This is a genomic window from Pseudomonas sp. CH235 (assembly GCF_004368175.1).
In the GTDB taxonomy this organism is placed as follows: Bacteria; Pseudomonadota; Gammaproteobacteria; order Pseudomonadales; family Pseudomonadaceae; genus Aquipseudomonas; species Aquipseudomonas paraglycinae.
In genome coordinates, this window is the sequence record NZ_RRZJ01000004.1 from 1 (window position 1) to 111,358 (window position 111,358).

General features: G+C 60.3%; 115 protein-coding genes (1 of these 115 cut by a window edge). 66 read left to right on the plus strand and 49 right to left on the minus strand.

Annotated elements, in window-relative coordinates; translation table 11 throughout:
* From tuf to bfr, 31 genes are all read left to right on the plus strand, one after another.
* The coding region (gene tuf, locus EIY71_RS05515) for an elongation factor Tu (protein WP_134020863.1) at positions 1-1,113 on the plus strand (1,113 nt) is incomplete at its 5' end.
* 157 nt (positions 1,114-1,270) lie between these two features.
* Positions 1,271-1,582: a 30S ribosomal protein S10 gene (rpsJ, locus tag EIY71_RS05520; protein WP_003186070.1), complete on the plus strand. Its 312-nt coding sequence runs from the start codon at positions 1,271-1,273 to the stop codon at positions 1,580-1,582.
* An 80-nt stretch (positions 1,583-1,662) separates the two neighbouring features.
* Complete coding sequence (gene rplC / locus EIY71_RS05525; RefSeq protein ID WP_007955641.1) at positions 1,663-2,298, plus strand: 50S ribosomal protein L3; 636 nt, start codon at positions 1,663-1,665, stop codon at positions 2,296-2,298.
* A 12-nt stretch (positions 2,299-2,310) separates the two neighbouring features.
* Positions 2,311-2,913: a 50S ribosomal protein L4 gene (gene rplD, locus EIY71_RS05530; RefSeq protein ID WP_003228735.1), complete on the plus strand. Its 603-nt coding sequence runs from the start codon at positions 2,311-2,313 to the stop codon at positions 2,911-2,913.
* Positions 2,910-3,209 (plus strand): 50S ribosomal protein L23, encoded by a 300-nt coding sequence (gene rplW, locus EIY71_RS05535; RefSeq protein WP_002555488.1) that lies wholly within the window; start codon positions 2,910-2,912, stop codon positions 3,207-3,209. Before rplD ends, rplW begins: the two co-directional genes overlap by 4 nt.
* 14 nt (positions 3,210-3,223) lie before the next feature.
* The gene (gene rplB, locus EIY71_RS05540; protein ID WP_008018194.1) at positions 3,224-4,048 is read left to right on the plus strand and encodes a 50S ribosomal protein L2; all 825 of its coding nucleotides are present in this window, start codon (positions 3,224-3,226) and stop codon (positions 4,046-4,048) included.
* Positions 4,049-4,064: 16 nt separating this feature from the next.
* Positions 4,065-4,340, plus strand: coding sequence for a 30S ribosomal protein S19 (rpsS, locus tag EIY71_RS05545; RefSeq protein WP_003228731.1), 276 nt, complete (start codon positions 4,065-4,067; stop codon positions 4,338-4,340).
* Between the two features lie 11 nt (positions 4,341-4,351).
* Entirely contained in the window at positions 4,352-4,684 is a 333-nt protein-coding gene (gene rplV, locus EIY71_RS05550) for a 50S ribosomal protein L22 (protein WP_003103908.1), read from the plus strand.
* Positions 4,685-4,697: 13 nt separating this feature from the next.
* Entirely contained in the window at positions 4,698-5,384 is a 687-nt protein-coding gene (rpsC, locus tag EIY71_RS05555) for a 30S ribosomal protein S3 (protein WP_003176422.1), read from the plus strand.
* A gap of 12 nt (positions 5,385-5,396) precedes the next feature.
* Positions 5,397-5,810, plus strand: a complete 414-nt coding sequence (gene rplP, locus EIY71_RS05560) for a 50S ribosomal protein L16 (protein ID WP_003228729.1) — start codon at positions 5,397-5,399, stop codon at positions 5,808-5,810.
* Positions 5,810-6,001 carry a 50S ribosomal protein L29 gene (gene rpmC / locus EIY71_RS05565; protein ID WP_002555481.1) on the plus strand — a complete coding sequence of 64 codons (192 nt, stop codon included), beginning with the start codon at positions 5,810-5,812 and terminating at the stop codon, positions 5,999-6,001. The genes rplP and rpmC overlap by 1 nt, the downstream gene beginning before the upstream one ends.
* A gap of 2 nt (positions 6,002-6,003) precedes the next feature.
* Complete coding sequence (rpsQ, locus tag EIY71_RS05570) at positions 6,004-6,270, plus strand: 30S ribosomal protein S17 (RefSeq protein WP_003194644.1); 267 nt, start codon at positions 6,004-6,006, stop codon at positions 6,268-6,270.
* Positions 6,271-6,293: 23 nt separating this feature from the next.
* Positions 6,294-6,662, plus strand: coding sequence for a 50S ribosomal protein L14 (gene rplN / locus EIY71_RS05575; protein ID WP_002555479.1), 369 nt, complete (start codon positions 6,294-6,296; stop codon positions 6,660-6,662).
* An 11-nt stretch (positions 6,663-6,673) separates the two neighbouring features.
* Complete coding sequence (gene rplX, locus EIY71_RS05580) at positions 6,674-6,988, plus strand: 50S ribosomal protein L24 (RefSeq protein ID WP_003186046.1); 315 nt, start codon at positions 6,674-6,676, stop codon at positions 6,986-6,988.
* A gap of 20 nt (positions 6,989-7,008) precedes the next feature.
* The gene (gene rplE, locus EIY71_RS05585) at positions 7,009-7,548 is read left to right on the plus strand and encodes a 50S ribosomal protein L5 (protein WP_003210069.1); all 540 of its coding nucleotides are present in this window, start codon (positions 7,009-7,011) and stop codon (positions 7,546-7,548) included.
* A gap of 13 nt (positions 7,549-7,561) precedes the next feature.
* A complete protein-coding gene (gene rpsN / locus EIY71_RS05590; RefSeq protein WP_007955639.1) occupies positions 7,562-7,867 on the plus strand; it encodes a 30S ribosomal protein S14 in 306 nt (101 codons plus the stop codon).
* Between the two features lie 209 nt (positions 7,868-8,076).
* The gene (rpsH, locus tag EIY71_RS05595) at positions 8,077-8,469 is read left to right on the plus strand and encodes a 30S ribosomal protein S8 (RefSeq protein WP_011336171.1); all 393 of its coding nucleotides are present in this window, start codon (positions 8,077-8,079) and stop codon (positions 8,467-8,469) included.
* Positions 8,470-8,481: 12 nt separating this feature from the next.
* Complete coding sequence (gene rplF, locus EIY71_RS05600) at positions 8,482-9,015, plus strand: 50S ribosomal protein L6 (protein WP_011336170.1); 534 nt, start codon at positions 8,482-8,484, stop codon at positions 9,013-9,015.
* Between the two features lie 10 nt (positions 9,016-9,025).
* Positions 9,026-9,376: a 50S ribosomal protein L18 gene (rplR, locus tag EIY71_RS05605; RefSeq protein ID WP_003186037.1), complete on the plus strand. Its 351-nt coding sequence runs from the start codon at positions 9,026-9,028 to the stop codon at positions 9,374-9,376.
* A gap of 3 nt (positions 9,377-9,379) precedes the next feature.
* Positions 9,380-9,880 carry a 30S ribosomal protein S5 gene (gene rpsE / locus EIY71_RS05610; RefSeq protein WP_007955637.1) on the plus strand — a complete coding sequence of 167 codons (501 nt, stop codon included), beginning with the start codon at positions 9,380-9,382 and terminating at the stop codon, positions 9,878-9,880.
* A 2-nt stretch (positions 9,881-9,882) separates the two neighbouring features.
* Positions 9,883-10,059 carry a 50S ribosomal protein L30 gene (gene rpmD / locus EIY71_RS05615; RefSeq protein WP_003176408.1) on the plus strand — a complete coding sequence of 59 codons (177 nt, stop codon included), beginning with the start codon at positions 9,883-9,885 and terminating at the stop codon, positions 10,057-10,059.
* Positions 10,060-10,062: 3 nt separating this feature from the next.
* A complete protein-coding gene (gene rplO / locus EIY71_RS05620) occupies positions 10,063-10,500 on the plus strand; it encodes a 50S ribosomal protein L15 (protein WP_134020865.1) in 438 nt (145 codons plus the stop codon).
* Entirely contained in the window at positions 10,501-11,829 is a 1,329-nt protein-coding gene (gene secY / locus EIY71_RS05625) for a preprotein translocase subunit SecY (RefSeq protein WP_003228718.1), read from the plus strand.
* A 27-nt stretch (positions 11,830-11,856) separates the two neighbouring features.
* Positions 11,857-11,973 (plus strand): 50S ribosomal protein L36, encoded by a 117-nt coding sequence (rpmJ, locus tag EIY71_RS05630; RefSeq protein WP_002555468.1) that lies wholly within the window; start codon positions 11,857-11,859, stop codon positions 11,971-11,973.
* A gap of 130 nt (positions 11,974-12,103) precedes the next feature.
* A complete protein-coding gene (gene rpsM, locus EIY71_RS05635; protein ID WP_009045849.1) occupies positions 12,104-12,460 on the plus strand; it encodes a 30S ribosomal protein S13 in 357 nt (118 codons plus the stop codon).
* 30 nt (positions 12,461-12,490) lie between these two features.
* Positions 12,491-12,880, plus strand: coding sequence for a 30S ribosomal protein S11 (rpsK, locus tag EIY71_RS05640; protein WP_002555466.1), 390 nt, complete (start codon positions 12,491-12,493; stop codon positions 12,878-12,880).
* An 18-nt stretch (positions 12,881-12,898) separates the two neighbouring features.
* The gene (rpsD, locus tag EIY71_RS05645; protein WP_003176404.1) at positions 12,899-13,519 is read left to right on the plus strand and encodes a 30S ribosomal protein S4; all 621 of its coding nucleotides are present in this window, start codon (positions 12,899-12,901) and stop codon (positions 13,517-13,519) included.
* A gap of 22 nt (positions 13,520-13,541) precedes the next feature.
* Entirely contained in the window at positions 13,542-14,543 is a 1,002-nt protein-coding gene (rpoA, locus tag EIY71_RS05650; protein ID WP_003186012.1) for a DNA-directed RNA polymerase subunit alpha, read from the plus strand.
* Between the two features lie 42 nt (positions 14,544-14,585).
* Positions 14,586-14,972, plus strand: a complete 387-nt coding sequence (gene rplQ, locus EIY71_RS05655) for a 50S ribosomal protein L17 (RefSeq protein WP_007955635.1) — start codon at positions 14,586-14,588, stop codon at positions 14,970-14,972.
* A 238-nt stretch (positions 14,973-15,210) separates the two neighbouring features.
* Complete coding sequence (locus tag EIY71_RS05660; RefSeq protein WP_134020868.1) at positions 15,211-16,665, plus strand: catalase; 1,455 nt, start codon at positions 15,211-15,213, stop codon at positions 16,663-16,665.
* Between the two features lie 149 nt (positions 16,666-16,814).
* The gene (bfr, locus tag EIY71_RS05665; RefSeq protein WP_102686410.1) at positions 16,815-17,282 is read left to right on the plus strand and encodes a bacterioferritin; all 468 of its coding nucleotides are present in this window, start codon (positions 16,815-16,817) and stop codon (positions 17,280-17,282) included.
* Between the two features lie 64 nt (positions 17,283-17,346).
* Here the strand turns inward: bfr and uvrA are convergent, their stop codons facing one another.
* The gene (gene uvrA, locus EIY71_RS05670; protein WP_134020871.1) at positions 17,347-20,181 is read right to left on the minus strand and encodes an excinuclease ABC subunit UvrA; all 2,835 of its coding nucleotides are present in this window, start codon (positions 20,179-20,181) and stop codon (positions 17,347-17,349) included.
* Positions 20,182-20,372: 191 nt separating this feature from the next.
* Here uvrA and EIY71_RS05675 point away from each other — a divergent pair, with 191 nt between their 5' ends.
* Both EIY71_RS05675 and EIY71_RS05680 read left to right on the plus strand, forming a co-directional pair.
* Positions 20,373-21,770 (plus strand): MFS transporter, encoded by a 1,398-nt coding sequence (locus EIY71_RS05675; RefSeq protein WP_134020874.1) that lies wholly within the window; start codon positions 20,373-20,375, stop codon positions 21,768-21,770.
* A gap of 9 nt (positions 21,771-21,779) precedes the next feature.
* On the plus strand, positions 21,780-22,298 hold the full coding sequence (locus tag EIY71_RS05680) for a single-stranded DNA-binding protein (RefSeq protein WP_134020877.1): 519 nt from the start codon (positions 21,780-21,782) through the stop codon (positions 22,296-22,298).
* Between the two features lie 76 nt (positions 22,299-22,374).
* Here the strand turns inward: EIY71_RS05680 and EIY71_RS05685 are convergent, their stop codons facing one another.
* The 7 genes from EIY71_RS05685 to EIY71_RS05715 form a co-directional block, all read right to left on the minus strand.
* Positions 22,375-23,532 (minus strand): glutathionylspermidine synthase family protein, encoded by a 1,158-nt coding sequence (locus EIY71_RS05685; RefSeq protein WP_134020879.1) that lies wholly within the window; start codon positions 23,530-23,532, stop codon positions 22,375-22,377.
* A 2-nt stretch (positions 23,533-23,534) separates the two neighbouring features.
* Positions 23,535-24,227, minus strand: coding sequence for a DUF1190 domain-containing protein (locus tag EIY71_RS05690; RefSeq protein WP_085609134.1), 693 nt, complete (start codon positions 24,225-24,227; stop codon positions 23,535-23,537).
* A 17-nt stretch (positions 24,228-24,244) separates the two neighbouring features.
* Positions 24,245-24,670: a DUF350 domain-containing protein gene (locus tag EIY71_RS05695; protein WP_007955627.1), complete on the minus strand. Its 426-nt coding sequence runs from the start codon at positions 24,668-24,670 to the stop codon at positions 24,245-24,247.
* Between the two features lie 13 nt (positions 24,671-24,683).
* Positions 24,684-25,334, minus strand: a complete 651-nt coding sequence (locus tag EIY71_RS05700) for a DUF2491 family protein (RefSeq protein ID WP_134020882.1) — start codon at positions 25,332-25,334, stop codon at positions 24,684-24,686.
* 125 nt (positions 25,335-25,459) lie between these two features.
* The gene (locus tag EIY71_RS05705) at positions 25,460-26,158 is read right to left on the minus strand and encodes a PspA/IM30 family protein (RefSeq protein WP_085747597.1); all 699 of its coding nucleotides are present in this window, start codon (positions 26,156-26,158) and stop codon (positions 25,460-25,462) included.
* A 17-nt stretch (positions 26,159-26,175) separates the two neighbouring features.
* Positions 26,176-26,844: a YjfI family protein gene (locus EIY71_RS05710; RefSeq protein WP_085747598.1), complete on the minus strand. Its 669-nt coding sequence runs from the start codon at positions 26,842-26,844 to the stop codon at positions 26,176-26,178.
* Between the two features lie 153 nt (positions 26,845-26,997).
* Positions 26,998-27,552: a cysteine hydrolase family protein gene (locus EIY71_RS05715; RefSeq protein ID WP_134020884.1), complete on the minus strand. Its 555-nt coding sequence runs from the start codon at positions 27,550-27,552 to the stop codon at positions 26,998-27,000.
* Between the two features lie 101 nt (positions 27,553-27,653).
* Here EIY71_RS05715 and EIY71_RS05720 point away from each other — a divergent pair, with 101 nt between their 5' ends.
* The 4 genes from EIY71_RS05720 to EIY71_RS05735 all read left to right on the plus strand — a co-directional run bounded on the left by EIY71_RS05720 (position 27,654) and on the right by EIY71_RS05735 (position 34,232).
* Positions 27,654-28,628 carry a GlxA family transcriptional regulator gene (locus EIY71_RS05720; RefSeq protein WP_134020886.1) on the plus strand — a complete coding sequence of 325 codons (975 nt, stop codon included), beginning with the start codon at positions 27,654-27,656 and terminating at the stop codon, positions 28,626-28,628.
* Between the two features lie 71 nt (positions 28,629-28,699).
* A complete protein-coding gene (locus EIY71_RS05725) occupies positions 28,700-32,107 on the plus strand; it encodes a hypothetical protein (RefSeq protein WP_134020888.1) in 3,408 nt (1,135 codons plus the stop codon).
* Between the two features lie 270 nt (positions 32,108-32,377).
* Positions 32,378-33,484 carry a DUF3182 family protein gene (locus EIY71_RS05730; protein WP_134020890.1) on the plus strand — a complete coding sequence of 369 codons (1,107 nt, stop codon included), beginning with the start codon at positions 32,378-32,380 and terminating at the stop codon, positions 33,482-33,484.
* Positions 33,474-34,232: a S9 family peptidase gene (locus EIY71_RS05735; RefSeq protein WP_007955615.1), complete on the plus strand. Its 759-nt coding sequence runs from the start codon at positions 33,474-33,476 to the stop codon at positions 34,230-34,232. The genes EIY71_RS05730 and EIY71_RS05735 overlap by 11 nt, the downstream gene beginning before the upstream one ends.
* Here the strand turns inward: EIY71_RS05735 and EIY71_RS05740 are convergent, their stop codons facing one another.
* The 5 genes from EIY71_RS05740 to EIY71_RS05760 all read right to left on the minus strand — a co-directional run bounded on the left by EIY71_RS05740 (position 34,233) and on the right by EIY71_RS05760 (position 39,534).
* Positions 34,233-35,222, minus strand: coding sequence for a lysylphosphatidylglycerol synthase domain-containing protein (locus EIY71_RS05740; RefSeq protein WP_134020892.1), 990 nt, complete (start codon positions 35,220-35,222; stop codon positions 34,233-34,235).
* A complete protein-coding gene (gene clsB / locus EIY71_RS05745; protein ID WP_129972519.1) occupies positions 35,219-36,505 on the minus strand; it encodes a cardiolipin synthase ClsB in 1,287 nt (428 codons plus the stop codon). The genes EIY71_RS05740 and clsB overlap by 4 nt, the downstream gene beginning before the upstream one ends.
* On the minus strand, positions 36,502-37,299 hold the full coding sequence (locus EIY71_RS05750; protein WP_102686402.1) for an endonuclease/exonuclease/phosphatase family protein: 798 nt from the start codon (positions 37,297-37,299) through the stop codon (positions 36,502-36,504). Before EIY71_RS05750 ends, clsB begins: the two co-directional genes overlap by 4 nt.
* Positions 37,296-38,222, minus strand: coding sequence for a DUF72 domain-containing protein (locus tag EIY71_RS05755; protein WP_102686401.1), 927 nt, complete (start codon positions 38,220-38,222; stop codon positions 37,296-37,298). Before EIY71_RS05755 ends, EIY71_RS05750 begins: the two co-directional genes overlap by 4 nt.
* Before the next feature lie 100 nt (positions 38,223-38,322).
* A complete protein-coding gene (locus tag EIY71_RS05760; protein ID WP_134020894.1) occupies positions 38,323-39,534 on the minus strand; it encodes an MFS transporter in 1,212 nt (403 codons plus the stop codon).
* 394 nt (positions 39,535-39,928) lie between these two features.
* On the opposite strand from EIY71_RS05760, the gene EIY71_RS05765 reads away from it, so the two are divergent.
* Positions 39,929-42,034 (plus strand): mechanosensitive ion channel family protein, encoded by a 2,106-nt coding sequence (locus EIY71_RS05765; RefSeq protein WP_129972517.1) that lies wholly within the window; start codon positions 39,929-39,931, stop codon positions 42,032-42,034.
* Here the strand turns inward: EIY71_RS05765 and EIY71_RS05770 are convergent.
* Positions 42,028-46,323 carry a DEAD/DEAH box helicase gene (locus tag EIY71_RS05770; protein ID WP_134020896.1) on the minus strand — a complete coding sequence of 1,432 codons (4,296 nt, stop codon included), beginning with the start codon at positions 46,321-46,323 and terminating at the stop codon, positions 42,028-42,030. The two genes, EIY71_RS05765 and EIY71_RS05770, sit on opposite strands and share 7 nt — an antisense overlap.
* A gap of 178 nt (positions 46,324-46,501) precedes the next feature.
* Here EIY71_RS05770 and EIY71_RS05775 point away from each other — a divergent pair, with 178 nt between their 5' ends.
* Both EIY71_RS05775 and EIY71_RS05780 read left to right on the plus strand, forming a co-directional pair.
* Positions 46,502-47,386 carry a sugar nucleotide-binding protein gene (locus tag EIY71_RS05775; RefSeq protein ID WP_011336149.1) on the plus strand — a complete coding sequence of 295 codons (885 nt, stop codon included), beginning with the start codon at positions 46,502-46,504 and terminating at the stop codon, positions 47,384-47,386.
* Complete coding sequence (locus tag EIY71_RS05780) at positions 47,379-48,308, plus strand: NAD-dependent epimerase/dehydratase family protein (RefSeq protein WP_129972515.1); 930 nt, start codon at positions 47,379-47,381, stop codon at positions 48,306-48,308. The genes EIY71_RS05775 and EIY71_RS05780 overlap by 8 nt, the downstream gene beginning before the upstream one ends.
* Positions 48,309-48,486: 178 nt before the next feature.
* Here EIY71_RS05780 and EIY71_RS05785 read toward each other — a convergent pair whose 3' ends face one another.
* The 5 genes from EIY71_RS05785 to EIY71_RS05805 form a co-directional block, all read right to left on the minus strand.
* A complete protein-coding gene (locus tag EIY71_RS05785; protein WP_074691639.1) occupies positions 48,487-49,185 on the minus strand; it encodes an OmpW family protein in 699 nt (232 codons plus the stop codon).
* Positions 49,186-49,343: 158 nt separating this feature from the next.
* The gene (locus EIY71_RS05790; protein ID WP_064384123.1) at positions 49,344-49,862 is read right to left on the minus strand and encodes a DUF3299 domain-containing protein; all 519 of its coding nucleotides are present in this window, start codon (positions 49,860-49,862) and stop codon (positions 49,344-49,346) included.
* Between the two features lie 11 nt (positions 49,863-49,873).
* On the minus strand, positions 49,874-51,139 hold the full coding sequence (locus tag EIY71_RS05795) for an ABC transporter permease (protein ID WP_074691637.1): 1,266 nt from the start codon (positions 51,137-51,139) through the stop codon (positions 49,874-49,876).
* 1 nt (position 51,140) lies between these two features.
* Entirely contained in the window at positions 51,141-51,851 is a 711-nt protein-coding gene (locus EIY71_RS05800; RefSeq protein ID WP_007955587.1) for an ABC transporter ATP-binding protein, read from the minus strand.
* Positions 51,852-51,865: 14 nt separating this feature from the next.
* Positions 51,866-52,459, minus strand: a complete 594-nt coding sequence (locus tag EIY71_RS05805) for a DUF2796 domain-containing protein (protein WP_007955585.1) — start codon at positions 52,457-52,459, stop codon at positions 51,866-51,868.
* Positions 52,460-52,594: 135 nt separating this feature from the next.
* Here EIY71_RS05805 and EIY71_RS05810 point away from each other — a divergent pair, with 135 nt between their 5' ends.
* Complete coding sequence (locus tag EIY71_RS05810) at positions 52,595-52,954, plus strand: hypothetical protein (protein WP_134020899.1); 360 nt, start codon at positions 52,595-52,597, stop codon at positions 52,952-52,954.
* A gap of 3 nt (positions 52,955-52,957) precedes the next feature.
* Here the strand turns inward: EIY71_RS05810 and trxA are convergent, their stop codons facing one another.
* The 3 genes from trxA to EIY71_RS05825 are packed head-to-tail and all read right to left on the minus strand — an operon-like array spanning position 52,958 to position 54,987.
* Entirely contained in the window at positions 52,958-53,830 is an 873-nt protein-coding gene (gene trxA / locus EIY71_RS05815) for a thioredoxin (RefSeq protein WP_085747611.1), read from the minus strand.
* Between the two features lie 39 nt (positions 53,831-53,869).
* Positions 53,870-54,526, minus strand: a complete 657-nt coding sequence (locus EIY71_RS05820; RefSeq protein WP_085688014.1) for a methyltransferase — start codon at positions 54,524-54,526, stop codon at positions 53,870-53,872.
* Positions 54,523-54,987 carry a YbaY family lipoprotein gene (locus EIY71_RS05825; protein WP_007955577.1) on the minus strand — a complete coding sequence of 155 codons (465 nt, stop codon included), beginning with the start codon at positions 54,985-54,987 and terminating at the stop codon, positions 54,523-54,525. The genes EIY71_RS05820 and EIY71_RS05825 overlap by 4 nt, the downstream gene beginning before the upstream one ends.
* Positions 54,988-55,115: 128 nt before the next feature.
* Here EIY71_RS05825 and nrdR point away from each other — a divergent pair, with 128 nt between their 5' ends.
* From nrdR to EIY71_RS05885, 12 genes are all read left to right on the plus strand, one after another.
* Positions 55,116-55,580 (plus strand): transcriptional regulator NrdR, encoded by a 465-nt coding sequence (gene nrdR, locus EIY71_RS05830; RefSeq protein ID WP_003228656.1) that lies wholly within the window; start codon positions 55,116-55,118, stop codon positions 55,578-55,580.
* A complete protein-coding gene (ribD, locus tag EIY71_RS05835; RefSeq protein WP_134020902.1) occupies positions 55,577-56,710 on the plus strand; it encodes a bifunctional diaminohydroxyphosphoribosylaminopyrimidine deaminase/5-amino-6-(5-phosphoribosylamino)uracil reductase RibD in 1,134 nt (377 codons plus the stop codon). The genes nrdR and ribD overlap by 4 nt, the downstream gene beginning before the upstream one ends.
* Before the next feature lie 47 nt (positions 56,711-56,757).
* Entirely contained in the window at positions 56,758-57,435 is a 678-nt protein-coding gene (locus EIY71_RS05840; RefSeq protein ID WP_085609113.1) for a riboflavin synthase, read from the plus strand.
* A gap of 16 nt (positions 57,436-57,451) precedes the next feature.
* Positions 57,452-58,543: a bifunctional 3,4-dihydroxy-2-butanone-4-phosphate synthase/GTP cyclohydrolase II gene (gene ribBA, locus EIY71_RS05845; RefSeq protein ID WP_011336136.1), complete on the plus strand. Its 1,092-nt coding sequence runs from the start codon at positions 57,452-57,454 to the stop codon at positions 58,541-58,543.
* A 91-nt stretch (positions 58,544-58,634) separates the two neighbouring features.
* Positions 58,635-59,111, plus strand: a complete 477-nt coding sequence (ribE, locus tag EIY71_RS05850; RefSeq protein ID WP_003228649.1) for a 6,7-dimethyl-8-ribityllumazine synthase — start codon at positions 58,635-58,637, stop codon at positions 59,109-59,111.
* A complete protein-coding gene (nusB, locus tag EIY71_RS05855; protein WP_007955566.1) occupies positions 59,108-59,608 on the plus strand; it encodes a transcription antitermination factor NusB in 501 nt (166 codons plus the stop codon). Before ribE ends, nusB begins: the two co-directional genes overlap by 4 nt.
* A gap of 27 nt (positions 59,609-59,635) precedes the next feature.
* On the plus strand, positions 59,636-60,601 hold the full coding sequence (gene thiL, locus EIY71_RS05860; protein ID WP_134020905.1) for a thiamine-phosphate kinase: 966 nt from the start codon (positions 59,636-59,638) through the stop codon (positions 60,599-60,601).
* On the plus strand, positions 60,598-61,101 hold the full coding sequence (locus EIY71_RS05865) for a phosphatidylglycerophosphatase A (protein ID WP_085697647.1): 504 nt from the start codon (positions 60,598-60,600) through the stop codon (positions 61,099-61,101). Before thiL ends, EIY71_RS05865 begins: the two co-directional genes overlap by 4 nt.
* Before the next feature lie 28 nt (positions 61,102-61,129).
* A complete protein-coding gene (locus EIY71_RS05870) occupies positions 61,130-61,855 on the plus strand; it encodes an ABC transporter substrate-binding protein (RefSeq protein ID WP_085747617.1) in 726 nt (241 codons plus the stop codon).
* A 133-nt stretch (positions 61,856-61,988) separates the two neighbouring features.
* Positions 61,989-62,606 carry a GTP cyclohydrolase II gene (gene ribA, locus EIY71_RS05875; RefSeq protein WP_007955551.1) on the plus strand — a complete coding sequence of 206 codons (618 nt, stop codon included), beginning with the start codon at positions 61,989-61,991 and terminating at the stop codon, positions 62,604-62,606.
* Positions 62,603-63,022 (plus strand): MFS transporter, encoded by a 420-nt coding sequence (locus tag EIY71_RS05880; protein WP_134020908.1) that lies wholly within the window; start codon positions 62,603-62,605, stop codon positions 63,020-63,022. Before ribA ends, EIY71_RS05880 begins: the two co-directional genes overlap by 4 nt.
* Positions 63,022-63,822, plus strand: a complete 801-nt coding sequence (locus EIY71_RS05885; protein ID WP_129972507.1) for a cobalamin-binding protein — start codon at positions 63,022-63,024, stop codon at positions 63,820-63,822. Before EIY71_RS05880 ends, EIY71_RS05885 begins: the two co-directional genes overlap by 1 nt.
* Here the strand turns inward: EIY71_RS05885 and EIY71_RS05890 are convergent.
* The 5 genes from EIY71_RS05890 to EIY71_RS05910 all read right to left on the minus strand — a co-directional run bounded on the left by EIY71_RS05890 (position 63,819) and on the right by EIY71_RS05910 (position 70,145).
* The gene (locus tag EIY71_RS05890) at positions 63,819-65,702 is read right to left on the minus strand and encodes a TonB-dependent receptor domain-containing protein (protein ID WP_134020911.1); all 1,884 of its coding nucleotides are present in this window, start codon (positions 65,700-65,702) and stop codon (positions 63,819-63,821) included. The genes EIY71_RS05885 and EIY71_RS05890 overlap by 4 nt on opposite strands.
* Before the next feature lie 92 nt (positions 65,703-65,794).
* Positions 65,795-67,693: a 1-deoxy-D-xylulose-5-phosphate synthase gene (dxs, locus tag EIY71_RS05895; protein ID WP_102716664.1), complete on the minus strand. Its 1,899-nt coding sequence runs from the start codon at positions 67,691-67,693 to the stop codon at positions 65,795-65,797.
* Positions 67,694-67,784: 91 nt separating this feature from the next.
* Complete coding sequence (gene ispA, locus EIY71_RS05900; RefSeq protein ID WP_085747622.1) at positions 67,785-68,672, minus strand: (2E,6E)-farnesyl diphosphate synthase; 888 nt, start codon at positions 68,670-68,672, stop codon at positions 67,785-67,787.
* Complete coding sequence (locus EIY71_RS05905; protein ID WP_007894317.1) at positions 68,669-68,911, minus strand: exodeoxyribonuclease VII small subunit; 243 nt, start codon at positions 68,909-68,911, stop codon at positions 68,669-68,671. The genes ispA and EIY71_RS05905 overlap by 4 nt, the downstream gene beginning before the upstream one ends.
* 88 nt (positions 68,912-68,999) lie before the next feature.
* Complete coding sequence (locus EIY71_RS05910) at positions 69,000-70,145, minus strand: Fic family protein (RefSeq protein WP_134020914.1); 1,146 nt, start codon at positions 70,143-70,145, stop codon at positions 69,000-69,002.
* Between the two features lie 277 nt (positions 70,146-70,422).
* Between EIY71_RS05910 and EIY71_RS05915 the strand changes: the two genes are divergently transcribed.
* Genes EIY71_RS05915 through EIY71_RS05940 form a run of 6 tightly spaced genes read left to right on the plus strand, consistent with a single transcriptional unit; the run spans position 70,423 to position 80,612 of the window.
* Entirely contained in the window at positions 70,423-71,214 is a 792-nt protein-coding gene (locus tag EIY71_RS05915; RefSeq protein WP_102716662.1) for a YfaP family protein, read from the plus strand.
* 51 nt (positions 71,215-71,265) lie between these two features.
* Positions 71,266-72,978 carry a DUF2138 domain-containing protein gene (locus EIY71_RS05920; RefSeq protein ID WP_102716661.1) on the plus strand — a complete coding sequence of 571 codons (1,713 nt, stop codon included), beginning with the start codon at positions 71,266-71,268 and terminating at the stop codon, positions 72,976-72,978.
* Complete coding sequence (locus EIY71_RS05925) at positions 72,948-73,613, plus strand: DUF1175 domain-containing protein (RefSeq protein ID WP_166673417.1); 666 nt, start codon at positions 72,948-72,950, stop codon at positions 73,611-73,613. Before EIY71_RS05920 ends, EIY71_RS05925 begins: the two co-directional genes overlap by 31 nt.
* On the plus strand, positions 73,610-78,175 hold the full coding sequence (locus tag EIY71_RS05930; RefSeq protein WP_134020920.1) for an alpha-2-macroglobulin: 4,566 nt from the start codon (positions 73,610-73,612) through the stop codon (positions 78,173-78,175). Before EIY71_RS05925 ends, EIY71_RS05930 begins: the two co-directional genes overlap by 4 nt.
* A 1-nt stretch (position 78,176) precedes the next feature.
* Positions 78,177-79,796 (plus strand): DUF2300 domain-containing protein, encoded by a 1,620-nt coding sequence (locus EIY71_RS05935; protein ID WP_134020923.1) that lies wholly within the window; start codon positions 78,177-78,179, stop codon positions 79,794-79,796.
* A gap of 3 nt (positions 79,797-79,799) precedes the next feature.
* Positions 79,800-80,612: a YfaP family protein gene (locus EIY71_RS05940; protein WP_134020926.1), complete on the plus strand. Its 813-nt coding sequence runs from the start codon at positions 79,800-79,802 to the stop codon at positions 80,610-80,612.
* 23 nt (positions 80,613-80,635) lie between these two features.
* Here EIY71_RS05940 and EIY71_RS05945 read toward each other — a convergent pair whose 3' ends face one another.
* From EIY71_RS05945 to EIY71_RS06020, 16 genes are all read right to left on the minus strand, one after another.
* Entirely contained in the window at positions 80,636-81,070 is a 435-nt protein-coding gene (locus EIY71_RS05945; protein WP_039772002.1) for a hypothetical protein, read from the minus strand.
* A 15-nt stretch (positions 81,071-81,085) separates the two neighbouring features.
* A complete protein-coding gene (locus EIY71_RS05950) occupies positions 81,086-81,646 on the minus strand; it encodes a hypothetical protein (RefSeq protein ID WP_102686379.1) in 561 nt (186 codons plus the stop codon).
* A gap of 187 nt (positions 81,647-81,833) precedes the next feature.
* The gene (locus EIY71_RS05955) at positions 81,834-82,919 is read right to left on the minus strand and encodes a macro domain-containing protein (protein WP_085747631.1); all 1,086 of its coding nucleotides are present in this window, start codon (positions 82,917-82,919) and stop codon (positions 81,834-81,836) included.
* Positions 82,916-83,560, minus strand: coding sequence for a DUF4433 domain-containing protein (locus tag EIY71_RS05960; RefSeq protein ID WP_134020929.1), 645 nt, complete (start codon positions 83,558-83,560; stop codon positions 82,916-82,918). The genes EIY71_RS05955 and EIY71_RS05960 overlap by 4 nt, the downstream gene beginning before the upstream one ends.
* Positions 83,557-84,138: a DarT ssDNA thymidine ADP-ribosyltransferase family protein gene (locus EIY71_RS05965; RefSeq protein WP_085747632.1), complete on the minus strand. Its 582-nt coding sequence runs from the start codon at positions 84,136-84,138 to the stop codon at positions 83,557-83,559. The genes EIY71_RS05960 and EIY71_RS05965 overlap by 4 nt, the downstream gene beginning before the upstream one ends.
* 185 nt (positions 84,139-84,323) lie before the next feature.
* Positions 84,324-85,244, minus strand: coding sequence for a restriction endonuclease (locus EIY71_RS05970; RefSeq protein ID WP_085747633.1), 921 nt, complete (start codon positions 85,242-85,244; stop codon positions 84,324-84,326).
* A 130-nt stretch (positions 85,245-85,374) separates the two neighbouring features.
* Positions 85,375-85,806, minus strand: a complete 432-nt coding sequence (locus EIY71_RS05975) for a hypothetical protein (RefSeq protein ID WP_080770657.1) — start codon at positions 85,804-85,806, stop codon at positions 85,375-85,377.
* 453 nt (positions 85,807-86,259) lie between these two features.
* Entirely contained in the window at positions 86,260-87,000 is a 741-nt protein-coding gene (locus EIY71_RS05980; protein WP_085747634.1) for a S24 family peptidase, read from the minus strand.
* A gap of 221 nt (positions 87,001-87,221) precedes the next feature.
* Positions 87,222-87,749, minus strand: coding sequence for an inorganic diphosphatase (gene ppa / locus EIY71_RS05985; protein WP_007933577.1), 528 nt, complete (start codon positions 87,747-87,749; stop codon positions 87,222-87,224).
* A gap of 114 nt (positions 87,750-87,863) precedes the next feature.
* Positions 87,864-88,676, minus strand: coding sequence for a zinc-dependent peptidase (locus tag EIY71_RS05990; RefSeq protein WP_085747635.1), 813 nt, complete (start codon positions 88,674-88,676; stop codon positions 87,864-87,866).
* A 4-nt stretch (positions 88,677-88,680) separates the two neighbouring features.
* On the minus strand, positions 88,681-89,331 hold the full coding sequence (locus tag EIY71_RS05995) for a DedA family protein (protein WP_011336118.1): 651 nt from the start codon (positions 89,329-89,331) through the stop codon (positions 88,681-88,683).
* Positions 89,332-89,558: 227 nt separating this feature from the next.
* Positions 89,559-90,020 (minus strand): N-acetyltransferase, encoded by a 462-nt coding sequence (locus EIY71_RS06000; RefSeq protein WP_074691599.1) that lies wholly within the window; start codon positions 90,018-90,020, stop codon positions 89,559-89,561.
* Positions 90,021-90,138: 118 nt separating this feature from the next.
* Positions 90,139-90,972 (minus strand): ethanolamine ammonia-lyase subunit EutC, encoded by an 834-nt coding sequence (gene eutC / locus EIY71_RS06005; protein WP_371857353.1) that lies wholly within the window; start codon positions 90,970-90,972, stop codon positions 90,139-90,141.
* The gene (locus EIY71_RS06010; RefSeq protein WP_134020932.1) at positions 90,969-92,363 is read right to left on the minus strand and encodes an ethanolamine ammonia-lyase subunit EutB; all 1,395 of its coding nucleotides are present in this window, start codon (positions 92,361-92,363) and stop codon (positions 90,969-90,971) included. The genes eutC and EIY71_RS06010 overlap by 4 nt, the downstream gene beginning before the upstream one ends.
* Positions 92,364-92,443: 80 nt before the next feature.
* Positions 92,444-93,814 carry an ethanolamine permease gene (gene eat, locus EIY71_RS06015; protein ID WP_134020935.1) on the minus strand — a complete coding sequence of 457 codons (1,371 nt, stop codon included), beginning with the start codon at positions 93,812-93,814 and terminating at the stop codon, positions 92,444-92,446.
* Positions 93,815-94,016: 202 nt separating this feature from the next.
* Positions 94,017-95,537 (minus strand): aldehyde dehydrogenase family protein, encoded by a 1,521-nt coding sequence (locus EIY71_RS06020; RefSeq protein ID WP_134020938.1) that lies wholly within the window; start codon positions 95,535-95,537, stop codon positions 94,017-94,019.
* Between the two features lie 301 nt (positions 95,538-95,838).
* Between EIY71_RS06020 and EIY71_RS06025 the strand changes: the two genes are divergently transcribed.
* The 4 genes from EIY71_RS06025 to EIY71_RS06040 all read left to right on the plus strand — a co-directional run bounded on the left by EIY71_RS06025 (position 95,839) and on the right by EIY71_RS06040 (position 100,327).
* Complete coding sequence (locus tag EIY71_RS06025) at positions 95,839-97,758, plus strand: sigma-54-dependent Fis family transcriptional regulator (RefSeq protein WP_102686375.1); 1,920 nt, start codon at positions 95,839-95,841, stop codon at positions 97,756-97,758.
* Positions 97,759-98,056: 298 nt separating this feature from the next.
* Positions 98,057-99,406 carry a UDP-N-acetylmuramate:L-alanyl-gamma-D-glutamyl-meso-diaminopimelate ligase gene (gene mpl, locus EIY71_RS06030; RefSeq protein WP_007958628.1) on the plus strand — a complete coding sequence of 450 codons (1,350 nt, stop codon included), beginning with the start codon at positions 98,057-98,059 and terminating at the stop codon, positions 99,404-99,406.
* A complete protein-coding gene (gene ubiX / locus EIY71_RS06035; protein WP_007958630.1) occupies positions 99,403-100,050 on the plus strand; it encodes a flavin prenyltransferase UbiX in 648 nt (215 codons plus the stop codon). Before mpl ends, ubiX begins: the two co-directional genes overlap by 4 nt.
* A complete protein-coding gene (locus EIY71_RS06040; RefSeq protein WP_085747641.1) occupies positions 100,043-100,327 on the plus strand; it encodes a YceK/YidQ family lipoprotein in 285 nt (94 codons plus the stop codon). Before ubiX ends, EIY71_RS06040 begins: the two co-directional genes overlap by 8 nt.
* Before the next feature lie 43 nt (positions 100,328-100,370).
* Here the strand turns inward: EIY71_RS06040 and EIY71_RS06045 are convergent, their stop codons facing one another.
* From EIY71_RS06045 to EIY71_RS06060, 4 genes are all read right to left on the minus strand, one after another.
* The gene (locus EIY71_RS06045; protein ID WP_134020939.1) at positions 100,371-102,956 is read right to left on the minus strand and encodes a hypothetical protein; all 2,586 of its coding nucleotides are present in this window, start codon (positions 102,954-102,956) and stop codon (positions 100,371-100,373) included.
* Positions 102,957-103,200: 244 nt separating this feature from the next.
* Complete coding sequence (locus EIY71_RS06050; protein ID WP_134020942.1) at positions 103,201-103,842, minus strand: oxidoreductase; 642 nt, start codon at positions 103,840-103,842, stop codon at positions 103,201-103,203.
* Positions 103,843-103,869: 27 nt separating this feature from the next.
* Complete coding sequence (locus tag EIY71_RS06055; RefSeq protein WP_102686371.1) at positions 103,870-105,597, minus strand: C13 family peptidase; 1,728 nt, start codon at positions 105,595-105,597, stop codon at positions 103,870-103,872.
* Positions 105,598-105,707: 110 nt separating this feature from the next.
* Entirely contained in the window at positions 105,708-106,163 is a 456-nt protein-coding gene (locus EIY71_RS06060; RefSeq protein WP_007909575.1) for a MaoC family dehydratase, read from the minus strand.
* A gap of 193 nt (positions 106,164-106,356) precedes the next feature.
* Here EIY71_RS06060 and EIY71_RS06065 point away from each other — a divergent pair, with 193 nt between their 5' ends.
* Genes EIY71_RS06065 through EIY71_RS06075 form a run of 3 tightly spaced genes read left to right on the plus strand, consistent with a single transcriptional unit; the run spans position 106,357 to position 108,036 of the window.
* Positions 106,357-106,719 carry a CidA/LrgA family protein gene (locus tag EIY71_RS06065; protein ID WP_007958636.1) on the plus strand — a complete coding sequence of 121 codons (363 nt, stop codon included), beginning with the start codon at positions 106,357-106,359 and terminating at the stop codon, positions 106,717-106,719.
* The gene (locus EIY71_RS06070) at positions 106,719-107,435 is read left to right on the plus strand and encodes an LrgB family protein (RefSeq protein WP_007958637.1); all 717 of its coding nucleotides are present in this window, start codon (positions 106,719-106,721) and stop codon (positions 107,433-107,435) included. The genes EIY71_RS06065 and EIY71_RS06070 overlap by 1 nt, the downstream gene beginning before the upstream one ends.
* A gap of 10 nt (positions 107,436-107,445) precedes the next feature.
* Positions 107,446-108,036: an LON peptidase substrate-binding domain-containing protein gene (locus EIY71_RS06075; RefSeq protein ID WP_085747646.1), complete on the plus strand. Its 591-nt coding sequence runs from the start codon at positions 107,446-107,448 to the stop codon at positions 108,034-108,036.
* A 12-nt stretch (positions 108,037-108,048) separates the two neighbouring features.
* Here EIY71_RS06075 and EIY71_RS06080 read toward each other — a convergent pair whose 3' ends face one another.
* Positions 108,049-109,458 (minus strand): hypothetical protein, encoded by a 1,410-nt coding sequence (locus EIY71_RS06080; protein WP_240867204.1) that lies wholly within the window; start codon positions 109,456-109,458, stop codon positions 108,049-108,051.
* A gap of 265 nt (positions 109,459-109,723) precedes the next feature.
* Positions 109,724-111,358 carry the 3' portion of a calcium-binding protein gene (locus EIY71_RS06085; RefSeq protein WP_256661083.1) on the minus strand. 1,821 nt of this gene lie beyond the right edge of the window, so the window shows 1,635 of its 3,456 coding nt (coding positions 1,822-3,456); its start codon lies beyond the right edge, outside the window — the gene reads right to left on this strand; its stop codon occupies positions 109,724-109,726.

Sequence of the window (111,358 nt, forward strand, 5' to 3'; positions counted from 1 at the left end):
CTGACCGCTGCTCTGACTCGCGTCTGCTCCGAAGTTTTCGGTTCGGCCGTAGTTGAATTCGACAAGATCGACAGCGCTCCAGAAGAAAAAGCTCGCGGTATCACCATCAACACCGCGCACGTTGAGTACAACTCGAACATTCGTCACTACGCTCACGTTGACTGCCCAGGTCACGCTGACTACGTGAAGAACATGATCACTGGTGCTGCGCAGATGGACGGCGCGATCCTGGTTTGCTCGGCCGCTGATGGTCCGATGCCACAAACCCGTGAGCACATCCTGCTGTCCCGTCAGGTAGGCGTTCCGTACATCGTGGTTTTCCTGAACAAGGCTGACCTGGTAGACGACGCTGAGCTGCTGGAACTGGTTGAGATGGAAGTTCGCGACCTGCTGTCCACCTACGACTTCCCAGGCGACGACACTCCGATCATCATCGGTTCGGCTCGTATGGCGCTGGAAGGCAAAGACGACAACGAAATGGGCACCACCGCTGTTAAGAAGCTGGTGGAAACTCTGGACAGCTACATCCCAGAGCCAGAGCGTGCTATCGACAAGCCTTTCCTGATGCCAATCGAAGACGTGTTCTCGATCTCGGGTCGCGGTACTGTTGTGACCGGTCGTATCGAGCGCGGTATCGTTCGCGTTCAAGACGCCCTGGAAATCGTTGGTCTGCGTGACACCACCACCACCACCTGCACCGGTGTTGAGATGTTCCGCAAGCTGCTGGACGAAGGTCGTGCTGGCGAGAACTGCGGCGTTCTGCTGCGTGGCACCAAGCGTGACGACGTTGAGCGTGGTCAGGTTCTGGTTAAGCCGGGTTCGGTTAAGCCGCACACCAAGTTCACCGCAGAAGTTTACGTTCTGAGCAAGGAAGAAGGCGGCCGTCACACTCCGTTCTTCAAAGGCTACCGTCCACAGTTCTACTTCCGTACTACTGACGTGACTGGTAACTGCGAGCTGCCAGAAGGCGTTGAAATGGTAATGCCAGGTGACAACATTCAGATGACTGTTACCCTGATCAAAACCATCGCGATGGAAGACGGCCTGCGTTTCGCAATCCGTGAAGGCGGCCGTACCGTTGGTGCTGGTGTCGTAGCTAAAATCATCGAGTGATCTCTTTATTGAGTCAGCTTTGATGAGTTGAAAAAGCCCCCGCTTAGCGGGGGCTTTTTTATTGGGTTGACACCTATCTGGGGCGTCTATAGAATTGCGCCTCCTTTTAACGGGCGTATTGCGCCCGGTGGGAATAGCAGCCGGAGTCTGAAATCCAATGCAAAATCAGCAAATCCGTATCAGGTTGAAGGCTTTTGACCATCGCCTGATCGACCAATCAACCCAGGAAATCGTGGAAACCGCGAAACGTACTGGTGCTCAAGTGCGTGGTCCAATTCCACTGCCTACCCGTAAAGAGCGGTTCACCGTTCTGGTTTCCCCGCACGTCAACAAAGACGCGCGTGACCAGTACGAGATCCGCACTCATAAGCGCGTTCTGGACATCGTCCAGCCAACGGATAAAACCGTTGATGCACTTATGAAGCTTGATCTTGCGGCCGGTGTGGAAGTGCAGATCAGCCTCGGCTAAGACTCGGTCTTGGTCGTGTAACGCTCTGAAATGGGCGGCCATAGCGGGTGAAAGCCCCGTACACTCATGAGGTTTACAACATGACTATTGGTGTAGTCGGTCGTAAAGCGGGTATGACCCGTATTTTCACCGAAGAAGGTGTCTCCATTCCGGTCACGGTCATTGAGATCGAGCCGAATCGCGTCACCCAGTTCAAAACTGAAGAAACCGATGGCTATCGTGCAGTGCAAGTCACTGTCGGCGAGCGTCGTGCTTCCCGTGTAACAGCTGCTCAGGCTGGCCACTTCGCCAAAGCGAACGTTGCCGCTGGTCGTACCGTAATGGAATTCCGCCTTGAAGAAGGCGAGTACCAGGCCGGCGATCTGATCAACGCTGAAATCTTCGCTGCTGGTCAACTGGTTGATGTAACCGGTCAGTCCAAAGGTAAAGGCTTCCAGGGTACGATCAAGCGTTGGAATTTCCGCGGGCAAGATAACACCCACGGTAACTCCGTATCCCACCGCGTCCCAGGCTCTATCGGCCAGTGCCAGACTCCTGGTCGTGTATTCAAGGGCAAAAAAATGTCCGGTCATATGGGCGCTGAGCGCGTGACCGTGCAGTCCCTGGAAGTAGTGCGCGTGGACGCTGAACGCAATCTGTTGCTGGTCAAGGGTGCTGTTCCTGGCGCTACTGGCGGCAACCTGGTTGTACGTCCAGCAGCCAAGGCTCGCGGTTAAGGGGAAGCTGACATGCAATTAAATGTAAATGACGCTCAAGCGATCGAAGTTTCCGAACTGACATTTGGCGGCGAATTCAACGAGACGCTGGTTCACCAAGCAGTCGTGGCCTACATGGCCGGCGGCCGTCAAGGTAGCAAGCAGCAAAAGACCCGTTCCGACGTTCGTGGTGGCGGTAAGCGCCCATGGCGTCAGAAAGGTACTGGCCGTGCTCGTGCCGGTACTATCCGTAGCCCAATCTGGCGCGGCGGCGGCACCACTTTCGCAGCTCGTCCACAGGATCACTCGCAGAAGCTGAACAAGAAGATGTATCGCGCAGCAATGCGTTCCATCCTTGCTGAGCTGGTGCGTACTGATCGTCTGGTCGTGGTTCAGGATTTCGCAGTTGAAACTCCGAAAACCAAAGACCTGCTGGGCAAACTGAACAACATGAGCCTGACCGACGTTCTGATCGTGTCGGACGCTGTTGATCAGAACCTGTACCTGGCTGCTCGCAACCTGCCACACGTAGATGTACGTGACGTGCAAGGTTCCGATCCAGTTAGTCTGATCGCATACGACAAGGTGTTGATCACCGTGTCGGCCGTGAAGAAATTCGAGGAGCTGCTGGGATGAACCAGGAACGCGTATTTAAAGTTCTGCTTGGCCCGCACGTTTCCGAGAAGGCTACGGTTCTGGCAGACAAGAAAGGCCAGTTCGTTTTCAAGGTTGCTACTGACGCAACCAAGCTGGAAATCAAGAAGGCCGTCGAAAGCCTGTTCAGCGTGAAAGTTGAGCGTGTTACTACCCTGAACGTTCTGGGTAAGAGCAAGCGCACCGCTCGCGGTCTGGGCAAGCGTAATGACTGGAAGAAGGCAGTTATCTCCCTTCAGCCAGGCCAAGATCTCGATTTCAGCAGCAGTGCTGAGTAAGGAAGGGGTGCATCATGGCAATCGTTAAATGCAAACCGACTTCCCCTGGCCGCCGTTTTGTGGTCAAGGTGGTCAACCAGGAGCTGCATAAAGGCGCTCCTCACGCACCGCTGCTCGAGAAAAAATCGAAGACTGGTGGTCGTAACAACAATGGCCGTATTACCACTCGTCACATCGGTGGTGGTCATAAGCAGCATTACCGTATGGTCGATTTCCGTCGCAACGACAAAGATGGCATCGTCGCCACTGTTGAGCGTATCGAATACGATCCAAACCGTACTGCTCACATCGCACTGCTCTGCTACGCAGACGGCGAGCGCCGCTACATCATCGCCCCTAAAGGCGTGAGTGCTGGCGACACGCTGATCGCAGGTGCCCTGGCTCCAATCAAGCCAGGTAACGCTCTGCAACTGCGCAACATTCCAGTCGGTTCTACCGTACACGGCATCGAACTGAAGCCAGGTAAAGGCGCACAGATCGCTCGTTCCGCTGGTGCTTCGGCTCAGCTGATCGCTCGTGAAGGCGTTTACGTGACCCTGCGTCTGCGTTCCGGTGAAATGCGTAAAGTATTGGCTGAGTGCCGTGCGACCCTGGGCGAAGTCTCGAACTCCGAGCACAGCCTGCGTTCGCTGGGTAAAGCTGGTGCCAAGCGCTGGCGTGGCGTTCGCCCAACCGTTCGTGGTGTTGCCATGAACCCGGTTGACCACCCACATGGTGGTGGTGAAGGTCGTACCTCTGGTGGTCGTCATCCGGTATCGCCATGGGGCTTCCCGACTAAGGGCGCGAAGACTCGTGGTAATAAGCGTACCGACAAAATGATCGTCCGTCGTCGCAAGTAAATAGAGGGATACGACAGTGCCACGTTCTCTGAAAAAAGGTCCTTTTATTGATCTTCACCTACTGAAGAAGATCGAAGTGGCGGCGGAAAAGAACGATCGCAAACCAATTAAGACTTGGTCGCGTCGTTCGATGATCCTGCCACAAATGGTCGGTTTGACCATCGCTGTACACAACGGTCGTCAGCACGTCCCAGTTCTCGTAAACGAAGACATGGTCGGCCACAAACTGGGCGAGTTCGCCGGTACCCGCACTTATCGCGGGCACGTGGCAGACAAGAAAGCCAAGCGTTAAGGGGTAAGGAAATGGAAGTAGCCGCTAAGTTGTCGGGCGCTCGAATCTCCGCCCAGAAAGCCCGCTTGGTCGCCGACCAGATCCGCGGGAAGAAGGTGGGCGAAGCGCTCAACCTGTTGGCTTTCAGCAGTAAGAAAGCCGCCGAGATCATGAAAAAAGTGCTGGAGTCGGCCGTAGCCAACGCCGAGCATAACGAAGGCGCAGACGTTGATGACCTGAAGGTCAGCACCGTTTTCGTCAACGAAGGGCGTTCGCTGAAGCGCATCATGCCACGTGCCAAAGGCCGTGCTGATCGCATCGTCAAGCGGTCTTGCCATATCACTGTCAAGGTTGCTGACAAGTAACGGAGTCGAAGAGATGGGTCAGAAAGTACATCCCATTGGCATTCGCCTGGGAATCGTCAAGGAGCACACCTCCGTCTGGTACGCAGACGGTCGGACTTATGCGGACTACTTGTTCGCTGATCTGAAGGTGCGTGAATACCTCCAAGACAAACTAAAAAGCGCGTCCGTAAGCCGTATCGATATCCATCGTCCGGCCCAAACTGCACGCATCACCATCCACACCGCTCGTCCAGGTATCGTTATCGGGAAGAAAGGTGAAGATGTTGAGAAGCTGCGTCAGGACCTGACCAAGCAAATGGGTGTGCCTGTGCACATCAATATCGAAGAGATCCGCAAGCCGGAACTCGACGGTATGCTGGTTGCGCAGAGCGTAGCTCAGCAGCTGGAGCGTCGTGTAATGTTCCGTCGCGCCATGAAGCGCGCTGTACAGAACGCCATGCGCATTGGTGCCAAAGGCATCAAAATCCAAGTGAGCGGTCGTCTCGGCGGTGCTGAAATCGCACGTACTGAATGGTATCGCGAAGGTCGTGTGCCACTGCACACCCTGCGTGCCGACATCGACTATGCCAACTACGAAGCTCACACCACTTACGGTGTGATCGGTGTAAAGGTTTGGATCTTCAAAGGCGAAGTAATTGGTGGTCGCCAAGAAGAGCTGAAGCCACAAGCACCAGCGCCTCGTAAAAAAGCTGCTAAGTAAGGGGTACGCCAAATGTTGCAACCTAAGCGTACGAAGTTCCGCAAGCAGATGACCGGCCACAACCGTGGTCTGGCACTGCGCGGTAGCAAAGTCAGCTTCGGCGAGTTCGCGCTGAAGTCTGTAGCTCGTGGTCGTCTCACCGCTCGTCAGATCGAGTCAGCGCGTCGTGCTCTGACCCGTCACGTAAAACGTGGCGGCAAGATCTGGATCCGTGTATTCCCGGACAAGCCGATCTCCAAGAAGCCTCTCGAGGTTCGTATGGGTAAAGGTAAGGGTAACGTGGAGTACTGGGTTGCCCAGATTCAGCCAGGCAAAGTCCTGTATGAAATCGAGGGTGTTTCTGAAGAGCTGGCGCGTGAGGCTTTCGCCCTGGCTGCTGCAAAGCTGCCGCTCGCCACCTCCTTTGTTAAACGGACGGTGATGTGATGAAAGCGAATGAACTTCGTGAAAAATCCGCACAGCAGCTGAACGAGCAACTGCTCGGCTTGCTGCGCGACCAGTTCAATCTGCGCATGCAGAAAGCAACTGGCCAGTTGGGGCAGTCTCATCTGCTCTCGCAAGTTAAGCGTGACATCGCTCGCGTGAAGACTGTGCTCAACCAGCAGGCAGGTAAGTGATCATGGCTGAAGCCGAAAAAACTGTCCGTACGCTGACTGGCCGTGTTGTCAGCGACAAGATGGACAAAACCATCACCGTTCTGATCGAGCGTCGCGTTAAGCACCCGATCTACGGTAAATACGTTAAGCGTTCGACTAAGCTGCACGCGCACGACGAAACCAATCAGTGCCACATCGGCGACAAAGTCACTATTCGTGAAACTCGTCCGATGGCCAAGACCAAGTCTTGGGCGCTGGTTGATGTTCTCGAACGCGCTGTGGAAGTCTAAGGGCTAGGGGTCGGAGAAATTATATGATTCAGACTCAATCCATGCTCGATGTGGCCGATAACAGCGGCGCTCGCCGCGTTATGTGCATCAAGGTGCTGGGTGGCTCCCATCGTCGTTACGCTGGTATCGGTGACATCATCAAAGTTACCGTGAAGGAAGCAATTCCTCGCGGTAAGGTGAAAAAAGGCCAAGTGATGACTGCTGTTGTAGTCCGCACTCGTCACGGCGTACGTCGTGCTGATGGCTCCATTATCCGCTTTGATGGCAACGCTGCTGTTCTTCTGAACAACAAGCAAGAGCCGATCGGCACCCGTATCTTTGGGCCAGTGACCCGTGAACTTCGTACTGAGAAGTTCATGAAGATCGTCTCGCTCGCCCCAGAAGTGCTGTAAGGAGATCCGACATGCAAAAGATTCGTCGTGACGACGAGATCATCGTGATCGCCGGCAAAGACAAAGGTAAGCGCGGTAAGGTGCTGAAGGTTCTTGCTGACAACCGTCTGGTTGTTGGTGGTCTGAACCTGGTCAAGCGTCATACCAAGCCTAACCCGATGTCGGGCGTACAGGGCGGTATCGTCGAGAAAGAAGCGCCACTGCACGCTTCCAACGTCGCCATCTTCAACGGCGAAACCAACAAGGCTGACCGCGTTGGTTTCAAAGTAGAAGACGGTAAGAAAATTCGTGTCTTCAAGTCGACCCAAAAAGCGGTTGATGCTTGAACACTGCTAGGTAGAAGACCATGGCACGACTAAAAGAGATTTACCGGAAGGAAATCGCTCCGAAACTTAAGGAAGAACTTAAGCTTTCGAACGTGATGGAAGTTCCGCGCGTTACCAAAATCACCCTGAACATGGGTCTGGGCGAAGCGATCGGCGACAAAAAAGTCATCGAGCACGCTGTTGCTGACCTGGAAAAGATCACCGGCCAGAAAGTCGTTGTGACCTACGCTCGCAAATCCATCGCTGGCTTTAAAGTCCGTGAAGGTTGGCCGATCGGCGTCAAAGTGACCCTGCGCCGTGAGCGTATGTACGAGTTCCTGGATCGTCTGCTGTCGATCTCCCTGCCTCGGGTTCGCGACTTCCGCGGCCTGAATGCCAAGTCCTTCGATGGTCGTGGCAACTACAGCATGGGCGTGAAAGAGCAGATCATTTTCCCGGAAATCGACTACGACAAGATCGATGCTCTCCGCGGTCTGGACATTACCCTGACCACCACTGCCAAGAACGATGATGAAGGCCGCGCTCTGCTGCGTGCTTTCAAATTCCCGTTCCGCAACTGATTGGAGTAGGAAAATGGCCAAGAAGAGCATGAAAAACCGTGAGCTGAAGCGTCAGCTCACCGTTGCCAAGTACGCCGTCAAGCGTGCAGCGCTGAAAGCTATCATCGTTGATCTGAACGCAAGTCCAGAAGCGCGTTGGGAAGCTACCGTAGCTCTGCAGAAGCAGCCACGTGACGCAAGCGCCTCGCGCATGCGTAACCGTTGCCGTCTGACCGGTCGTCCGCACGGCGTTTACCGCAAGTTCGGCCTCGGCCGTAACAAATTGCGTGAAGCGGCAATGCGTGGTGACGTACCAGGTCTGGTTAAAGCCAGCTGGTAATTGCTGTCAAAGCCTTGATGGTCGGGGTCGCAAGAACCTGACCATCGGTGGCCTTGAACTTGAATCAAGCCCCTTTTGGGGCTTGATTCATTTCTGGGGTATGTCTAGAATGACCGGCTCGCCTGAGCCCGTGTTTTTTATGCCCGGAATTTCTCGGCGACAAGTAGTAGCCGCAAGGCTAATTTTTCTGTATTAGGAGCGTCTAGCCCATGAGTATGCAGGACCCGTTAGCGGACATGCTAACTCGAATCCGTAATGCCCAGATGGCTGAAAAGTCCGTCGTAAGCATGCCGTCTTCCACGTTGAAGGTGGCTGTAGCAAAAGTCCTGAAGGACGAAGGTTACATCGCGGGTTATCAGATCAGCAGCGAAACCAAACCACTGCTGTCCATCGAGCTGAAATACTTCGAAGGCCGTCCGGTCATCGAGGAAGTGAAGCGCGTTAGCCGTCCAGGCCTGCGTCAGTACAAGTCCGTCGAAGAACTGCCAAAAGTACGTGGCGGTCTCGGTGTGTCTATCGTCTCCACCAACAAAGGTGTGATGACTGATCGTGCTGCGCGCGCTGCCGGTGTCGGCGGCGAAGTTCTTTGCACTGTGTTCTAAGGGGGGATAAGCATGTCTCGCGTCGCTAAGAACCCCGTTAAGCTGCCAGCCGGTGTCGAAGTAAAATTCGCAGGCCAACAGCTTTCGGTGAAGGGTGCCAAGGGTACTCTTGAACTGAACGTCCATTCGTCCGTTGAAGTCGTTGAAGAAGCCGGTGAGCTGCGTTTTGCTGCTCGCAATGGCGATCAACAGACTCGCGCAATGGCCGGTACCACTCGTGCGTTGGTAAACAACATGGTCCAGGGCGTAAGCCAAGGCTTCGAGCGTAAGCTCCAGCTGGTCGGTGTTGGTTACAAAGCGCAAGCAAAAGGTCAGGTGCTGAACCTGGCTCTTGGCTTCTCGCACCCAGTGGATTACGAACTGCCGGAAGGCATCACCGCTGAGACTCCTAGCCAGACCGATATCCTGATCAAGGGCATCGACAAGCAGCTGGTAGGTCAAGTGGCCGCCGAGATCCGCGACTTCCGTCCACCAGAGCCGTACAAAGGCAAAGGTGTGCGCTACGCGGACGAAGTCGTCCGTCGTAAAGAAGCCAAGAAGAAGTAGGGCATAGCAAATGACCGACAAAAAAGTTACTCGACTGCGTCGCGCTCGCAAAGCACGCCTGAAAATGCACGAACTCGAAGTCGTGCGTCTCTGCGTGTTCCGCTCTTCGCAGCACATCTACGCCCAGGTCATTTCGGCCGACGGCAACAAAGTCCTGGCAAGCGCCTCGACTTTGGATAAAGAACTGCGTGATGGCGCCACTGGCAACATCGACGCGGCCACTAAGGTTGGCCAGCTGGTCGCTACGCGTGCTAAGGCCGCTGGCGTCTCGCAGGTGGCTTTCGACCGCTCTGGCTTCAAGTACCACGGCCGCGTTAAAGCGCTGGCTGATGCTGCTCGTGAAGCTGGGCTGGAGTTCTAAGTTATGTCAAATAACGACCAAAAGCGCGACGAAGGCTACATCGAGAAGCTGGTTCAAGTTAACCGCGTAGCCAAAACCGTTAAAGGCGGCCGTATCTTCACTTTCACCGCGTTGACCGTGGTTGGTGATGGTAAAGGGCGTGTTGGCTTCGGCCGTGGCAAGTCGCGTGAAGTGCCTGCTGCGATCCAGAAGGCAATGGAAGCTGCTCGCCGCAACATGATCCAGGTTGATCTGAACGGCACCACTCTGCAGTACGCAATGAAGTCCGCCCATGGCGCTTCGAAGGTGTACATGCAGCCTGCTTCTGAAGGTACCGGTATCATCGCTGGCGGCGCTATGCGTGCTGTCCTCGAAGTTGCTGGCGTTCAGAACGTTCTGGCCAAGTGCTACGGCTCGACTAACCCTGTAAACGTGGTTCACGCCACTTTCAAGGGTCTGAAGGCTATGCAGTCTCCTGAATCCATTGCAGCCAAACGTGGCCTGCGTGTTGAGGAGATCAAGTAATCATGGCTACCGTTAAAGTTACGCTGATCAAAAGCATGACCGGCCGCATCCCTAACCACAAACTGTGCGTTAAGGGTCTGGGTCTGCGTCGCATCGGTCACACTGTAGAAGTCCAGGATACTCCCGAGAATCGCGGGATGATCAACAAGGCTTACTACATGCTGCGTGTCGAGGGTTAATCGATGAAACTCAATGATCTGAGTCCAGCGCCGGGTTCCCGTCGCGAAAAGCATCGTCCGGGCCGTGGTATCGGTAGTGGTTTGGGTAAGACTGGTGGCCGTGGTCACAAAGGTCAGACTTCCCGCTCCGGTGGCACCATTGCTCCAGGCTTTGAAGGCGGTCAACAGCCGCTGCATCGTCGCCTGCCGAAGTTCGGTTTCGTTTCCCTGAAAGCCATGGGCCGCGCAGAAGTGCGTCTGTCCGAGCTGGCTAAAGTGGAAGGCGACATCGTCACCGTGCAGTCCCTGAAAGATGCCAACGTGATCAACGTCAACGTACAGCGTGTGAAAATCATGCTGTCCGGTGAAGTGACTCGCGCTGTCACTATCGGCAAGGGAATCGGCGCCACCAAAGGTGCGCGTGCGGCTATCGAAGCAGCTGGCGGCAAGTTCGAGGAATAAATGGCTAAGCAAGGTGCTCTCTCTGCGCTCGGCAAAGGCGGTATGTCTGAACTCTGGGCTCGTCTGCGTTTTCTGTTCCTGGCGATTATCGTCTACCGAATAGGCGCACACATCCCGGTTCCAGGTATCAACCCGGACCGACTCGCAGACCTGTTTCGACAGAATGAGGGGACCATTCTTAGCTTGTTCAACATGTTTTCCGGCGGCGCGCTGGAGCGGATGAGCATCTTTGCACTGGGGATCATGCCGTACATTTCGGCATCGATCATCATGCAGTTGATGACCGCCGTCAGCCCGCAGCTGGAGCAGTTGAAGAAGGAAGGTGAAGCTGGCCGTCGCAAGATCAGCCAGTACACCCGCTACGGCACCGTCGTCCTCGCTCTCGTTCAGGCCATTGGCATGTCCATTGGTCTGGCGGGGCAGGGCGTTGCGTTCACTGGTGACTTTGGCTTCCATTTCGTCGCGGTCTCCACGTTTGTGGCTGGCGCGATGTTCATGATGTGGCTGGGTGAGCAGATTACTGAGCGTGGTGTAGGCAACGGTATCTCGATGTTGATTTTTTCGGGTATCGTCGCCGGTCTTCCGAGAGCAATCGGGCAGTCTTTCGAGTCTGCGCGTCAGGGCGATATCAACATCTTCGCTTTGGTTGCCATCGGTTTGCTGGCAGTAGCGATTATCGGTTTCGTGGTGTTCATTGAGCGTGGTCAGCGTCGTATCGCTGTTCACTACGCCAAGCGTCAGCAGGGCCGCAAGGTTTTTGCTGCGCAGACAAGCCACTTGCCGCTGAAGGTGAACATGGCCGGTGTTATTCCGGCTATTTTCGCGAGCAGCATTTTGCTGTTCCCGGCTTCGTTGGGTGCCTGGTTTGGTCAGTCTGAAGGTATGGGCTGGTTGCAGGACATCTCGCAGTCGATCGCTCCTGGTCAGCCGTTGAATATTCTGCTGTTTAGTGCAGGGATTATTTTCTTCTGCTTCTTCTATACGGCGTTGATGTTCAATCCGAAAGACGTAGCGGAAAACCTGAAGAAGTCCGGTGCCTTTATTCCGGGCATCCGTCCAGGTGAGCAGTCCGCACGCTATATTGATGGCGTTTTGACTCGCTTGACCATGTTCGGTGCTCTTTACATGACGGCCGTGTGCTTGTTGCCCCAGTTCCTGGTGGTTGCAGCAAACGTTCCGTTCTACCTTGGCGGGACCTCGTTGCTGATCGTGGTCGTGGTTGTGATGGACTTCATGTCCCAAGTACAATCGCACCTCGTTTCGCACCAGTACGAATCCCTGATGAAGAAAGCCAACCTGAAGGGTTACGGCAGCGGCATGTTGCGCTGAGTACCCATAAGGTTCGAGGAGTTGGTGATGAAAGTTCGTGCATCGGTGAAAAAGCTGTGCCGTAACTGCAAGATTATTCGCCGCGAAGGTGTTGTTCGAGTAATTTGCAGCGCGGAACCGCGTCACAAACAGCGCCAAGGCTGAGTGTGATTGTGCTTCAAGCCCGGTAGCTAGTGCGCTACCGGGTTGATTATTTGTTATTACAGCGATATTATCTCGCGCCCTATTTCTTGGCTTCCGGGGCGTAGGTAGCTGTCAATTGGAGTCCCACTGAATGGCCCGTATTGCAGGCGTTAACATTCCAGATAACAAGCATACTGTTATCTCGCTGACCTACATCTATGGTGTTGGTCGCACTACTGCACAGAAGATCTGTGCAGAGACTGGGGTAAACCCAGCCGCAAAGATCAAGGATCTGAGCGACGAGCAGATTGAACAGCTGCGTGGCGAAGTGGCGAAGTTCACCACTGAAGGTGACCTGCGTCGCGAAATCAACATGAAAATCAAGCGCTTGATGGACCTCGGTTGCTATCGCGGTCTGCGTCATCGTCGTGGTCTGCCAGTACGCGGTCAGCGTACCAAGACCAACGCGCGTACCCGTAAAGGTCCGCGTAAGCCGATCCGCAAGTAATCGCCCCAGCGAATCGACAGGAATTTAATCATGGCAAAACCTGCTGCTCGTCCTCGTAAAAAAGTTAAAAAGACAGTGGTTGATGGCATCGCCCACATCCATGCTTCTTTTAACAACACCATCGTGACCATCACCGACCGTCAAGGTAACGCTCTTTCCTGGGCTACCTCCGGTGGTTCGGGTTTCCGCGGTTCCCGCAAGTCCACCCCGTTCGCTGCTCAAGTAGCTGCTGAGCGTGCTGGTCAAGCTGCGCTGGAATACGGCCTGAAAAACCTCGACGTGAACGTCAAGGGTCCAGGTCCAGGTCGTGAATCCGCAGTCCGCGCTTTGAACGGCTGTGGCTACAAGATCGCCAGCATCACCGACGTGACGCCAATCCCGCACAACGGGTGCCGTCCGCCGAAGAAGCGCCGCGTGTAATCCAGGAGATTGTAAAGAATGGCTCGTTACATTGGTCCAAAATGCAAACTCGCTCGTCGCGAAGGCACCGATCTCTTCCTGAAGAGCGGCGTGCGCGCGATCGAATCGAAGTGCAACATTGAAGCAGCACCTGGTATCCACGGCCAACGCCGCGGTCGCCAGTCCGACTACGGCACCCAACTGCGTGAAAAGCAGAAGGTCCGTCGTATCTACGGCGTTCTCGAGCGTCAGTTCAGCGGCTACTACAAAGAAGCTGCTGGCAAGAAAGGTGCAACTGGTGAAAACCTGCTGCAACTGCTCGAATGCCGTCTGGACAACGTTGTATACCGTATGGGCTTTGGTTCGACTCGTGCCGAATCCCGTCAGCTGGTATCGCACAAGTCGATCAGCGTTAACGGTCAGACCGTAAACGTTCCGTCCTACCAGGTTCGTGCTGGTGACGTGGTTGCTGTTCGCGAGAAAGCAAAAAACCAACTTCGCATTGTCCAAGCTCTCGATCTGTGTGCCCAACGTGGCCGCGTAGAATGGGTAGAAGTAGACACTGAGAAGAAGTCGGGCGTTTTCAAGAACGTTCCTGCTCGCAGTGATCTGTCCGCCGACATCAACGAAAGCCTGATTGTCGAGCTCTACTCCAAGTAAGGGCTAGAAAATAGGTGCATCCATGCAGATTTCGGTAAATGAGTTCCTGACACCCCGCCACATTGATGTGCAGGTTGTCAGTCCAACCCGCGCCAAGATCACTCTCGAGCCTCTCGAGCGTGGTTTTGGCCACACCCTGGGCAACGCGCTGCGCCGCATCCTGTTGTCCTCAATGCCCGGCTGCGCAGTAGTCGAGGCCGAGATTGACGGTGTGCTCCACGAGTACAGCGCCATCGAAGGTGTACAGGAAGACGTAATTGAAATCCTGTTGAACCTTAAAGGTCTGGCCATCAAGCTGCACGGTCGTGACGAAGTTACGCTGACCTTGTCGAAGAAGGGTTCGGGGGTGGTTACCGCTGCCGATATTCAGCTGGATCATGATGTCGAGATCGTTAATCCCGATCACGTAATCGCTAACCTGGCGTCTAACGGCGCCCTGAACATGAAGCTCACCGTAGCTCGTGGTCGTGGTTATGAACCAGCAGACTCGCGTCAGAGCGATGAAGACGAAAGCCGCAGCATCGGTCGCTTGCAGCTTGACTCTTCGTTCAGCCCGGTTCGCCGTATCGCATACGTGGTGGAAAACGCCCGTGTCGAGCAGCGCACCAACCTGGACAAGCTGGTTATTGATCTGGAAACCAACGGTACTCTGGATCCTGAAGAGGCTATCCGCCGCGCTGCAACCATTCTGCAACAGCAGTTGGCTGCGTTCGTCGACCTCAAAGGTGACAGTGAGCCAGTGGTTGTCGAGCAGGAAGACGAGATCGATCCGATCCTGCTTCGCCCGGTTGACGATCTGGAACTGACTGTACGTTCGGCTAACTGCCTTAAGGCGGAAAACATCTACTACATCGGCGACCTGATTCAGCGTACCGAAGTAGAGCTGTTGAAGACTCCGAACCTGGGCAAGAAATCCTTGACTGAAATCAAGGACGTTCTGGCCTCCCGCGGTCTGTCCCTCGGCATGCGCCTCGACAACTGGCCGCCTGCAAGTCTTAAGAAGGACGACAAGGCGACTGCCTGATCGTCGTAATCACCGAACGTAGTGTTTGGTAAGGAATGAACCATGCGTCATCGTAAAAGTGGGCGTCACCTGAGCCGCACCAGCTCGCACCGCAAGGCCATGTTCCAGAACATGGCGGTGTCGCTGTTCGAGCACGAGCTGATCAAAACTACTCTGCCAAAAGCCAAAGAACTGCGCCGCGTTGCCGAGCCGCTGATCACTCTGGCCAAGACAGACAGCGTTGCTAACCGTCGTCTGGCTTTCGACCGTACTCGTTCGAAAGCTATCGTTGGTAAGCTCTTCAACGACCTGGGCAAGCGTTACGCTACCCGTGAGGGTGGCTACCTGCGCATCCTCAAGTGCGGTTTCCGCGCTGGCGACAACGCGCCTATGGCGTACGTCGAACTGGTTGATCGTGCTGTCGGCGGTGAAGCTGTATCCGCTGAGTAAGACATCAGTCTGAAACAAGGAACCGGGCCTAGTGCCCGGTTTTTTGTGCCTGTAAGAAATGCGCTGTTCGTACAAGCTTCTACCCTGTTTGGTTCTGCACTATATGCCAGGATTTATCGTTAGTTTTTCTCTATTGATAGTCATGAGTTAATGAATTTGTGGCTGTCATATTGATGATCGATACTCCCTAACAAGCCGATTAGCCGGCAGTTCAAGACCGATAGAGGATGAAGATCGCATGAGCCAGAACAAGACGCTTACGACCGCCAGTGGCGCACCTGTCGCTGATAACCAGAATTCTCGCTCCGCTGGCCCTCGTGGCCCGTTGCTGCTCGATGATTTCCATCTGATCGAGAAGCTTGCTCACTTCAACCGGGAAAACATTCCTGAGCGTCGTGTACACGCCAAGGGTTCGGGCGCATACGGTACTTTCACGGTCACTCGCGACATTACGCAGTACACCAGCGCCAAGTTGTTCTCCGCTGTCGGCAAACAGACGCCGACCTTCCTGCGTTTTTCAACGGTCGGTGGCGAGCGTGGCTCGGCCGACACCGAGCGCGATCCACGTGGCTTCGCCCTCAAGTTCTATACCGAAGAAGGCAACTGGGACATCGTCGGCAACAACACGCCGGTGTTCTTCATTCGTGATCCGCTGAAATTCCCTGACTTTATCCACACCCAGAAACGCCTGCCGCAAAGCAACCTGAAAAGCGCGCAGATGATGTGGGACTTCTGGTCGCATTCTCCTGAAGCGCTGCACCAGGTCACGATCCTGTTCTCCGATCGCGGCATTCCGGACGGCTATCGCCACATGCACGGCTTCGGCAGCCACACCTACAGCCTGATCAGCGCTCAAGGCGAGCGCCACTGGGTGAAGTGGCATTACAAGACCAGGCAAGGAATCAAGAACCTGGCGCCGGCAGACGCGGCACGTTTGGCAGGCACAGATCCCGACTATGCCCAGCGCGATCTGTTCGAGGCCATCGAACGTGGTGACTTCCCGAAATGGAGCGTATGCATCCAGATCATGACCGAGGCCCAGGCCGCTGCGCACTACGAGAACCCGTTCGACGTGACCAAGACTTGGTCGCAGAAGGAGTTTCCACTGATTGAAGTGGGTGAGCTGGAACTGAACCGTAATCCGCTCAACTACTTTGCTGAAGTCGAGCAAGCTGCGTTCGGTCCCAGCAACATGGTGCCTGGCGTAGGTCTGTCGCCGGATCGCATGCTGCAAGGTCGTGTGTTCGCATACGCCGACGCTCACCGCTACCGTGTAGGCACCAACCACCAGCAACTGCCGGTGAATGCCCCACGCAGCCCGGTGAATACTTACCAGCGTGATGGTTCGATGGCTTTTGGCAGCAATGGTGGCGCAGCGCCTAACTACGAGCCGAACAGCTATGTAGAGTCGCCGAAGCAAGCGCCGCACTATGCCGAGCCTGCACTGGCCCTGAGCGGCGCGGCTGATCGCTACGATCATCGTGAAGACAGCGACTACTACAGCCACGCAGGTGCGCTGTTCCGTTTGATGAGCGACGAGCAGAAAGCATTGCTGGTCAGCAACATCGCCGGCGCGATGGCGGGTGTATCGAGTGATGTCGTCGACCGTCAGTTGCAGCATTTCCACAAGGCCGATCCGGCGTACGGAGAAGCAATCGCAAAGCTGCTCAACGTACAGCTTAACGAAGTCTAAACGAGAAGCAGAACCGCCCTCATTAGGGCGGTTTTTGCGTTATTTAGGCTGCTTTTCTCAGAATATCTTCGCTTTTATTGCGCGAAGTGAGTGACCTTCCAGTCAGGTTGGTTCAAACTACAGACTTTCAAGCAGGGAGATGTAGGGCGATGCAAGGCCACCCAGACGTTATCGATTACCTCAACACGTTGCTGACCGGCGAACTGGCCGCGCGTGACCAATATTTCGTTCACTCGCGGATGTATGAGGACTGGGGATTCACCAAGCTCTACGAACGAATCAACCACGAGATGGAAGAAGAGGCCGGTCACGCCGATGCGCTGATGCGCCGGATTCTGATGCTCGAAGGCACTCCGCGCATGCGCCCGGATGACCTGGATGTTGGTACCACGGTCGAGACCATGCTCGAAGCGGATTTGCGTCTTGAGTACAAAGTGCGCGCCGCGCTGTGCAAGGGCATCGAACTGTGCGAACAGCACGGCGACTATGTCAGCCGCGAGATCCTGCGGGTTCAGCTCAATGACACCGAAGAAGATCACACCTACTGGCTTGAAAAGCAGTTGGGCCTGATCAAACTGATCGGTATCCAGAACTACCTGCAGTCCCACGCGTCCTGATTGCAGCCGATACAAAAAAGCCCCTGTCACTGATGAAGTGCAGGGGCTTTTTCATGCCCGGCGATCAGGCCCGATCGCGGAGCAACAGCGGCTTGAGGTAATGGCCGGTGTGAGACTGTTTCATCTCGGCCACTTCCTCCGGCGCGCCGGTGGCGATGATCTGCCCACCTTTCGAGCCACCCTCGGGGCCGAGATCCACTAGCCAGTCGGCGGTCTTGATCACGTCGAGGTTGTGCTCGATCACCACCACGGTGTTGCCGTGGTCGCGCAGGCGATGCAGTACGTCGAGCAGTTGCTGGATATCCGCGAAGTGCAGACCGGTGGTCGGCTCGTCGAGGATGTACAGGGTCTTGCCGGTATCGCGTTTGGACAGCTCGCGAGACAACTTGACCCGCTGAGCCTCACCACCGGACAGCGTGGTCGCCGACTGCCCGAGCTTGATGTAGGACAGGCCTACATCCATCAGCGTTTGCAGCTTGCGCGCCAGCGCTGGTACCGCATCGAAGAACTCCCGCGCTTCCTCGATGGTCATCTCGAGGGTTTCGTGGATGCTCTTGCCCTTGTATTTGATCTCCAGTGTTTCGCGGTTGTAGCGCTTGCTCTTGCACACGTCGCACGGAACGTAGATGTCTGGCAGGAAGTGCATTTCCACCTTGATCAGACCGTCGCCCTGGCAGGCTTCGCAACGACCACCCTTCACGTTGAACGAGAAACGCCCCGGGCCGTAACCACGGGAGCGGGACTCGGGCACGCCGGCGAACAGTTCGCGGATCGGCGTGAACAGTCCGGTATAGGTTGCCGGGTTGGAGCGTGGTGTACGGCCGATCGGGCTCTGGTCGATGTCGACAACCTTGTCCAGATGTTCCAGGCCTTTGATGCTGTCGTGGGCTGCGGCTTCCAGGGTGGTCGCGCCATTGAGTGCCGTTGCGCTCAGCGGGAACAGCGTGTTGTTGATCAGCGTCGATTTGCCGGAGCCGGAAACGCCGGTCACGCAGGTCAGCAGGCCGATCGGGATTTCCAGGTCAACGTTGCGCAGGTTGTTGCCACGCGCGCCCTTGAGCGCCAGCACCTGTTTCTTGTTGCGCGGCGTGCGCTTGGCCGGCACTTCAATCTTCACCCGGCCCGACAGGTATTTACCGGTCAGCGAGTCCGGGTGTGCCATGACTTCGTCCGGCGTGCCTTCGGCGACGATCTGCCCGCCATGAACCCCGGCGCCCGGGCCGATATCCACTACGTAGTCAGCGAGACGAATCGCGTCTTCGTCATGCTCGACCACGATCACCGTATTGCCGATGTCGCGCAGGTGCTTGAGGGTGCCGAGCAGGCGGTCATTGTCGCGCTGGTGCAGGCCAATGGACGGCTCGTCGAGGATGTACAGAACACCCACCAGGCCCGCGCCGATCTGGCTGGCCAGACGAATCCGCTGTGCCTCGCCGCCAGATAGCGTGTCGGCACTGCGATCCAGCGACAGATAGTCGAGACCGACATTGACCAGGAATTGCAGGCGCTCGCGGATTTCCTTGAGAATCTTGTCGGCGATCTCGCCACGGCGCCCGGTCATCTTCAGCGCGCCGAAGTAATCGCAAGCGTCGCCGATCGGCAGGTTGGTCACCGCCGGCAGGGTTTTCTCGCCGACCCACACGTGTCGCGCTTCGCGACGCAGGCGGGTGCCACGGCAATCCGGGCAGGACTGGGTGCTGAGGAACTTCGCCAGTTCTTCGCGAACGCTCGCCGATTCGGTTTCGCGGTAGCGGCGTTCGAGATTCGGCACGATGCCTTCGAACGGGTGCGAGCGCTTGACGATGTCGCCCCGGTCGTTGAGGTATTTGAAATCGACGTTCTGCGAGCCGCTGCCGTGCAGGATGTACTTCTGCTGGTCGGCCGGCAGCTCGTTGAACGGCTGCTCCAGGCTGAAGCCGTAATGCGCGGCCAGCGAGCCGAGCATCTGGAAGTAATAGACGTTGCGCCGATCCCAGCCACGAATCGCGCCCTCGGCCAGCGTGAGTTCACCGTTGACCAGTCGCTTGATGTCGAAGAACTGCTTCACGCCCAGACCGTCGCAGGTCGGGCAGGCGCCGGCCGGGTTGTTGAAGGAAAACAGCTTGGGTTCCAGCTCGCTGATCGCGTGGCCGCAGATCGGGCAGGCGAAGCGCGCGGAGAAAATCATCTCTTCGCCTGGCTCGTCGTCCATCGGCGCCACCAGCGCGATGCCGTCGGCCAGCTTCAGTGCGGTCTCGAAGGATTCCGCCAGACGCTGCTGCAGATCCGCGCGAACCTTGAAGCGGTCGACCACGACTTCAATCGTGTGCTTCTTCTGTTTATCCAGTTTCGGCAGTTCGTCCAGCTCGCAGAGCCGGCCGTTGACCCGGGCCCGGACGAAGCCCTGGGCGCGCAGTTCTTCGAACACCGACAGATGCTCGCCCTTGCGCTCGCGAATCACCGGCGCCAGCAGCATCAGCTTGCTGCCTTCCGGCTGAGCCAGCACCAGATCGACCATCTGGCTGACGGTCTGCGCTTCCAGCGGAATGTCGTGATCCGGGCAGCGCGGTGTACCGACGCGCGCATAGAGCAGGCGCAGGTAGTCGTAGATTTCGGTGATGGTGCCGACCGTGGAGCGCGGGTTGTGCGAGGTCGACTTCTGTTCGATGGAGATCGCCGGCGACAGGCCTTCGATGGTGTCGACGTCGGGTTTTTCCATCATCGACAGGAACTGTCGGGCATAGGCCGACAGGGATTCGACATAGCGGCGCTGACCTTCGGCGTACAGCGTGTCGAAGGCCAGGGACGACTTGCCGGATCCGGACAGGCCGGTGATGACGATCAGTTTGTCCCGTGGCAGGGTCAGGTCGATGTTCTTCAGGTTGTGGGTGCGGGCCCCACGAATCAGGATCTTGTCCAAAATGGCCTCGCTCGGCGGGCGTCGAAAACACAGGAGTATACGGCCAAATACTGGATGGATGCACACTATCAAGTGATGGGTTTTTTGCCTTACATGAAGAGAGTTTCATCTGTACGCGTCAAAGCGTCGCGATATACCCCGTCTCTCGATGGGACTGGTAGAATCGCCGCCGGTTCACACGAGGTTTTTCCATGCACGATCCCCACAGCGAACGCATGAGTGGCAGCGAGACCCGCGCGGCGAGCGGTCTGGCCCTGGTGTTCGCCTTCCGTATGCTTGGCATGTTCATGGTGTTGCCGGTACTGGCGACCTACGGCATGGATCTGGCGGGAGCGACCCCGGCCCTGATCGGGCTGGCGATCGGCGCTTACGGCCTGACCCAGGCGATTTTCCAGATTCCGTTCGGGATCATTTCCGACCGCATCGGTCGCCGTCCGGTGATTTACCTGGGGCTGATCGTCTTCGCCCTCGGCAGCGTGCTGGCGGCTCAGGCCGATTCGATCTGGGGCGTGATTGCCGGGCGGATCCTGCAGGGCGCCGGCGCTATTTCTGCGGCGGTCATGGCCTTGCTCTCCGACCTGACCCGCGAGCAGCACCGCACCAAGGCCATGGCCATGATCGGCATGACCATCGGCCTGTCGTTCGCCGTGGCGATGGTGGTCGGCCCGCTGCTGACCCGTGCATTCGGCTTGTCCGGCCTGTTCCTCGCCACCGGTGGCATGGCACTGGTCGGGATCGTGATCGTGATGTTCATGGTGCCGAAATCCACCGGGCCGTTGAGCCACCGCGAGTCTGGCGTTGCACGTCAGGCGTTGATGCCGACGCTCAAGCACCCGGACCTGCTGCGGCTGGACCTGGGCATTTTTGTGTTACATGCGATGTTGATGTCGAGCTTCGTCGCACTGCCTTTGGCGTTGGTTGAAAAGGCCGGTCTGCCCAAGGAACAGCACTGGTGGGTCTACCTCACCGCACTGCTGATTTCTTTCTTTGCCATGATCCCGTTCATTATCTACGGCGAGAAGAAACGCAAAATGAAACGAGTTTTGCTCGGCTCCGTGATGACGCTGATGCTCACTGAGCTATTCTTCTGGCAGTTCGGTGACAGCCTGCGGGCTCTGGTGATCGGGACGGTGGTGTTCTTCACCGCGTTCAATCTGCTGGAAGCTTCGCTGCCGTCGCTGATCAGCAAGGTTTCACCGGCAGGTGGCAAAGGCACGGCCATGGGCGTGTACTCCACCAGTCAGTTCCTCGGTTCGGCACTCGGCGGTATTCTCGGCGGCTGGATGTTCCAGCATGGCGGTCTGTCGGTTGTGTTCCTCGGATGTGCCGGGCTGGCTGCACTTTGGCTGGCCTTTGCTGTTACCATGCGCGAACCTCCCTACGTGACGAGCCTGCGCCTGCCGTTGTCGCCCGAAGCGATCCGCGAAGCGGGTCTGGTCGAGCGTCTCAAGGCCCTCGTAGGGGTAACTGATGCAGTGATAGTCGCTGATGAAGCGGCGATCTACATCAAACTGGACACCGAATTAATGGATCGCACCACTCTCGAACGCCTGGTGAACAACCCGGCGCAGACTGCGTGCGAAGCCTAGGAGAACGTTATGGCCCGTGGGGTTAACAAAGTCATTCTGGTCGGTACTTGCGGCCAGGATCCCGAAGTACGCTACCTGCCCAACGGTAACGCCGTGACCAACCTGAGTCTGGCGACCAGCGAGCAGTGGACCGACAAGCAGACCGGTCAGAAGGTCGAGAAGACCGAGTGGCACCGCGTATCGATGTTCGGCAAGGTTGCCGAAATCGCCGGCGAATACCTGCGCAAGGGTTCGCAGGTTTACATCGAAGGCAAGCTGCAGACCCGTGAGTGGGAAAAAGACGGTATCAAGCGTTATACCACTGAAATCGTGGTCGACATGCAAGGCACCATGCAACTGCTCGGCGGCCGTCCACAACAGGGCGACCAACAAGGCGGTGGCAACAACTACCAGCAGCAGGCGCCACGCCAGCAGGCTCCGCGTCCGCAGCGGTCGGCACCTCAGCAGCGTTCGGCCCCGGCTCCACAGCAGGCCGCACCGCAACCGGCTCCGGATTTCGACAGCTTCGATGACGACATTCCGTTCTGATTCGCTGCTGTATCCGCGCTAAACAAAAAAGGCCCGTCGCTGAATGCGACGGGCCTTTTTCATGCACGCAGGTTTTTCAATCAAGGATCAGATGTGGCAGAAACCGGCTCGAATCCTTGGTGATAAGGCTGTTGTCTTCGCGTACGCCAATCCCCGCCGCCTGATCACCGATTACCCATGAACCGATCAACGTGTAGCTGTCGTCGAACTTCGGCAAAGGGGCAAATTCCTGCAGGATGAAGGGCGCGTCGGTGTAGGGCCCATCCTCTTTGACGATCAGACCTTCGGCGGTCTGCAGCTCGATGTTGGCGCCTTCCCGGGAGAAGTACGGTTTGCGCACCCAGCCCTTGGGCACCGCACTGCCCGGGTTCGGATCGAGGTGAGCAGCCAGCAGATTCGGGTGGCCTTTATGAAACTCCCATAGCAGGGGCAGGGCGCCCTTGTTGGATAGGATCGACTTCCACGCCGGTTCGAAAAACTGCGTGTCGCACTCGGCAATCGCCGCGCCGAACGGCTCGTGGAAGATGAATTCCCAGGCGTGCAGTTTGAACAGGTGCGGGATCCAGCGATCTTCGAGATCCACGAAGCGGCCTTCAGCGCTCAGGCCGATGTCTTCGATATCGATGTGCCGCGATTCGATGCCGACCTTCTCTGCGATCAGCCGCAGATAATCCGTGGTGCCCTTGTCTTCGACCGAGTCTTTCATCGAGGCGAAGTAAAACGGCCGCTTCAGTTTCAGTTGAGCAAAGGCTTCGTGCAGCCGGGTGTCGATGCTGTTGAACTGGTCGGCATGGCGCGGCAGCATTCCGCGCTCGATGCATTGCTCCAGCCAGCCCCACTGGAACGCCGCTGCTTCATAAAGGCTGGTGGGCGTGTCGTAGTTGAGTTCGAGCAGCTTCGCAGGGCCGTTGCCGCTGTAGGAGAAGTCCATGCGCCCGTACAGATGCGGATGACCTTCCAGCCAGGACGTTCGGATCATGTCGTAGTACGGTGCCGGAATGCTCAGACGATCCAGCAGTTCTTCGCTGTGCACGACGCGGTCGACCAGATCCATGCACATCTCGTGCAACTCGGTGGTCGGATCCTCCAGATCGTTTTCGATCTGCGCGAGCGTGAACTGGTAGTAGGCGCGCTCGTCCCAGTACGGCTCGTCGTCGATGGTATGAAACAGAAAACCGAGGCTTTCGGCGGTCTGTTTCCAGTCGTGGCGCTCGGCGCAGTGGATCTTCTTCATGGTCAGCTGCTCGAACGGCCCCAGCCGCCCCAACCGCTGCGTGCGCTGGACTGGCTGCCGAAACCGCCACGGGAAGTGGACGAGGCGACGTTGACCGGTTTGCGGTAATCGCTGTCGTAGTCCCGCTGGCTGCGGCTCGGTGCCGACTCGATTCGACGGTTCAGCGTCGAGGTGTCGTAGGTCTGGCGGGTATTGCGCTCACGATAAACCGGCCGCGAGTCGCTCGCGCGGTTGTTGCTCATGGCATTGCCGATCAGCCATCCGGTGAGCCAGCCGTTGCCTGCACCGCTGGATGAGTGCGAGGTACTTGTCTGATTGCTCTGCACGGCAGCCGCATCACCCGCCGGCATCTGTGCATTGGCGATCGCATCGAGGTTCTGCGCCGGCTCACCGTCCTGCGGCACCTTGAAGCCACCGAGTTTCGGCACGAAACGGCCGGCGGAATTTTTCTGACACCAGTCAGCAGCAAAGTCCGCGTCGCAGGCAGCCTTGTCGTCGTAGGCCGGGGAGATCCGCCGGTGTTCGGCCAGGGCGGCGACGTAGGCATTCGAGCAGACATCCGGCGCCAGTTCGGCGTCGACGCATTGTTCGACACTCTGGAAGTTGCGTTGCTGTTCCTGGGCGGCCACTTCACCGGAAATCGCCAGGGCCACCGAAGCGGCCAGCGACAGTTGAACGTACTTGCTTCGTTTCATCTCAGGCTTCCTGCCGATCAGTAGGACGGGGTCATGCACGCGGCGTTGAGCATGCCGACGCTGATTGCCACCGCCGCCACATAAATGCCCGCGGCGATTTCACCGTTGGCGATGCGTTGGGACGTGCCTTTTAGCACCAGCCCGGTCGCCAGGAAGGCCAGCAATTGCACCACAGCCGCGATCACCGCCCAGAGCACGAAGTCGAGCACGTTGATCGAATGGGCGATCACGTTGCTCGCCGGAATCGCGAAGCCGATGATCGCGCCGGACAGGGCAATGGCGGCGGCGACGTTGCCGGAACGGATCAGCTCGAATTCCTTGTGCGGCGTGACGCGGGTGTAGACGAACTGAAACAGCATGAACAGCAGCACGGCGCCGATCAGGTAGGCAACGAAACCGACCAGCGCGGCTTTGTTCAGGGAAATGGACAACGCTTCCAGCATGGAAAACTTCCTTTTAGATAGTGCTCAAATCGGTGGTGTACAGCGAGATGCCCAGCGAGGTGCTCAGGCTGACGGTGCCTTCTTCGTCCTGTTCGACGGAGAACAGCAAGAGCTCGCGGCGATCGGTCAGGCCGGTCTCCCGGGCGTAAAGCATCGAGTGATGGTTGATGGTGTAGGACTCGTCCGGGTTGATCACCTGTTCGGTGAGCGGCACCAGTTCGGTCTGGCCGCGTTCGGTGCCCCATTCACGAGTGTATTCGACACCTTCGTGGCAGTAGGTCGGCAGGCCGATCAGGCTGTTCGGGCCGGCCAGGCGCTGCAATTCGGCGTCACTGTTGACCGTCACATAGCTGAGGTAGTTGAACAGCGTCACCGACTCGATCTGGTCGTCGCCGGTGACATGGACTTGTACCCAGAACTCTTCATCGTTCAGATAGTAGCGATGCAGTTTGTTCGACTGACCGAGGTCGATCCAGCCGGCGCTCCAGATGGCCTGGGCGTCGGGAACACGTACCGAGGTGCTGCCGTCGAGCAACAGGCCGAGGGTCGTGTCGAAGCGGATCGCCTTGCCCTGCGCCAGTCCGAGCGGGCCACCGGCAGACTCGGAGGTCGACGCCGCCGACTGCCGGTTGCTGGTGCCGAGCAAATCTTTGAACCATCCCATGGGTACATTCCTTGAAGCGGGTGGAGGTATTCGTTGGCAAAACGCCGCTAGTGTACCGGGCCGCGCGGCGAACGAGCAGGCAAAAAAAAGAAGGGCACGCGGTGCCCTTCTTTTTCTGGCCGCCGTTACTGGGCGGACTTCTGCTTCAGACGCTCGAGGATGGCGTTGGCGCTGCCTTCGTTCGGCGTGATGCCGGCTTCGCGCAGCTTGCGGTCCAGGTCGTTGCCGGTCGTGGCATCGGCCAGTTCGTCCTGAGCATTCAGCTCGGCGGCACGTTGCTTTTGCTTTTCCTGCAGACGGTTCAGGGTGCCGACGGCGGTTTCCAGTTTGCCGTTGGCGCCGCCGCTGGCGATCGAAGCGCTGACCTGAGCCTTCTGCACGCTTTCACGGGCCTTGGCCATGTCCACTTGCTGGCGCAGGCTCTTGATCCGCGCTTCGGCCTTGTTGATGTCCTTGCGCATGTTGTCGGCGTAGGTGCCGAACTCGTCGCTCTGGGCCTTCTCGGTGGTCAGGTCGTTGGTCAGGGTCGAAATTGCTTCGGCCACTTCCATCGCCAGATCTTCGCGGCCGGCGTTCAGGGCGGAAACAGCCTTGGCTTCCAGGTCCTTGATCTTGGCGTCGTACTCGCTCACGCGGTCGGCGGACAGCTTGTGCTTGGCCATGATGGTGACCAGTTCGCGACGGGCGTTGGACAGGGCGCTGTCGGCGTCACGGATTTCCTGATCGAGGATGCGCAGGGCCTGTTGGTCAACGATCGCTTCGCCGACTTCATTGGCGCCGCCGCGCAGCGCGGTGAACAACTTGTTCCAGATGGACTGAGTCATTGGATTTTCCCTGTTGATTACTTGAAGAAGTGTTCGAAGGCTTCGCTGGCGCGCTGCACGTTGTCGACCAGGGTTTTCACCTCGGTGACTACGTTGGTTAGGCTCGAATCGGCACTCAGTGCACCGAACATGTTGTAGACGGTCTGGCCATTGGGCATGGTTTCGATGCCGATCGACGACAGCGGGAACATTTCCCGGCTGCGCAGCACGGCGTCGTTGAACGCGCGTACGTCGGTGATCGAATCAATGTCCACCAGCACGGTGTCGACGATGATCTGCTGGCCGGCGATGGCGATGTGAATCGGCAGACCGCCGAATTCGTTCATTTCCAGCTTGAGGCTGGGTTCGGAGCTCTGGATCAGAGACAGCGTGATTTCTTGCGAAGCCACCTCGTCCAGCGCCTTGAAAGCGTTGTAGAGGCTATCGATGTTCCAGTTGTTGCCTGCGCTCATGTAATTCTCCGACATGAAAGAGCCAGCCAGAATCGGTTGGCGTAGCTGTTGCTCCATTTGCTTGAGCAAGCTTCGGTTTTCCGGAAGCACCCAAGTTTCGTGTTTCACATAACCGGCGGCAGCCAGGCCCGCGCGCATCTGCTTCATGTAGAAGCTCGACGGTTTTTTCGCGGACGGTGTCGAGCGCACTCCCTTTGGGCTCTCTGACGCTGTAGCGGGGGAGCGGCTTTTCATGGCGATGACTCCGTTATGAACATCTCACGCGTGAGCAACACTACAACCAAATCAAAATGCCATCAATGGCTCACGCGTGAGATTTTCATGACACGCGAAAAAACGCCCGCAACGAGGCGGGCGCAGGTTTTTCTGGTTGTATCAGAGCAGGGCTCAGTGGCTGGCGACGAGGAACTCGTCGGTGGACACCACGCTGGCGTAGGCAAACCCCAGCGCCGACATGAACGCCGCATGCACGTGGGTGGCGGGAACGGTCAGGCCGTTGAATTCCAGATCGCGGCTGGCGCAGGCATCGTGGATCACCGTGACGGTGTAACCCAGATCTGCCGCTGCGCGGGTGATGCCGTCGACGCACATGTGGCTCATGCTACCGACCACTACCAACTCTTTGATGCCTTGTTCATCGAGGATCGATTGCAGCTCTGTTTCGCGGAATGAATTGACGAAGTGCTTGAGCACTACCGGCTCATCGGCGCGGTTGAGCACTTTCGGATGCAGTTTCGCGCCTTCGGAGCCCGGGGTGAAAAACGGTGCTTCGGGCGAAGTGAATTCGTGGCGGATGTGCACCACCAAATCACCGGCCTCGCGGAACGCCGCGATCAACCGGGCGGCGTTGTCCGCTGCGGCGTCGGCACCGGCCAGCGGCCACTTGCCTTGGGGGAAGTAGTCGTTCTGGATATCGACTACGATGAGCGCTTGCTTGGCCATGGGTGTGTCCTCGAAGTGAACGTTGGGTGTGGGCTCAGTATTGGCGCTGGCCACGTTTTCGAGGATTGGCCGCACCGACAATACACAGGGGAAAACTGACAATGGACGCGAAACCGGCGGTCGTCGAACTGGGTGTGCTGATCTATCCCGGCGCGCAGATGGCGGCGGTGCATGGTTTGACTGACCTGTTCGCGGTGGCCAACCGGGTCGCTGCCGAGCACCAGAGTGCGCAGTTGCCGCGCTTGCGCGTCAGCCATTGGCAGGTTGAGGGCGATCAGCCGCCGGTACGGGTCCACGACAGCGACCCCTGCGCCGAAGCGGGTCTGGTGGCGGTCGTGATTCCGCCGTCCATTGGTGGTTTCTCGGCGGCCCAGGTGTCCGCCGGGTTGATTCACTGGCTGCGCGAGCAACACGCCCGCGGCGCCACCCTCGGCGGGGTGTGCGTGGGTTCTCTGCTGCTGGCCGAAAGCGGTCTGCTCGACGGTCGCAGCGCCACCACGCACTGGACGTCAGCCAAGGCGTTCGCCGAGCGTTATCCGCACATCAAACTCAAGGCCGACACACCGATTGTCGATGACGGCGACCTGATCACCACGGCCGGATTGATGGCCTGGTCGGAGCTGGGATTGCGGCTGGTCGATCGTCTGCTCGGGCCGAGCATCGCCAGCGCGACCGCGCGGTTCCTGGTGGTGGAACACAGCGACAGCGCCAGTGCCTGCGGCAGCAATTTCGCCCCGATCCTCAATCATGGCGACGCGGCGATTCTCAAGGTTCAGCACTGGCTGCAAGGCAATGGCGCGACCGATGTCTCACTGACGGCGATGGCCGAGCGCGCGGGCCTGGAAGAACGTACTTTCCTGCGCCGTTTCCGCGCGGCGACCGGCCTGAAACCCACCGAATACTGCCAACACCTGCGGGTCGGCAAGGCCCGGGAAATGCTCGAGTTCACCAACGGCACCATCGACCACATTGCGTGGACGGTGGGCTATCAGGATCCGGGAGCCTTTCGCGCGACGTTCAAGAAAATCACCGGGCTGGCGCCGAGTGAATACCGCACGCGATTTGGTAGCATGTAGCTATCAGTAAGGCACTAACTCTGGTTTTCCGGCCTGCCCTCGCCTTTCAGGCAATGCCAACAAGGACGTAAATGAACAACTCCTTCGACAACAATTCGCGCGGTTCTGCTGGCGGCGCTGCCAGCACGGTAGGCGCCGTCTATGCAGGCTCGGTTGGCGCATGGTGCGCAGTTCAACTATTACTCGGCAAGGGGGGGTCGCTGCCTTGGAAGTTGAGCGACGAGCATAGTCTTGCCTCCATCACATGCGAGAGCTCGACTCATGTCGATGATCTTGTCTTGCAGCTCTTGCCTGAGGGTACTGTTTACATTCAGATCAAGCATGGGCTGAAGCTCGGCCCTGAGTTCGACAAGGCCATGGCTCAATTGGTCCGGCAGTTCTGGAGCGACAGCTTTTCCTGTACGAGAGATCGGCTCGTAATCGCTACCGACCAGTCAGCTTCTGACACGGTCAGGGTAGCGGTACGCAACATTTTGCGTACTTGCCACGATTTGGCGAGTGGTGCGGATCTTGAAGGCAGCGCTACGAGTGAAGTTACGAAAAAGGCTTTAAAGCGGCTCCGCACGTGTTTCGAAAATGAGTCGAAAGTACTTCAGAAGTCCGCGCAAGACATCACCCGTCGGTTCCGCGATTTTCTGGGCTGCACCCATCTCAGCATCTTTGAAACACTCGATGGATCTCAGGAATACCAAGCAATCGAAAGCCTGCGGCAGGTCGTCAATCCGCAGCAGGCCCGACAGGCCTGGACGTTATTGAATTCAACCTGTCTGGATATTGCGACGCTCAGAAAATCTTTGGACCGCTGGGGATTCTGGAGCGTTCTAGGACGTCATCAGATTGAGGTGTCTCATCGCCGTCTATCGCTGGCGGGCGTGCAGGTGCAACTTGAAGATGTCCTCAGGGGCATGACCGGGCAGCGGGTCGACGAGTTAACGGCGTTAGGGCACTTTGTTCCCGATCTGTATGTGCCGCGCGTGGAGCTCGACCAGCATTTTGTGGATTTTCGCGTCTCCTCAAGCAAATTGATGGTGATCAGTGGCGGTTCGGGCCAGGGAAAAAGCTGTTGGTGTGCACACCGTGGCAAAACGGCAGTGGACCGGCCGACATTGCTGATTGCCGCAGAAAGCCTTGAAGGCAGCGATGCGAGTCTGAATGCGACGCTGATTCGACTTGTCGGCCAGTACATTCGAGAACATGGCGGCCACCCATTGCCTACGGTCGAGCTTGTCGAGTGGCTCAACCACACAGACATTCTGGTCATCCTTGATGGCCTGGATCGGGCGCCTTCGTTCAGTCAGAGTTTAAGCCGATGGATGGACGCCACTCTTGCGCAACTGACGCAATCCAGGCTGCAAGTCATATTGACCGGGCGCCCGGAAACCATGATACGGCTCAGGTCCACTCTGGAGTTGTCGCCTTGTATCTATCATCCGCAGAAGGATTTCTGGCAGGTGCAGCTCAAGGATTTTACCGGCGAGGAGGCTCGTACCGCTGCCGACCGTTTGGGTGATCCCGCGCTGGCTCAATACCCTCATCCGAGCATGATGTCGTTCTGCGCACAAATTCAGGAGCGCGGTGACGTTTTGCTGTCTGAGGTGCAAATTGTCGAGCGGTTTATCCTGCGGCGCATCAGCGAGGTGAATATCCGAGCGGACCTTCTCGATGAGCACCTGAGCCTTTTCATCGAGCTGTTGTCCAGAGCGCTGGCAGATTCGGAGCAGGGTGTGCTGAGTCGTAACGAAGTGCTCGCTATGCCTGGTTTCGACAGATTGGCCTATGAGGCACTCCGGCGCGGCAATTTTATCGTCGAGACGCAGGGTGTGCTGCGTGTCGAACCGGACAAGATTTCCGAGCGTCTGCAAGGCCGGTATTTGGATGTAAAACAAGCCATTACGGATATGGAGCAGCTGAAAGCCTTCCCGTTGAAAATGGGAGCGTTACGGTTTGCGTTGCTGGATTTGGCAATGCGCGATGAACATCAGGCCATCGAGCAATTGAAGCGACTGATCGAATATTCGAAGAGTCTGCAGATGTACATGGCTCGCGGTCTGGCCTGCTCGTTGTTTGAGGCACTGCCGGATTGGAGCTCGCTGGAACCTTTGGCGAGAGCGTTGGGGGAGGGCTCTGGCGGCAACAGTGTTCTGTTGTATCTCGGCTCCGGTAATGCCTTGATTGATCTATTGGGATCCGAGCGCTGGAGTGGTGAGCAAAGGCTTCGGCTGCTGTGGACACTGGCACCTACGGAGTCAGGCTATGACTGGCGCCCGAAACATTGGGAAAAGCGTTTCCGGGCTTCGCATTTTCATGTAACGCCTTGGCGTAAGCGAATGTTGGTTGTCTTGCAGGAACCTGAAGTTGATGCCTGGCATTTTCTAGTGGAGCGATTCGATTCGCAGCAGCCCTTCGAGGATTGCAATGAAGCGAATATGGGAGATCTCGCTCAAGGCTTGTTCTTCCTTGGGGCCGAAACTCGAATCTGGCCTGCGCTGCAGGCATTGGCACACTCCGAAAGTCGCAAGCAATTGCTGATGTTGCGGTTGATTGCCAGAGATTACAGCGATCAAGTGGCAGCCAGGATGGGACAGATATTGTCCTCTGGGTTGTTTAGTTTGAAGGACAAATACGAGTTGGCTCTCGGTCTTCAAGACAACGCGTCTACACCTGCAATCACGGCTGCGATGAACGACCTGTTGGCTGACAACGAGGATTCTGAGTTACAAGCAGTTTGCTTGCGAGGCGTGGGACGTGGTGGTGACATCGCTGCAATGCTGAAGTTGATCAATAGCCCACGCTTATGTGATTTCGATGTGGCTGTGTGCATGAGCTATTCGGGTGTGCAATTCCAGGCTTTTGCCCTCCGTATTTTCGAAAGGGCGTTGCAGCGTGAAGTCCCTGCACAGGTATTGAGCGGCTTTCACTATGGGTTGGGTAATCAAGATCAAGTGCTGGCTCAGTTCAAAGTGCTGGAACCTTTGTTCATGCAGGCTTTGCAGCAGTTACCCGAGGCAGTGATATCAATCTCTCCGATCGTTGAAACCTTCATTCGAATCGCGATTGACAGTCCCTTGGAATGGCACGGTTTGTTTGAGTTGACCGAGGCGGTCCTGCGCTCTACAGATGAGGGCGCGCGCAGGTACATCGTGTATGCATGTACATCGGAGGAGCTTGAGGCGCAGAGCGTGGAGGGTTTATGCCTGCGAACCCGGATCATCCAGACGCTGATAGAGCGAGAGACCGACGAGGAGAATCTGGAGCTTCTTGAGTTCAAACTCCTGACGGCTCTGATTGATAACCCGAGAGTGCCAGAGTGGCTCGGCGGATTGATGAGTAAACGTCCTGACATGCCTAGTGAACGTACGGTGATCCGTGCCGAACTTAGTGGAGTCGACGAACAGAGGATTGAGCGGATTTTAGAGAGGGCTCGATCCTTCGCCGGTACTTCCTCCGCTGTGCACACTGTTGGCGTGATTGACCAATAGCCACGTGTCAACCTGGCGGGTCTTCCTATGCAAGGGTGGACCCGCTCGTCAATCCGCAACGCCAGTCGAAAAGCATGGGCCACAGCTGTCCTTGATTGAATTCGTGCAAAATGCAGGACATATCAGGGCAGTCGTGCAAAACAGACAAGGCCAGATGCCATCGCCTATCCCTCAATCTACTGATTACATATATCTTTTTTCATCAGCGACCGTTGGCCTGATCTCTGCACTCTCTGACCTACACTCATCGAGCCGTTGGAAGGGGGACGCATGGCCCCGACACCTCGCAACAAAATAGTGGTCGCCCACTCGGTTCGACCCGGCGCGCCACAGCATGAAGTGCAGACCAACAAAGCCCTCGCGCGATGGCTGGCGCAGATCCTCGGCCTCAAGTTCGGCGGCAGTTACGACGCTGAAAAGCATCGTGGCAGGGATATATATCTGTTGCCGACCCAGACCCTCGTCGGCGCGGCGGCCCGCGAACTGGGCGTGAGCGGTCCGGATGATCTGTGGGGCGGTTTCGTCGAGCACGACTTCATCTGCACCAAAGCCATCAGCCACGGTTTGCGCAGCCATCAGGCCCACGCGCCGCAAGGCTGGTCGCCATTGTTTTCCGAGCGGGTGCGCACCGTGGTGCTGGACGGGCTCAGCGTCTTTGCGCTGGAGGATGCGCGGCCTGCCGCTGAACATCTGTTGTACAGCGGACCGATCCGGATCAAGCCGATTCACGCCTGTGCCGGGCGCGGACAGGAAGTGATCAAGAGCCTGGATGCGTTCGACGAAATTCTCGCCCGACCCGAGGCCGGAGAACTGTTCAGCGATGGCGTGGTGCTGGAGCAGGATTTGAGTCAGGTGGTTACCCACAGCGTCGGTCAGTCGTTCATCGGCGGCAGGGTGCTGAGTTACTGCGGTGATCAATACTTGACCAAGGACGCCCACGGCGAAGAGGTGTACGGAGGCTCGAACCTGCTGGTGGTGCAGGGCGGTTACGAGGATCTGCTGGCGCTGGATCTGCCCGACGACGTGCGTCTGGCCATTCAGCAGGCGCAGGTGTTCGACCGGGCGGCGGACGAAGCCTATCCGCGTTTCTATGCCTCGCGGCGCAATTACGACATCGCCCAGGGCCTGGACAGCGAAGGCCGGCCGCGCAGTGGCGTTCTCGAACAGTCCTGGCGCATGGGCGGCGCCAGCAGCGCGGAAGTGGCGGCGCTGCAAAGCTTCGTCAACGATCCTTCGATGCGCGCGATCCGCGTGTCATCGGTGGAAACCTATACCGATCAGGCCCTGCCGGCGGATGCCATCGAGGTGTATCGCGGGCCGGCCGAGAACAGCGACTTTCTCCTCAAATACGTAACGGTCAAATCCTATGACGGCTAGAAGCGAAAGCATTCAAATCGACATTGATGATGAACAGATGAGCGGGACATTCCTCAGTCCCAAATCGAAAGTCCCCGGCGTGTTGTTCGTGCATGGCTGGGGTGGCAGTCAGGAGCGGGATCTGGAACGGGCCAAAGGCATCGCCGGCCTGGGCTGCGTGTGTCTGACGTTCGATTTGCGCGGACACACCGGCGGCACCGGCATTCCGCTGAGCCGGGTCACCCGTGAAGACAACCTGCGTGACTTGCTGGCGGCCTACGATCGGCTGCTCGCCCATCCGGCGCTGGACACCTCGGCCATCGCGGTGGTGGGCACCAGCTACGGCGGTTATCTAGCCTCGATCCTCACCTCGCTGCGCCCGGTGCGCTGGCTGGCGCTGCGGGTGCCGGCGCTGTACCGCGACGAACAATGGCACACGCCAAAGCGCGATCTGGACAAGGCCGACCTGCGCGATTATCGCGGCACCCTGGTGCGCGCCGACAGCAACCGCGCCTTGCACGCCTGCTCGCAATTCACCGGGGACGTGCTGCTGGTGCAGTCGGAAACCGATGACTACGTGCCCCACGCGACGATCATGAGTTACCGCGCCGCGTGCCAGCAGACCCACTCGCTGACCCACCGCATCATCGACGGCGCCGACCATGCCCTGAGCGACCCGACCTCGCAGCAGGCCTACACCTCGATCCTCGTCGACTGGATCACCGAAATGGTGGTGGGCGAGCGGTTGAGCATCATTCAGTCGCGCTGATCAGGACTTGGGTTTCTTCTCGATCCGCAACGCCTTGGCCTTGGCTTCCACCACCAGATACATCAGCACGGTGATCAGCAGCGGCAGCAGGAAATAGATCGCCCGATAGGCCAGCAGCCCCGCCACCAGACTGCCGCGCGAAGCCTCGTGTTGCAGCAGCGCCACGAACACTGCTTCCAGCACGCCGAGCCCGGCGGGAATGTGGGTGATGACACCGGCAATCGCGCTGATCAACAGCACCCCGAGCACCAGCGGATAGTCGAGTTTGCTCGGTAGCAAGGTGAAAATCACCGCCGCCATCAGCGACCAGTTCAGCGCCCCGAGCAGCAATTGCAGGACCGCCATGCGCAGCGACGGCAGGTTGATCTCCACCCCGCGAATCGACCACTCGCGCCGCCGGGAAAACTGGCAGGCGACCAGATAGCCGACACTGACCAACAGCAGCAACACGCCAATGCCCTGCAACGCACCGCTGCTGATTTTCCAGCCCGGTGGCATGCGCACCAGTCCGCTGCTGAACACCACGCCGGCGATGGTCATGTAGCCGAACCAGTTGGTCGCCAGGCTCAGGCCGAGGATCTTGGCGATGTTGCTTTTGCTCACCCCGAGTCGCGAATACAACCGATAGCGCATGGCGATCCCGCCGACCCACGCGCTCAGATTGAGGTTGAACGCATAGCTGATGACGCCCACCGGCAGGATCTGTTTCCACGTCAGGTCCTGACGAATGTAAGTGCGGCCGATCAGGTCGAAACTGGCGTACACCAGAAAGCTCAGCAGGGTCAGGCTGGAGGCGATGATCAGCGTGCGCACCTTGAAGTCGGCGAGGGTTTGCAGCACCTCGGCCCATTCAATACGACTGGCGAACATCGTCAGCAAAACGATCAGCGCAAGGAAAAACAGCAGGGTCAGCGGACGTTTCCAGCGGCTCCAGCGGGACTTGCCCGCCGGTGCCGGATGCACCGCCGCGTGGGCTTCGGAATGGCTCATGACGGATCGCTCCCGGCGGCGTGGGTGAAGGGTTTGAGCCGTGGCTTGTGCGCCGGCAGCCAGCCGGCCATCGCCGGGAAATGCCGCAGGAAGTGAAACACCAGAAAGCCCACGGTCATGTGCCAGATCCGCCCGCGCGGCGACTTCGCGGCGTCCATCGCCTTGCAGTGATTGTGGCTGAGATCTTCGAGGCGTTCGAACAGGTGGCGATTGAAGGCGCGGTCGCGGATCAGTACGTTGGCTTCCAGGTTCAGCGACAGGCTCAGCGGGTCAAGATTGCTCGAGCCGACGGTGCTCCATTCCTCGTCCACCAGCGCCACTTTGCCGTGTAGTGGCCGCTCGCAATATTCGTGAATCTGCACCCCGGCCTTGAGCAGGTAGTCATAGGTCATGCGCGCGGCAAGTTTGGCCACCAGCATGTCCGGCTGCCCCTGCAGAATCAGCCGCACTTCGACCCCACGCCGGGCCGCATTGCGAATCTCGCGCAGCAGGCGATAGCCGGGAAAGAAGTAGGCGTTGGCGATCACCACCCGCCGTTGGGCGCGGCGCAGTACCTGCAAATAAACGTCTTCGATATCCGTGTGGTGCCGGTCGTTGTCGCGGAACACCAGACGCACCTGACCGTCGTGATCGTCGAACGCCATCTCGGCACGCCGTTGCCGGCGACGCTGCCACCAGAATCTCGCCCGTCCCGGTCGGCCGCTTTGCAGCAAAGCGAAATGATGGATGTCGGCCACCGCCGGGCCCTGAATCTCCACCGAATAATCCTGCTTCGCTTCAGGACCGAAATCGGCCAGGTGATCACCGGAAAAATTGATCCCGCCAATGAATGCGACCAACCCGTCGACCACCACAATCTTGCGATGCAACCGCCGGAACCAGTTGGTGCGAATGCCCAGGTGTTTGGGGGCCGGATCGAAGATTTGCAGATGCACGCCGGCTTCACTCAGCGCGGCGAGATAGCCGGTGCTCAATTCGCCGCAACCGAAGCCGTCGAAGCTGACGGTGGTGCGCACACCACGCCGGGCGGCATCGATCAGAATCTCCTGCAATTCCTTGCCGACCTTGTCTTCGAAGACGATGAAGGTCTCCAGCAGGATTTCGCTTTTCGCCGCGCGCATCGCTTCGAACACCCGGGGGAAATATTCCTCGCCGTTTTCCAGCAGCTCGATCCGGTTGTTGCCCTGCCAGCGATACTCGACATCGACGGTGCCCGGCTCGCGCACGGGCGGGGTGATGCTGACGGGCTCCACAGCAGATTTCTCCAACGGTGCACTGCTCATAGTTCAATCTCCACCGATAGCGGTGCGTGGTCGGAAAGGTGTGACCAGGGACGGTTCGCCAGCACTTTTGGCTGACTGGCCTTGAGGTTGCGCACGTAGATCCGGTCAAGGCGCAGCAATGGCAGACGTGCGGGAAAGCTGCGCGCCGACCGGCCGTGATGCGCCGCAAATACTTCACGCAGGCCACAGGGTTCAAGCAAGGCATCGGCGCGCTGGCGCCAGTCGTTGAAATCACCGGCGACGATCACCGGCGCGTCATCAGGCAGTTCGGCCAGACGTTCTCGCAGCAGGCGCAGTTGATCGTTGCGATGACTTTCGCGCAGGCCCAGATGGACGCAGATCGCATGCACTTCACGGTCATCTCCCGGCAGGCGCAGCACGCAGTGCAACAGGCCACGGTTTTCGTGGCCGCTGATCGAAACGTCGAGGTTGTCATGGCGCACGATCTGGAATTTCGACAGCACTGCATTGCCATGATCGCCCTCCGGATACACGGCGTTGCGCCCGTAGGCGAACTGCGGCCAGAGACTGTCCGCGAGAAATTCGTACTGCGGCATCGTCGGCCAATTGTTGTAGCGCTTGGGATGATGTTCGTGAGTGCCGTGGACTTCCTGGAGAAACACTACATCGGCGGACACGCTGCGCACCGCTTCGCGCAATTCCGGCAGGATGAAACGCCGGTTCAGTGCGGTGAAACCCTTGTGGGTGTTGACCGTCAGCACGGTGAAACGGCGCTCGGTGGTGATGACCGTGGACTGCTCGTCGGTGAATCCGAGCGGTTCGGGAATGCTCATGCGAGTACCCCTTCGGCGGCCGGTTCACCGGGCTCGGTTTCGAGGTTTTTATCCAGATCGAAACGCTGCAGGAGACTGCGGGCATCGAAAGGCGCGCGGACCTTGATGTCGTTGTCGAAGTAGCAGAACACCTCGCGGGATTTACGGGTCCGAGGCTTCAGGCGCGGCGCAATCAAATGGGCGTCGCCCGGTTGCCGGCCGTGGTGCCAGGCGTCGATCCGCTCGGCCCAGCGTTGCAGGGCGGCACGGGTGTAACCGCTGGCGTAAAGTTCTTCGGCACCGTGCAGGCGCAGGTAGACGAAATCGCTGGTGAGGTCTTCGCGGTACGGCCATTTCCCGGCGGTGTCGGCAATCACCAGCGCGGTGTTGTAGCGTTTGAGCAGGCGCACGAAGTCGGGGTCGATGAAACTGTCGTTGCGAATTTCCACGGCATGGCGCAGTGGTTTTTTGCCGTAGGCCTTCAAGCTCGCGTGGCCGTGCAGGTGTGAGTCGTGCTGGCGGGCGAGCTCGGCGGCAGCCTGGGTGTCGTGGGGCAACTGGTCGAGAAAGGCTTCGAAACGTTCGGGGTCGAACGTGAAGTTGGGCGGGAACTGCCAGAGGACCGGACCGAATTTTTCCTTCAGCTCCAGCACCCCGGAGGCGAAGAAATTGGCCAAGGGTTTTTCGATATCGCGCAGGCGGCGGATGTGGGTGATGAAGCGGGGCGCCTTGATGCTGAACACGAAGTCATCCGGCGTCTCGGCGTACCACTGGGCGTAGCGTTCCGGCCGTTGCAGGGCGTAGAACGATCCGTTGATTTCGATGCTGTTGACCGCCCGTGAGGCGAACTGCAATTCGCGTTTCTGCGCCAGCCCCTTGGGGTAAAAGTCCCCGCGCCACGGGGCGTAACGCCAGCCTGAAATACCGATGTGAATCGTAGCCATGCCGCCTCCCGTCGAAAGTCCCCATACGGCCTCTGTCTGTGGATGACTGCGGGCGGTCGGGGAAAGTTTCGACGGGATTACGGACGGTCGGGCTGCCGGATCAGTGCCCAGTGACAATCCGGGCCGAGCCTTCGGCGGGTTCGGCGTACACCGGGCCCAGGCGATCGAGGCGACCGCTCCAGGCGGTCAGGGCCAGCGCCACCAGCACCACCAGGCCGCCAATCCACGCGGTATGGATCAGGCCGATGTGCTCGACGATCAAACCGCCACCCCACGCGCCACCGGCAATTCCGAGGTTGAACGCGGCAATGTTCAGGCCCGATGCCACGTCCACGGCGTGCGGTGTGTGATGTTCAGCCTGACGCACCACATATACCTGTAAGCCCGGCACGTTGCCGAAGGCGACTGCGCCCCAGACCAGCACGGTGGCCAGCGCCAGCCATGGGTTGCCAGCGGTGAAGGTGAGCACGAACAGCACGGCGGCAAGCAGGGCGAAGATGATTTTCAGTGCACTGATCGGCCCGCGCTTGTCCGCCAGTTTGCCGCCCCAGAGGTTGCCGACCGCGACCGACACGCCGTACACCAGCAACACCAGGCTGACAGTGCTGGCGCTGAAGCCGGAGAGGTCCTGAAGGATCGGCGCCAGGAATGTGAAGGCGATGAACGAACCGCCGTAACCGATGGCGGTCATGGCGTACACCAGCAACAGGCGCGGTTGCTTGAGCACCTGCAATTGCTGCAACAGCGAGGCTGGTTTGCTGTGGGCGATGTTTTTCGGCACGTACAGCAAGCTGCCGATGAACGCGATCACGCCGAGTGCCGACACGGCGAGGAAGGTTTCACGCCAGCCGAAATGCTGACCGATGAACGTGCCCAGCGGCACGCCGGTGACCAGCGCCACGGTCAGGCCGGTGAACATGATCGCAATCGCACTGGCGGCTTTTTCCTTGGGCACCAGGCTGGTCGCGATGGTCGAGCCGATGGAGAAGAACACGCCATGGGCCAGACCCGTGACGATCCGCGCCAGCACCAGTGATTCATAACTTGGCGCCAGCCAGGCCAGCAGGTTGCCGAGGGTGAACAGCACCATCAGCGACAGCAGCAACAGTTTGCGCGGGACTTTGCCGGTGAGGGCGGTCAGCACCGGCGCACCGATGGCTACGCCGAGGGCATAGAGACTGACCAGCAGACCGGCGGACGGCAGGCTGACGCCGAGATCGGCGCCGATGGTAGGAAGCAGGCCAACGATGACGAACTCGGTCGTCCCGATGGCGAAAGCGCTGAGGGTCAGCGCGAGCAGGGCAATGGGCATCACGGCACTCCGGTGGGGGATTGAATGAAGCGCAGTGTCGGGGTTTGGAGGGGGTGAAAAAAATACAGGGATGGGCATTTGATATTTGACCTGAGAGCAAAGATCAAAAGCCCGCCCTCACCCTAACCCTCTCCCCGAGGGAGAGGGGACTGATCGATGTGCCCTTTTAAGTTACGCCGACGTGATACACCGAGCCGTACTCAGGTTTCGACACAGCACAGACCGGCTCTCGGACTTGAGATCAAAACGAACCTTTCAGGTCGATGTAACTATTGAAAACAACTCAGTCGGCTCCCTCTCCCTCTGGGAGAGGGCTGGGGTGAGGGGGCTCTTGAACTTTGCCGGCCAAATGTCGATCAGTTCCATACAGGTTCAACCAAGGGAGCTCTGCGTTTTGACCAGGTTCAGGATCGCGATTCTATTGGGGGCATTGCTGTTGTTCGGCGGCAATGCAGTGCAAGCCGCCAGCTTGCCGGGCGTTCCGGCGGCCAGTGAAGAGCCGGCCAAACCGGAGCCGATCGTGCAGGGCGGGCTGCTCGGCGCCATCAGTTCCAGCATCGACGACGTGCAGGACAAACTCGATCTCAACGAGCATCTGGTCGACGCCTGGCGCCTGCGCGCCGACCGGGCGGCGGATGAAGTCGACAGGCTGGTCAACCAACCCTCGAACCGCTCCGGCTGGAGCGTGGCGGGGGATTTCCTGATGCTCTCCGGCGTGTGGCTGGGCACCTTTGCCGTGTTGACCGTGCTCGGCAGCGTGCTGGGCAAACGTCTGCGGGAAGGGCGCTGGCTGCGCACCCGCCAGCGCAGTCAGGACCTGCTCGGTTACCTGTTGCCTTACACGCTGCCCGCACTGATCTGTCTGCCGCTGACCCTTTACGTCAGCCATTTTCTGTCGGCCTCGGTCGGTCGCGCGCTGGCGCTGTGTTTTGCCTACGCCACCAGCAGCGGGATATTTTCCACGTCGATGCTGTTGTGCGTGGTGGTGATGTTCAATGTCGGCCACAAGCGCCGCGCCGTGCAGATCATTCGCGACTACTGCCCGAAACCGCTGTTCCTGATCGGCTTCCTCGCCGCGTTGAGTGACGCCCTGACCAGCCCGCAGATCGCCCGCCAACTGGGCGGCAACATCACCAGCAGTATCGCGGTGTTCACCGGTCTTCTGGCGTCGATTATCTTCGGTCTGCTGGTGATTCGCCTGCGTCGGCCGGTGGCGCACCTGATCCGCAATCGCCCGCTGGCCCAGCGTCTGAAACAGCCGTCGCTGCAGGAGTCGCTACGGATTTTTTCCGGGCTCTGGTACTGGCCGATCGTGCTGATGGTGCTGGTCTCGGCGGTCAATCTGATCGGCATCGGCGAGGACAACCAGAAAGCCCTGCGCTGCGCGTTGCTCACCACGGTGCTGCTGATCGGCACAGTGTTTCTCAGCACTGTGCTGCAACACCTGTTCAAGTCGCGCAGGGCCGAGGCGATCCAGCGCAGCAGTGCCTACAAGGAACGTTTCCTCAGCCTGTTGCACGCCTTGCTGCGGATCGTCGTTGCGATTGCGTTCATCGATATCCTCGGGCGGATCTGGGGTGTGTCGCTGCTCGACTTCGCGCAAAGCAGCACGGTCGGTCGGGCGATCAGCAATGCCCTGAGCAGCATCGGCCTGATCTTCCTCGTGACGTGGCTGCTGTGGGTGGTGCTCGACACGGCGATCCAGGAAGCACTGAAACCACCGGTCAGCAAACGCTCGGCGCGCCAGCCCAGCACCCGGGTGAAAACCATCCTGCCGCTGCTGCGCAACGCGATCAAAATCATCCTGGTGGTGATCTGCGCGATCACCACCATGGCCAATCTTGGGATCAACGTCGCGCCGTTGCTGGCCGGTGCCGGGGTGGTCGGTCTGGCCATCGGTTTCGGCTCGCAGCAACTGGTGCAGGACGTGATCACCGGGCTGTTCATCATCATCGAAGACACCCTGTCGATCGGTGACTGGGTGGTGCTCGATTCCGGGCATGCCGGCACGGTCGAGGGCCTGACCATTCGCACCCTGCGCCTGCGCGACGGCAAGGGCTTCGTGCACTCGGTGCCGTTCGGTCAGATCAAGGCTGTGACCAACCAATCGCGGCAGTTTGCGTTCGCGTTTTTCTCGGTGCAGTTCACCTACGATACCGATGTCGACAAGGCTATCGAGCTGATCCGCGAAGCGGGCGATTCGATTCGCGAAGACCCGTTCCTGAAGTACAACCTGCAAGGGCCGCTGGATGTCTTTGGCGTAGACAAGATGGACCTCAACGGCGTGGTACTGACCGCGCAATTTCGCACGGTTTCCGGTGGGCAATATGCTGTGAGCCGCGCATTCAACCAGCGTCTGAAAAAGCTTGTGGATAACAGCCCGTGGGTGCATTTCGCGCAGACTTATCCACAGCAGGTTTTGCTGCCCAAGCGACAGGAAGAAGAGGTGGCGCCGGCGCATTCGTCGGTGGTGTTGCCGGAGCAGGCGCGCACTCAGTGACGGGTCAGCCTGTTGCGGATTTCGCTCATGGCGGCGGAGTCCAGCTCCACCCAGAATTGCGGCTTGCCCGCGACCTCGGCAGCGACCGGCAACCCATCGCGATACACCAGCCGATTGCTCGCCAGCGCCGGCACTTTCGCCCCCGGCAGCAAGGTGCCGGCGAGGTTCAGCGGGTCGACACCGCACACCGCGATCAGGCTGCCGTCATGGGGCCGACGGCGGACTTCGCGCAGCAGCGGAATCGCCTCGGGCAGGGCGAATTGCTCGCCGGCCAGACCGCTGACAAAGCGTCCGCCGCGAATCTCGCCCCGCGCTTCCAGTCGATGGAACGTGCGCAGCAGTTCGCGCCAGCTCGGCAGCCAGTCGGCCTCACGTTCCAGCAGGCGCCAGAACACCACGCCATAGCGGCGCAACAAGGTCATGGCGATGTGTTCGAGGGTTTCGGGCGACGCCGTTTGACGGTTTTCCACCACCGGCCCGCGACGCAAAAGCGCCCAGCGCCCGGCATCGTCCATGCCACCGACAAACGCCCCGCGCCCGCGTCGACTGCTACGCTGCTGGCGCTTGCTCGCCGGGGTGATCAGCGCCCGCAATCCGGCAAAGCTGTCGGCATTCACCAGCCCGGCGCCGACCAGTTCCTGCAAGGCGATTTCCAGCTCGGTGCGCAGCAGGTGCGCTTCATGAATCAGCTCATCGAAAAACAGCGCGCCGTGCTGGCTCAGCGCGTCGAAAACCTTGCGGGTCTTGGGCGAGAGTTCGCTCACCGGCGTCTGCTCGGCCAGCGCACTCCACAAGCCGACCTGACTGCGCGGCAGCAACACGATCGGTGTGCTGCGCAACGCCGTGCCGCTGATGTTTTGCCGGGCGCTGAGGCGCGTCCACACCAGCTTTCCGCTGCGGCACAGATCGTCCAGCCAGCTCGGTGAATAGTCCTTGAGCCGCGCGGGAAGGAGGTCGCTGTCCCACGCCGAAGCGGCAGCCGGGTAGCCTTCGAACTGACCGACAATCGCCGGCAACACACCGCTGCCCTGACCACGGGTTGACGGGGACAAGTGCTGCCAGTCGAACAGAAACCGCATGAAATCCTGCAACGCCACCGGCTCGATTTCCCGGCGCAGACGCTTGACCGTGTAGCGGTGAATGCGCGCCAGCAGATGGCGTTCGCACCATTCTTCAACGGTCGATCCCGGCGTGAACTGGCCGCGCAGTACATAACCTTCACGCTCCAGATGAGCGAGGGCTTGATGAACAGCGGCCGGCATCAGGGCCAGCGGCTCGGCAATCGCCACCAGCGGTTGCGGACCGAATGCGCCGAGCCGCGCGCGGATCACTTCGATCAGTGCCTCATCGGCGGTCCATGCTTCGTCGAAACCGGGCAACGCGGCCAGTTCAGAATGCGCCTGTGGATAAAGCGCTTGCAGACAGGTCAGGCGTTCTCTCGCCAGCCACAGTGAGTGCTCGGGATCGATCTGCAATCGGCAGGCTCGCCCGGTTTCGGCCAAAGCATTCAGCCACTCGCGCCATTGCGGATTGGCCGCGACTTCGCGGTCGCTGATGCAGGCCAGGCTCATCAGCGCTTCGTGCATTTCATCGGCACTGTTCGGCGTCGGCCACGCTTCTTCGCGCACGGCGTTGATCGCATCGGCGTCCAGTGCACCGAGATCATCGGTGGATTGCGGATCGCTCCAGCGGCGGTTGAGCACGGCCTGGGTGCGACGCTCTTCCAGCGGCGCATCGTCGAGAAAGGTATAGGGCCGGGCGCTGAGGATTTCCGCCGCCAGCGGCGGGGGCGCCGGCAGGTCACGGGCGATCAGGCGCACTTCGCCGCGCTCCATGCGCCGTAGCAGTTCGAGCCAGCCCTCGCTGTCCATCGCTTCGTGCAGGCAATCGTCGAGGGTCTGTTCCACCAGCGGATGCGCGGGGATTTCCCGTTCGCCGGCGAGGTTTTCCAGGCAGGCGATCTGATCGGGAAACACACTGGCGATCAGGTCTTCGCTTTTCATCCGCTGCAATTGCGGCGCGACTTTGCGTCCGCCGGTGTAGCGCGGCAAGGCCAGCGCCACGCCGGCATTCCAGCGCCAGCGCACACCGAACAGCGGCGCATCCAGCACGGCTTGAATCAGGATGTGCTCGGCGCTGTTGCTGTGCAGGTAACGCCAGACCTCGTCGAGTTCGAAACTGTGGCTGGTGGACAGCGACAGGACGATCGCGTCTTCGCTGGCGGCGGCCTGCAATTCGAAGTTGAAGGTGCGGCAGAAACGCTTGCGCAGGGCCAGGCCCCAGGCGCGGTTGATACGACTGCCGAACGGCGAGTGAATGATCAGCTGGGTGCCGCCGGACTCGTCGAAAAAACGCTCCATCAGCAGTGTGTCCTGGGACGGCAAGGCGCCGAGGGCGAGGCGGGCGCGGGCCAGGTAATCCACCAGTTGCTCGGCGCTGGCCAGGTTCAGGCCAAGCGTTTCGGTCAGCCAGTCGAGGGCCGGTTGCAGATTGCCGGGGCTGGCGCTGAGCAATTGATCGAGCTGCGCGTGCAGGCGCGCCACGGCCGCCGACAACTCATCGCTGCGTCCCGGTGCTTCGCCGAGCCAGAACGGAATGGTCGGTGGCTGACCCTGGGCATCCTCGACCCGCACCTTGCCGGTTTCCACTCGCAGGATGCGATAGGAGGCGTTGCCGAGCTGGAACACGTCGCCGGCAATGCTTTCCACGGCGAAGTCTTCGTTGACGCTGCCGATGTTCAGGCCCTGAGGTTCGAGCAAAACGCTGTAGTCAGCGTTGTCGGGGATGGTGCCGCCGCTGGTGACGGCGGCCAGCCGTGCGCCGCGTCGTCCGCGCAGGGTTCGGCTGACGGCGTCGCGGTGCAGGTAGGCGCTGCGGATGCCCTGGCGGCCGTTGTAGCCCTCGGCGAGCATGCTCAGCAGCGCCTGATAATGTGTTTCGTCGAGGCGGGCGTAGGGCTCGGCCCGACGGAACAGCGCGAGCAAATCGTCCTCGGCCCATTCCTGGCAACTGACCTCGGCGATGATCTGCTGCGCCAGCACATCCAGCGGCGCCTCGGGGATGTGCAGTGTATCGAGTTCACCCCGGCGCACGCAGTCGAGCAGCGCGGCGCATTCGATCAGGTCGTCGCGGGTGGTGGCGAACAGGCGCCCCTTGGGGGTGCCGCCGACCTGGTGCCCGGAACGACCGACCCGTTGCAGAAAGCCGGCGATCGAACGTGGCGAGGCGATTTGACACACGAGGTCGACTTCGCCGATGTCGATCCCCAGTTCCAGCGACGCGGTGGCGATTAGTACTTGCAACTCGCCACGCTTGAGCCGCTGCTCGGCGTCGAGGCGAAACTCCTTCGCCAGACTGCCGTGGTGCGCGGCCACCGCGTGTTTGCCGAGGCGTTCGCTCAGGTGCCGGCTCAGGCGTTCGGCCAGGCGTCGGGTGTTGACGAAAATCAGCGTGGTGCGGTGTTCACGGGCCAGTGCGGCGAGGCGGTCGTAGACCAGTTCCCAGACGTCATTGGCCATCACCGCCGACAACGGCACCGGCGGCACTTCGATGCCCAGATCCCGTGGGCGGGCGTGGCCGATGTCGATGATTTCGCACGGGCGCTCATGGCCGACCAGAAAACGCGCAACCGCATCGATCGGTTTTTGCGTGGCTGACAGACCGATGCGGGTCAGTGGTTCAGGACACAGCGACTGCAAGCGTTCGAGGCTCAAGGCCAGGTGACTGCCGCGTTTGCCGGCGGCGATGGCGTGGATTTCATCGACGATCACCGTGCGCGTGGTACCGAGCATTTTTCGGCCGGACTCGGAGCCGAGCAGCACGTAGAGCGATTCCGGGGTGGTCACCAATATGTGCGGCGCGCTCTTGCGCATGGCGGCGCGGTCTTTCTGCGGGGTGTCGCCGGTGCGCACGGCGGTGGTGATTTCCAGCGCCGGCAGATCCATTTGGCGCAGCTGGTCGGTAATCCCGGCCAGCGGGTTCTGCAGATTGATGCGGATGTCGTTGGACAGCGCCTTGAGCGGCGAAACGTAGACCACCAGGGTTTCGTCCGGCAGACCGTCCGGGGTTTCCAGGCCACGGTGGACCAGTTCGTCGAGCACCGCGAGGAACGCGGTGAGGGTCTTGCCGGAGCCGGTGGGCGCGGCGATCAGCGTCGAGCGGCGTTGGCGGATCAACGGCCATGCGCGGGCCTGGGCGGCCGTTACCGTCGGGAAGGTGCTGCTGAACCAGGCGCTGACGGCGGGGTGGAAGCCTGCCAGGGCCGCGTCCTTGGGGAGGGGCAGATTCATGCCTTCAGTTATGCGGGTGGGCGGGCGAAGTTGCAAGTACCGCTCGGGATCTACACTTTACGGGTGACGGTTGCGCACTAAACCCGCAAAATGCAACGATTCCGGCAATTATCGACGACGCTGCCACGAGCATCGTCGCCAAAGCCATCGTTCCAATCAGACTGGGCCTGCTGACTCTATGCGAATGCGCCTTATGTTACTGGGCGGCGGAAATGCCCTTGGGCAGGCGCTGATTCGCCTCGGTGCGGAGGAAGACATCGGTTTCCTCGCCCCCCGCCCGCCCGAAGACGGCTGGGATGCCGCGAGCCTGACCCAATTGCTCGACGACACCCGTCCCGATGCATTGATCAACCTTGCCTACTATTTCGACTGGTTCCAGGCCGAGGCCGTCAGCGAAAGCCGTCTGGCCGGACAGGAACGCGCGATCGAGCGTCTGGCCGAACTGTGCCAGCACCACAACATCGTGCTGGTGCAGCCGTCCAGTTATCGGGTGTTCGACGGTTCTCGTGCCACTGCCTACAGCGAAAAGGACGAGCCAGTGCCATTGGGCCTGCGCGGTCAGGCCCTGTGGCGGATCGAGCAGAGCGTACGCGCCACCTGTCCGCAACACGTGCTGCTGCGTTTCGGCTGGCTGCTCGACGACAGCCCGGAGGGGATCCTCGGGCGCTTCCTGGCCCGTGCCGAACAGCCGGAAGAACTGCTGCTGGCCGATGACCGCCGTGGCAATCCGACACCGGTCGACGATGCGGCGCGGGTGATCATTTCGGTGCTCAAGCAACTCGATTGCGCCGCGCCGCTGTGGGGCACTTACCACTACGCCGGCCACGAGGCGACCACGCCGCTGGCGCTGGGCCAGGCGATTCTCTCCGAGGCGCGCAGTCTGCACCCGCTGGCCATCGAAGCGCCGACCGCCCAGGCCCACGCCGCGCGGCCGGATGCCGCTGAAGAACCGCAACACGCGGTACTCGCCTGCAAGAAAATTCTGCACACCTTCGGGATCAAGCCGCGTGCCTGGCGTGCCGCGCTCCCGGGCTTACTGGATAGGTTTTATCGTCATGGCTGAAGGCCCTGTTCTCATCACCGGCGGCGCCGGTTTCATCGGCTCGCACCTGACTGACGCGTTGCTCGCCAACGGCCATTCGGTGCGGATCCTCGATGATCTGTCGACCGGCAAGCGCAGCAACCTGCCGCTGGATAATCCCAAGGTCGAACTGATCATCGGCGATGTGGCCGATGCTGCTCTGGTCGCACAAGCGATGCAGGGTTGCAGCGCTGTCGCCCATCTGGCCGCCGTCGCGTCGGTGCAGGCGTCGGTGGACGATCCGGTGAAAACCCACCAGAGCAATTTCATCGGCACGCTGAACGTCTGCGAAGCCATGCGCGAGGCTGGCGTGAAACGTGTGCTGTACGCATCCAGTGCGGCGGTCTACGGCAACAATGGCGAAGGCGAGTCGATTGACGAAGACACGCCCAAGGCGCCGTTGACGCCTTACGCGTCGGACAAACTGGCCGGCGAGCAGTACTTCGATTTCTACCGTCGCCAGCACGGTCTGGAACCGGCGATCTTCCGCTTCTTCAACATCTTCGGCCCGCGTCAGGATCCGTCCTCGCCGTACTCCGGGGTGATCAGCATTTTCAGCGAACGCGCGCAGAAAGGCCTGCCGATCACTGTGTTCGGCGATGGCGAGCAGACCCGGGATTTCATGTACGTCGAAGATCTGGTCGATGTGCTGGTGCAGGCGATCGAAAAGCCGCGAGTGGACGTCGGTGCGGTGAACGTCGGCTGGAATCAGGCGACCAATCTCAAGCAGATGCTGGCCGCGCTCGAAGCGGTGGTCGGCGAATTGCCGCCCGTCAGCTATGGCCCGGCGCGCTCCGGTGACATCCGTCATTCGCGGGCGAACAACCGCCGGTTGCTTGAGCGATTCAAGTGCCCGACGCCAACGCCGATGAACGTCGGCCTGGCCCGTCTGCTCGGCCGCTGAGCTTCTTGCGGACATGAAAAAGGCGCCTTTTGACAGGCGCCTTTTTCACGGCCGGAATTCGGCTTTCAAACCGGTTTCCTGTAGCGAGGGAGCTTGCTCCCCGGTCGATGGCGTAACATCGCCGCCAGTTCTGAGCCTGCTCGCCACCAAGCCTCATTCACCACCACGTGAACGTTCTTTAGAACTTGTAGCCTAGACCAACCATGTAGATGAAGGGATCAACGTCCACATTCACCCGTGCACGGGTGCCCGGGGCCACGGCGTTGTTCTCGACGGTGGCGCGGGTATCGATGTCGATGTAGCGCACCTGGGCGTTGAGCATGATGTTGTCGGTCAGCATGTAGTCGGCGCCGACCTGCCAGGCCAGGCCCCAGGAGTTTTTCGCCTTGAAGTTGCTGAAACCGTTGGACTGGGCTTCGCTGCCGACGTGCTCGTCGTAGATCCAGGTGTAGTTGATGCCGCCGCCGATGTACGGCTGGAACGGCGACTTCGCGTCCAGCGGGTAGTAGACGACGCTCAGGGTCGGCGGCAGGTGTTTCAGGGTGCCGAGCTTGCCGTTGGCGGCTGGCAGGGCAGTGCCCTTGAGCTTCACGTCATGTTCGAACGGGGACGCGGCCAACAGCTCGATACCGATGTTGTTGGTCAGCATGTAGGCGAAGTTCAGACCCAGTTGGGTGTCGCTGCTCATGGTCGCCTTGCCGCCCAGGTTGGTGCCGCTCAACGGACCCTGATCGACCTTGACGCTGGAGCTGTCGGCCTTCGGGTTGACGGTGATCGCACCGGCACGAACGATGATGTCGCCGGCTTCGTGGGCGTGGGCGAGCGGGGCTGCGAGCGCGAGGGCAAACAGCGAGGCGCTGAGCAAGGACTTGTTCATGGAAGCTCCCAAAGGACGTTAAAAATGTTTGATGTCCTATGGTACGAATCCGTCTGATACGGTCTTTTGACTCAGCTCAATGAAACAGTGATGGGCGGTTTTTTTGTGGAACCTTTGCTCGCAAAGCCAGTGGAGAGGGCTATAACTGACTGCCGGACTTACTCCGGCAGCTCGTACACATAAATCTTGTCCGCTTCCATCTGATACCCGGCATCGGCCAGTTCGCTGGTGGACTGCTTGACCTGCAACGGCCCCTCGACCCAGTACGGCTGATACAGCTCGTCGAGCTTCACGCCGAGTTCGCTTTTTACGTGCACGATCTGGTTCGACGGTGGCGGCGGCACGTGGATGCAGGCGCCGAAGTACGGCACCAGCAGGAAGTCCGTGGTGCGACCTTCCTCGCTGACTTCCAGCGGCACGATGTAGCCCGGCAGGCGGATATTCTGGCCATCGAGGCTTTGCACCACGGGGGCGTTGGGCATGTCCTGCTTGGCCGCTGGCGCGGACTCGGCAGACAGTGCATCGCTCATCTTCGAGAGGTCGTGCAGCGGCGTCATGTTCGGCACTTCCGGCGCCGCGTCCGGCGGGATCATCTCCGACCAGGTCAGGTCTTTCGGCGCCGCCGCCCACACGGGCAGGGCGACCAGCAACAGCAGCGCAAGGACAGCGCGGGGCATGGTGAACATCCTCATAAACGGATCGACAGGCCATCGGCCAGGGATTGGCGATACGCGCGCCAGGCCGGCACGCTGCCCATCAGCAGCGCGGCAGCCAGAATGCCACCGAGCAGCGTCCATTCATACTCGCTTGGCCAGGCCAGCGGCAGATACAGCCCGTAATTGGCCTGCACATAACCTTGTGCCGCAGCGATGCCGAGGTACAGCAACGCCAGCCCGGCGATCACCCCGGTCAATGCCAGCGCAAAGGCTTCCAGCACCAGCAGGCTCGCGATATGCCACGGCCGCGCGCCCACCGAACGCAGGATCGCCATCTCGCGGCGGCGTTCGTTGAGGCTGGTGAGAATCGCCGTGAGCATGCCGATCAACCCGGTCAGCACCACGAACAGCGAGACCACGAACAGCGCTTTTTCGGCGGTGCTCATCAGGCTCCACAACTCCTGCAAGGCCACACCCGGCAGGATCGCCAGCATCGGCTCGCCACGGAATTCGTTGATCTCCCGTTGCAGGGCGAAGGTCGAAATCTTGCTGTTGAGGCCGAGCATGAACGCAGTGATCGCTTGCGGCGTCAGGTCCATGTTGCGCGCCTGATCGGCGCTGATCCGGCCGTTGCCACGGGCCGGCACACCGTTGTGCCAGTCGATGTGGATCGCCTCCATGCCGCCGAGGCTGATGTGCAACGTGCGATCCACCGGGGTGCCGGTGCGCTTGAGAATGCCGACCACGGTGAACGGCTTGTCATCGTGCTTGACCAGACTGATCGCCGCCACGCCATGGGCCAGCACCAGTTTGTCGCCGAGCTTGTAGTGCAGCGCCTCGGCCACTTCGGCACCGAGCACCACTTCGAACGGATCGGTGGCGAAGGCGCGGCCGTCGGCCAGTTCCAGGTGCTGCTGGCGACCGTACTGGTAATGCTCGAAATAGGCTTCGGTGGTACCCATCACCCGGTAGCCGCGATGGGAATCGCCGAGGGACATCGGGATCGCCCACTTCACCTTCGGGTTGCTGGCGAAGTGTTCGAAGCTGTCCCAGCGAATGTTGTTGGTGGCGTTGCCGATGCGGAATACCGAGTACAGCAACAGGTTCACCGAACCGGAACGGGCGCCGACGATCAGGTCGGTGCCGCTGATGGTGCTGGCGAAACTGGCCTTGGCTTCGGTGCGCACCCGCTCCACCGCCAGCAGCAGGCAGACGGAAAGCGCGATGGCGAAAGCGGTGAGCAGGGCGGTGAAACGCCGGTTGGCGAGGCTGGCCATGGCCAGACGAAACAGATACATCTCAAACCTCGGCAGACGTGGCGGCGCGATTGAGTTCGGCCAGGGACAGGTGACGGTCGAACAGCGGCGCCAGGCTCTGGTCGTGGCTGACGAACAACAGGCTCGAGCCGGCTTCGCGGCACTCGGCGAACAGCAGGCGAATGAAGTTTTCCCGGGCGTCGTAATCCAGCGCCGAGGTCGGTTCGTCGGCGATCACCAGTTCCGGTTGACCGATCAACGCACGGGCCGCAGCGACCCGCTGTTGCTGACCGATCGACAGCGAATCGGCGCGGCGACTCAGGATGCTTTCGTCCTTCAGACCCAGGTGGGCGAGCAGGGTGGCGGCGGCCTGATCGACGCTGCCGTGACGCTGCTTCGCACGTTCGGCACGCAGCTTCGAGAAGTGGCACGGCAGCTCGACGTTCTCGCGCACCGAGAGAAACGGCAGCAGGTTGAACTGCTGGAAAATGTAGCCGGTGTGATCGACGCGAAAGCGATCACGGGCGCCGGCACCCAGTTCGGTCAGCTCCTGGCCGAGCAGGCGAATGCTGCCGCGGCCGGGTTTCTGCACCCCGCCGAGCAGGCCGAGCAGGGTGGTCTTGCCGCTGCCGCTGGGGCCCTTGAGGAACAGGGTTTCGCCGGCTTCCAGACGAAACGCCGGGATGTCCAGCAGCGGCGGGTGACCGGGCCAGTTGAAGCCCAGGTCGGACAGTTCGATGAGTGCTTGGGTCATGGCGCCGTTTCGTGTCAGAACTTCAGGGCGGCGGCCTTGGCCGTCACTTCCGTGCCTTGCTGGCCGCTCGGGCTGATCAGTTGTACCTGAATTTTCTGAGTGGCCGGGAAGGTATTGAACAGGTTCGCCAGATCCAGGGTTTTCAACGCACCCGGCGCCGCGCAGCTGAATTGGTAGTGGGCGTGGATTTCGCTGTGGTCGTGATGATGCTCGTGACCGTCCTTGCCGGCTTCCTCTTCGTCGTGGTCGTCGGCATCCGGTTTGTCGCCGAACAGCGGGCTTTCCAGTTCCTGGCTGGTGACCTTGCAACCGGCGGCGGCCGGCAGGCTGAACAGCGCCAGCGGTTTTTCCAGCTGAGCACGCGCGGCTGCGACCTTGGCCTTGTCGGCATCGCTGGTGGCGACGTGTTCGAAACCGACGAGGTTCATCGCCGGGCTTTCCAGCTCCAGCTCCAGGGTCTGGCCGTCGAGCGCGGCGTTCAGGCGACCGACGCCATGTTCGTGGGCACCGAGGCTGCCGTGCTCATGGTCGTGATCATGCTCATCGGCGGCATGGGCGATGGCCAGCGGCAACAGGGCAAACGGCAAAGCGAGCAGCAGACGACGCATGGCGGTCTCCGGGAAGTAAAGTGAAGAGTTTGTTATGTAATCTTATAACGAAAGTGCGCAGAGTTTGCCCGCCCGCTTGGCGTTACACAAGTCCCATGGGAGCATGCAGGTCAGAAATGTGCGGGAGCGAAGCTTATGTTGCGGATACGCGGAACCGTCGGCGAGTTGCCGGTGGATTTGACCCTGGAACTGGATGAAAGCGACTGGGCGCGGCTCGGTGCGCAGTTTGGCGTGCAGGTGCAGACGGCCCAGCCGCAGACAGCAGCGGCGGCGCCGGTGGCGAAACCGGTGAATCAGGATGACGCGTTGTGGCAGGTCGCCAGTGATCTGTTGCGCAAGGCCGGACAACTCAGCGGCCCGGAGTTGCTGGATCAGCTCGAAGGGCTGACCGGCAGCGCAGCGGCGGGCAAGCGCTTGCTGGTGCGCCTGCGTCATTCTTCCGATGTGAAAGTGCTGAGCGGCGGGGATACGCCGCTCTACAGTTGGATCGAGTAGCGCTTAGTACAGCGCCGCAAACACCTTGCGCCGGTAAGCGGTCACCAGCGGGTGATCGTTGCCCAGCAGTTCGAACACTTGCAGCAAGGTCTTGTGCGGCAGGCCTTCGCCGTAGCTGCGGTTGCGGATGAACAGCTTGAGCAGGGCGTCCAGCGCCGCTTCGTATTGCTGACGGGCCAGTTGCTGGATCGCCAGTTGATACACCGCTTCATCGTCCTGCGGGTTTTGCGCCAGACGGCTCTTCAGGTCGGCGGCGTCCGGCAGGTCGCGGGCCAGACCAAGGAACTTGATCTGCGCCTTGGCGCCGGCCAGTGCGGCTTTGTGCTCGTCGCTCTTGACCGCGTCGAGCACGGTTTGCGCTTCGCCCAGCTCACCGCGTTCGGTCAGGCAGCGAGCGTAGAGGATCAGCGCCTTGGCGTTGGTGTTGTCTTCGCCCAGCAGCGTAACCAGTGCCGCTTCCGCGTCGGCGTAACGGCCTTCATCGAACAGTGCCTGAGCCTGTTCGAACGGATCGGCGGCGGACGGCGCCGGCATCTGCACATGCGGTTCGAGCAGGGCGCGCACGGCGGATTCCGGTTGCGCACCGGCAAAGCCGTCCACCGGTTGACCGTCCTTGAACAGCACCACGGTCGGCAGGCTACGGATGCCGAAACGGGCGACGATGTCCTGCTCGATATCGCAATTGACCTTGGCCAGCAGCAACTCGCCCTGATAGCTCTCGGCGATCCCTTGCAACATCGGCATCAGCGCTTTGCACGGTGCACACCATTCGGCCCAGAAATCCACCAGCACCGGTTTTTGAAAGGAAGCCTCGATCACCGACTGGTCGAAGTCGGCCGTCGTGGCGTCGAAGATGTACGGCGTTTGCTGACTCATGGGGTATCTCGTAAAAGCGTGAATGGGGCAACTATACGGTCAGGCGCGGGCCGCATGGTAGAGGCTGACATGGCGAAACTCTTCGGGCTCGGCCAGATCCGGCAGAGTCATGGCTTCGAGCATTTCGATGCGCCGGTACAACGGATGACGGAAATCCCGAACCCGCGAATCCGCCACCAGCGCTTCGCGGCCACGGCTCAGGAAGGCGTCGAGCAGCGGCAGGTTTTCCCGGTCGTAAAGAACGTCGGCCACCAGGATCAGATCGAAGCGATCCGCCTCGGCGAAGAAATCCGTGGAATAGCTCATCTGCACATCATTGAGTTCGGCATTCGCCCGACAGGCGGCAATCGCCAGCGGGTCGAGGTCGCAGGCCACTACTTCCAGCGCGCCGGCCTTCACCGCTGCAATGCCGGCGATTCCGGAACCGGCGCCGAAATCCAGCACCCGCTTGCCTCGAACCCACTCGGGAAACTCCGCCAGATAGCGCGCCACCGCCAGACCGCTGGCCCAGCAGAAACTCCAGTACGGCGGTTCATGCAGGATTCGTTGGGTTTCCTCCTGGCTGAATTCGCGCGCCATGTTGTCGCCGTCGATCAGCCACAGCTGCAAATCGGTGTCCGGCAACGCACAGGCCTTCAGCCGGGCGTCGCCGAGCAATTCGCCCAGCGACTGTTGCAGGTCTGACGGTGCATTCATGGTGCTTTGACAAATTGCAGCTGACCCAGCGCCTGGGTGGTCGGCTGAGTGATGGTCTGCGACGGCAGGTGCAGGATCAACTGGCCGGACTGGCTGGCGCGGCCGCGCAGTTCAACCCGCGCACCCACCGGAAAAGCGTCGGGGTTGAAGCGCAGATGGAACGGCAGAATCTGGTTGTTGCCGATCAGGCTGGAACTGGCGAGCAATTGTTGCGGGCGATCCTTTGCGTCGATCACCAGCAGCGCCAGTTCGACTTCGGCGCCGGCCGGCACGCCTTGCAGGGTGCCGCTCAGTTCCCGTTGATACGCGGGCAGCGGGCCGAGGTCGGCGGCTTCCCGGGCTTTTTTCTGCGCCTGTTGCGGCGCCGGGCCCGGCGTGGGCGGCTGAGGCTTGGGCGCATCGCTGCCACAGGCAACCAGCAGGCTGAAAACACTGAGCAAAACGAGCGGTCGTAGGGACATTGGCGGCTCCAGCAAAATGAAATCCATGGATCAAACGATCATGGCAGTCTGTATACCGCAAAGCCTATGGCTTGTCTTGCCACCGGGATGCGCTACCATGGCCCTCCCTTTTTTTGTTGCCAGCCACCATGCACTGTCCCTTCTGCGGTGCCAACGACACCAAGGTCATCGACTCGCGTCTGGTCGCCGAGGGCGAACAGGTGCGCCGCCGGCGTGAATGCCTGGCCTGCGGCGAACGTTTCACGACGTTCGAGACGGCCGAACTGGTGTTGCCGCGCCTGATCAAAACCGACGGCAGCCGCCAACCGTTCGACGAAGAAAAACTCCGCGCCGGCATGCAGCGCGCCCTGGAGAAACGTCCGGTGAGCGTCGAGCGCCTCGAATCCTCTCTGGTCCATATCAAACACAAGCTGCGCGCCACCGGCGAGCGCGAGGTCAAGTCCCTCGTGGTCGGCGAACTGGTGATGGCCGAGCTGCAGAAGCTCGATGAAGTGGCCTACATCCGTTTCGCTTCCGTGTACCGCCGCTTCCAGGACCTCAACGAATTTCGCGAAGAGATCGACCGCCTCGCCCGTGAACCGGTGAAAGAATGACCACCGCCGCCGAGCAGGCCATCCTCGACGCCCACTTCATGGCCCGGGCCCTGGAGCTGGCGCGCAAGGGGCATTACACGACGCACCCCAATCCCCGGGTCGGCTGCGTGATCGTGCGCGACGGGCAGATTGTCGGCGAAGGCTGGCATGAACGCGCCGGCGAACCCCACGCCGAAGTCCACGCCCTGCGCGCCGCCGGTGAACGGGCCCGGGGCGCCACGGCTTACGTCACCCTCGAACCTTGCAGCCACCACGGCCGTACGCCGCCGTGCGCCGATGCGCTGGTGAATGCCGGTGTCGGTCGGGTGGTCGCGGCGATGCGTGATCCGAATCCACAAGTCGCCGGACGCGGTCTGCAGCGCTTGAGCGATGCCGGCATCGCCAGCGAAAGCGGCGTGCTGGAAACTGAGGCGCGCAAGCTCAATCAAGGTTTTCTGAAGCGCATGGAACATGGCTTGCCGTTCGTGCGGGTGAAGTTGGCCATGAGTCTCGATGGCCGCACAGCGATGGAAAGCGGCGAGAGCCAATGGATCACCGGCCCTGCCGCGCGTTCGGCAGTGCAGCGTCTGCGCGCCCAGGCCAGCGTGGTGCTGACCGGCGCCGACACGGTGCTGGCCGATGGCGCACGCCTGACCGTTCGCGGCGATGAGCTGGGGCTGGATGCCGAACAAACCGCGCTCGCCCTGAGCCGTCCGCCGCTGCGGGTGCTGATCGACGGGCGTCTGCGGGTGCCGCTGGATGCGCCGTTCTTCAAGGCCGGTCCGGCGCTGGTTGCCACCTGCGTGGCCATCGAAGAACAGTACGCCCACGGTCCGGAATGCCTGATCGTGCCGGGCGATGACGGTCAGGTCGATCTGCATCAATTGCTGATCGAACTGGCCAACCGTGGCGTCAACGAAGTGCTGGTCGAGGCCGGTCCGCGACTGGCCGGCGCGTTTGCCCAGCTCGGTCTGGTCGACGAGTTCGTGATCTTCATTGCCGGCAAGTTCCTCGGCTCCACGGCGCGTCCGCTTCTGGACTGGCCGCTGGCCTATATGAAGGATGCGCCGGAGCTGAAAATCACTGAAATTCGCGCGGTTGGCGATGACTGGCGAGTCACTGCAATCCCTGTCTCATCGGCGAGCGTATAATTCCCGGCCATCGCGTTAGCGCTGGCTTCGTTCTCAAGGAGAACCCCATGTTTACCGGCATCATCGAATCCATCGGCAGTATCCGCGCACTGACCCCAAAGGGCGGTGATGTGCGGGTGCATGTCGAAACCGGCAAGCTCGACCTGAGCGACGTCAAACTCGGCGACAGCATCGCGGTCAACGGCGTGTGCCTGACCGCGGTTGAACTGCCGGGCAACGGCTTCGCCGCCGACGTCAGTCGCGAAACCCTCGACTGCACCGCCATGAATGACCTGAAAAGCGGCAGCCCGGTCAACCTGGAAAAAGCCCTGACCCCGACCACCCGTCTCGGCGGCCATCTGGTCAGCGGTCACGTCGACGGTGTCGGCGAAGTGGTATCGCGCAGTGACAATGCCCGCGCCGTGGAATTTCGCATCCGCGCGCCGAAAGAGCTGGCCAAGTACATCGCCCACAAAGGCTCGATCACCGTCGACGGCACCAGCCTGACCGTGAATGCGGTCGATGGCGCCGAATTCCTGCTGACGATCATTCCGCACACCCTGAGCGAAACCATCATGGCGTCCTACAAGCCAGGTCGCCGGGTGAATCTGGAGGTCGACTTGCTGGCGCGTTATCTGGAGCGTCTGCTTCTGGGCGACAGGGCCGCTGAGCCTGACTCTTCACAAAAGCCTGGCGGTGGCATCACTGAAAGCTTTCTGGCCGCCAACGGCTACCTCAAATCCTGACTGAAGGGGGTGCCTTGTGGCGCTCAATAGCATCGAAGAACTGGTTGAAGACATCCGCCAAGGCAAGATGGTCATCCTCATGGATGACGAAGACCGCGAGAACGAAGGCGACCTGATCATGGCCGCCGAATGCTGCAAGGCCGAGCACATCAACTTCATGGCCAAATACGCCCGTGGCCTGATCTGCATGCCGATGAGCCGCGAGCGCTGTGAAACCCTGAAGCTGCCGCTGATGGCTCCGCGCAACGGTTCCGGTTTCGGCACCAAGTTCACCGTCTCGATCGAAGCCGCCGAAGGCGTGACCACCGGCATTTCCGCCGCTGACCGTGCGCGCACCGTGCAAGCGGCCGCTGCGAAAGACGCGAAAGCCGAAGACATCGTCAGCCCGGGCCACATTTTCCCGCTGATGGCTCAGGCCGGTGGCACCCTGGCCCGCGCCGGTCACACCGAAGCCGCCTGCGACCTGGCGCGCATGGCCGGTTTCGAGCCGAGCGGTGTGATCTGCGAAGTGATGAACGACGACGGCACCATGTCCCGTCGCGCCGAGCTGGAAGCCTTCGCGGCCGAACACGACATCAAGATCGGCACCATCGCCGACCTGATTCACTACCGGATGATCCACGAACGTACCGTTCAGCGGATTGCCGAGCAGCCGCTGGACAGCGAACTGGGCCAATTCAACCTGGTGACCTATCGTGATTCCGTGGAAGGCGACGTGCACATGGCACTGACCCTGGGCACCGTTTGCGCCGAAGAACCGACCCTGGTTCGCGTGCACAACATGGACCCGCTGCGTGACCTGCTAATGGTCAAACAACCGGGCCGCTGGAGCCTGCGCGCCGCCATGGCTGCGGTTGCCGAGGCCGGCAGCGGTGTGGTGCTGTTGCTCGGTCACCCACTGGATGGCGACGTGTTGCTGGCGCACATCCGCGAAACCGGCGATCAGGCGGCGGTGAAAAAACCGACCACCTACAGCATCGTTGGTGCCGGTTCGCAGATCCTGCGTGACCTCGGCGTGCGCAAAATGCGACTGATGTCGGCGCCGATGAAGTTCAATGCAATATCCGGTTTCGATCTGGAAGTTGTAGAATACGTGCCCTCCGAATAATGACCGGTTGTTTCCGGCTCCGAATTCGCGGCAAATAAATCACTGAGGGACGCGAAACAGACGCGTCCCGGCTCTTTAAGAGATCTGACGAATGACCCTGAAGACCATCGAAGGTACCTTCATCGCCCCTAAAGGCCGCTACGCTTTGGTAGTGGGCCGCTTCAACAGCTTCGTGGTTGAAAGCCTGGTCAGCGGTGCAGTTGATGCCCTGGTTCGCCACGGCGTGAGCGAAAGCGACATCACCATCATCCGCGCACCTGGCGCCTTCGAAATCCCGCTGGTTGCGCAGAAAGTCGCCCAGAAAGGCGAGTTCGCAGCAATCATCGCCCTGGGCGCGGTCATTCGTGGCGGCACTCCGCACTTCGAATACGTGGCTGGCGAGTGCACCAAGGGCCTGGCCCAGGTGTCCATGGAGTTCGGCGTACCGGTCGCTTTCGGCGTCCTGACCGTTGATTCCATCGAGCAAGCCATCGAACGTTCCGGCACCAAGGCCGGCAACAAAGGTGCTGAAGCTGCCCTGTCCGCTCTGGAAATGGTCAGCCTGCTGGCGCAGTTGGAGGCCAAGTGATTAGCGACGAAAGCGATCGTTTCAACCCGCGCGATCCGAAACCTGCGGATGCCGGCAAGCCATCGAAAAGCGCCAAGCGCCGCGAAGCCCGTCAGCTCGCGACACAGGCCCTGTATCAGTGGCACATGGCTCGGCAGTCGTTGAACGAGATCGAAGCGCAGTTCCGGGTCGATAACGATTTCACCGATGTCGACGGTGCTTACTTCCGCGAAATCCTCCACGGGGTTCCGCAGTTCAAGACCGAAATCGACAACGCGCTCACGCCTTGCCTGGACCTGGCGATCGAAGAGCTGGACCCGGTTGAACTGGCCGTTCTGCGCCTGTCCACCTGGGAACTGCTCAAGCGCGTCGACGTGCCGTACCGCGTTGTGATCAACGAAGGTATCGAACTGGCCAAGGTGTTCGGTTCGACCGACGGCCACAAGTTCGTCAACGGCGTGCTCGACAAGCTGGCTCCGCGCCTGCGTGAAGCTGAAGTGAAGGCGTTCAAGCGCTGATCCGCGCTTGAATACTTTTTCTCGGCCATGGGCGAGTTTGAGCTGATCCGCAATTTCTTCGCCGCCGCGCCTTGTGCGCAGGGCGGCGAAGGCGTTGCACTGGGGATCGGCGATGACTGCGCCTTGCTGGCGGTTCCTTCCGGGGAACAGCTGGCGGTTTCCACCGATACGCTGGTGGCCGGCGTGCATTTCGCCGATCCCTGCGATCCGTTTCTGCTCGGTCAGCGCTCGCTGGCCGTGGCGGTCAGCGACCTCGCTGCCATGGGTGCCACGCCCGTTGCCTTTACCCTTGCCCTGACTCTGCCGACGGTGACCGCCGATTGGCTGCAAGCCTATGCCCGCGGTTTGAACCGCATGGCGCAGGGCTGCGGCGTGGCACTGGTTGGCGGCGACACGACGCGCGGGCCGTTGAGCCTGACCGTCACCGTGTTCGGCCGCGTCTCGGCCGGCAAAGCGCTCACCCGCAGCGGCGCACAACCGGGCGATCTGCTGTGTGTCGGCGGTGAGCTGGGCAACGCAGCCGGTGCCTTGCCGCTGGTGCTGGGTCAGCGTGACGCCGAACCCCATATCGCCCAGCCGCTGCTCGATCATTACTGGTCGCCGCAACCGCAACTCGCCCTTGGTCAGGCCCTGCGTGGCAAGGCCACCTCGGCGCTGGACATCTCCGATGGCTTGCTCGCCGATTGCGGTCACATCGCACTGGCTTCGAAGGTTCGCCTCGAAGTCGAGCGCGAGCGTGTTCCGTTGTCGGACGCCTTGGTGGCGTTTCTCGGCCAGCGCGGCGCCGAGCGTGCGGCGTTGAGCGGTGGCGATGATTACGTGCTGGCTTTCACGTTGCCGTCCGACGAGGTGCCGGCGCTGCTCGCCGATGGCTGGCCGATCCATGTGATCGGCCGCGTAACGCAAGGCCAGGGCGTGGTGCTGCTGGATCGCGACGGGCACGACATCACCCCGCAAATCCGGGGTTATCAACATTTTCAGGAGTCACCGTGACAGATCACCCGAAACAGGTTCCGGCCGAATTCGTTCCGCCGTCGGTCTGGCGCAATCCCTGGCATTTCCTCGCGTTCGGCTTCGGCTCGGGCACCTTGCCCAAGGCGCCGGGCACTTGGGGCTCGTTAGTTGCGCTACCCTTTATCCCGTTGTGGCAGATGCTGCCCGACTGGGGTTACTGGCTGATGCTTGGTATCACCATGCTGTTCGGCTTCTGGCTGTGCGGCAAAGTGGCCGACGATCTGCGGGTGCACGACCACGAAGGCATCGTCTGGGACGAAATGGTCGGGATGTGGATCACCCTGTGGCTGGTGCCGGAAGGCTGGTACTGGTTGCTCGCCGGGTTCCTGGTGTTCCGCTTCTTCGACATTCTCAAGCCGTGGCCGATCCGCTGGATCGACCGGCATGTTCACGGCGGCGTCGGCATCATGCTCGACGACGTGCTGGCCGGCGTATTCGCCTGGCTGGCGATGCAGGGACTGGTGTGGCTTTTCGCCTGATTTCCAGGCGTGGATGAGGGACGCAGGGATGACTCGACGCTGGTTGGCGATAGTGGTTTTGACCTTGCTTGGCGCCATGGCCCAGGCACAGGACGCACCGCCGTCGGTCATTCACCTGGCCAGCGAAGACTGGGAAGACTACACCGCCGCCGATGGTCATGGCCTGGGCTGGGACGTGTTGCGCAAAGTCTTCGAGCCGGCCGGCGTGACCCTGGATATTCGCACCGTGCCCTACACCCGCTCGGTCGGGCTGGTGCAGTTGAAGGAAGCCGACGCACTGGTCGGTTCCTATCGCGGTGAAGCCGAACAGGTGCTGTACCCGAAATGGAATTTCGATTCCGACCACATCTACGCGCTCGGCCTGGCCAGCAATCCCTCGCCGACCCAGGCGACGCTGGGCAAATACCGACTGGCCTGGGTGCGCGGCTATCGCTACGAAACCTACCTGCCGAACGTCAAACGCTTCAACCAGATCGAGCGTCGCACCGGCATCCTGTCGATGCTCAAACAGGGGCGGGCGGATTACTACATCGATGCGCTGACGGAAATAGAAGCGGTGGTGAGAAACGCCGCCGACCCGTCGCAGTACCGTTATTCACATCTGGCGGAATTGCCGCTGTACCTCGGTTTCGCCGACACCCCGCAAGCCCGTGCACTGATGTCGATCTACGACCAGCGCATGGAGCAACTGGTAAAGAACGGCGAGTTGAAGCCGATCTTCGAGCGCTGGAAGCAGCCGTATCCCTTCGAATGAACGCGATAAGGGCGAGCCTGTTATCAAACTTTTTGATCGTTATGGCCGATAATTCAGCCTAAGCGCCTGCGGGAACCTGCTGTTACAATGCCGCCCAGCGAATCTTCAGACTTTTCAGATCAGGAGCACACCGGTGCCTGTCGTTTTTGTCGCCGCTTCCAAGCTGCCAACGCCTTTTGCGCAATTCACCATGCACGGTTTTCTCGATGAAGCCACCGGCCGCGAGCACGTCGTGCTGAGCCTGGGTGAGATTGCCGACGGTGCCCCGGTACTCGGCCGTCTGCACTCCGAATGCCTGACCGGCGATGCCTTGTTCAGCCAGCGTTGCGACTGCGGTTCGCAACTTGAGGGCGCCCTCAAAGCCATCGCTCGCGAAGGTCGTGGCGTGTTGCTGTACCTGCGTCAGGAAGGACGCGGCATCGGTCTGTTGAACAAGATCCGTGCCTACGAATTGCAGGACGGCGGCGCCGACACCGTTGAAGCCAACGAGCGTCTGGGCTTTGCCGCCGACCAGCGTGACTACGCCATGTGCCTGCCGATGCTGGAGCATCTGGGCGTCAAATCCCTGCGTCTGATGACCAACAACCCGCGCAAGGTCAAAGCCTTGACCGATATGGGTATCGTTGTTGCCGAGCGCGTGCCGCTGCACACCGGCCACAACCCGCACAACAAACTCTATCTGGCGACCAAGGCCAGCAAGCTCGACCACATGATGGGCAACGAGCATCAGGGCGAGGTAGACCGGGCGTGACCCGCGGGCAAGTGCGGCGCCGTCTGTCGATCGCCTGGTGGAAATACCTGGCGCTGGCGCTGGTGCCGCTGTTCGTGATCAACGCTGTGTTCGGCCAGGGCGAGGCGATTCTGCCGGTGCTGGCGCTGCCTTTCTTTATCGCTGGCGTGGCCTCGATGTTTGTCAGCCTGAAGTTTTTCGGGCGCTACAAACATGCGCTGATCGCCACGCAAAAAGCCCTCGATACTCCTGAAGAGCCCGCTGCCTGGATTGCCCTGGCGGCCTGCCTTCGCAGTGCATACGTGGTCGCGGCGCTGCCGGCATGGATTGGTGCGCTGGCGGTGTTCGTTGGCCTTGAAGCGGTGCCGCTGATGTTGCTGGCGCTGTCCACGGCGGTGCTGTTCTACCTCTACCGTATCCCGCGTCAACTCGCTTGATGCGTCGTCTCTGGCTGGCGGTTCTGCTGCTGGCCGTCAGCGGTGAAACGCTGGCCGCTCTGCGGGTGGTCAGCCTCGCGCCATCTCTGTCCGAAATCGTGGTTGAACTGGGTTCGGCCGACCTGCTGGTCGGGGTGCTGGATGCCGGTGAGCGTCCTTCCGCGATCAAGGACGTGCCTTCGGTGGGCCGTTACGGCCAGCTAGACATGGAACGGTTGCTCAGCCTCAAGCCTGACTTGTTGCTGTTGTGGCCCGGCAGTGTCGGCCCGGCTCAACGTGATCAGCTCAAGCGCCTGAACATCCCGACGTTCGTTGCCGAGCCCCACAGTCTCGAACAGCTGATTGCGCAGATTGAGGGCATCGCGATACAGCTCGGTCGTCCTGAGCGTGGGATCGCGCGGGCCAGCGAGTTGCGGCAAAAACTCGATAAGCTGCGCCAGCGCTACCGCCGCGAAGTACCGCTGCGGGTGTTCTATCAGGTTTGGGACAAGCCGCTGTACACCGTCGGTGGCGGACAAATCATCAGCGATGCGCTTGAAGTGTGTGGCGCACGCAATGTGTTCGCCGACCTGAGCCTGTCAGCGCCACAGGTGAGCATCGAAGCGGTTTTACAGCGTGATCCCGAAGTGATACTGGCCGGCGATCAGCCGCAACTGGAGGCGTGGAACGCCTGGCCACAAGTGGCAGCGGTCAAGCACGGGCAGTTGCTGCTGGTCACCGATAAAGGCCTTGAGCGTCCGAGCGGGCAGATGATCGAGGCGACCGCCAAGCTCTGCCAGCTGATCGCGCCAGATCGTTAGAGCTGCGGCGTCCAGGTCACGCCGAACATGAACGCCCGACCTTCCTCGCGATAGTCATACTGACTGCCGTCATGGCTGTACAGCGCCCGGCTGTAACCCTTGTCCAGCAGGTTATCGACCTTGAAATCCAGTTTGATCTCTCGGTTCAGCGCCCAGCTGCTGCGCAATCCGAGCAGTGCATAACCGCCCAATGGTTGCTGATTGTTCAGATCGTCATAACTGCTGCTGACGGCCTGCCAACTCGCGCCGAGGCCAAGGCGATCGAACTGTCGATCCAGATCCCAGCTCAGGGTGCGACGGGCACGCCGTGCCAAAGTGTGGCCGGTGTCGCGGTCGCGGGGATCGATGATCGCCACGCCGAGGTTGCTCTGCCAGCCGAACAGCTCCTGTTTCAGCGCTGCTTCGAAGCCGTTGATTCGCGCCGAGGCGACGTTTTCCGGGCGTGAGTTGCTGCCGAAGATGATCGCGTCTTCCAGATCGGTCCGGTACAGCGAGGCTTCGAGGCGAGTGCTGTCGCTCAACTGGCTGCGCCATTGCAGCTCGTAGCTTTTCGAGGTTTCCGGTTTCAGGTCGGGGTTGCTGAAGTCCGGGTAATACAGATCGTTGAAGGTCGGCGCGCGGAAGCCTTCGCTGTAGCTGAGCAGCAGATCGTTGTCCGGGTTGACCGGCAAGGTCAGCGTGCCGCTCCAGCTGTTCTGGCCGCCGAACTGCTGGTTGTCGTCACGGCGCAGGCCCAGTTCGGTGGAGAAACTGTCGGCCTGGAAGCGATGCTGGATGAAGGCTGCGCGGTTCCAGCGGCTGTCTTCGTCGAACGCGGTGCTGCTGTTGACGCGATCTTCGTACCAGTCGCCGCCAAGGATCAGGCTGTTGCGTGCATCGAGGGTCAGGTCGTTCTGCCAGGTCACCGAATCACGGTAGGTGTTGAACACCGAGCGCTCGTCGCTGAGCTTGTCGAAGGACTTCTCGCGGTTTTCGCTATGGCCGAGTTCCAGGCGCGACTTCCAGCGCTCGTTGATCCGCGCGTCGATGTAGCTGCTGAAACTGCTGACGGTGAAATCGCTGTACGGTTGCTGCTGCACAGAGTCGAAGGTCACCGGGTCGAAGCGTCCGAACGGGTTGTCGAACTCGCTTTTGCCACGGTTATCCAGCAGATTGGCGCCAACTTCGATGTCATCGGTCAACGCATGGCTGAGGCTCAGGCTGATGGATTTGTTGCGGTAGGCGTCGTGGTCGCTGTCGCTGGGGTAGGACTCGTGGGTGCGGTCGAGGCCGGCGGTTTCATCGAGGCTGGCGCCGAGGTTGAAGCGGGTTTTCTCGTCTCCGCCGGAGAGGCCAATACTGCGTTCCCAGGTCTGGTTGCTGCCGAATCCGACATGCATCCGCGGCTGCAAGCCTTGTTCGCCGCCGCGCCGGGTGAAGATCTGAATCACCCCGCCAATCGCATCGCTGCCGTAAATCACCGAGCGCGAACCGCGCAGCACTTCCACGCGCTCGATCTGTTCGATGTTCAGGTGTTGCAGGTTGCTGTCGCCGGAGGTGGAATTGCCGATGCGCTGGCCGTCGACCAGCACCAGGCTCTGCGCCGATTGCGTACCACGAATGTAGATCCCCGGGAGGCTGCCACGTCCGCCGGTTTGCGCGACTTGCACGCCCGGCACCCGCTGCAGCAGATCGGTGACGCTGCGCGGTTGCAGACGCTCGATGTCTTCGCGGGTGAACACGGTGTTGGCGGCGCTGCTGTCGTTGCGTGCTTCGACCTGACGGTTGGCGCTGATCAGCATGTCCGGCAGCTTCAGGGCCTGATCGCGTTCGAAATTGTCAGCGAGGGCGTTGGCGGAGGGCAGCAGCAGGAGGGGCAGGGCGAGGCGCGAGAGGTTCATCGGTATTCCGTTGGTATTTCTGGTGTGCACTAGATTTCCAGCGACACAAAACACTGTGGGAGCGGGCTTGCCCGCTCCCACAGGGATGGTGATTACTTGTTGAGCAGAGTCAGGCGCTCACGCACCGCCGCTTCGATCCCTACTTCATCCAGCCCGCACTCGGCCAGCATCTGCGCCGGCTTGGCGTGCTCGACGTAAACGTCCGGCAAGCCCAGGTGCAGCACCGACTTGAGGATGTTCTCGCGGGCGAGGAACTCGCTGACCGCGCCACCGGCACCGCCCATGATCGCGTTCTCTTCGATGGTCACCAGCAGGTCGTGGCTGTTGGCAATCTCGCGCACCAGCGCTTCGTCCATCGGCTTGACGAAACGCATGTCGACCACGGTTGCGTCCAGCGTCTCGGCGACTTTCAGGGCTTCGGCCATTTGCACGCCGAACACCAGCAGGGCGACCTTGCTGCCCTGACGACGCACCACGCCCTTGCCGATCTCGATCGGTTCGAGGTCTTTCTCGATGGTCGCGTTCGGGCCGGTACCGCGTGGATAACGCACCGCCGCCGGGCCGTTGTACAGGTGGCCGGTGGTGAGCATCTTGCGCAGTTCGTTTTCATCGCTCGGGGTCATGATGACCATGCCCGGGATGCAACGCAGGAACGACAGATCAAAACTGCCGGCGTGAGTCGGGCCGTCTTCGCCCACCAGACCGGCGCGGTCGATGGCGAACAGCACGTCGAGGTTCTGCACCGCGACGTCATGCACCAACTGGTCGTAACCGCGTTGCAGGAATGTCGAGTAGATCGCCACCACCGGTTTCGCGCCTTCGCAGGCCATGCCGGCGGCGAGTGTCACGGCGTGTTGCTCGGCAATTGCCACGTCGAAGTAGCGCAGCGGGAAGCGTTCGCTGAACGCCACCAGGTCCGAGCCTTCCTTCATCGCCGGCGTAATGCCCACCAGACGCGGGTCGGCAGCGGCCATGTCGCACAGCCATTCACCGAACACGCCGGAATACTTCGGCCCGCCGGCCTTTTTCGGCGCAGCGGCCGGGGCGTCCAGCGGTTCGAGCTTGGTGATGGCGTGGTAACCGATCGGGTCGACTTCCGCCGGGGCGAAGCCTTTGCCTTTCTTGGTGACGATGTGCAGGAATTGCGGGCCTTTCAGATCGCGCATGTTGCGCAAGGTGGCGATCAGGGTCGGCAGGTCGTGGCCGTCGATCGGGCCGATGTAGTTCCAGCCCAGTTCTTCGAACAGGGTGCCGGGGACCAGCATGCCCTTGGCATATTCTTCGGTGCGACGGGCGATTTCCCAGGCGCCGGGCAGGCGCGACAGCACTTTCTTGCTGCCTTCACGCATGCTCGCGTAGGTGCGGCTGGAAAGGATCTTCGCCAGATAATTCGACAGACCGCCGACGTTGCGCGAGATCGACATGTCGTTGTCGTTAAGGATCACCAGCATGTTGGCGTCGACTTCCGGCGCGTGGTTCAGCGCCTCGAACGCCATGCCGGCGGTCAGTGCGCCGTCGCCGATCACTGCAATCGCCTTGCGATCGCTGTTCTGCAGGCGGGCGGCGATGGCCATGCCCAGCGCGGCACTGATCGAGGTGCTGGAGTGACCGACGCCGAAGGTGTCGTACTCGCTCTCGGAACGGCGCGGGAAAGCCGCGATGCCGTCCTTCTGGCGCAAGGATTCCATGCGCTCGCGACGACCGGTGAGGATCTTGTGCGGATAGGCCTGATGACCGACGTCCCACACCAGCCGGTCGTCCGGGGTGTCGAAGACGTAATGCAACGCGATGGTCAGCTCGATGACGCCCAGGCCGGCACCGAAATGCCCACCGGTCTGGCCGACCGTGTAGAGCAATTCCAGGCGCAACTCATCAGCCAGGGTTTCCAGCTCGGCTTCGCCTAACCGGCGCAGGCCGTCCGGCGTGTTAGCGCGGTCGAGCAGGGGCGTGGTCGGGCGCTTGCGGGGAATCTCATGAAACGTCGTGGGCATCAGGCGAATCGTTATAGGTATAAAAGATGCGGCAGTTTACCTGATGCATCGCCCCCTGCCCACGCGTTGGTCTTTTTTGGCTGATTAGCCTTCAGTTACGCCGATCGACGATATACCGGGCCAGATCGCGCAACGGCTCGGCAGCCGCGTCAAACGGTCGCAGTGCGTGCAGGGCCTGATCGCGCAGCTCCAGCGCATAGGTCTTGGCGGCGTCGAGGCCGAGCAGGGCCGGGTAGGTCGGCTTGTCGCGGGCGATGTCGGCGCCCTGGCGCTTGCCGAGGGTTTCGGTATCGCTTTCGACGTCGAGGATGTCGTCCTGGACCTGGAATGCCAGACCGATGGCCTGTGCATAAGTCTGCAGGGACTTGAGTTCATCCTTCTCGGCACGGCCGCTGGCCAGGGCGCCGAGCTTGACGCTGACTTCGATCAGCGCGCCGGTCTTGTGCCGGTGCATCTGTTCCAGCGCTTTCTGGTCGAGCTTGAGGCCGACCGAACCGAGGTCGATGGCCTGACCGCCGACCATGCCCGCCGGGCCCGCCGCGTGCGCCAGCGCCGTGACCTGTTGCAGGCGGATGTCCGCGCTCAGGTCGCTCAGACGCGGGTCGAGCAGGGCGCTGAACGCCAGGCTCTGCAAGCCGTCGCCGGCGAGGATTGCGCAGGCTTCGTCGAATTTCTTGTGCGTGGTTGGCTGGCCGCGGCGCAGATCGTCGTCGTCCATCGCCGGCAAATCGTCGTGCACCAGCGAATACGCGTGGATCAGCTCAACCGCACACGCCGCGCCGTTGGCCTGTTCGGCCTTGCCGCCAAGAGCTTCGCACGCCGCGTAAGCCAGCAGCGGGCGCACGCGTTTGCCGCCGTTCATCACGCTGTAGCGCATGGCTTCATAAAGACGCGCCAGTTCTGGCAGCGGGGCGTTGAACAGGGTTTCCAGTGCCGCGTTGACCCGCGCCTGGCTGGTGGCCGAATACGCTGCAATCATTCTGGCTGATCCGCGTCGAAGGGTTCCTCGGCGAGTTCGCCATCGCGCTCCAGCAACACCTGGACCTTCTGCTCGGCCTGGGCCAGCGCCGCCTGGCAGTCACGGGTCAGGCCGATGCCCTGCTCGAAAGCGGTCAGCGAGTCTTCCAGCGACAATTCACCGTTCTCCAGACGCTCCACCAGCGTTTGCAGGTCGGCGAGGGACTGTTCGAAATCCAGTGCAGCTTTTTTGCGGGCCATGGCGGCTAATTCCGGTTGACGTTAAACCGGCGCGACACTAGCAGATAGGGGGGGTATGGGCAAATGAGCGGGCCGACGGACAAGGGTGTCAGTCGGTCAATTCGCCAGGATATTGAATCTGATACCGAGTGCTGCGTCCGCCGCCCGGAAGACGTTGCAGGCAGCCCTTTTCCAGCAGTTCCGCCAGATGTCGGGTGGCCGTGGCTTTGGAGACCTTGGCCGCACTCTGGTATTGCGCTGCGCTGATACCGTGCTCGAAACCGCGCTCACCACCGTCGAGCAAACGATTGAGCACTTTGATCTGCTCCGCCGACAGCCCGGATTCCCGGTGCGCCTGCCAGAAGCGTGATTTTCCCAACACACTTTCAATCCGCGCAATGGCCTGTTGCAGGCTGCGCAGCAGGGTTTGCAGGAACCATGCGAGCCAGTCGGTGATGTCCAGCGTGGCTTTCTGGCTGGATTCGAGAATCCGGTAATAGCCCGCGCGGTCGTCGAGAATGCTGGCGGACATCGCATAAAAACGAATCGCCTGCGCTTCGCCCTGAGCCAGTGCCAGATCGGTGAGCGTGCGGGTAAGACGGCCGTTGCCGTCATCGAACGGGTGCAAGGTGACGAACCAGAAGTGCGCGATGCCTGCCCGCAGTAAAGGATCGAGGCCTGCCTGGTGCTGACTGGCCTCGAACCACTTGAGAAAACTGTCGAGTTGTCGCTCAAGCCCTTGTCGCGGTGGCGCCTCGAAATGCACGGTCGGGCGGTCGATTCGCCCGGAAACCACCTGCATTGGCTCATCGCCGCGTAGAGCGCCGACATTGATTGCTCGCGAAAGGAAACCACTCTCCTGTTCTGGAAACAGCCATGAATGCCATTCCAGCAATCGTTCCAGCGTCAGCGGTTCGGCAAAACGTTGAGTGGCATCGAGCATCAGTTGCGCCAGCCCCTCGCTGCGCTTGCTGACGTTGTCGCCATCCGGTGATTCCAGCCCCAGACGTCGTGCCAATGAAGAGCGCACGGATTCAACATTCAACTGCTCCCCCTCGATGGCCGAGGAGGTCACGATGTTTTGCAGCAAAGCGTCCAGCTCTGTCTGCGCGCTCAGTGAATGGCTCACCGATCCCGCCATGCCCATCAATTGACCTTGTGCCTGAACACACTCGCGCAACAACGGTGCCAGGCATTCCGCCTGCCAGTTGAAGTCCGGCCAATCAGGCTGCTGCCAGATCCAGTGAGTCGCCATTAATTGCTGATCCTGAGTGCGTGAGCCGATTGGAAACGCTATTCGGCTCATTTCGTGAGCCGAATATGACGCCTAATCGGCTCATCGTCCACTGGTCGCCGTGATTCCCACCGCAAATCCAGATGTATCCGATTGTTAAAAAACTGCCGAATCGCTAACCTTCGCGCCTTCTACGACCCGACAGTCACGGGTCTTTCAGACGAAACGCAGTTTTCACCGCTGTGAAGTACCGAGGATCGGGTGCAAGGTTTCGTTCAGGCATGGCAGGAGGCATCACATGCGTTCACTTCTTTTGCTGCTGATCGGGTTGGCCTGCGCACCCGCGCTGCTGGCGGCGCCGAGCGCGGAGCTGTCGGAGCCGGTGGGCGGCTGGCGCTATCACGGGCTGCTCGATCGCACGGAAAATCCGCAAGTCGCCTATCCCACGCCGCCGATCGATCGCGGCATCCAGCGCAATCGCACGATGATTGAAGGCCAGCTCAAGGCGATCGGCCATTTACGTCCGCCGCACAGCCTGGCGGTGAATGGCAATCCACTGAATCTGTACACCGACGACCAGGGCCGTTTCGCCCGGCCGTATGCGTTCGGCGCCGGTTCCAACAGCGTCGAGGTGATCAGCGCCGACGGCCAGTCGCTCAAGCGCGTTCAATTCTACGAAGCCAACAACCTGCGCACGCCGGCGCGGATCCGCGTGGTGCTCGGTTGGGACGACCCTAAAGCCGAACTCGACCTGCACGTCATTACGCCTGACGGCCAGCATGCCTTCTGGGCGCGTCCGGCGATGAGCAACGGTGGTGGCCTCGATCCGGACGGCGTCGATGGCCCTGGCCCGGAAATGTTCACCATGACCGCGCCGTTGCACGGCACCTATCTGGTTTACGTCAACTATTGGGGCAACTTCGGCAACGGCGGCTATAACTTCGAGGAGACCAGCAACCAGAACGAGGTCATCACCTCGCAGATCACCCTGGTGCTGAACGAAAACACCGTCGACGAAAAACGCGAAACGTTCATCGTACCCCTGCGGGCCATCGGTGATCTGCTGCTGGTCAAGACTTTCAACTATTAAGCATCCCGCACCACGGATGAACTGCCGAGCTTTGGGAACATGAGCGAGAAGATGAGCGATAACACTGCGACCCCGGCTACCGATGCGTTCGCCGCCAAACCTTCCCGGCGCTGGCCGTTGCTGGCGGTCGGGCTGTGCCTGGTGGCCGGCGTGGCGGGCGGGCTCGGCTGGCTGATGCACAAACCGAAGGCGCCGCCGGCGGAACTGGCCAGCGACAAGCTTGGCTTGAGCCGCCCGGACGCACTGCTGGAAACCCGCTCCCTGAGCCAGTTGCCCAAGGACTTGCTGACGGTGCCGTTCCTCAAGGCCACGCTCACTGAGGATTTCGTCTTCTATTACGAAACCCACGCCGACCGTCTCGGGTTGATCGGCAGTCTGCGGCGGATCATCTACGAGCATGACCTGAAGCTGCAGGACAGCCTGATCGAGCAGCTTTTCGACCAACCGGCTGACGTGGCGCTGTGGCGCGGCGCCGACGGTCGGCTGAAGGATTTCCTGCTGGTGATGGATCGCGGCGGGCTGGCCAAGGTGCTGGAGCCGCTGGCGAAAGTCGCGCTGGATGATTCGCAACTGAGCGTGTTCAGCACCCTGAAGGTCGGCGGCGATGAAGTGCCGCTGTATCAGCTGACCTACAACGCCGGCAAATCCCTGCTGTTCGCCTCCCGTGGCGACAAACTGGTGGTGCTGTCCAATCCGGCCAAATTCTACGATCCGGAAAGTGGTGCTTCCGAGGAGTCCGGCCATGTCTCGCCGCAAGCGCTGGCGGCGCTGCTCAACGGCGAAAAACTGTTCCCCGAAGCGTTCGGGCTCAAGGCCAAGACACCTGAAACCAAACAGCGCCTGTCGGTCAATTCCAGCGTTCTGGCCATGGGTTACCAGCGCTTCATCCCGAACTTCGCCGGCCTGCGTTTCGACATGGACGACAAGGGCTGGCACAGCTACCTCGCCATGGACGAACTGGAGAACCAGCCGGACTTCGATTTCAAACCGGTCTGGCAGGCCATGCCATTGGGCGCCAGTGCCTGCGTGACCTTGCCGGTCGCTGCCGAGCCGCAGAAGCCGCTGCTGGTGAAACTCGGCGCCGAAGAAGCCGTGGCGCAGAAACTCACCGAACACGTGGCCGGCGCGGCGGGCCTGTGCTGGTACGCCGATTCGCGGCTGTACACGCCGTTGCTGGTGGCCAGTCTGAACGACGAAGACAACGGCAAACTCGACGCTGATATCGGCACGCTGTTCGATTCGATGGTCGGCGCTTACGAAGGCAAGGTCGACGAGCACGCGTTCCCGGTGGTGGAAAAACAGGAAGGCCAGAGCCACCTCTGGCAGCGTCAGGTCAGTTCCAACTTCGGCCCTTACGCGGCCAAGGATGCCGAGAACCCGGACGCGATCACCGGCCGTGCCTTCATGAAAGTCAGCCTGGCGCGCCACGGTTCCACGCTGCTGTTTTCCCTCGACGACAAACTGGTCGACAAGGCGCTCGGCACCCTCGACAAACGCTTCCCGCCGATGGCCGATGTACTGCCGAAAGACGTGCTGATGCCGATCTACTTCGGCCCGGATTCGATGGCGCAACTGATCCAGCAGGAAACCCTCGACAGCCTGCCGCAGGACATGGAACCGGTGTTCTACAACGCCGCGCAAACCTACCTGATCCCGAAACTGCGCACCCTCGGCGGCATGGGCAAATACGCCCTGACGTTGCCGGAAGGCAGCGAGCCTGACGGTCACTGGCAATGGCTGCCGCTGGAGTGGAAAGCGCTGTGACCGGACTCATTCGCAGCCTTGGCCTTCTGGCGCTGTTGCTCAGCGCCGGTGCCCGAGCCGTTGAGATTCCAGCCCTCGATCCGCAGCAATCCCAGGTGTTTCGCGCCTGGTTCGTGCGCATCGCTCAGGAGCAGTTGAGCAAAGGCCCGAGCCCGCGCTGGTATCAGCAGGACTGCGCGGGGCTGGTGCGTTTCGCCGCCAACGAAGCGCTGAAAGTCCACGACGATAGATGGCTGCGCAGCAATGGCGTGTCCAACCGCTACCTGCCGCCGGAGCTGGACCTGAGCGCCGATCAGCGCAAGCTCGCCCAGCAATGGCAGCAGGGCGGCGGCAAGGTCGGGCCCTACGTCAACGCGATCAAACTGATTCAGTTCAACAGCCATCTGATCGGCCGCGACGTGTCCCAGGCACGGCCCGGCGATCTGATGTTTTTCGATCAGGGCGACGACCAGCACCTGATGATCTGGATGGGCCGCTACATCGCCTATCACACCGGCACGACCACCCCAACCGACAACGGCATGCGTTCGGCAAGCCTGCAGCAACTCATGACATGGAAGGACACCCGATGGATACCCGACGCAGCCAACCCCAACTTCATCGGCGTCTATCGACTGAACTTTCTCTCCCAATGACCGGTGCCCGCATGCTGCGTTTACTGCCTTTTCTGTTGCTGTTGACCCTGCCGTTTTCGGCCGTGAATGCCGAAGACACCGTGGAGCCAAGCGGCTATACGCCGGTGTCCGGTGAGAGCTTTTTCCTGCTGGCCGACAGCAGTTTCGCCGCCGACGAACAGGCGGTGGTGCGCCTCGAAGCACCGGGTCGCGACTATCGCCGTTTCCGCATGGAACCGTACGGCGGCGCCGATATCCGGGTGTACAAGATCGACAAGCCGCTGGACTTCCTCAAGCGCCAGAAGAACCTGCACCGCGTGGTCAGTGACGGCCAGTTCAAGGGCGAAGGCCTTTCGAACACCCTCGCGTATCTGTGGGACAACTGGTACCGCAAATCCCGTCGGGTGATGCAGCGTGCGTTCTCCTACGAGTCGCGTCAGCAAGTCACCGAGGAAGTGCCGGAGCTGAAGATGGGCAACGCCATCGCTGCGCCGACGCCGTACGACGCGCAACCTCAGTTCGCCCTGATTCCGGGTCTGCCGGTGGTCAGCCAGTTCCGTTATCCGCTGTGGCAAGCGAAGCCGATCCAGCCGCCGACCGGCGTCAATCTGGCCGGGTCTTCCAGCGAGTTCGTCAGCGTCGCGCCGGGTAACGTCTACATCCCGTTGGGCAATTTGAAACCGGGCCTCTATCTGGTCGAAGCGCTGATCGGCAAGTACCGCGCAACCACCATGGTGTTCGTTTCCAACACCGTGGCGGTGAGCAAGATTGCCGGTGATGAATTGCTGGTGTGGGCCGCGCGCAAACACGAAGGCAGCTCGGTGCCGAAGGTCAATGTGCTGTGGACAGACGGCCTCGGCGTGATGAGCAGCGGCGCCACCGACACCGATGGTCTGCTCCGCCTGAAACACGTCAGCCCGGAGCGTTCGTTCGTGATTGGCGAGGACGAAGAGGGTGGCGTATTCGTCTCGGAAAACTTCTATTACGACAGCGAAATCTACGACACCAAACTCTACGCCTTCACCGACCGGCCGCTGTATCGTCCGGGTGATTGGGTGTCGCTGAAAATCGTCGGCCGTGAATTCAGGAACGCGCGGGATTCGGTATTGCCGGGCGCGGCGGACGTCAATGTCAGCGTGCTCGATGCTACCGGCACCGAGTTGCAGCGGCTCGATCTCAAACTCGATTCCAAGGCTGGCACCCAGGGCCGTTTCCAGTTGCCGGACAATGCGGTGGCCGGTGGTTACGAGCTGCGTTTCAACTACAAGGATCAGGCCTACAGCAGCGCGTTCCGGGTGGCGGAGTACATCAAGCCGCATTTCGAAATCTCGCTGAATCTGGCCAAGCAGGATTACCGCACCGGCGAACCGGTGAAGGGCAGCCTGGTGCTGCTTTACCCGGACGGCAAACCGGTGGCGAACGCCAAACTGACCCTGAGCCCGCGCGCCCAGCAACTGTCGATGGTCGACAACGAGCTGCAATACCTCGGTCAATTCCCGGTGGAGCTGACCAGCACCGAACTGACCACCGACAGCAAGGGCAACGCGACCCTAGACCTGCCGGCCGCCGACAAACCGAGCCGCTACATGCTCACCGTGTTTGCCAGCGATGGCGCAGCGTATCGGGTCAAAACCACCAAGGAAATCCTCATCGACCGCGGTGCCGCCAGCTTCCGCCTGACTGCGCCGCAGCGCTTCAGCGCGGTGGGTGACAAGGTCGCGTTCAGCTACGCCAACGAGGGCGGCAGCCAACAGGCCCAGGCCGTTGTGCCGAGCAACTACAGCTGGGTTCGCCTGGAAGACCAGACCACCGGCGAAGGCAAACTGGCGGCGAAAGACAAAGGCTTCAGCGTGGCGTTCGATCGCCCGGGCACCTACAACCTGTCGCTGAAAGATCAGCACGGCCGAGTGCTCGGTGCGACTGGTCATTCCGTCACTGGTGACGGCGTCAAGGCTGTGCCGGGCACCGTGGAAATCGTCCTCGACAAACCCGAGTACAAGGCAGGCGACGAAGCGCTGGCGCTGATCACTTTCCCGGAGCCTGTCAGCGATGCACTGCTGTCGCTGGAGCGTGACAAGGTCGAAGCCACCGCGCTGCTGACCAAGGGCGGCGACTGGCTGAAACTGGAAAAACTCAGCAACACCCAATACCGCGCACGCATCCCGGTGAAGGACAACTTCGCGCCGAACCTGACGTTCTCCGTGCTCTACACCAAGGGCGGTCAGTACAGCTTCCAGAACGCCGGGATCAAGGTTGTTGCGCCGCAGATCGACGTGGCAATCAAAACCGACAAAGAGACCTATCAGCCAGGCGATACCGTGACGGTCGACCTGACCACGCAGTTCGCTGGCAAGGCAGTGCCGGCGCACCTGACGGTCAGCGTCGTGGATGAAATGGTCTACGCGCTGCAACCGGAAGTTGCGCCGACCATCGACCAGTTCTTCTACCACCCGCGCCGCAACAACGTGCGCACCAGCGCCAGCCTGTCGTTCATCAGCTACGACGTGGCGTTGCCGGGCAGCCCCGGCGCGCCGGGCAAGGCCAACCGCAGCGAACGCGGGGTGAAAGTGCTGGAGCGGCCGCGCCGCGAAGACGTCGACACCGCTGCATGGCAACCGGAATTGCTGACCGATGCCGATGGTAAAACCCGTTTCACCTTCAAGATGCCGGACTCGCTGACCCGCTGGCGCATTACCGCGCGAGCGATTGCCGATGATGGTCAGGTCGGGCAGAAAAAGCAGTTCGTCCGTTCGGAAAAACCGCTGTACCTGAAGTGGAGCGGGCCGAGCAAATTCCGCAAGGGCGATCAGCCGCAACTCGGTGTGTTTGCCTTCAGCCAGGCCGAGAAACCGGTCAAGGCTGAACTGGTGACGCACTACGCCGGCGCCGAACAACGTCTGCCGGTGACCCTCAACAACGGCATCAACTACCTGCCGCTGCCGGTCTTCGCATTGGCCACCGGCGAATGGACAGCGGAACTGGTGCAGGACGGCAAGACCGCCGATGCCCTCGCTGTGCGCCTGACCGCGACTGGCGAAGGCTGGCAAGTGACACAGACCCAGAGCCTCGACGTGGCCAGCGGCGACACACCGCTGAGCCTACCGGCGGACGCCACCGACATTCGCCTGCGTCTGGATGACAGCCCGCAAGCGCTGTTCCGTTCGGCCCTCGACGATCTGCTCAGCTATCCGTACGGCGGCGTCGAACAGACCGCCAGCCGTTTGCTGCCGCTGAGCATCGCTTATCCGTCGCTGGCGTCGAGCCCGCAGATCCGCGACCGCTTGCGCCTGATCATGCAGAACAGCCGTCTGCGCCTGGTGCAAATGGCCGGGCCGTCGGCGAGCTTTACCTGGTGGGGCTTTGATGGCGAGCCGGATGCGTTTCTCACCGCTTACGCTTATTACGCCGACTGGAACGCCAGTCAGGTGCTGGATCTGACCCTGCCGCCGGAGCACTGGCAGCGGGTGCTGGAGGTTTACGCCAAGCAGGCGCCGAACACGCCATTGCTGCAACGGGCGCTGATCCTGTCGTTCGCCAAGCAGATGCATCTGCCGGTCAACACGCTGCTCAGCGGTTTGCTGGAGGATCTGGCCAAAGCCGGGGAAGGCAATGCCGAAAACCTGATGGACGACGGCGAAGACAGTCTGGTGATGGGCGATCCGGATTCGGCGCTGGGTCTGGCGGCGGCGCGGGTCTTGGCCGCATCGTTGGCCACCCAGTCGAAAGTCGCTTTGCCGGATGCGTTCAATCGTCAGCTGGGCGCAGCGCAACAGCGCTTGTCCGTCAGTTCGCAGCCGTTCGCTGAAGCGCTGAACCTGTCGCTGCAACCATTCGATCAGGCTCGTGCGACAGCGTTGTTGCAACGCCTGTTGCCACAGCAATCGACCCTTGAACGTGCGTTGGCGCTGACCTGGCTGCAACGCAGCATCGCCCAGGCATCGCCGACCATCGCGCTGGCCCCGGGCGAAGGCTGGAAGAAAAACTACGGCGCGACCGGCGAGATGTATTGGACGTGGCAGGGTGCTGCGCCGGTGCCGAGCGTGTTGTCGGTGGCGGGCACTCAGGAGCGTCCGTTGCGTGCCGCGCTGAGCTTCCAGACCCAACAACCGGCGGTCGATCCGATGGCGGTGACCATCACTCGTCGCCTGTCGCGTCTGGTGCCGGGTGACGAAGCCTTCACTTTCAAACTGGAGCCGGTCGGCACCAAGCCGTTGTCCAGCGACAGTCTGTATCTGGACGAGGTGATCCTCACCAGCAAGGCACCAAAACCGTTGCGCTACGGCATGCTCGAAGTGCCGTTGCCGCCGGGCGCCGATGTCGAGCGCACCACGTGGGGCATCAAGTTGCAGGGCAAGGACGGCACCGAGCCGACCGCGCTGGAGAAGGCGCGGTTCGAACCGGGCCAACTGGCCTACGCGGTTCCGGTGGATGCACTGAGCGGTGACTTGCGTCTGCGCCATCTGGTTCGGTTCTCGCAGAAGGGCCAGTTCAACCTGCCGCCGGTGCGTTTCACTCAGGTCTACGCGCCGCAGCATCAGGCCCGCGAAGCGAAAGCGGCCCTCGGTCAGGTCACGGTCAACTGACATGACCCGGCCGCTGGTCTGGCTGCTGATGTGTGTGATTCCTGCGCTGGCGACGGCGCAGGATGAACCGTTGCGCGTAGCCTACAAGGGCGAATTGCTGTCGCTGAACACCACGCAACTGACCGCCCGCGAGCCATTGCCTTCGTCGCTTGATACGCCGCTGGGCAGTTTGTGGAAGGTGTTCGTCTACGCGTGGCTGGTGGATACCGGCGCGCAGGAACCGGCTTATGAATGTCGCGGGCAGTCGAAGGAAGAAGTCTATTGCTGCACGGCGGGCGGGAAGATCGAGCGTGATCAGGCGCTGGTAAAATCCTGCGGGCTGTATTTCGAGCCGGCGCGGTTGGGCATAACCGCTGGCGATTGGAAAACCTATTGGCAGGCGCGACAGGCGCCGTCGTGGTTGCTGGATTTGCCATCGGTGCAACCGGCTACTCGGGTTTCCGTGGCTGACCTGCTGAAGGTTTTGTCTCTGCTGCCGGCTCAGGATCAGATGCGCCGTGTGCTGCTCGACGTGGTGCTGAATGCGGCGGACGGCAATGTCGTCGGTGAACTCGGCGGGCGCTTGCGGGTGAAAACCTGGAGCTGGCTCGGCGATCAGGATCCGCAATCACGTCAGGGTGGATTCGCTGGGTGGACGGCGGATGGCTCGCCGATCTGGGCCGGTGGCCGGGGCACCAGTCAGATGGTTCTGCGGCATTACGGTTCGGCGTTGGCGACGGTGTTGCCCGCATCATGGCCAGCGGAAGCGGGGCGATGCGTTGAGGTCGGACTGTTCTCGCGTTATCCGGTTTCGCGGGTTCTGGTCGGTGATCGAGTGGTGAGCTCCGGCCCGTTGCAGGGCGATTACCGCGTCGAATTCGTTAATGGCAATACGCTGGATATCCACAGCGATGGCGAGCTGTTTCTGCTCAACGACAAGCTTGTGGCTCGGCTGGATCGCGAAGAGTACGTCGCCCGTGTGCTGGAGCGTGAAGCCAAACCCGAGCCGGCCGAAGCCGCCAAAGCGTTGGCCGTGGCGATCCGCACGTATCTGCTGCAAAACGCCACGCGCAACGGCGAATGCCTGAGCATCGACGACAGCAGCACCCGCCAACGCGTCGCCCCGCGCCCGGCTTCCGCCGAATCCCGCAACATCGCCGCATGGACGTCGGATCTGGTATTGGCCGGCAGCACCGTCACCTATCACTCCGATCAACCTGGCCCCGACAAACTGGCCTGGCAACAAGCCGTCGAGCAAGCCAATGCCGGGCAGCGTTACGACGCGATCCTGCTGCACGCCTATCCACGAGCGAGCCTTAGCCGCTGGGACAACCCGGTGGCGTCCTGCGAAGCACTGCCCGCCGCGCAGGACTGGCTGCAAAAACAGCGGCGCGGCTGGCGTCCCAGGCTGGAAAGCGAAACCGGCTACAACGAAGTCAGCACGTTCGCCGTCTGCAAACTCGCCTTCGGCCGCCCCTTCGTCGACCGCGAACGCCAGCGCATCTACGTGCGAGGCGTGCTGTCGTTGCAGGATCGCCTCGACCTGACTCACGAATACCTGCACCTGGCCTTTGAAGCACATCCCAACGGCCAGGATGAAACCTATATCGAAGGGCTCGCCCGTCACCTTTTGCTGGAATAGACCATGACACTCCGTTATCCACAGGTCTTGCTGTTGCTCTGCGCGCTTAATGCATTGCCAATGGCGATGGCCGCCGACAGCGTCAAACTCGACACCCCGGTCGGCGGCTGGCGCAGTGGCGCACCCGAAGGCGAGGGCGAAAGTTTCCGCCAGACCGTCAACTACCCGGCCTCCTCGGTAAACACTCCGCTCGGCCAGGCCAACACCGCCCGCATCAGCGGCGAAATCAAAGCCACCCCGAAAAACAAAGAGCCCGGCCGCCTGATCGTCAACGGCGTCAGCATGCCGCTGAAAATCGACGACAGCGGCCGCTTCGACCGCCCGTTCTCCTTCCCCAACGGCAGCAACAGCGTCGAAGTCCGCAGCCCCGACGGCCAGCAACGGCACCGCACGCAATTTCTCAACACCAGCGGCGGCGCTACTCCGGCGAAACTGCGGGTGTTGCTGGCGTGGGACAGTGACGGCACCGACCTCGACCTGCACCTGATCACACCCGACGGCGCGCACATCTGGTACGGCGATCGCGTTGCGCCCAATGGCGCTGCTCTGGATGTCGACGTGACCACCGGCTACGGCCCGGAAATCTTCGCCATGCCGGCGCCGATCAAGGGTCAGTATCTGGTGTATGTGAATTATTTTGGCGGTGGGTATCGCGGGGATGATGAGGGTGGGGAAGAGGCGGTGCAGCCGTTGACTACCGCGCAGGTGACGGTGATTACGGAGGAGGGGACGCCTAGCGAGAAGATGGAGACTTTCATCGTGCCGATGCGGGCGGTGGGGGAGTTGACGTTGGTGAAGTCGTTTAGTTATCCCTGAGCAGGAGACTGCTCAGGGTTGCATTAGAAGCCGGGCGGAATATAGCCGGGCACGAACGGGACGTTGATGCACTTCCCGTGAATGATCTTCCCGTCTTCAATCCTGAACAGCACGATCTTCTTGGCTTTGTTGACGGTGGCCTCCAGTTTGCAATCCGAACTGTGACCGACTGTCTCGTAGTACTCGGTGTAAACCATGCCGTTGCCGGTATGGTTCATTGAAGTCCCGGCCGCTTCTGTAGTGGTCCAGCTGGAGGATTTGAACCAGGTGAGAACCGCCAGATTCTCACCGTTGGCACCGGTCTGTTTTTTCATCGAGTCGGGTTTGCCGAACAGGTCGAGTGCTTCCTGGACATCGCGTCCCTCCCATCGAGACTGAGCAATCAGGTGGCAGCCATGCAGCAGCAATAGTGTGGGTGTCAGCAGGACCGCCAGTAACGTTTTAGTCCATTGATTCATCATGCGTTCCGCCGCTTACTTGTTACCGAGGATCGAATCCAGGTTGTCCATCATCTGCCCCTTCTCCTGAATCGGTGCCAGCTTGAAGAACATCTGTTGCATGCCCTGAATCATCTGCAAGGGCTCCATCTTGCCCAGCGCGATCATGTCCTTTTTAGCGGGGGAGCAAACAAACTCGGCGGCGCGCTGTACCCAGAACTCCTTCGGCTGCTGCCATTGGTCGTTAACTTTCAGGTGCCGCATCATGTAGGCAATGCGATCTATGGATTGCCCATTAAGAAAGCGGACCTTGTTCGTCGAGCACTGCACTTCGAGGTTGTAGGCATCGATCATCGGTTTGCCGGGTTCTTCATACACCAGCGTCACGGCCACCAACTTCGCACCCTTGGTATGGTTCGACGGCACCACTGAAGTGCTGTCGGCTACATACATGATGTTCTTGTTGGGAATGCCGTTGCCGTAAATGATCCACCAGTCACCGACGGGGTTCGGTTCTTCTGCCTGCGCGCAAATAGTGGCGGTCAGAAGTGCGGTTGCTAGAACAAGGGATTGATTGAGTTTGAAAAACGACGACATGGTGTTGCTCCATTCCTTGGTGCTTTTGCAATGCACAAAAACAGAATGGAAATTTAGTGGCGAGGTTGGGTGAGGGGCAATTAGGGCAGATGTGCTAATGGCTTATTGCGATGGTTCAATAATCGCCTGAGCCGTCTACTCATTGCACGTGCCAAGCGGACAGGCAAACTCGCATTTATTGTCTGCGTCAGGCCGCTATTTTCGGGCTGAAACTGCTGGAGATCAGGCGATTAATCGCGATTTCAAGAGCTTGATCATCGAATAGTTTATTTTTGCGCACCGCAGCTCCACCCCCGCCGTCCCAGTTTCTCAGTGCTTCACGTACCGCAGAAACGGTCGGAACAACCCCTTCCTTAATCAGCAACCAATCGACGGTCGCGAGTAATTCCATTCCGAAGGGGGATTCAAAGCCATCGATTAATTCAGCTGTGCGCTCTAAAGCTTGGGAATATTCCCTGGCTTCAGTCTTTAGGTAGGTCTGCAAAAAAGCCTTGCGATCTTGATCAAACCAAATCACATCGGTGATTTCCGCATCACTGATACGCTTGTCGCAATGTAGATAGCTACCATCCAGATTGTTGAGCAGATGCTCCAGTCGATTGGCGTATGGCCCGAATTTATGAGCGATAAATTTCAGGTTTAGCGGGTTCTCTGTACTTGGAAGTTTTTCAATTGCCCGCTCAAGAAACCAAGCCAGTTTTTGAATCTCGAGCAGACTGCATTCCATGCCCAACACCCAATAGCGTCGAACCAGTTCAGCGATAAGGGCACGGGCCGGCGTGAGCGTCTCTACACCGTTGCGCTTGGCGACATTCAGATATTGATTGGTCGGCTCGAACACCAGCACGTCGACATCCAGATCCCCCAAAACCTCAACGATCTGTTCGCGGACTTCAGGCCACTTCAATCCACCGTTACCAGCACCCAGTGGCGGGATAGCGACTGATTTCACGTCATTCTCAATTAGAAACCGACGCAGGTCGTGCAGACCTTCTGTTATCCAGGCCATTTGCGAAGGTGAACGCCAGTGACGTTTGGTCGGGAAATTGACGATCCAGCGAGGTCCTTCAAGTTCGTTGGTGGCGGTCACGTGCATCTTGCCGGTTTCAACTTCCTTGGCCTTGCACGCCGCTGCGTACAGACGATAGTTCTGCGCAAAGCGTTCTTTGAACATCAGCGCGATGCCTTTTCCCATCACGCCCACGGTGTTCACCGTGTTGACGAGGGCTTCGGTCTTGGCTTCCAGCAGGTTGCCTTGGGTAAATCTGATCATTGGAAATACCATTTGGGACGCGCATGGACAGACAACGTCAGGCCTCGAGCGGCGACGTCTTGTTCTATGCGTTCTTTCATTGCATCGGTGTGGCACATGATGCCCAGTAGTCCCGTAATCGGTAAGTGATGGTGGATCAGCGCTTCCGCTTGATAACGCTCAATTTTACGAGGGTCATCAGGATCGCGCTTGAAGTCGCGCCGTTGAAGGATAATCCAATCGATCTGGTCGAGATTCGCCAGATCGCTGTAATAGTCTGTCCAACTCGGATAGGCATGTGCGTTTGTAAAGACAAACGGTAGGCCGAGCTCTTCAACGCGATGGAGGCTTGAGACCAGAATGACGATCTCGTCATTGCTGCGTTGCTGCACGCTCCACCCGGAGTGGATGTTCTGCATCATCACCGAGAAGGGCGTGAAATAGAAGGGCACGTAGTCGGCCAGGACGCCTTCGGGTGCGATAGGCACCTGACGGGAACGGCGCTTGTCGATCAAGTCGACGTTGCCGATGTTCACGTAATGAGGTGCCTGTACTTCCGAGTTTGCGCAATGCAGGCCGTTGTCCAGAATCCAGGGCAGGTTATCGCGATGGACGATACGCCAAATCAGAGCTTTCTCTGGATTCAGGCTGGTGTAGTTCATTGATAAAACATTCTCTGATTCACGCTGGTCTGCACATTAACATCCGCTGCCTGCAATTTAGCTACGCAAAGTGCATCGACTTCTTCGCTGGGGGTAAAGATTTTGAAGAAGGCCTCAGGTTTAACAACCCCCGGTGCGAGACACTCGGCCATGCAGATGCTTTTGCAATGAGGGTCCAGGTAATCGCGACTGCTCATGACATCCCACTCGATGGCTTCGAAACCCTGTTCGTAATCAAGTAGCTGTATTGAGTCGCCTGCTAACGGGTGGCGTGGAATGATTTTCCAGCCGTATTGCCTGGCCGTTGATCTGTAGACCGAGATCAGTACAAATTGGGCCTCTGGCCTGTTGCGCTGGACGCTTCCGTCAAATGGATTCTTCGCAAACCAGTGGAAGGGCACGTAATTGTCGAGCTGCAGAGCCTGCCGCTTTTTCAGGATTTCAGCATCTGCGACGTCTTTGAAACCCGAGAGGCCAGCGCGAGGTTTCAAACCATCCTTGAAAATTCCATCCAGGTTTTCAACTGAAGTGAGATGGTAGAGAAGCTTCTGATCCTTGATGCTTTTAACGTCCGACATAGTGGTCTCCTTGACCTGCACATCAACCTAAACTGGATTCAGTTCCGGCCTCGCCCCGTGCTGATGTAACCCTCGATCCGTAGGGGTTGGTAGAACAATCGCTGCGATTCTAGTGTGCCATCACTTTTGGCCACAAGCCCACTAAGGAAATTGGTTAGCAGGGTCAAGCAGCAACACGCCCGAACTCACTCTTCATCAAAATAATCGCGATCCAGCGTCGGCAACCGCAACAAACGCGATGTCACGCCCACCTCATGATCCATCATCAGATGCACCAGTCGCGTCCCGTCTACCAGCACAATACCGTCCACCGATTTGGCGAAGTCGACGGCGTGCGCCGTAAAACCAGAGGTGGTAATGAACACACCGCGCTTGGCCTTTTGTCCTGCGAGCGCGCCATAGAACGCCTGTAACTCAGGTCGGCCAACCGTGTTCTGCCAACGCTTGGCCTGTACGTAAACCTTCTCCAACCCCAATTTATCGAGCGAGATAATGCCGTCGATGCCGGCATCACCGGAACCTCCGACACGTTGCAAGTCGTTGCGACTGGCGCCGTAACCCAAGCGATGAAGAACATCCAGCACGATTACTTCAAAACGGTTAGGGCTTACTTGCAGCAAGTTGTCCAAAAGGTCGGCCGCCGTGGCATCGCGTAATTCCTTAAGCGCTCGCTCCAGTCGGTCGTCGGGGCTCTCGGTGGCGGAGGCTAGATCGGGCTCCACATTTGGTTGGTCATCCAGTGGCTCGGCGTCAGGCGCGACTTTCAGCTTCACATTCATGTAGCCGATTGCTAAGTGCTCCACATCCGTGGTCGACAGTGGAAATGCATGCTCCTTGGCGTACTGCACGCCTGCGTCGGTCAACTTCCAATAACCGCGTTTGGCACTGCTGGAAAGACCTGCGCGCTTGAGTCGATCGTGTGCCCAGCCTGATCGGTTCTTGTAGGTAGCCTGACCACTGGCGATCAGTTCTTCGCGCTGAGCTTCACTCAGTTGCAGCATTTTTGCTGCTGATTCATGAGCGTCCCGAGCGATTGCACCCTCGGGTTTTGTGGCGAGAAAGCGAAGGATCGGCTCAATGAACTGATCGTAGGTTGGAACGGACATGGGCGCATCCCTGTGCTGAAAGTGTTTTCGTGCCGATCGGATGGCGATTGTAAATCAACGGTGGATATGGAGGGCTTCGCGACTAAAGCGTCTGCAGGTGAAAGCGTAAGTCGCTATGTCAGTTTCACCATCAATCCGCAAAAACACCGCAAAGCGCATTGCCTTGGTAACCATGAACGATCGGTCCCAACATCATGAATGGGCCGCAAGCGTAGAAAGGGGATGGGACTTTTTGCTGCGAGTCGAGCAGAACGGCTTCGTTTCCGAACTCGTCGTTGCCGAAGGACTGCTCGAAATACGATGTGCACACCGGTAGTTTCAATGGCACCGGAATGATCAGTGCCCAAACGGTGATCCCGCACCATTCCCGTGTAGGCGTCGACGTGACCGTTCTGCTGATTTGCGGTGTGATTGATCGATAGCTTTGCGCTTTGTAAGCGTCTGTCTTGACGGTTGTTTTTTCCGGGAGCGATACGATTGCTCCAACACATCCTGAAAGACAAAGGCACGAGGCGGCTGTCAGGCCAACTGATTTCATGTTTGAAGTGATGGTTTTGGGCATCAATGTTGAACGTCCTTGTGGGGTGACTTGAGCAATCTAAGTTGCCGTCGCTTCCAGCAGGCGGGGCTCTGTTATGCGATGAGTTGTGCAAGCACCATTACACAGCGCTCTGCCCGTAAACCGACCCCCGGCCGGTTTTTCAGCAGGCATTAAAAAGCCGGCTTGTGGCCGGCTTCTCGGGGACTGGCTTGGTTTATTTTTGGTAAACCGCGCCAGCCTTCAAAACGTACATCCGGATCTTGCGTCCGGCTGTGGGACTTGGTCAGACAGTGGTCTGCCGCGTCAGGCGTCATCCGGGCCGCTTGGCGGGCCGATGCGCGAATGTGGGGCGCAGGATACTGAGTTTTGTTGGGGATTCCCAGTGCGAAGTGCGGGATAGAGCGTTCTATCCATGAAAAATCCCGTATTTGTACCGACTATCCGGGCCGGTTGCCCCTCACGACAGAAGCTGGCTCAGAGAAACGGCACCACCGGCCGCCGCTTGCCCAGCGTCGACCACCAGAACACCCACCCCAATACATGAATCCTCTGCTCCTCGATCTGCGCCGCGCGGAAGATCTCGTCCGGGTATTCGGCGCTGTTGTGGCTGCGCAGGCGCAATGCGTTGCCGGGCATGCGGTGCAGGTATTTGATGCGCAGCATGCCGTCGTGTTCGATGGCGTAGATTTCGCCGTCCACCACCTGGGTGAGGCCGCGGTCGATGGCGAGGGTGGAGCCGTCTTCGATTTTCTCGGCCATGCTGTTGCCGATCATGTGGGTGCAGATGGCGTCGGTGTGGCGGATCTCCAGTGTTTCTAGGTGGCTGCGGGGCAGGCGGATGGTTTGTTCCGGGTCTTTGATGACATGGGTTTTGTCGGAGCCGGGGGCGACCGGGGTTTCTTTGTAGAGCGGCAATTCGATGTCGTTGGTTTCGAGCACCGTGTAGACGCCGCGAATGGCATGCGCATCGAGGATGTCGCCCGAGTCCGTATGCAGGTGCGGGGCGTCTTTCGGGCCTTCGCCGGTCTTCAGCCATTGGCTGTTGACGGACAACAGGCGCGCAACTTCTTCCATGCGGTACGCGGGTACGCCCCGGGTGTACCAGTTATGAACGTTTTGGGCTTCCGTGCCCCAGAACTTTGCGAATCCCGTGGTGGTGATGTTCGCAGCTTCCAGGAGTGCCTTGAATCTTGGACCGCTAGTGTTCTTTCTCATAAACACGAGTCTACGACCGGCCTAGAGCGGTTTGAATAAACCTTGCGTTCAAAATCAGGGCAAATTTTGCGACGGGATGTAAGACGTCCTTGTGGGAAATTACACACACCAAAACTTTTCTGTAGGTCGCTATAAACAGGCTGTTTAAGCACTTATCTGGCAGGCACAAAAAACCCCGGATCAACCGGGGTTTTCTTCAAGCGTGTCGCAGGTCGCGAGACTTAGCCTTTGTAGGCAGCAACCGACTTGGTGATCGCGGCGCGGGCAGCGTCAGCGCCGTCCCAGCCTTCGATTTTCACCCATTTGCCTTTTTCGAGATCTTTGTAGTTCGCGAAGAAGTGCTCGATCTGCTGGATCAGCAGGGCTGGCAGGTCGGTGTATTCCTTCACGTCCACGTACAGCTGGGACAGCTTGTCGTGTGGGACTGCGATGACTTTGGCATCGCCGCCGCCGTCGTCGGTCATGTTCAGGATGCCGACTGGACGCGCGCGGATCACCGAACCTGGAGCAACCGGGTAAGGGGTTACGACCAGCACGTCCAGGGGATCACCGTCGTCAGCCAGGGTGTTCGGGATGTAACCGTAGTTGGCCGGGTAGAACATCGGGGTGGCCATGAAACGGTCAACGAACAGGCAATCGCTGTCTTTGTCGATTTCGTATTTGATCGGCGCGTGGTTGGCCGGGATCTCGATCGCGACGTAGATGTCGTTCGGCAGGTCTTTGCCAGCCGGAATCTTGCTGTAGCTCATTGGGCGTTGCCCCCGTTAGTTGACCAAAAACACTTGGCCGGATTGACCAAAAAGTGGCGGCGATTATAGGCATATTCTGCCGTGGACGCCATGTACCGGAAGTCGTGCAGACCTTTACTCGTGAGCCTGATAGACCGGGTCGCTGGCCTGAAGTTGCTTCAGGCGCGCCAACGGATCCTGGCGGTAGAAAAGCCGCAGCTGCGCATACACCTGTGGATAAGCTTCGTGCAGCAGATCCGGAGCGCTGAAGAAGTACTCGCTGGTGACGGCGAAGAACTCGGCCGGGTTCTCGGCGGCATACGGGTCGATGGCGGTTTCGGCGTCGGGATGGCGGTCGAGCTGGCGATTGAGGTCGTCGTACGCCGCCTGCATCACCTCGGCCCAGTCGCTGACCCGCATGTCGGCATGCAGCGGTGGCAGGCCGTTGGCGTCACCGTTGAGCATGTCCAGCTTGTGCGCCAGTTCGTGGATCACCAGGTTGTAGCCTTCCCAGCCACCACTGGCCATCACGCCGGGCCAGGCGAGGATGATCGGCCCTTGTTGCCACGCTTCGCCGCTGTGTTCGCCGTCCCACTCATGCTCGACGCCGCTGGCATCGCGATGGCGCTGGGGGCTGAGGAAGTCGTCGGGGTAGAGGACGATTTCATGAAAACCCTGATACCAGTTCAGATCGCCGAGATGCAAAAGTGGCAGTTGCGCCTGGGCGGCGAGCAGCAGGCGTTGTTCCTGATGCAATTCGACACCGGGCAGGGCGGTCAGGTGTTTGTCTTCGAGGAACAGCACGCTGGTTTCGCGCAGCCACTGGTCTTCAGCGGCAGTGATGCCATCGAGAAAACTCAGGTGATGGCGCACCCGCTGCCACATATCGTCGGCAATCGGGTACTTCGCCAGAATGCGCCGGCGTCGCCAGGCGCTCAGCGACCACATCGGCTTAGTGCGATTGGGCTTTGGTGCCGCCGAAACGGCTGCGAACCACGCCGATGATCATCGGAATCAGCGACAGCAGAATGATGCCGACCACCAGCAGCGACAGGTTCTTCTTGATGAACGGCACGTTGCCGAAGAAGTAGCCCAGCGTCACCAGACCGCCGACCCACAGGACCGTACCGAACACGCTGAAACCGAAGAACCGCGGGTAAGGCATCTTCGCGACACCGGCGACGAACGGGGCAAAGGTACGGATGATCGGCAGGAAGCGCGCCAGGGTTACAGTCTTGCCACCGTGTTTGTCGTAAAAGTCGTGGGTCTGTTGCAGATAGTCGCGGCGGAAGATCTTCGAATTCGGATTGCTGAACAGTTTTTCACCGGCCGTTCGTCCGATCACGTAGTTGGTGCTGTCGCCGAGGATCGCCGCGAGCATCAGCAAGCCCGCCAGCAATACCGGATCCATACCGCCGCCCGCAGCCACTGCGCCGGCGATGAACAGCAGGGAATCACCCGGCAGGAATGGCATCACCACCAGACCGGTCTCGCAGAAGATCACCAGAAACAGGATGGCGTAGATCCAAGGCCCGTAATTATTCACCAGCAGGTCGAGGTAAACATCGAGATGCAGGATAAGGTCGAGCGGGTTGAAATCCATGGAGGCACCTGTGGTGATGGCCTGACTCGGCAGACCTGTGCGGATGACTTCGTGTAAGCCTACAAGCGGGTGTAGTTTTTCTTACAAGCCGGAAAGATCGGGATTATACGGGCAGAGGGGTGAAAAGCGCGTTGGTTTTGTAGCGGGGGATGTCGGTGTGAATAAATGTCGGGTTGGCATTCATTTTGGGGAGGGAGTCTGCTCCCTCCCCGCAGGGCACCCCGCGATCAGAGTTCTTCGCTGATCGGCAGCACGTAGTTCTTGAACTCGGTGTCTTCCTTGAACCCGATGGATTCGTAGGTTTTCTGCGCCACTTCATTGTCGGCGCTGGTGGAGACGCGCATGCGCACGGCCTGGGTTTCCTTGGCCATTTTCTTCGCGGTGCGGATCAGGTTGTCGGCTACCAATTGGCGGCGGGCGTCCTCGGCGACATAGATGTCGTTGAGAATCCACACGCGCTTGAGCGACAGGGAGGAAAAGCTCGGGTAGAGCTGGCAGAAGCCCATGAGCTTCTTGTCGTCGTCATCGGCCAGGGCCAGGTAGATCACCGATTCCTTGCGTCGCAGGCGCTTTTCGAGAAAGGCCCGGGACGAGTCCGGGTAGGGCAGGGAGCCGTAGAACTCGCGGTACTTAACGAACAACGGGGTCAGCAAATCCAGGTGTTCGAGGGTCGCTTGGATAATCCGCATGGTAGGTCTCGTCCTTCAAGTGGCTGTCTTCACGTGGGGCTGACGGCAACGGGAAACCTTGGGCGGCCGTGCGTCGATCCTGCCTCAAACCGGTGCAGAAAGGCAATGCGGAAACGGTTCAGGCTGGGGGCGGATCGAGTAGGAAATTACTCTTCATGTCTGCACCGGCTTCCGATTCCAGCGTCTGAACCTGCGCTTCGTCCTTCAGATTGACGCCCGACAGCTGTCGCCGACAAGCTTCGCGCATCAGGTACAGCAAGCGATGCGCCGCCATGCCGTAACTGAGCCCTTCCAGCCGCACATTGGAGATGCAGTTGCGGTAAGCATCCGTGAGGCCGACCTTTGGATTGTAGGTGAAATATAAACCCAGGCTGTCCGGCGAACTGAGGCCCGGACGCTCTCCAATCAGCATCACGACCATTTTCGCGCCCAGCAACTGGCCGATTTCATCGCCAATCGCCACCCGGCCCTGTTCCACCAGTACCACCGGCGCGGTCGACCATTCGTCGGCGCTCATCTGTTCTTCCAGACGGGTGAGAAACGGCAGGGTATGCCGATGCACCGCCAGCGCCGACAGACCGTCCGCCACCACAATCACCAGATCCACACCGCCCGGATGCGCCTGGGCGTATTCGCGCAGGGTCTGGGCCGATTGATCGCTCAATTTGCGCCCCAGGTCCGGGCGTTGCAGGTAGCTGTTGCGATCCACCGCCGCGCTGTGCAGCAGCAGGCTGTCGCGCTGGCGCTCGGTCAGTTGGGCGCTGAGCCCGGCGTGATCGAACGGCAAATGCACCGCGTCCCGAGCCTGGGCGTGGGCGAACTGGAAATCCAGCTGTGCACGGGTCGGCAGGCTGGTGCCGGTGCGGCCGAGGGCAATGCGCGCCGGGGTCAGACGACGCAGCTCCAGCCACGGGTTTTGCGGATCGACGGGCGGTTTTTCCATCTGACTCATCCCAGTTGCGCCAAGGCCTGGCGGAAGGCCGGCGGCAGGTTGTTGCCAAAGCGGACCTTGCCGTCCGCCTGGGTGAAGATGCCCATGTTCGCCAGCCACTGTTCGAATTCCGGCGCCGGTTTCAGGCCAAGTGTCTGGCGCGCATAGAGCGCGTCGTGGAACGAGGTGGTCTGGTAGTTGAGCATGATGTCGTCGGAGCCGGGGATGCCCATGATGAAGTTGATCCCGGCCACGCCGAGCAGGGTCAGCAGGGTGTCCATGTCATCCTGGTCGGCTTCGGCGTGGTTGGTGTAGCAGATGTCGCAGCCCATCGGCACGCCTAGCAGCTTGCCGCAGAAGTGGTCTTCGAGGCCCGCGCGGATGATCTGTTTGCCGTTGTACAGGTATTCCGGGCCGATGAATCCTACGACGGTGTTCACCAGAAACGGCTTGAAATGGCGCGCCACGGCGTAGGCCCTTGTCTCGCAGGTCTGTTGATCGACGCCGTGGTGGGCATTGGCCGACAGGGCGCTGCCCTGGCCGGTTTCGAAATACATCAGGTTCTGCCCGAGCGTGCCGCGATTGAGGCTCAGACCCGCTTCATAACCTTCCTGCAAGATGTTCAGGTTGATGCCGAAACTGGCGTTGGCCGCTTCGGTGCCGGCAATCGACTGGAACACCAGATCCAGCGGCACACCACGGTTGACCGCTTCTATAGAGGTGGTGACGTGGGTCAGCACGCAGGCCTGGGTCGGAATGTCGTAGCGCTGGATGATCGCGTCGAGCATTTCCAGCATCGCGCAAATCGAGGCGATGCTGTCGGTGGCCGGGTTGATGCCGATCATGGCGTCGCCGTTACCGTACAGCAGACCGTCGAGAATGCTCGCCGCGATGCCGGACGGTTCGTCGGTCGGGTGATTGGGTTGCAGCCTTGTGGATAACCGTCCCCGCAGGCCCAAAGTGCCGCGAAATTGGGTGACGACGCGGATCTTCTGCGCCACCAGCACCAGATCCTGCACGCGCATGATCTTCGACACGGCCGCGACCATTTCCGGTGTCAGGCCGGGGGCGAGGGCGCGCAGACTGGACTCGTCTGCCGCTTCGCTCAACAGCCAGTCGCGAAAGCCGCCAACCGTAAGATGGCTGACGACCGCAAAGGCCTGTTTGTCATGGCTGTCGATGATCAGTCGGGTGACTTCATCGGATTCGTAGGGGATCAGCGCTTCCTGCAAAAAATGCGTGAGCGGGATGTCGGCCAGCGCCATTTGCGCGGCCACCCGTTCGCCATCGTTGAGCGCGGCGACGCCCGCCAGGAAGTCCCCGGAACGTGCAGGGCTGGCCTTGGCCATCACGTCCTTGAGGCTGTCGAAGCGGTAGGTCTGGGCGCCGACGGTATGGGCAAATGCGGCCATGGGGCGCGTTCCTCCTGAATGAATGCTTTTAGTGCGGGCACCGAGCCCGAGGCCCGATGCCGGTGCAGCTCAGTTAGCGTTTAGATACCTTCGAGCATAGCGTCTGCCGGTGCTTCGGAGCGTTGCTTGGCGGTCAACTGGAAGTACAGGTAGCCGGCGGCCATGAAACCCAGGAACACACAGCCGATCAGCGTGTTGAACCAGGCCATCGCCACCAGGCACACCACCGCCAGGAACAGCGCGATGGCCGGCACCAGCGGATAGCCCGGTGCGCGGAAGGTGCGCTCCAGATTCGGCTCGGTTTTGCGCAGTTTGAACAGGCTGAGCATGCTGATGATGTACATCACGATGGCGCCGAACACCGACATGGTGATCATCGCCGCCGTCAGGGTCATGCCTTGCAGGTTGACCAGACCGTCGCTGTAGATCGCCGCGATGCCGATCACGCCGCCGGCCAGAATCGCCCGGTGCGGGGTCTGGAAACGCGAGAGTTTGGCCAGGCCTTTCGGCAGATAACCGGCCCGGGCCAGGGCGAAGAACTGCCGCGAGTAGCCGAGGATGATCCCGTGGAAACTCGCTACCAGCCCGAACAGGCCGATCCACACCAGCATGTGCATCCAGGTCGAGTTGTTGCCGACCACCGCTTTCATCGCCTGCGGCAGCGGGTCGTTGATGTTCGACAGTTGACGCCAGTCGCCGACGCCGCCGGCCATCACCATTACGCCGATGGCCAGGAATACGAGGGTCAGGATGCCGCTGACATAGGCCCGTGGAATCGTGCGCTTCGGGTCCTTGGCTTCCTCGGCCGCCATGGCCGCGCCTTCGATGGCGAGGAAGAACCAGATCGCGAAGGGAATCGCCGCGAAAATGCCCGGAATCGAGCCCATCGTGAACTCATTGGCACCCGACCAGCCGTTCAGCACGAAGTTGCTGAAGCTGAAGCCCGGCGCAACCACGCCCATGAACACCAGCAGTTCAGCGACGGCGAGCACGGTCACCACCAACTCAAAGGTCGCGGCGATGCTGACGCCAAGGATGTTCAGTGTCATGAACACGAAATACGCGCCGACTGCCGCGAGTTTCGGATCGAGCCCCGGATATTGCACGTTCAGATAGGCGCCGATGGCCATGGCGATGGCCGGCGGGGCGAACACGAATTCGATCAGGGTGGCGATGCCGGCGATCAATCCGCCTTTCTCGCCGAACGCCCGACGGCTGTAGGCAAACGGCCCGCCCGCGTGGGGGATCGCGGTGGTCAGTTCGGTGAAACTGAAGATGAAGCAGGTGTACATGGTCGCGACCATCAGGGCCGTGACCAGGAAACCCAAGGTTCCTGCGGTGCCCCAGCCATAACTCCAGCCGAAGTATTCGCCGGAAATCACCAGGCCGACGGCAATGCCCCAAAGGTGCAGGGTGCCGAGTGTGGGTTTGAGCTGTGTGGTGGAAGTCATAAGTCCTCTCTGTCTTTTTTATTGTTCGATCTGTTGGACTTTCGGGTGCAGCGGTTGAGTGAGTGGATGCTGTTCACGCAGCGGCAGTGTTCACGCAAATCCTGAATGACGGGTACGCAAGGCCCGTGCCAGAGCGGCCAGGCCAGGAAGTGTCATCGGGATTAAAAGGGCGACACCGATATTTCGGTGCCGCCCTTGGTTTTTAGAAGAAGCCCAGCGGATTGATGTCGTAGCTCACCAGCAGGTTTTTGGTCTGCTGGTAGTGGTCGAGCATCATCTTGTGGGTTTCACGGCCGACGCCGGACTTCTTGTACCCGCCGAACGCGGCGTGCGCCGGGTACAGGTGGTAGCAGTTGGTCCACACACGACCGGCCTTGATGGCGCGGCCCATGCGATAGGCGCGGTTGATGTCGCGGGTCCAGAGGCCAGCACCCAGGCCGAACTCGGTGTCGTTGGCAATCGCCAGGGCTTCGGCTTCGTCCTTGAAGGTGGTGATGCTCACCACCGGGCCGAAGATTTCTTCCTGGAACACCCGCATCTTGTTGGTGCCCTTGAGCAGGGTCGGCTGGATGTAATACCCGGTCGCCAGGCTGCCCTCGAGTTTTTCCACCTTGCCGCCGGTCAGCAGTTCGGCACCTTCGCCCTTGGCGATTTCCAGGTACGAAAGGATCTTGTCGAATTGCTGCTCGGATGCCTGGGCGCCAACCATGGTGTCGGTATCGAGTGGGTCGCCACGTTTGATCTGGCTGACTTTCTTCATCACCGCTTCCATGAACTGCGGATAGATCGACTCCTGAACCAGTGCACGGGACGGGCAGGTGCAGACTTCGCCCTGGTTGAAGAACGCCAGCACCAGGCCTTCGGCGGCTTTTTCGATGAAGCTTGGCTCGGCCTGCATGATGTCTTCGAAGAAGATGTTCGGCGACTTGCCGCCCAGCTCAACGGTGGACGGAATGATGTTTTCGGCAGCGCATTTCATGATGTGCGAGCCGACCGGGGTCGAGCCGGTGAAGGCGATCTTGGCGATGCGTTTGCTGGTGGCCAGGGCTTCGCCGGCTTCTTTGCCGAACCCTTGCACCACGTTGAGCACGCCCGGCGGCAGCAGGTCGCCGATCAGTTCCAGCAGCACGCTGATGCCCAGCGGGGTTTGCTCGGCAGGCTTGAGCACCACGCAGTTGCCGGCGGCCAGGGCCGGGGCGAGTTTCCATGCGGCCATCAGGATCGGGAAGTTCCACGGGATGATCTGGCCGACCACGCCCAGCGGTTCATGGATGTGATAGGCGACGGTATTGCCATCGATCTCGGCGGCGCTGCCTTCCTGGGCGCGCAGGCACCCGGCGAAATAGCGGAAGTGGTCGGCAGCCAGCGGGATGTCGGCGTTGAGGGTTTCGCGGATGGCTTTGCCGTTGTCCCAGGTTTCGGTGATCGCCAGGGTTTCGAGGTTCTGTTCGATGCGGTCGGCGATTTTCAGCAGGATCAGCGAGCGGGCCTGGGCGGAAGTGGAACCCCAGGCATCGGCAGCGGCGTGGGCGGCGTCCAGGGCTTTTTCGATGTCTTCGGCCGTGGAGCGCGGGAATTCGGCAATCGGTTGGCCATTTACTGGCGAGGTGTTGGTGAAGTACTGACCTTTGACAGGCGCGACGAACTCGCCGCCGATGTAGTTACCGTACTTGCTCTTGAACGAGACTTTGGCGCCTTCAGTACCGGGGTGAGCGTAACGCATGATGATGTTCTCCTTGGCTTTGTACTTATTAGAGAAACGCGCATGAGCGCTTGCTATAAGCGTAGAGCAAAGGTCGGGCCACTGCCGTGCAGGTCAGGCAAATCAAGGCTTTGCGAGATTTGTGTCGGACAAGTGGCAAGCGTCTGTGGCGGTATCGGTACAGCCTGGGTGACAGTTTGTACCGCTTCTGGCACAACCCGTGACCGGGCGGTCTTGCCAGCATTGCAAAGACCGGTTGGCTGGAGGATGCTGGTCACCACTTCACGCATGGGCCGATGAGCCTCGGGGAGAATAATAAGAAATGCACGACAACCATTTGAGTCGCCATGCCCAACAGGTTCTCACCGTCACCCAGGGCAAGCCGCACCTGCATGGCCCCGGTGCCGACCCCTCGATTGCCCGCTCGTGGCTGCGTTGTCTTGAGGACTATCACCTCGACCCGGCCCTGACCATGGCGCCGACCGTGCTCGAACACGGTCGAATCCTGGAAAGCCGCGAACGCTTGCAACAGGTGTTGCAGATCGCCGGCAATGAAATGAGCAGCCTGCATCAACAACTCTCCGGCGCCGGCCACGCGGTGCTGCTGACCGACGCGCGCGGGGTGATCCTCAACTGCGTCACCGCTCCCGCCGAACGCAAGATTTTCGAACGCGCCGGCCTGTGGCTGGGTTCCGACTGGAGCGAGGCCTGCGAAGGCACCAACGGCATCGGCACCTGCCTGGTGGAACGTCAGGCCCTGACGATTCATCAAGACGAACACTTTCGCGGTCGTCACACCGGCCTGACCTGCTCGGCGAGCCCGGTGTTCGACCCGCACGGCGAGCTGCTGGCGGTGCTCGATGTTTCCTCGGCTCGGCATGACGTCTCGCGCCAGAGCCAGTTCCACACCATGGCGCTGGTCAATCTGTCGGCGAAGATGATCGAGAGCTGCTACTTCCTGCGCTGCTTCGATAACCAATGGTTGTTGCGTTTCCACCTTCAGGCTGAGTCCGTCGGGCTGTTTAGCGAAGGGTTGCTGGCGTTTGACGGGGAAGGGCGGATCAGTGCGGTCAATCAGAGTGCATTGAACCTGCTCGGGCACATCCGTGGCGGCTTGCTCGGTAAACCGGTGGAGGCGTTTTTCGATTGTTCGCTGGATGAGTTGCTCGGGCGCGCCAGTGCCAATGCCAGCGCCAGTTGGCCGCTGCGTACTCGCGATGGGCGGCATCTGTTTGCGGTGCTGCGCGGCGAAACCCGTCGGCCGCTGCCAGCAGTACCGGTTCCGGCGCCTTTGGAAGCGCCGCGTCTTGCGGGCATTTGCCTTGGTGATGCGGCGTTGCAGTCGGATTTCCGCAAGTCGCTGCGGGTGTTCGAGCGTGACGTGCCGCTGCTGATCAACGGCGAAACCGGTTCTGGCAAGGAAGCATTCGCCAAGGCTGTGCATAACGCCAGTCAGCGCGCCGGCAAAGCGTTCGTCGCCCTCAACTGCGCGGCAATTCCCGAAAGCCTGATCGAGAGCGAACTGTTCGGTTATCGCGGCGGCAGCTTCACCGGCGCGCGCAAGGACGGCATGCGCGGCAAGCTGCAGCAGGCCGATGGCGGCACGTTGTTCCTCGATGAAATCGGCGACATGCCGCTGGCTCTGCAGACTCGCCTGTTGCGGGTGCTGGAAGACCGGCAGGTGGTGCCGATCGGCGGCGAGCCGGAAGCGGTCAACGTGCGAATCATCAGCGCCACCCACCGCAATTTGCTGGAGCGGGTCGGTGATGGCAGTTTCCGGGAAGACCTTTACTACCGGCTCAACGGGCTGGAAGTGGCGCTGCCGCCGTTGCGCGAGCGCAGTGACAAGTCGCAGCTGCTGGATTTCCTGCTGGCCGAAGAGGCGGGCGGGGAAACGATCCTGATCGACGAACCGGCGCGCCAGGCTTTGCTCGGGTTCAACTGGCCGGGCAATGTGCGGCAGATGCGCAATGTGCTGCGCACGCTGGCGGCGTTGTGCGATGAGGGGCGGATCGGGCTGGATGATCTGCCGGCGATGTTTCGGCATGTGCAGCCGCTGTTGGTGAAAGCCGATGAAACTGCATCCGAACATCCGCTGGAAGATGCCGAGCGGCTGGCCTTGCTCAGTGCGCTGGAACACACGCGCTGGCACATGACCCACACGGCGCAGCAACTGGGCGTCAGCCGCAATACGCTCTATAGAAAGCTGCGCAAGCACGGGATTGAGCGGCGTGTCAGTTAAAAGCCCCTCACCCTAGCCCTCTCCCAGAGGGAGAGGGAACTGACCGCGGCGTCTTTTGGCATACATCGACCTGAGCGACCGAGTCGATTATGGATTCGGGCCGGAGTTCACCGTGATGTGTCAGGTCGGCGTACCTCGAGAGAACACGACGGTCGGTTCCCTCTCCCTTGGGAGAGGGCTAGGGTGAGGGGCGCGATCTCAAGTCGGACACAAATCCAGACCTCCACCCTCAATCAGCTAAAGAGTGCGGTTTTCACCTCCCTGCGCTAACCTGCGGCCATGTTTTACGAGGTCGACTATGCACATTCATATTCTGGGTATCTGCGGGACTTTCATGGGCTCGATGGCGGTTCTGGCCAAAGAGCTGGGCCATCACGTGACCGGCTCCGATGCCAACGTCTATCCGCCGATGAGCACCCAGCTCGAAGCCCAGGGCATTCAGTTGACCCAGGGCTACGACCCGGCGCAGCTTGATCCCGCACCGGATCTGGTGGTGATCGGCAACGCCATGTCCCGCGGCAATCCGGCAGTGGAATATGTGCTGAACAAAGGCTTGCCGTACGTGTCCGGCCCGCAATGGCTGGCCGACCATGTGCTGCAAGGTCGTTGGGTGCTGGCGGTTGCCGGTACGCACGGCAAGACCACCACCAGCAGCATGCTCGCCTGGGTACTGGAACACGCCGGCATGAGCCCGGGCTTCCTGATCGGCGGAGTGCCGCAGAATTTCTCGGTGTCGGCACGTCTGGGTGGTACGCCGTTCTTCGTGATCGAGGCTGACGAATACGACAGCGCGTTCTTCGACAAGCGTTCGAAGTTCGTCCACTACCGTCCGCGCACGGCGATCCTCAACAACCTTGAGTTCGATCACGCTGACATCTTCCCCGATCTGCCAGCCATCGAGCGGCAGTTCCACCACTTGGTGCGCACCATCCCGAGCGAAGGCCTGGTGATTCACCCGACCACCGAACCGGCCTTGCAGCGTGTGATCGAGATGGGCTGCTGGACCCCGGTGCAGACCACCGGTGCCGGCGGTCAATGGCAGGTCAAGTTGCTGAAAGACGATGGCTCGGCGTTCGAAGTGATGTTCGAAGGCGTTTCCCAAGGCGTGGTCGAGTGGGAATTGACTGGCCAACATAACGTTGCCAACGCCCTGGCCACTCTGGCCGCAGCACGTCACGTCGGCGTTGTGCCGTCGATGGGCATTGCCGGATTGAGCGCATTCAAGAGCGTCAAACGCCGGATGGAAAAAGTCGCGGAAGTGCGCGGTATTACCATCTACGACGACTTCGCCCACCACCCGACCGCGATTGCCACCACCCTTGATGGCCTGCGCAAACGTATCGGCGATGCGCCGCTGATCGCGATCATCGAGCCGCGCTCCAACTCGATGAAGCTCGGCGCCCACCGTGACGGTCTGCCGGACAGCGTGGTCGATGCCGATCAGGTGATCTGGTACGCCCCGGCCAACCTCGGCTGGGATCTGGCAGGCACCGCCGCACTTTGCACCGTGCCGTCGATTGTCAGCGATTCGCTGGAAGGCATCATCGAACGCGTGAAGAGCCAGGCTCAGCCCGGTACTCACGTGGTGATCATGAGCAACGGCGGCTTCGGCGGCCTGCACGGCAAACTCGCCGAGGCGCTGAAATGAACACTCGTCTGGCGAGCAATGGCCCGGAACGCATAACGCTGGCGATGACTGGCGCGTCCGGCGCCCAGTACGGCCTGCGCCTGCTGGATTGTCTGGTGCGCGAGGATCGCGAGGTGCATTTCCTGATCTCCAAGGCCGCGCAACTGGTTATGGCCACCGAGACCGACGTGTCGCTGCCGGCCAAGCCACAAATGATGCAGGCGTTCCTCACCGAATACACTGGCGCGTCCGCCGGGCAGATCCGTGTGTACGGCAAGGAAGACTGGATGTCACCGGTGGCCTCGGGCTCCGGCGCTCCGGCGGCGATGGTGGTGGTGCCGTGCTCGACCGGCACCTTGTCGGCCATTGCCACCGGCGCCTGCAACAACCTGATCGAACGGGCGGCGGACGTCACCTTGAAGGAGCGTCGCCAGTTGATTCTGGTGCCGCGCGAAGCGCCGTATTCGAGCATTCACCTGGAGCACATGCTCAAGTTGTCGAACATGGGCGTGACCATCCTGCCGGCCTCGCCGGGCTTCTATCACCAGCCGCAGACCATCGATGACCTGATCGATTTCGTGGTGGCGCGGATTCTCAATCTGCTGGGCATTCCCCAGGACATGCTGCCGCGTTGGGGCGAACACCATCTGAGCAGCGATGAATAAGCTGCTGGCGATGCTGCTGATCTTGCAACTGACCGGCTGCGCCACCGTGCGCACGCTCGATGCCGCCAAGTCCGGCGCGCCGGTGGTGTATTCCGGCACGCGGCTGGATCTGTATGCGATGAATGGCGGATGTTGCGCGATGGATCGATTCGGCGCCGAGGCACCGAGCTATCCCGGTGTGGATCTGCCGGCCAGCGCATTGCTCGATACGCTGCTGTTGCCGTTGTCGTTGCTGACGGTCATCGGTGTAGGGTTTCAGGCGACTGGCGGGTTATGAAAATCAATGGCACGACCCCGCAGGGGCGTGCCATTGAAACTCCCTATAACGTGATCGTTTCGGGCGGAAAGACGATGTCGTCGGAGAATATGTCCTGTCCCGCCGGCAATTCGATAACGCGCTTGCCGGCGTTCGCCACTTCATCGATCAACCCGTCATATTCGTCCCGGTTCAATTCTCCTGCCCGCGTGCGGGACTCGATGGCGTCGGCAGGGTTTTGATCCGATCCCGTGGCGTGCTTCAACGCCTGCAAATGGATATCTTCCACTGTCGCCGCGCGGGTCATGCCCGAGTTGACCAGCCAGACGCGCCTCGACGTGAAGCCGATCGACGACATCGATACATGGCCTTCCATCTTCATGCTCGGGAACCACGTTTTGCCGTCCGCAGGGCTTCGTTCGAGCCGCGTCGGGTTGTAGACGCGATTGTCCTGCCCAGCAACGACTTCCACATTGCGGGTATCGAGCAGGTAGCAAAACCGGATGCGTTGAGCGGGGGGCGTCGAAGTGCCGCTGGTTGTCTGGTGCGCCTCTATGCCTGTCACTCCTCTGGTTTCATTCGCAAAGTCCATGGCGCTCTTCAGGCTGAACATTGCACTGACGGGTGTCTCGCTCGTGGTGCCCACAGCCGATACCACGCGTGGGACCATGGCCCCGGGCCGGGCTATTTCGAAAGGTGTCCGGTCATCCACTTTGAACACGGCAGGAATGTCGGTTCTGTACAGATAATTGTGCGTATTGCGCTTGAAGCCGCTGAGCCGCAACAGCTCCTGAAAGAAGGGTTCGGTCAGACTGGCCTTCAGCAGGCTGGTGCCTTCTCCCTGATTTCTCAGCTGGATGATTTCAGCATCGATTTCCGGCAGAAACGGTTCGAAGAGTTTTTCGTTGGTTACCAGCCGGGTGCGATCCTGATAGGTCTTGACCCATCCAGGCATTTCATCATTGATCAGGTTCTTGAACTGCCCTGTCGGCGACAGCTCCTTGCACAGTCGTATTAGTTGCTGGACGGAAAGATTGTAGGGCTGGAACCGGGCGAGGATTTGCTCTCGTGTTTTAAGCGGAGAATCAGGGTTGGTCCACAGCCGCAGGTAGTCGAACAGTTGTTCACGCTGGGAAGGGTATTCCCGTTGTTTGACCCAGGCAGGCGGTTTCTGATGGCGCGCAACCTCCCGACGAAAGCGCACGATGTCGGGTCCTTCGATCCTGTAAAGGTTCCAGATGTCGATGTCCCGCCAGAACGGGCGCAGAACATTCTCTTTGTAGATCGGATAATCGGTGGCTTTGACGACAATCAGGCTGGCGCCTTCACGAAACGCCAGTTGGGTGAGAGGTCCATGATTGTCATTCAAGCCAGGCTTGCGTTGCATTTCGACATAACCATGGAAATTCGACTTGTCGAGATCCCAGGTGTAGTGGCGTTGATCACCGTAGGCAAGCGTGGCGTCCGCTGTCCCGGACGTGTCGGGTGTTGATGGGCGTGGAGAGGGCGAGCCGGGTGTTGGCGGGCTTGGCAATGGCGTTTGTGGGCCAGATGGGCTGCGGTGCAAGGTGACGGACTGGAGGTGTTCTGCCCATTGGGCGGGCGTGCGGTTCTGATGGTTCAGGAGGCTGTTGAACAGGTCGCGATCCATGTCCATGCCAGACCAGCGGTACAGCTCGTCAAACAGGTAGGCGTTTTCCATCCGTTGTGTCCGAACGGTAGCCCATAGAGGTTTCTTCCCGGTGCTGTGCGCTTCGCTGCGGAAACGGGTGATTTCTGCGCCCTGTATCCCGTAGAGATCCCAGATATCGCGGTCTGTCCAGGCTGTTAACAGTTCGGCTGGCTGATCGATTCGCGAAGCGGAAGGCTCGACACTGACAAACGAGCCGCTTTCGTCCATGAATGCATGATGCAGCGGCGGTCCCACCTCTTCGGTCCGGCGCATTTTTCGGTGCAGGACCACATAGCCATGGTGATTGTTGGCCTTCTCGTTCCATACGTAATGTTGGGTATCGACGTAAATCGGTGCAGTGTTCGGCTGCGTCCTGGCCGGTCCCGGCAGGTGGGGCTGTGCTGCGTTATCGTCGGTATTGTCTGCCTCCCGGTGTACCGTGGACTCGAGGGCCTGACTGATAACCCGCGGCTCAGCGACCCGCCAGGTATTGCTTTCGGTGTCGAATTGCAGGACGGGGCCCGAGGGCTGCGCTTCCTGTGGGCGCATCGCTCGGTAGGTTCCTAGGCCTTCGTCCCAGGCCACCATGACCGTCGTGGTCGTGGTGTATTGGACCTCGGCATAAATGCGTCCCCTGTGAACCCGCAACCCTTCGGTGTTGACGGCGGGTAATCGCGTTCGCAGTTGCGCCGGTAACTCGTAGTGACGGATCGATCCGCTCGCATGTGGGTCGCTGGATGAGCTTCCTTGAGTGTCTCCAGGCGGGTGGGTCAGATCCTGAATCTGTATCGCGGGCAATGTGTCACTTGAAGAAAGTGGGGCAGGCGCCTCCGTGGGGCGGCTGGCGCTGTCTGTTTCCGGGGATCGAATCAAACCCGGGAAATCATGACGCTGAGTCGGCGATGTTTCCGGAGTCGACCTGTCGAGGGTGGGTGGCGTTTTGCTGGTGCCTTTCGACGTTTTTGTTTGCGGTGCCATCAAGGAGTCCTTTCATTGATTGCCTGACGTGCTGTGGTGTCATCCCATGGCGGAATGGCCGTAGACGCAGGTGTGCTGGAGGGCACGTTATCCATGAAAGGGAAGGGGCACGTGGTAGATAGCTACGACACGCGGGTTGATTCGATTCACTTTATTTCGAATGTCGGCCAGTTCACGCAAGATCCTCGGGCTTCATTGGAAATGGTTACCCGGGATCCGCGTTGAACCGCTGTGGCGAGTGAGCTTACTTGCCGAGTTTTCTCAGTTCGTCCGACTCGACAATCCGCACACCATCCTGCTCCTCCAGCGCCAGACGCCACATGGCGCGGGCCAGTTGGCAGGCTTCGATGCCACGGTATTTGCCGGGGATCAATTTAGAGAATGGCGCGGCGAGCTGTTCGCCCAGACGGGGCTCGCTGCGTTCGCCGAGCAACAGCGATGGCCGGCAGATGGTCAATTGCGGCCAGTCCTGCGCGCGCAATGCGTATTCCATTTCGCCTTTTACCCGGTTGTAGAACACCGAGGACCGGCGATCTGCCCCCAGGGCGCTGATCACGATCAGGTGCCGTGCTCCCATTTCCCGGGCGCGCTTGGCGAACGCCACCACCATGTCCAGATCCACGGCGCGAAACGCCTCTTCGGAGCCGGCCTGTTTGATCGTGGTGCCGAGACAGCAATAGGCAATGTCGACCCGACCGGTCAGTTGCGGCAGGAAGGTCTGTGGATCGCCGACCGGGTTTTCCAGATGCGGATGTTCAGCCAGCGGCCGGCGTGAGGGGGCAAGGACGCGGCTGATCGTCGGCTCGTTGAGCAGGCGGTCGAGCAGATGTTCACCGGTCAATCCGGTGGCTCCGGCAAGCAAGACATGCTGAGGCGTCAAGTACATAGTGTCTCTCCCTTGATACTGTTCAGCTTAGTTGCTCTTTATCGCTCCGTCGTTCAACGCAGCACTTTGCAATGCTTTTCTCGCTTGCTGTTTACGCAGCAGTTGCCAGTGCGCCAGCACGGTTTTCGGCGCCCAGATCTGCGGTTCAGAGGCTTCGAAGTTGTCCGCCAGTTCCCGTTCGGCGACGGTGGCCTTGGCCAGTTTGAAGGCTTGCTCCAGGTCGTCGGTCTGGTTCAGCGCCTGGGCAAACAGGGCATCGCCGAAGTAGGTGAAGTTGGCCTCCTCGGAGCAACCGAACGACACGCGATCGGCGCGCGAGGCGGTCATGATCAGCGTGCGCTCGTCCTTCAGCGCCGGAATGAAGCCGCCGGAATAGCACGAGGAGATGACGATGATCTTGTCGCGATTCTTCAGCGGTGCGAGCACGGCGGCGAGTTCGTCGGCGGGCAGGTCGGCCAGTTCCATGCGCGGCTGGTCGAGCACCAGTTCGTGTTCGGCGGTGCCGTGGCTGGTCAGGTAGATGAACACCAGGTCTTCCGGGCCGCTGCGTTCGGCCAGGGTCAGGGCTGCGCGGCGCAGGTTCTCGCGGGTGGCCATCGGCCGGTCGCCGAGGTGGTCGCGATGGTTGACCAGGCGAATCTGGCCAAACGCGCCGAAACGGCTGGTGAGCATGTTGGCCACGTAATCGGATTCGCGCAGGAACACGCTCTGCTTGCCGTCGCCGCCGAGGGTCAGGGTGTACAGCTCCACTGCCGGGGTCGAGGCCGGCACATTGGCCAGCGCTTCATCGAGCAGGCGACCCTGGGCCAGCAGGCCGAGTTCTAGGGTGTCCGGCAGCAACTTGCCGTCGGCATCGCGTACCCGCTGGCCGTTGATCCAGGTGCCGCTGAGCACGCTGCCATCGGTGAGCACCAGGGTGCCGCGTCCGGAATAACTGTCGCTGTCGAATCCACCGACGTAGAAGCTGCCATCGGACAGGTTCAGGCGACCCTGACCGCTGAAGCGCCAATCATTGAAGTAACCGATGTAGTGGCTGCCGTCGGCGCCGATCAGTTCGCCCTTGCCGGTCAGCGCGCCTTCCTTGAACTGCCCGAGCCAGACATCGCCATCGGCGTTTTCGTAGCGACCCTTGCCGTGCAGTTGATTGTTCTTGAAGCCGCCGACGTAGATGTCGCCGTCGGCACTGTTGAAGGTGCCGTTGCCTTCGAGCTGGCCGTTGACGAAGTGGCCGGTGAACTGATTGCCGCTGGCATCGCCGCGCTGGCCTTCGCCGTTGGGTTTGCCGTGGGCGAACTGGCCCTGATAGGAACTGCCGTCATCCAGCTCGAGGCGACCGAGCCCGGAATACTGGTCGGCCTTGAATTCGCCGCGATAGGTCATCGCGTTTTCTTTAAGGGTGCCTTCGCCGTCACGTCGGCCCAGCTTGAAACCGCCGGTGTAGCTGCCGGCCGTGGTGGTCAGCGTGCCCTGGCCGTCGAACAGCCCTTGCTGGAAGTTGCCGCGATAGACCTCGCCATTGCTGCCGTGCCATTCGCCCTGACCATGCCATTGCCCCTTGTCGAACGCCCCGGCGTACCAGCTGCCGTTGGGGTAGTCGACCCGGCCCTGGCCTTGCAGCAAACCATCGACCAGTTCACCGCGATAGCGGCCGCCGTCGGGCAGGCGTGCATCCGGCGGCAACAGCGATTCGCCGTCGCCACACGCGGCCAGCAACAGGGTCAAGGCAAGGGGAGCAAGAGGAGCGAATGAGCGCATAGCGGGATCCGGGCAATTAGGCGACCGAGTATGCCGCAGCTATGTGACCTAATACAGCCGGCGGGGAGGAGCGGATGCGAAACAGCGTGAGCCGCTTCGCATCCAGGCGCTTAAACGAAGCAGAGCGACAGCGGTTCGGCGATGTAGGCCGGTTTGTCCGAGCCTTCGATCTCCAGGGTGGCGGTGGCCTTGAGCAGCCACTGGCCAGGTTTTTTCTCGGTCACTTCACCGAGGTCGACCTTGAGCCGGACCTTGGAGTTGACCTTGACCGGCTGGATGAAACGCACGCTGTCCAGGCCGTAGTTGACCACCATCTTCACGCCTTGCGGCAGGATCAGGATGTCTTCCATCAGTTTGGGGATCAGCGACAACGACAGGAAACCGTGTGCAATGGTGCTGCCAAATGGCGTTTGCGCGGCTTTGACCGGGTCGACATGGATGAACTGGTAATCCCCGGTGGCTTCTGCGAACAGGTTGATACGCTCCTGATCGATGGTGAGCCATTCGGAACGTCCGAGTTCCTTGCCGACATAATCTTTGAGCTCTGCAACTGGAACATAGGGCATTGAGACTCTCCTTGGGTTCATCGGTTTTATAGTTTTTCAGGTGGGGGATTTGACCGCCCTGCGAACCACTGTAGATCATCATGGCGATTTGCTCAGGTCAACCGACCATGCTTTTGGCGAATGCCGATCCATAGCGCAGGCGTGCTTATAATGCGGGCGACTTGCGAGGCGAAAAGTAAGACGGAGATGACGGATGTTGCTACGCGGCCTGACCATGCTGGTGCTGTTTCAATTGCTCGGCACGGCCCTCAATCATTTGCTGTTGCCGGTGCTGCCGGGGCCGATCATCGGCCTTTTGCTGTTGCTGGTATTTCTGATCGTGCGCGGTGAAGTCGGCGAGCCGCTGAACCTTGCGGCCGGCAGCCTGCTGCGTTATCTGCCATTGCTGCTGGTGCCGCCGGCGGTGGGCGTGATGGTGTATGCCACGGCGATTGCCGCGGATTTCTGGGCCATTGTCGGTGCGCTGGTGGTCTCGCTGATTCTGTCGATGGCCTTCGCCGGCGTGCTGATGCAACGGCTGGTCAAGCGCCACGCGCCGCATTCGGAGGAGTCCTGATGCTGTTCGACTGGCAAGGTGCCTGGGCTTCGGTGATTCACCATCCCCTGTTCGGCATCGGCATCACCCTCGGTGCCTATCAACTGGTGCTGGCGGCGTTCGAGAAAACCCGCTGGATCTTTCTGCAACCGGTGCTGGTCTCGATGCTGTTGGTGATCGGCGTGCTGGTCGGCTGCGGCCTGACCTACGCCGAGTACCGCAAGAGCACCGAGATCCTCAGTATTCTGCTGGGCCCGGCGACCGTTGCGCTGGCAGTGCCGCTGTATCTGAATCTGCGACGCATCCGGCAATTGTTCTGGCCGATTTTTACTACGCTGGTGATAGGCGGCGTGGTCGCCACGGGCATGGGCGTGGCGCTGGGCTGGTGGTTCGGTGCCGATCACATGATCCTGATGACCATGGCGCCCAAGTCGGTGACCTCACCGATCGCCATGCTGGTGGCCGAACAGATCGGCGGTGTCGCAGCATTGGCGGCGGTGTTCGTGTTGATCACCGGGGTGATCGGCGCGATCTTCGGCCCGGCGTTGCTGACCCGTCTGGGCGTGCACAGCCCGGAGGCGCGCGGCATGGCGCTGGGCATGACGGCACATGCGGTCGGCACCTCGGTGGCGTTGCAGGAAAGCGATGAGTGCGGCGCCTTCGCGGCGCTGGCGATGAGTCTGATGGGCGTGGCCACGGCGGTGTTCCTGCCGTTGGCGGTGTCGATGGTGGTGTAAGGAAATGTCTATGAGTCTGCCGCTTTTTCCGCTGAACACGGTGCTGTTTCCCGGCTGCAATCTGGATCTGCAGATCTTCGAAGCACGCTACCTGGACATGATCGGCCGCTGCATGAAACAGGGCGGCGGGTTCGGCGTGGTGTGCATCCTGGAAGGCAGCGAAGTCGGCGTCGCGCCGGAAGGTTTCGCCATGGTCGGCTGCGAAGCGCGCATCACCGATTTCCAGCAGCAGGACAACGGACTGCTGGGCATCCGGGTGCAGGGCGGGCGGCGCTTCATCGTGCAGAGCACCGACGTGCAGCGCGATCAATTGATCATGGCCGAGGTCGAGTGGCTGGACGAAGAACCCGAGCAACCGCTGCAGGATGAAGACGCCGATCTGGTGGCGCTGCTCAAGGCTCTCGCCGAGCACCCGATGGTCGAGGCGTTGAACATGGGCATCGAAGCGGCGGGGCAGCAATCACTGGCCAATCAGTTGGCGTATCTGCTGCCGTTCGCCGAGGAAGACAAGATCGATTTGCTGCAACTCGACGACCCGCAGCAGCGACTGGATGCGATCCAGGCGCTGCTCGATGAATTGCAGGGCGAGTTGTTCGCTTAAGACTCGACTCGGTTATACGGGCCAGACGATGTCATTGGCGAACCAGTCCCGGCCACCTGGAAATGCAAGGATCGGCTTGCCGGCCCTGGCCACCGCATCGATCAACGCGTCGTATTCATGTTGATTGGAAATGCCGCTGTGGGTCCGCGCCTCGATGTCATTGCCGATGTAGCTGGTTTGGGCTTGAGCGGCGACATCGTCGACCTTGGCGGCACGCGTGAAGGTCGAATCGAGCAGCCACAGACGCTCTGATTCGATACCTCGCTTGGACGTTGAAATCAGGGCTTCGAGTTCGTCATCTGGAAACCAGGCATTCTTTTCCCGTGCCGCCAGATTGAGCAAATGGTTCTCTTCGTTGAGGACCACCTCCATCCTTCGGGTATCGATGACGTAAGAGAAGATGAACTGCTGATCGTGGCGGATCGTCTCGTAATTGCGTTCGGTGTCCAGTTCTACGTCCGATGCATCGGACCAGTCGTTGTCGGAGTTCCCTGACTCGTTGTCCGATTCACCCGGTTTTTTGCCGGGATATTTGTTTCTCTGGCTGTTGTAGCGCAGGTACTCCGGATCGGGAGCCTCGGTGCCCCTGGCGCCATATCTCTTGACCAGCTGATGGCTGACCGTGGCACTGATCGGTTTTTCGGTCGTGGCGCCGCGCGGGTGTTTCAGGCGAGGCAGCATGCGTCCGTCGTTGTAGAACTCGAAAGGCGTGCGTTCATCGGCCCTGAACAGACCCGGAATATCCGTGCGATACAGGCAGTCGCTGCTGTTGCGCAGGTAACCGAGTCGGGTCAGAAAGGCGTCGAGAAATTCCCGGGTGACGCTTTTGTCGAAGTCGATCAGGTCGCTGCGCAGTGTTCCGTTCCGCACGGGCAGTAGCAGCGGTTCGATTTCTTCATACAGTTGATCGAAGCGGGTCGGATCGTTCTCGTCCCGAGAGCGTAAGTGATGCTGCTCGGCCCACTCCGGCATCACCCGGGGATCGGCGGTCAGATCACTGTGCAACCGGATGTGTTGTCGTGGCGACAGGTTATAGGCGCGCAAAAACTCGACGCGCTGGCCGAGCGTCATCAGTGGATGCATCGTGAGCAACGAGTCGTTCAGCAGTCGGGTGGTGGCTTCATGCGCCGACAAAGGAGAGGTCTGCGCTTGTTTGGCTGGCTCCGGCGTATCAACGTCACTGACCTGGGAATGGGGGCGTTTCGAGGGGGTATGTGAGGCCGGGCTCCAGGTCGATTCACCGGTATTTCTGTAGAGCACCGGCCCGGGAGACAGCTTTTTGTATAGATCCATGGCCCGATAGGTGCCCAAGTTCGCATCGAATTCCACATACACCGTGCCGCTGTCTTTCACATCGACGAACGCGCGTCCGACGATGTAGCGCAGACCCTCCTCGTTGGGCGGTTGCAGGTTGCGCAGCAATCCGGGGTTCAAACGGTAACTGTCCAGTCCGGTCGCCGTTTCACGGGAAGCGACCGGCAGGTCAGACACTTCGATTTTCGGTGTGTCCGCGAGGGGCGGGGTGTGTCCCGGGTTTCGCGGATGCGCGGCCGTCAGGTCTGGCGACGAATGCGGTAGCTGTGGGTCTGGCGCTTGCGGTCGCAATCGTGGGAGTTCAGCAAGCGAGTCGGCGGGCGTATTACCCTTGGAAAAGCCTGGCGGTGAGGGTGGTTTTGGTCGCATGGTGTCATTCCTTGACGATGATCAGGTGCTCGACAGGTATCGAGCGGGTCGGAGCGGTTTCGCTGCTCCAGACGTTGGTGGCAACGTTGTATGAAATCTTGCCGGCAGCGGTTTCGCTCAGGCGAATGTGGTGAACGGACACTTCGTCGGACTCAAGCTCTTCACGCCGTTGATGCTCACGAATGTCCTGGGCGATGGCCTGAACCGATGGGTAGGCTCGGGCATTGATGGCGCACAGACCGATCACCTCGAACAGTGCATTGATCCGATAACGGTTTCCCGAGGAGACCACGACTTCGATGGTTTCCAGTGGCGTCAGCGGATCGTTGCTGTCCGGCAGTTGAATCCGGATGCTGCCGATTCTGAGCAGGTTGTCCTTGATGGAAAGATCGCGGTGGCTGATCTGCTCTTGCAGATGTTGCGTGTGAATGAACCAGGTGGAAGAGCCCGAGACGTTGGCATCCGCTTCTGCGGTGGACAGCCGGATGGACGTGGCGCTGGCGGGAAACAGTTCATAGCTCGACGATCGTCCCTCCAGCCAATAGGTCGCATTGTGCTCGGCTGCCTGAAAGTCGACCCGCTGCGAGGTTGCCTTCAGCGTGCGCTTCTCGACAGAGGGCCTGACGAAAATATACCGGCCGGCTCGCTCGCGCAGCGAGGTGCGGCTTTGCACAACGGTATATCCCGGGTTCCTTGCGTCGTTTAGATACGTGGGACGTGGAAAGTCGAGGTGATAGGAAATCCCGTCTCGCATGACCAGCGTCATCGGGTGAATCATCTGCCAGCCGGAGGCCAGGATTCCGGCTCCCATGTCGCGTTTCTTGCCCGGATTTTCTCTTGCAGCACCGTGCAACGAGAGCAAGCCACCACTTTCGTGGAACGTGATGGTGTGGTGAATGTCCGTGTAGCTGAGCAGCGTGAATGCGTTTGGCCTGGTTTTGGTAACGGTATAAATCGCCCGCACTTCATCGATTTCCGTGCTGTCGCGGTCGACGTACAGAGTGCTTCGGGTCGGATTTTCGTGTGGTGTTGCCATCAGGATTGCGTGACGGATCTGGCGCGAGATGAAGTAGTACGAGTGCGGTTTGTTGGAAATCCTGCAAGGACGATCATTGACCGGTACCGGCGAGGTTTTCGTCGTGCCGACAGTCAGAACGGTCACTGTCACGGTCAGGTCGGCCAGGTCCGGGGTATCGGCAGGCCACGCGGGCTGCAAGTGGTAGCCGTCCTGTGTAATGAACGTCCATTTGTCGTTGCGCAAGGTGCGTTTGCCATCGACCGTCCGGTACACCGCCTCCAGCACCAGTTCCCGCATGGGCGACCGGATGTCGTCGTCGCGCAGGGATTCAATGACCAGCGCGTCATTGCGCACGTACCAGCGCTGGATGGCTTCGAGCGTCACGCCCAGATAGACCGTGCTCGGTTCCTGACCATCCTCGTGGAGGGAAACCTTGAGGCAGTTCGGGGCAATTTCGTAGGTGTCGCGGCCGCTGCCTCCATCGACGGTGCCACGAAGGCCGCGGACGGCGATGCGGTCATCGCCGGCTCCGGCATCGACGCGGTCATCGCCATTGGCGGCAATGGTGTCGGCGTGGTCGGAACCGGTCACGCGGTTGAGCGCGCCAGCCAGTGTCTCGAC

What these genes read in the sequence shown, in the direction of transcription:
- rpsK (WP_002555466.1), top strand. Translation starts at nt 12,491, where the DNA reads ATGGCAAAACCTGCTGCTCGTCCTCGTAAAAAAGTTAAAAAGACAGTG.
- rpsD (WP_003176404.1), top strand. Translation starts at nt 12,899, where the DNA reads ATGGCTCGTTACATTGGTCCAAAATGCAAACTCGCTCGTCGCGAAGGC.
- EIY71_RS05945 (WP_039772002.1), bottom strand. Translation starts at nt 81,070, where the DNA reads ATGAATCAATGGACTAAAACGTTACTGGCGGTCCTGCTGACACCCACA.
- EIY71_RS06010 (WP_134020932.1), bottom strand. Translation starts at nt 92,363, where the DNA reads ATGGCCGCATTTGCCCATACCGTCGGCGCCCAGACCTACCGCTTCGAC.
- EIY71_RS05685 (WP_134020879.1), bottom strand. Translation starts at nt 23,532, where the DNA reads ATGAAGAAGATCCACTGCGCCGAGCGCCACGACTGGAAACAGACCGCC.
- EIY71_RS05910 (WP_134020914.1), bottom strand. Translation starts at nt 70,145, where the DNA reads ATGGCGACTCACTGGATCTGGCAGCAGCCTGATTGGCCGGACTTCAAC.
- EIY71_RS05675 (WP_134020874.1), top strand. Translation starts at nt 20,373, where the DNA reads ATGCACGATCCCCACAGCGAACGCATGAGTGGCAGCGAGACCCGCGCG.
- EIY71_RS05995 (WP_011336118.1), bottom strand. Translation starts at nt 89,331, where the DNA reads ATGGATTTCAACCCGCTCGACCTTATCCTGCATCTCGATGTTTACCTC.
- EIY71_RS05960 (WP_134020929.1), bottom strand. Translation starts at nt 83,560, where the DNA reads ATGAACTACACCAGCCTGAATCCAGAGAAAGCTCTGATTTGGCGTATC.
- bfr (WP_102686410.1), top strand. Translation starts at nt 16,815, where the DNA reads ATGCAAGGCCACCCAGACGTTATCGATTACCTCAACACGTTGCTGACC.
- rplN (WP_002555479.1), top strand. Translation starts at nt 6,294, where the DNA reads ATGATTCAGACTCAATCCATGCTCGATGTGGCCGATAACAGCGGCGCT.
- rpsM (WP_009045849.1), top strand. Translation starts at nt 12,104, where the DNA reads ATGGCCCGTATTGCAGGCGTTAACATTCCAGATAACAAGCATACTGTT.
- EIY71_RS05735 (WP_007955615.1), top strand. Translation starts at nt 33,474, where the DNA reads ATGACGGCTAGAAGCGAAAGCATTCAAATCGACATTGATGATGAACAG.
- EIY71_RS05725 (WP_134020888.1), top strand. Translation starts at nt 28,700, where the DNA reads ATGAACAACTCCTTCGACAACAATTCGCGCGGTTCTGCTGGCGGCGCT.
- EIY71_RS06075 (WP_085747646.1), top strand. Translation starts at nt 107,446, where the DNA reads ATGAGTCTGCCGCTTTTTCCGCTGAACACGGTGCTGTTTCCCGGCTGC.
- EIY71_RS05740 (WP_134020892.1), bottom strand. Translation starts at nt 35,222, where the DNA reads ATGAGCCATTCCGAAGCCCACGCGGCGGTGCATCCGGCACCGGCGGGC.
- EIY71_RS05885 (WP_129972507.1), top strand. Translation starts at nt 63,022, where the DNA reads ATGCGTCGTCTCTGGCTGGCGGTTCTGCTGCTGGCCGTCAGCGGTGAA.
- rplO (WP_134020865.1), top strand. Translation starts at nt 10,063, where the DNA reads ATGAAACTCAATGATCTGAGTCCAGCGCCGGGTTCCCGTCGCGAAAAG.
- rplQ (WP_007955635.1), top strand. Translation starts at nt 14,586, where the DNA reads ATGCGTCATCGTAAAAGTGGGCGTCACCTGAGCCGCACCAGCTCGCAC.
- EIY71_RS05890 (WP_134020911.1), bottom strand. Translation starts at nt 65,702, where the DNA reads ATGAACCTCTCGCGCCTCGCCCTGCCCCTCCTGCTGCTGCCCTCCGCC.
- EIY71_RS05965 (WP_085747632.1), bottom strand. Translation starts at nt 84,138, where the DNA reads ATGTCGGACGTTAAAAGCATCAAGGATCAGAAGCTTCTCTACCATCTC.
- EIY71_RS05780 (WP_129972515.1), top strand. Translation starts at nt 47,379, where the DNA reads ATGGCTGAAGGCCCTGTTCTCATCACCGGCGGCGCCGGTTTCATCGGC.
- dxs (WP_102716664.1), bottom strand. Translation starts at nt 67,693, where the DNA reads ATGCCCACGACGTTTCATGAGATTCCCCGCAAGCGCCCGACCACGCCC.
- EIY71_RS05660 (WP_134020868.1), top strand. Translation starts at nt 15,211, where the DNA reads ATGAGCCAGAACAAGACGCTTACGACCGCCAGTGGCGCACCTGTCGCT.
- EIY71_RS06065 (WP_007958636.1), top strand. Translation starts at nt 106,357, where the DNA reads ATGTTGCTACGCGGCCTGACCATGCTGGTGCTGTTTCAATTGCTCGGC.
- rplB (WP_008018194.1), top strand. Translation starts at nt 3,224, where the DNA reads ATGGCAATCGTTAAATGCAAACCGACTTCCCCTGGCCGCCGTTTTGTG.
- EIY71_RS05760 (WP_134020894.1), bottom strand. Translation starts at nt 39,534, where the DNA reads ATGCCCATTGCCCTGCTCGCGCTGACCCTCAGCGCTTTCGCCATCGGG.
- rplC (WP_007955641.1), top strand. Translation starts at nt 1,663, where the DNA reads ATGACTATTGGTGTAGTCGGTCGTAAAGCGGGTATGACCCGTATTTTC.
- EIY71_RS06045 (WP_134020939.1), bottom strand. Translation starts at nt 102,956, where the DNA reads ATGGCACCGCAAACAAAAACGTCGAAAGGCACCAGCAAAACGCCACCC.
- EIY71_RS05915 (WP_102716662.1), top strand. Translation starts at nt 70,423, where the DNA reads ATGCGTTCACTTCTTTTGCTGCTGATCGGGTTGGCCTGCGCACCCGCG.
- EIY71_RS06020 (WP_134020938.1), bottom strand. Translation starts at nt 95,537, where the DNA reads ATGCGTTACGCTCACCCCGGTACTGAAGGCGCCAAAGTCTCGTTCAAG.
- rplD (WP_003228735.1), top strand. Translation starts at nt 2,311, where the DNA reads ATGCAATTAAATGTAAATGACGCTCAAGCGATCGAAGTTTCCGAACTG.
- EIY71_RS05825 (WP_007955577.1), bottom strand. Translation starts at nt 54,987, where the DNA reads ATGTCCCTACGACCGCTCGTTTTGCTCAGTGTTTTCAGCCTGCTGGTT.
- EIY71_RS05820 (WP_085688014.1), bottom strand. Translation starts at nt 54,526, where the DNA reads ATGAATGCACCGTCAGACCTGCAACAGTCGCTGGGCGAATTGCTCGGC.
- ribE (WP_003228649.1), top strand. Translation starts at nt 58,635, where the DNA reads ATGACCCTGAAGACCATCGAAGGTACCTTCATCGCCCCTAAAGGCCGC.
- EIY71_RS05950 (WP_102686379.1), bottom strand. Translation starts at nt 81,646, where the DNA reads ATGTCGTCGTTTTTCAAACTCAATCAATCCCTTGTTCTAGCAACCGCA.
- rplE (WP_003210069.1), top strand. Translation starts at nt 7,009, where the DNA reads ATGGCACGACTAAAAGAGATTTACCGGAAGGAAATCGCTCCGAAACTT.
- EIY71_RS05790 (WP_064384123.1), bottom strand. Translation starts at nt 49,862, where the DNA reads ATGCCCCGCGCTGTCCTTGCGCTGCTGTTGCTGGTCGCCCTGCCCGTG.
- EIY71_RS05870 (WP_085747617.1), top strand. Translation starts at nt 61,130, where the DNA reads ATGACTCGACGCTGGTTGGCGATAGTGGTTTTGACCTTGCTTGGCGCC.
- rpsJ (WP_003186070.1), top strand. Translation starts at nt 1,271, where the DNA reads ATGCAAAATCAGCAAATCCGTATCAGGTTGAAGGCTTTTGACCATCGC.
- EIY71_RS06040 (WP_085747641.1), top strand. Translation starts at nt 100,043, where the DNA reads ATGAATAAGCTGCTGGCGATGCTGCTGATCTTGCAACTGACCGGCTGC.
- EIY71_RS05920 (WP_102716661.1), top strand. Translation starts at nt 71,266, where the DNA reads ATGAGCGATAACACTGCGACCCCGGCTACCGATGCGTTCGCCGCCAAA.
- eat (WP_134020935.1), bottom strand. Translation starts at nt 93,814, where the DNA reads ATGACTTCCACCACACAGCTCAAACCCACACTCGGCACCCTGCACCTT.
- EIY71_RS05775 (WP_011336149.1), top strand. Translation starts at nt 46,502, where the DNA reads ATGCGAATGCGCCTTATGTTACTGGGCGGCGGAAATGCCCTTGGGCAG.
- EIY71_RS05990 (WP_085747635.1), bottom strand. Translation starts at nt 88,676, where the DNA reads ATGTGGTCGCTGAGCGCCTGGCGACGCCGGCGCATTCTGGCGAAGTAC.
- rpmD (WP_003176408.1), top strand. Translation starts at nt 9,883, where the DNA reads ATGGCTACCGTTAAAGTTACGCTGATCAAAAGCATGACCGGCCGCATC.
- ribD (WP_134020902.1), top strand. Translation starts at nt 55,577, where the DNA reads ATGACCACCGCCGCCGAGCAGGCCATCCTCGACGCCCACTTCATGGCC.
- EIY71_RS06055 (WP_102686371.1), bottom strand. Translation starts at nt 105,597, where the DNA reads ATGCGCTCATTCGCTCCTCTTGCTCCCCTTGCCTTGACCCTGTTGCTG.
- EIY71_RS05805 (WP_007955585.1), bottom strand. Translation starts at nt 52,459, where the DNA reads ATGCGTCGTCTGCTGCTCGCTTTGCCGTTTGCCCTGTTGCCGCTGGCC.
- secY (WP_003228718.1), top strand. Translation starts at nt 10,501, where the DNA reads ATGGCTAAGCAAGGTGCTCTCTCTGCGCTCGGCAAAGGCGGTATGTCT.
- EIY71_RS06025 (WP_102686375.1), top strand. Translation starts at nt 95,839, where the DNA reads ATGCACGACAACCATTTGAGTCGCCATGCCCAACAGGTTCTCACCGTC.
- rplR (WP_003186037.1), top strand. Translation starts at nt 9,026, where the DNA reads ATGACCGACAAAAAAGTTACTCGACTGCGTCGCGCTCGCAAAGCACGC.
- rpsC (WP_003176422.1), top strand. Translation starts at nt 4,698, where the DNA reads ATGGGTCAGAAAGTACATCCCATTGGCATTCGCCTGGGAATCGTCAAG.
- EIY71_RS06070 (WP_007958637.1), top strand. Translation starts at nt 106,719, where the DNA reads ATGCTGTTCGACTGGCAAGGTGCCTGGGCTTCGGTGATTCACCATCCC.
- mpl (WP_007958628.1), top strand. Translation starts at nt 98,057, where the DNA reads ATGCACATTCATATTCTGGGTATCTGCGGGACTTTCATGGGCTCGATG.
- EIY71_RS05810 (WP_134020899.1), top strand. Translation starts at nt 52,595, where the DNA reads ATGTTGCGGATACGCGGAACCGTCGGCGAGTTGCCGGTGGATTTGACC.
- ispA (WP_085747622.1), bottom strand. Translation starts at nt 68,672, where the DNA reads ATGATTGCAGCGTATTCGGCCACCAGCCAGGCGCGGGTCAACGCGGCA.
- rpmC (WP_002555481.1), top strand. Translation starts at nt 5,810, where the DNA reads ATGAAAGCGAATGAACTTCGTGAAAAATCCGCACAGCAGCTGAACGAG.
- rpsQ (WP_003194644.1), top strand. Translation starts at nt 6,004, where the DNA reads ATGGCTGAAGCCGAAAAAACTGTCCGTACGCTGACTGGCCGTGTTGTC.
- nrdR (WP_003228656.1), top strand. Translation starts at nt 55,116, where the DNA reads ATGCACTGTCCCTTCTGCGGTGCCAACGACACCAAGGTCATCGACTCG.
- rpsH (WP_011336171.1), top strand. Translation starts at nt 8,077, where the DNA reads ATGAGTATGCAGGACCCGTTAGCGGACATGCTAACTCGAATCCGTAAT.
- ubiX (WP_007958630.1), top strand. Translation starts at nt 99,403, where the DNA reads ATGAACACTCGTCTGGCGAGCAATGGCCCGGAACGCATAACGCTGGCG.
- EIY71_RS05980 (WP_085747634.1), bottom strand. Translation starts at nt 87,000, where the DNA reads ATGAGAAAGAACACTAGCGGTCCAAGATTCAAGGCACTCCTGGAAGCT.
- EIY71_RS05730 (WP_134020890.1), top strand. Translation starts at nt 32,378, where the DNA reads ATGGCCCCGACACCTCGCAACAAAATAGTGGTCGCCCACTCGGTTCGA.
- EIY71_RS05785 (WP_074691639.1), bottom strand. Translation starts at nt 49,185, where the DNA reads ATGAACAAGTCCTTGCTCAGCGCCTCGCTGTTTGCCCTCGCGCTCGCA.
- EIY71_RS05795 (WP_074691637.1), bottom strand. Translation starts at nt 51,139, where the DNA reads ATGTATCTGTTTCGTCTGGCCATGGCCAGCCTCGCCAACCGGCGTTTC.
- EIY71_RS06050 (WP_134020942.1), bottom strand. Translation starts at nt 103,842, where the DNA reads ATGTACTTGACGCCTCAGCATGTCTTGCTTGCCGGAGCCACCGGATTG.
- thiL (WP_134020905.1), top strand. Translation starts at nt 59,636, where the DNA reads ATGGGCGAGTTTGAGCTGATCCGCAATTTCTTCGCCGCCGCGCCTTGT.
- EIY71_RS05720 (WP_134020886.1), top strand. Translation starts at nt 27,654, where the DNA reads ATGGACGCGAAACCGGCGGTCGTCGAACTGGGTGTGCTGATCTATCCC.
- rplP (WP_003228729.1), top strand. Translation starts at nt 5,397, where the DNA reads ATGTTGCAACCTAAGCGTACGAAGTTCCGCAAGCAGATGACCGGCCAC.
- EIY71_RS06060 (WP_007909575.1), bottom strand. Translation starts at nt 106,163, where the DNA reads ATGCCCTATGTTCCAGTTGCAGAGCTCAAAGATTATGTCGGCAAGGAA.
- EIY71_RS05840 (WP_085609113.1), top strand. Translation starts at nt 56,758, where the DNA reads ATGTTTACCGGCATCATCGAATCCATCGGCAGTATCCGCGCACTGACC.
- rpmJ (WP_002555468.1), top strand. Translation starts at nt 11,857, where the DNA reads ATGAAAGTTCGTGCATCGGTGAAAAAGCTGTGCCGTAACTGCAAGATT.
- rpsN (WP_007955639.1), top strand. Translation starts at nt 7,562, where the DNA reads ATGGCCAAGAAGAGCATGAAAAACCGTGAGCTGAAGCGTCAGCTCACC.
- clsB (WP_129972519.1), bottom strand. Translation starts at nt 36,505, where the DNA reads ATGAGCAGTGCACCGTTGGAGAAATCTGCTGTGGAGCCCGTCAGCATC.
- rplX (WP_003186046.1), top strand. Translation starts at nt 6,674, where the DNA reads ATGCAAAAGATTCGTCGTGACGACGAGATCATCGTGATCGCCGGCAAA.
- EIY71_RS05930 (WP_134020920.1), top strand. Translation starts at nt 73,610, where the DNA reads ATGACCGGTGCCCGCATGCTGCGTTTACTGCCTTTTCTGTTGCTGTTG.
- EIY71_RS05715 (WP_134020884.1), bottom strand. Translation starts at nt 27,552, where the DNA reads ATGGCCAAGCAAGCGCTCATCGTAGTCGATATCCAGAACGACTACTTC.
- EIY71_RS05975 (WP_080770657.1), bottom strand. Translation starts at nt 85,806, where the DNA reads ATGCCCAAAACCATCACTTCAAACATGAAATCAGTTGGCCTGACAGCC.
- EIY71_RS05680 (WP_134020877.1), top strand. Translation starts at nt 21,780, where the DNA reads ATGGCCCGTGGGGTTAACAAAGTCATTCTGGTCGGTACTTGCGGCCAG.
- EIY71_RS05925 (WP_166673417.1), top strand. Translation starts at nt 72,948, where the DNA reads ATGGCTGCCGCTGGAGTGGAAAGCGCTGTGACCGGACTCATTCGCAGC.
- EIY71_RS06000 (WP_074691599.1), bottom strand. Translation starts at nt 90,020, where the DNA reads ATGCGGATTATCCAAGCGACCCTCGAACACCTGGATTTGCTGACCCCG.
- rplV (WP_003103908.1), top strand. Translation starts at nt 4,352, where the DNA reads ATGGAAGTAGCCGCTAAGTTGTCGGGCGCTCGAATCTCCGCCCAGAAA.
- EIY71_RS05970 (WP_085747633.1), bottom strand. Translation starts at nt 85,244, where the DNA reads ATGTCCGTTCCAACCTACGATCAGTTCATTGAGCCGATCCTTCGCTTT.
- EIY71_RS05905 (WP_007894317.1), bottom strand. Translation starts at nt 68,911, where the DNA reads ATGGCCCGCAAAAAAGCTGCACTGGATTTCGAACAGTCCCTCGCCGAC.
- ppa (WP_007933577.1), bottom strand. Translation starts at nt 87,749, where the DNA reads ATGAGCTACAGCAAGATTCCGGCTGGCAAAGACCTGCCGAACGACATC.
- EIY71_RS05800 (WP_007955587.1), bottom strand. Translation starts at nt 51,851, where the DNA reads ATGACCCAAGCACTCATCGAACTGTCCGACCTGGGCTTCAACTGGCCC.
- EIY71_RS05700 (WP_134020882.1), bottom strand. Translation starts at nt 25,334, where the DNA reads ATGGGATGGTTCAAAGATTTGCTCGGCACCAGCAACCGGCAGTCGGCG.
- rplF (WP_011336170.1), top strand. Translation starts at nt 8,482, where the DNA reads ATGTCTCGCGTCGCTAAGAACCCCGTTAAGCTGCCAGCCGGTGTCGAA.
- EIY71_RS05695 (WP_007955627.1), bottom strand. Translation starts at nt 24,670, where the DNA reads ATGCTGGAAGCGTTGTCCATTTCCCTGAACAAAGCCGCGCTGGTCGGT.
- EIY71_RS05750 (WP_102686402.1), bottom strand. Translation starts at nt 37,299, where the DNA reads ATGAGCATTCCCGAACCGCTCGGATTCACCGACGAGCAGTCCACGGTC.
- EIY71_RS05770 (WP_134020896.1), bottom strand. Translation starts at nt 46,323, where the DNA reads ATGAATCTGCCCCTCCCCAAGGACGCGGCCCTGGCAGGCTTCCACCCC.
- rpsE (WP_007955637.1), top strand. Translation starts at nt 9,380, where the DNA reads ATGTCAAATAACGACCAAAAGCGCGACGAAGGCTACATCGAGAAGCTG.
- EIY71_RS05705 (WP_085747597.1), bottom strand. Translation starts at nt 26,158, where the DNA reads ATGACTCAGTCCATCTGGAACAAGTTGTTCACCGCGCTGCGCGGCGGC.
- rpoA (WP_003186012.1), top strand. Translation starts at nt 13,542, where the DNA reads ATGCAGATTTCGGTAAATGAGTTCCTGACACCCCGCCACATTGATGTG.
- EIY71_RS05955 (WP_085747631.1), bottom strand. Translation starts at nt 82,919, where the DNA reads ATGATCAGATTTACCCAAGGCAACCTGCTGGAAGCCAAGACCGAAGCC.
- rplW (WP_002555488.1), top strand. Translation starts at nt 2,910, where the DNA reads ATGAACCAGGAACGCGTATTTAAAGTTCTGCTTGGCCCGCACGTTTCC.
- EIY71_RS05710 (WP_085747598.1), bottom strand. Translation starts at nt 26,844, where the DNA reads ATGAAAAGCCGCTCCCCCGCTACAGCGTCAGAGAGCCCAAAGGGAGTG.
- EIY71_RS05940 (WP_134020926.1), top strand. Translation starts at nt 79,800, where the DNA reads ATGACACTCCGTTATCCACAGGTCTTGCTGTTGCTCTGCGCGCTTAAT.
- EIY71_RS05755 (WP_102686401.1), bottom strand. Translation starts at nt 38,222, where the DNA reads ATGGCTACGATTCACATCGGTATTTCAGGCTGGCGTTACGCCCCGTGG.
- trxA (WP_085747611.1), bottom strand. Translation starts at nt 53,830, where the DNA reads ATGAGTCAGCAAACGCCGTACATCTTCGACGCCACGACGGCCGACTTC.
- EIY71_RS05690 (WP_085609134.1), bottom strand. Translation starts at nt 24,227, where the DNA reads ATGAAACGAAGCAAGTACGTTCAACTGTCGCTGGCCGCTTCGGTGGCC.
- EIY71_RS05935 (WP_134020923.1), top strand. Translation starts at nt 78,177, where the DNA reads ATGACCCGGCCGCTGGTCTGGCTGCTGATGTGTGTGATTCCTGCGCTG.
- eutC (WP_371857353.1), bottom strand. Translation starts at nt 90,972, where the DNA reads ATGAGTCAGATGGAAAAACCGCCCGTCGATCCGCAAAACCCGTGGCTG.